Annotated in this window: 97 protein-coding genes; 53 read left to right on the top strand and 44 right to left on the bottom strand. The window is 30.9% G+C overall.

Annotated elements, in window-relative coordinates; translation table 11 throughout:
* The 4 genes from HXZ69_RS04945 to HXZ69_RS04930 all read right to left on the bottom strand — a co-directional run.
* Window positions 1–552 (bottom strand): IS256 family transposase (locus HXZ69_RS04945; RefSeq protein ID WP_286495234.1); only part of this gene is annotated, 552 nt, incomplete at its 3' end.
* A gap of 199 nt (window positions 553–751) precedes the next feature.
* Complete coding sequence (gene gap, locus HXZ69_RS04940; RefSeq protein WP_286495233.1) at window positions 752–1,756, bottom strand: type I glyceraldehyde-3-phosphate dehydrogenase; 1,005 nt, start codon at window positions 1,754–1,756, stop codon at window positions 752–754.
* Window positions 1,757–1,787: 31 nt separating this feature from the next.
* Complete coding sequence (gene pfkA / locus HXZ69_RS04935) at window positions 1,788–2,771, bottom strand: 6-phosphofructokinase (protein ID WP_260391944.1); 984 nt, start codon at window positions 2,769–2,771, stop codon at window positions 1,788–1,790.
* Window positions 2,772–2,843: 72 nt separating this feature from the next.
* The gene (locus HXZ69_RS04930) at window positions 2,844–3,497 is read right to left on the bottom strand and encodes a DUF4294 domain-containing protein (protein WP_286495232.1); all 654 of its coding nucleotides are present in this window, start codon (window positions 3,495–3,497) and stop codon (window positions 2,844–2,846) included.
* 61 nt (window positions 3,498–3,558) lie between these two features.
* On the opposite strand from HXZ69_RS04930, the gene HXZ69_RS04925 reads away from it, so the two are divergent.
* Complete coding sequence (locus HXZ69_RS04925; protein WP_286495231.1) at window positions 3,559–4,650, top strand: M42 family metallopeptidase; 1,092 nt, start codon at window positions 3,559–3,561, stop codon at window positions 4,648–4,650.
* Between the two features lie 192 nt (window positions 4,651–4,842).
* Window positions 4,843–5,259, top strand: coding sequence for an OsmC family protein (locus HXZ69_RS04920; protein WP_286495230.1), 417 nt, complete (start codon window positions 4,843–4,845; stop codon window positions 5,257–5,259).
* A 61-nt stretch (window positions 5,260–5,320) separates the two neighbouring features.
* On the opposite strand, the gene HXZ69_RS04915 is transcribed toward HXZ69_RS04920, so the two are convergent.
* The 3 genes from HXZ69_RS04915 to HXZ69_RS04905 all read right to left on the bottom strand — a co-directional run bounded on the left by HXZ69_RS04915 (window position 5,321) and on the right by HXZ69_RS04905 (window position 7,312).
* Entirely contained in the window at window positions 5,321–5,887 is a 567-nt protein-coding gene (locus HXZ69_RS04915; RefSeq protein WP_286495229.1) for an NADPH-dependent FMN reductase, read from the bottom strand.
* Between the two features lie 69 nt (window positions 5,888–5,956).
* On the bottom strand, window positions 5,957–6,484 hold the full coding sequence (locus tag HXZ69_RS04910; protein ID WP_221855853.1) for an NADPH-dependent FMN reductase: 528 nt from the start codon (window positions 6,482–6,484) through the stop codon (window positions 5,957–5,959).
* A gap of 15 nt (window positions 6,485–6,499) precedes the next feature.
* The gene (locus HXZ69_RS04905; RefSeq protein ID WP_038336064.1) at window positions 6,500–7,312 is read right to left on the bottom strand and encodes an AraC family transcriptional regulator; all 813 of its coding nucleotides are present in this window, start codon (window positions 7,310–7,312) and stop codon (window positions 6,500–6,502) included.
* A gap of 161 nt (window positions 7,313–7,473) precedes the next feature.
* On the opposite strand from HXZ69_RS04905, the gene HXZ69_RS04900 reads away from it, so the two are divergent.
* The 4 genes from HXZ69_RS04900 (at window position 7,474) to HXZ69_RS04885 (ending at window position 13,503) form a co-directional block, all read left to right on the top strand.
* Complete coding sequence (locus HXZ69_RS04900; protein ID WP_286495227.1) at window positions 7,474–8,805, top strand: TolC family protein; 1,332 nt, start codon at window positions 7,474–7,476, stop codon at window positions 8,803–8,805.
* Between the two features lie 2 nt (window positions 8,806–8,807).
* Window positions 8,808–9,854 (top strand): HlyD family secretion protein, encoded by a 1,047-nt coding sequence (locus HXZ69_RS04895; RefSeq protein WP_280037837.1) that lies wholly within the window; start codon window positions 8,808–8,810, stop codon window positions 9,852–9,854.
* A gap of 4 nt (window positions 9,855–9,858) precedes the next feature.
* On the top strand, window positions 9,859–11,421 hold the full coding sequence (locus HXZ69_RS04890) for an MFS transporter (protein ID WP_115001100.1): 1,563 nt from the start codon (window positions 9,859–9,861) through the stop codon (window positions 11,419–11,421).
* Between the two features lie 495 nt (window positions 11,422–11,916).
* A complete protein-coding gene (locus HXZ69_RS04885; protein ID WP_286495226.1) occupies window positions 11,917–13,503 on the top strand; it encodes an efflux MFS transporter permease in 1,587 nt (528 codons plus the stop codon).
* Here the strand turns inward: HXZ69_RS04885 and HXZ69_RS04880 are convergent.
* The 9 genes from HXZ69_RS04880 to HXZ69_RS04840 form a co-directional block, all read right to left on the bottom strand.
* Window positions 13,497–13,760 carry a hypothetical protein gene (locus tag HXZ69_RS04880; protein WP_286495225.1) on the bottom strand — a complete coding sequence of 88 codons (264 nt, stop codon included), beginning with the start codon at window positions 13,758–13,760 and terminating at the stop codon, window positions 13,497–13,499. The two genes, HXZ69_RS04885 and HXZ69_RS04880, sit on opposite strands and share 7 nt — an antisense overlap.
* Before the next feature lie 101 nt (window positions 13,761–13,861).
* The gene (locus HXZ69_RS04875) at window positions 13,862–14,566 is read right to left on the bottom strand and encodes a formyltransferase family protein (protein WP_286495224.1); all 705 of its coding nucleotides are present in this window, start codon (window positions 14,564–14,566) and stop codon (window positions 13,862–13,864) included.
* 2 nt (window positions 14,567–14,568) lie between these two features.
* A complete protein-coding gene (locus HXZ69_RS04870; protein ID WP_221855585.1) occupies window positions 14,569–15,423 on the bottom strand; it encodes a BadF/BadG/BcrA/BcrD ATPase family protein in 855 nt (284 codons plus the stop codon).
* Between the two features lie 99 nt (window positions 15,424–15,522).
* Entirely contained in the window at window positions 15,523–15,975 is a 453-nt protein-coding gene (locus HXZ69_RS04865; RefSeq protein ID WP_115001091.1) for a DUF4625 domain-containing protein, read from the bottom strand.
* Between the two features lie 53 nt (window positions 15,976–16,028).
* A complete protein-coding gene (locus tag HXZ69_RS04860; RefSeq protein WP_038337229.1) occupies window positions 16,029–16,346 on the bottom strand; it encodes a hypothetical protein in 318 nt (105 codons plus the stop codon).
* 7 nt (window positions 16,347–16,353) lie between these two features.
* Entirely contained in the window at window positions 16,354–18,738 is a 2,385-nt protein-coding gene (locus HXZ69_RS04855) for a TonB-dependent receptor (RefSeq protein WP_221855587.1), read from the bottom strand.
* A 50-nt stretch (window positions 18,739–18,788) separates the two neighbouring features.
* Complete coding sequence (locus HXZ69_RS04850) at window positions 18,789–19,055, bottom strand: hypothetical protein (protein WP_148098210.1); 267 nt, start codon at window positions 19,053–19,055, stop codon at window positions 18,789–18,791.
* Window positions 19,056–19,121: 66 nt separating this feature from the next.
* Complete coding sequence (locus tag HXZ69_RS04845) at window positions 19,122–19,763, bottom strand: DUF8845 family protein (protein WP_286495221.1); 642 nt, start codon at window positions 19,761–19,763, stop codon at window positions 19,122–19,124.
* A complete protein-coding gene (locus HXZ69_RS04840; protein ID WP_038337221.1) occupies window positions 19,763–20,263 on the bottom strand; it encodes an RNA polymerase sigma factor in 501 nt (166 codons plus the stop codon). The genes HXZ69_RS04845 and HXZ69_RS04840 overlap by 1 nt, the downstream gene beginning before the upstream one ends.
* Window positions 20,264–20,589: 326 nt before the next feature.
* On the opposite strand from HXZ69_RS04840, the gene HXZ69_RS04835 reads away from it, so the two are divergent.
* The 3 genes from HXZ69_RS04835 to HXZ69_RS04825 are packed head-to-tail and all read left to right on the top strand — an operon-like array spanning window position 20,590 to window position 24,143.
* Window positions 20,590–21,282, top strand: coding sequence for a succinate dehydrogenase cytochrome b subunit (locus tag HXZ69_RS04835; RefSeq protein WP_286495220.1), 693 nt, complete (start codon window positions 20,590–20,592; stop codon window positions 21,280–21,282).
* A 17-nt stretch (window positions 21,283–21,299) separates the two neighbouring features.
* Window positions 21,300–23,312, top strand: coding sequence for a fumarate reductase/succinate dehydrogenase flavoprotein subunit (locus tag HXZ69_RS04830; RefSeq protein WP_286495219.1), 2,013 nt, complete (start codon window positions 21,300–21,302; stop codon window positions 23,310–23,312).
* A 60-nt stretch (window positions 23,313–23,372) separates the two neighbouring features.
* Window positions 23,373–24,143: a succinate dehydrogenase/fumarate reductase iron-sulfur subunit gene (locus HXZ69_RS04825; protein ID WP_038337216.1), complete on the top strand. Its 771-nt coding sequence runs from the start codon at window positions 23,373–23,375 to the stop codon at window positions 24,141–24,143.
* Between the two features lie 639 nt (window positions 24,144–24,782).
* Here HXZ69_RS04825 and htpG read toward each other — a convergent pair.
* Window positions 24,783–26,660 carry a molecular chaperone HtpG gene (gene htpG / locus HXZ69_RS04820; RefSeq protein WP_286495218.1) on the bottom strand — a complete coding sequence of 626 codons (1,878 nt, stop codon included), beginning with the start codon at window positions 26,658–26,660 and terminating at the stop codon, window positions 24,783–24,785.
* A gap of 180 nt (window positions 26,661–26,840) precedes the next feature.
* On the opposite strand from htpG, the gene HXZ69_RS04815 reads away from it, so the two are divergent.
* Complete coding sequence (locus HXZ69_RS04815) at window positions 26,841–27,722, top strand: DUF72 domain-containing protein (RefSeq protein WP_286495217.1); 882 nt, start codon at window positions 26,841–26,843, stop codon at window positions 27,720–27,722.
* Window positions 27,723–27,808: 86 nt separating this feature from the next.
* Window positions 27,809–28,780, top strand: a complete 972-nt coding sequence (locus HXZ69_RS04810) for an N-acetylornithine carbamoyltransferase (protein WP_286495216.1) — start codon at window positions 27,809–27,811, stop codon at window positions 28,778–28,780.
* A 65-nt stretch (window positions 28,781–28,845) separates the two neighbouring features.
* Here HXZ69_RS04810 and HXZ69_RS04805 read toward each other — a convergent pair whose 3' ends face one another.
* The 7 genes from HXZ69_RS04805 to HXZ69_RS04775 form a co-directional block, all read right to left on the bottom strand.
* Window positions 28,846–30,396 carry a glycoside hydrolase family 2 protein gene (locus HXZ69_RS04805; protein ID WP_286495237.1) on the bottom strand — a complete coding sequence of 517 codons (1,551 nt, stop codon included), beginning with the start codon at window positions 30,394–30,396 and terminating at the stop codon, window positions 28,846–28,848.
* A gap of 56 nt (window positions 30,397–30,452) precedes the next feature.
* The gene (locus HXZ69_RS04800) at window positions 30,453–31,064 is read right to left on the bottom strand and encodes a glycoside hydrolase family 2 protein (RefSeq protein ID WP_286495215.1); all 612 of its coding nucleotides are present in this window, start codon (window positions 31,062–31,064) and stop codon (window positions 30,453–30,455) included.
* Window positions 31,065–31,165: 101 nt separating this feature from the next.
* On the bottom strand, window positions 31,166–32,245 hold the full coding sequence (locus tag HXZ69_RS04795) for a peptidylprolyl isomerase (protein ID WP_286495213.1): 1,080 nt from the start codon (window positions 32,243–32,245) through the stop codon (window positions 31,166–31,168).
* A 25-nt stretch (window positions 32,246–32,270) separates the two neighbouring features.
* The gene (locus tag HXZ69_RS04790; RefSeq protein ID WP_115000909.1) at window positions 32,271–32,798 is read right to left on the bottom strand and encodes an FKBP-type peptidyl-prolyl cis-trans isomerase; all 528 of its coding nucleotides are present in this window, start codon (window positions 32,796–32,798) and stop codon (window positions 32,271–32,273) included.
* Window positions 32,798–33,823, bottom strand: a complete 1,026-nt coding sequence (locus HXZ69_RS04785) for a DHH family phosphoesterase (protein WP_286495210.1) — start codon at window positions 33,821–33,823, stop codon at window positions 32,798–32,800. Before HXZ69_RS04785 ends, HXZ69_RS04790 begins: the two co-directional genes overlap by 1 nt.
* Before the next feature lie 98 nt (window positions 33,824–33,921).
* Window positions 33,922–34,752: a DUF2705 family protein gene (locus HXZ69_RS04780; protein ID WP_286495208.1), complete on the bottom strand. Its 831-nt coding sequence runs from the start codon at window positions 34,750–34,752 to the stop codon at window positions 33,922–33,924.
* Between the two features lies 1 nt (window position 34,753).
* Entirely contained in the window at window positions 34,754–35,650 is an 897-nt protein-coding gene (locus tag HXZ69_RS04775; RefSeq protein WP_221856261.1) for an ABC transporter ATP-binding protein, read from the bottom strand.
* Window positions 35,651–35,724: 74 nt separating this feature from the next.
* Here HXZ69_RS04775 and HXZ69_RS04770 point away from each other — a divergent pair, with 74 nt between their 5' ends.
* The 8 genes from HXZ69_RS04770 to HXZ69_RS04735 all read left to right on the top strand — a co-directional run bounded on the left by HXZ69_RS04770 (window position 35,725) and on the right by HXZ69_RS04735 (window position 43,145).
* A complete protein-coding gene (locus HXZ69_RS04770) occupies window positions 35,725–36,609 on the top strand; it encodes a ChaN family lipoprotein (protein ID WP_221856264.1) in 885 nt (294 codons plus the stop codon).
* Window positions 36,610–36,691: 82 nt separating this feature from the next.
* Complete coding sequence (locus HXZ69_RS04765; RefSeq protein ID WP_286495206.1) at window positions 36,692–38,062, top strand: Gfo/Idh/MocA family protein; 1,371 nt, start codon at window positions 36,692–36,694, stop codon at window positions 38,060–38,062.
* The gene (locus tag HXZ69_RS04760; RefSeq protein WP_260392464.1) at window positions 38,037–38,972 is read left to right on the top strand and encodes a nucleotidyltransferase family protein; all 936 of its coding nucleotides are present in this window, start codon (window positions 38,037–38,039) and stop codon (window positions 38,970–38,972) included. Before HXZ69_RS04765 ends, HXZ69_RS04760 begins: the two co-directional genes overlap by 26 nt.
* Before the next feature lie 6 nt (window positions 38,973–38,978).
* On the top strand, window positions 38,979–40,010 hold the full coding sequence (locus tag HXZ69_RS04755; RefSeq protein WP_286495205.1) for a phosphotransferase enzyme family protein: 1,032 nt from the start codon (window positions 38,979–38,981) through the stop codon (window positions 40,008–40,010).
* On the top strand, window positions 39,982–40,470 hold the full coding sequence (locus tag HXZ69_RS04750; RefSeq protein WP_221856269.1) for a GNAT family N-acetyltransferase: 489 nt from the start codon (window positions 39,982–39,984) through the stop codon (window positions 40,468–40,470). The genes HXZ69_RS04755 and HXZ69_RS04750 overlap by 29 nt, the downstream gene beginning before the upstream one ends.
* Window positions 40,467–41,564, top strand: a complete 1,098-nt coding sequence (locus tag HXZ69_RS04745) for a Nif3-like dinuclear metal center hexameric protein (RefSeq protein ID WP_502875735.1) — start codon at window positions 40,467–40,469, stop codon at window positions 41,562–41,564. The genes HXZ69_RS04750 and HXZ69_RS04745 overlap by 4 nt, the downstream gene beginning before the upstream one ends.
* A gap of 2 nt (window positions 41,565–41,566) precedes the next feature.
* Window positions 41,567–42,352, top strand: a complete 786-nt coding sequence (locus HXZ69_RS04740; protein ID WP_115000894.1) for a zinc ribbon domain-containing protein — start codon at window positions 41,567–41,569, stop codon at window positions 42,350–42,352.
* A gap of 145 nt (window positions 42,353–42,497) precedes the next feature.
* Window positions 42,498–43,145 carry a hypothetical protein gene (locus HXZ69_RS04735; protein ID WP_125349271.1) on the top strand — a complete coding sequence of 216 codons (648 nt, stop codon included), beginning with the start codon at window positions 42,498–42,500 and terminating at the stop codon, window positions 43,143–43,145.
* Window positions 43,146–43,216: 71 nt separating this feature from the next.
* Here HXZ69_RS04735 and HXZ69_RS04730 read toward each other — a convergent pair whose 3' ends face one another.
* Complete coding sequence (locus HXZ69_RS04730) at window positions 43,217–44,551, bottom strand: NAD(P)/FAD-dependent oxidoreductase (RefSeq protein ID WP_286495204.1); 1,335 nt, start codon at window positions 44,549–44,551, stop codon at window positions 43,217–43,219.
* A 297-nt stretch (window positions 44,552–44,848) separates the two neighbouring features.
* On the opposite strand from HXZ69_RS04730, the gene HXZ69_RS04725 reads away from it, so the two are divergent.
* The 8 genes from HXZ69_RS04725 to arfB all read left to right on the top strand — a co-directional run bounded on the left by HXZ69_RS04725 (window position 44,849) and on the right by arfB (window position 54,168).
* Window positions 44,849–45,928 carry an NADH:flavin oxidoreductase/NADH oxidase gene (locus HXZ69_RS04725; protein WP_286495203.1) on the top strand — a complete coding sequence of 360 codons (1,080 nt, stop codon included), beginning with the start codon at window positions 44,849–44,851 and terminating at the stop codon, window positions 45,926–45,928.
* A gap of 3 nt (window positions 45,929–45,931) precedes the next feature.
* A complete protein-coding gene (gloA2, locus tag HXZ69_RS04720) occupies window positions 45,932–46,321 on the top strand; it encodes an SMU1112c/YaeR family gloxylase I-like metalloprotein (protein ID WP_125349274.1) in 390 nt (129 codons plus the stop codon).
* 8 nt (window positions 46,322–46,329) lie between these two features.
* On the top strand, window positions 46,330–47,484 hold the full coding sequence (locus tag HXZ69_RS04715) for an MFS transporter (RefSeq protein WP_286495202.1): 1,155 nt from the start codon (window positions 46,330–46,332) through the stop codon (window positions 47,482–47,484).
* 80 nt (window positions 47,485–47,564) lie between these two features.
* A complete protein-coding gene (locus tag HXZ69_RS04710; RefSeq protein ID WP_221856275.1) occupies window positions 47,565–48,359 on the top strand; it encodes a LytR/AlgR family response regulator transcription factor in 795 nt (264 codons plus the stop codon).
* A complete protein-coding gene (locus HXZ69_RS04705) occupies window positions 48,346–51,378 on the top strand; it encodes a sensor histidine kinase (RefSeq protein WP_286495201.1) in 3,033 nt (1,010 codons plus the stop codon). The genes HXZ69_RS04710 and HXZ69_RS04705 overlap by 14 nt, the downstream gene beginning before the upstream one ends.
* Window positions 51,379–51,639: 261 nt before the next feature.
* Entirely contained in the window at window positions 51,640–52,593 is a 954-nt protein-coding gene (locus HXZ69_RS04700) for an aldo/keto reductase (protein WP_286495199.1), read from the top strand.
* Window position 52,594: 1 nt separating this feature from the next.
* Window positions 52,595–53,776, top strand: coding sequence for an MFS transporter (locus HXZ69_RS04695; RefSeq protein WP_286495198.1), 1,182 nt, complete (start codon window positions 52,595–52,597; stop codon window positions 53,774–53,776).
* Window positions 53,776–54,168: an alternative ribosome rescue aminoacyl-tRNA hydrolase ArfB gene (gene arfB, locus HXZ69_RS04690; RefSeq protein WP_286495197.1), complete on the top strand. Its 393-nt coding sequence runs from the start codon at window positions 53,776–53,778 to the stop codon at window positions 54,166–54,168. Before HXZ69_RS04695 ends, arfB begins: the two co-directional genes overlap by 1 nt.
* 5 nt (window positions 54,169–54,173) lie before the next feature.
* Here the strand turns inward: arfB and HXZ69_RS04685 are convergent, their stop codons facing one another.
* Window positions 54,174–54,359 (bottom strand): DUF1294 domain-containing protein, encoded by a 186-nt coding sequence (locus tag HXZ69_RS04685; RefSeq protein ID WP_409410630.1) that lies wholly within the window; start codon window positions 54,357–54,359, stop codon window positions 54,174–54,176.
* 229 nt (window positions 54,360–54,588) lie between these two features.
* Here HXZ69_RS04685 and HXZ69_RS04680 point away from each other — a divergent pair, with 229 nt between their 5' ends.
* From HXZ69_RS04680 to HXZ69_RS04650, 7 genes are all read left to right on the top strand, one after another.
* Complete coding sequence (locus HXZ69_RS04680; protein WP_286495195.1) at window positions 54,589–55,308, top strand: 3-ketoacyl-ACP reductase; 720 nt, start codon at window positions 54,589–54,591, stop codon at window positions 55,306–55,308.
* Window positions 55,309–55,428: 120 nt separating this feature from the next.
* On the top strand, window positions 55,429–56,061 hold the full coding sequence (locus HXZ69_RS04675; protein ID WP_219034337.1) for a hypothetical protein: 633 nt from the start codon (window positions 55,429–55,431) through the stop codon (window positions 56,059–56,061).
* 9 nt (window positions 56,062–56,070) lie between these two features.
* Window positions 56,071–56,370 (top strand): winged helix-turn-helix domain-containing protein, encoded by a 300-nt coding sequence (locus tag HXZ69_RS04670; protein ID WP_038331250.1) that lies wholly within the window; start codon window positions 56,071–56,073, stop codon window positions 56,368–56,370.
* 65 nt (window positions 56,371–56,435) lie between these two features.
* The gene (gene creD / locus HXZ69_RS04665) at window positions 56,436–57,839 is read left to right on the top strand and encodes a cell envelope integrity protein CreD (RefSeq protein ID WP_286495193.1); all 1,404 of its coding nucleotides are present in this window, start codon (window positions 56,436–56,438) and stop codon (window positions 57,837–57,839) included.
* The gene (locus tag HXZ69_RS04660) at window positions 57,821–58,420 is read left to right on the top strand and encodes a hypothetical protein (RefSeq protein WP_219034339.1); all 600 of its coding nucleotides are present in this window, start codon (window positions 57,821–57,823) and stop codon (window positions 58,418–58,420) included. The genes creD and HXZ69_RS04660 overlap by 19 nt, the downstream gene beginning before the upstream one ends.
* Before the next feature lie 325 nt (window positions 58,421–58,745).
* Complete coding sequence (gene brnQ, locus HXZ69_RS04655) at window positions 58,746–60,035, top strand: branched-chain amino acid transport system II carrier protein (protein ID WP_286495192.1); 1,290 nt, start codon at window positions 58,746–58,748, stop codon at window positions 60,033–60,035.
* 274 nt (window positions 60,036–60,309) lie between these two features.
* Window positions 60,310–60,648 carry a cysteine-rich CWC family protein gene (locus HXZ69_RS04650; protein ID WP_286495191.1) on the top strand — a complete coding sequence of 113 codons (339 nt, stop codon included), beginning with the start codon at window positions 60,310–60,312 and terminating at the stop codon, window positions 60,646–60,648.
* Window positions 60,649–60,939: 291 nt separating this feature from the next.
* On the opposite strand, the gene HXZ69_RS04645 is transcribed toward HXZ69_RS04650, so the two are convergent.
* Window positions 60,940–61,710 (bottom strand): hypothetical protein, encoded by a 771-nt coding sequence (locus tag HXZ69_RS04645; RefSeq protein ID WP_286495190.1) that lies wholly within the window; start codon window positions 61,708–61,710, stop codon window positions 60,940–60,942.
* A 180-nt stretch (window positions 61,711–61,890) separates the two neighbouring features.
* Here HXZ69_RS04645 and HXZ69_RS04640 point away from each other — a divergent pair, with 180 nt between their 5' ends.
* Window positions 61,891–63,012: a redoxin domain-containing protein gene (locus tag HXZ69_RS04640; RefSeq protein WP_038331384.1), complete on the top strand. Its 1,122-nt coding sequence runs from the start codon at window positions 61,891–61,893 to the stop codon at window positions 63,010–63,012.
* Between the two features lies 1 nt (window position 63,013).
* Here HXZ69_RS04640 and ybaK read toward each other — a convergent pair whose 3' ends face one another.
* Window positions 63,014–63,505, bottom strand: coding sequence for a Cys-tRNA(Pro) deacylase (ybaK, locus tag HXZ69_RS04635; RefSeq protein WP_125349287.1), 492 nt, complete (start codon window positions 63,503–63,505; stop codon window positions 63,014–63,016).
* A 301-nt stretch (window positions 63,506–63,806) separates the two neighbouring features.
* Between ybaK and tyrS the strand changes: the two genes are divergently transcribed.
* Window positions 63,807–65,009: a tyrosine--tRNA ligase gene (gene tyrS / locus HXZ69_RS04630; protein ID WP_125349288.1), complete on the top strand. Its 1,203-nt coding sequence runs from the start codon at window positions 63,807–63,809 to the stop codon at window positions 65,007–65,009.
* Between the two features lie 54 nt (window positions 65,010–65,063).
* Here the strand turns inward: tyrS and HXZ69_RS04625 are convergent, their stop codons facing one another.
* Complete coding sequence (locus HXZ69_RS04625; protein WP_286495188.1) at window positions 65,064–66,776, bottom strand: transcriptional regulator; 1,713 nt, start codon at window positions 66,774–66,776, stop codon at window positions 65,064–65,066.
* 363 nt (window positions 66,777–67,139) lie between these two features.
* On the opposite strand from HXZ69_RS04625, the gene HXZ69_RS04620 reads away from it, so the two are divergent.
* The 11 genes from HXZ69_RS04620 to rpoN all read left to right on the top strand — a co-directional run bounded on the left by HXZ69_RS04620 (window position 67,140) and on the right by rpoN (window position 78,862).
* On the top strand, window positions 67,140–68,129 hold the full coding sequence (locus tag HXZ69_RS04620) for an LLM class flavin-dependent oxidoreductase (RefSeq protein WP_115001001.1): 990 nt from the start codon (window positions 67,140–67,142) through the stop codon (window positions 68,127–68,129).
* Window positions 68,130–68,627 (top strand): hypothetical protein, encoded by a 498-nt coding sequence (locus HXZ69_RS04615; RefSeq protein WP_115001000.1) that lies wholly within the window; start codon window positions 68,130–68,132, stop codon window positions 68,625–68,627.
* Between the two features lie 39 nt (window positions 68,628–68,666).
* On the top strand, window positions 68,667–69,638 hold the full coding sequence (locus tag HXZ69_RS04610; protein ID WP_115000998.1) for a polyprenyl synthetase family protein: 972 nt from the start codon (window positions 68,667–68,669) through the stop codon (window positions 69,636–69,638).
* 3 nt (window positions 69,639–69,641) lie between these two features.
* On the top strand, window positions 69,642–70,631 hold the full coding sequence (locus HXZ69_RS04605) for a GSCFA domain-containing protein (RefSeq protein ID WP_221855401.1): 990 nt from the start codon (window positions 69,642–69,644) through the stop codon (window positions 70,629–70,631).
* Window positions 70,621–71,388: a TatD family hydrolase gene (locus HXZ69_RS04600; RefSeq protein ID WP_221855403.1), complete on the top strand. Its 768-nt coding sequence runs from the start codon at window positions 70,621–70,623 to the stop codon at window positions 71,386–71,388. Before HXZ69_RS04605 ends, HXZ69_RS04600 begins: the two co-directional genes overlap by 11 nt.
* 50 nt (window positions 71,389–71,438) lie before the next feature.
* Window positions 71,439–72,149, top strand: coding sequence for a UMP kinase (gene pyrH, locus HXZ69_RS04595; protein ID WP_115000992.1), 711 nt, complete (start codon window positions 71,439–71,441; stop codon window positions 72,147–72,149).
* A gap of 8 nt (window positions 72,150–72,157) precedes the next feature.
* The gene (frr, locus tag HXZ69_RS04590) at window positions 72,158–72,712 is read left to right on the top strand and encodes a ribosome recycling factor (RefSeq protein ID WP_115000990.1); all 555 of its coding nucleotides are present in this window, start codon (window positions 72,158–72,160) and stop codon (window positions 72,710–72,712) included.
* A 76-nt stretch (window positions 72,713–72,788) separates the two neighbouring features.
* A complete protein-coding gene (locus tag HXZ69_RS04585; protein ID WP_219034348.1) occupies window positions 72,789–75,200 on the top strand; it encodes a DUF5686 family protein in 2,412 nt (803 codons plus the stop codon).
* 58 nt (window positions 75,201–75,258) lie between these two features.
* Entirely contained in the window at window positions 75,259–75,696 is a 438-nt protein-coding gene (locus HXZ69_RS04580; protein ID WP_280051165.1) for a hypothetical protein, read from the top strand.
* A gap of 163 nt (window positions 75,697–75,859) precedes the next feature.
* On the top strand, window positions 75,860–77,308 hold the full coding sequence (gene asnS, locus HXZ69_RS04575) for an asparagine--tRNA ligase (RefSeq protein WP_125349294.1): 1,449 nt from the start codon (window positions 75,860–75,862) through the stop codon (window positions 77,306–77,308).
* A gap of 81 nt (window positions 77,309–77,389) precedes the next feature.
* Entirely contained in the window at window positions 77,390–78,862 is a 1,473-nt protein-coding gene (gene rpoN, locus HXZ69_RS04570) for an RNA polymerase factor sigma-54 (RefSeq protein ID WP_115000980.1), read from the top strand.
* 35 nt (window positions 78,863–78,897) lie between these two features.
* Here the strand turns inward: rpoN and HXZ69_RS04565 are convergent, their stop codons facing one another.
* Complete coding sequence (locus HXZ69_RS04565) at window positions 78,898–79,452, bottom strand: DUF4303 domain-containing protein (protein WP_286495186.1); 555 nt, start codon at window positions 79,450–79,452, stop codon at window positions 78,898–78,900.
* Window positions 79,453–79,618: 166 nt separating this feature from the next.
* On the opposite strand from HXZ69_RS04565, the gene HXZ69_RS04560 reads away from it, so the two are divergent.
* Window positions 79,619–82,003: an outer membrane beta-barrel family protein gene (locus HXZ69_RS04560; protein WP_286495185.1), complete on the top strand. Its 2,385-nt coding sequence runs from the start codon at window positions 79,619–79,621 to the stop codon at window positions 82,001–82,003.
* A 68-nt stretch (window positions 82,004–82,071) separates the two neighbouring features.
* On the opposite strand, the gene HXZ69_RS04555 is transcribed toward HXZ69_RS04560, so the two are convergent.
* The 6 genes from HXZ69_RS04555 to HXZ69_RS04530 all read right to left on the bottom strand — a co-directional run bounded on the left by HXZ69_RS04555 (window position 82,072) and on the right by HXZ69_RS04530 (window position 86,929).
* A complete protein-coding gene (locus HXZ69_RS04555; RefSeq protein ID WP_280061172.1) occupies window positions 82,072–83,355 on the bottom strand; it encodes an MFS transporter in 1,284 nt (427 codons plus the stop codon).
* 81 nt (window positions 83,356–83,436) lie between these two features.
* Entirely contained in the window at window positions 83,437–84,474 is a 1,038-nt protein-coding gene (locus HXZ69_RS04550; RefSeq protein ID WP_286495183.1) for a sulfite exporter TauE/SafE family protein, read from the bottom strand.
* A gap of 79 nt (window positions 84,475–84,553) precedes the next feature.
* Entirely contained in the window at window positions 84,554–85,039 is a 486-nt protein-coding gene (locus HXZ69_RS04545; RefSeq protein WP_286495182.1) for a GNAT family N-acetyltransferase, read from the bottom strand.
* Between the two features lie 9 nt (window positions 85,040–85,048).
* Window positions 85,049–85,762, bottom strand: a complete 714-nt coding sequence (locus HXZ69_RS04540; protein ID WP_115000956.1) for an AAA family ATPase — start codon at window positions 85,760–85,762, stop codon at window positions 85,049–85,051.
* Between the two features lie 93 nt (window positions 85,763–85,855).
* Window positions 85,856–86,290: a carboxymuconolactone decarboxylase family protein gene (locus HXZ69_RS04535; protein WP_286495181.1), complete on the bottom strand. Its 435-nt coding sequence runs from the start codon at window positions 86,288–86,290 to the stop codon at window positions 85,856–85,858.
* A 54-nt stretch (window positions 86,291–86,344) separates the two neighbouring features.
* Window positions 86,345–86,929, bottom strand: coding sequence for a Crp/Fnr family transcriptional regulator (locus tag HXZ69_RS04530; RefSeq protein ID WP_286495180.1), 585 nt, complete (start codon window positions 86,927–86,929; stop codon window positions 86,345–86,347).
* A gap of 197 nt (window positions 86,930–87,126) precedes the next feature.
* Between HXZ69_RS04530 and HXZ69_RS04525 the strand changes: the two genes are divergently transcribed.
* Together HXZ69_RS04525 and HXZ69_RS04520 are read left to right on the top strand one after the other, a co-directional pair.
* Window positions 87,127–88,002, top strand: coding sequence for a DUF808 family protein (locus HXZ69_RS04525; protein ID WP_286495179.1), 876 nt, complete (start codon window positions 87,127–87,129; stop codon window positions 88,000–88,002).
* Window positions 88,003–88,065: 63 nt separating this feature from the next.
* On the top strand, window positions 88,066–88,686 hold the full coding sequence (locus tag HXZ69_RS04520; protein WP_286495178.1) for an L-threonylcarbamoyladenylate synthase: 621 nt from the start codon (window positions 88,066–88,068) through the stop codon (window positions 88,684–88,686).
* A 76-nt stretch (window positions 88,687–88,762) separates the two neighbouring features.
* On the opposite strand, the gene HXZ69_RS04515 is transcribed toward HXZ69_RS04520, so the two are convergent.
* The 6 genes from HXZ69_RS04515 to HXZ69_RS04490 form a co-directional block, all read right to left on the bottom strand.
* Entirely contained in the window at window positions 88,763–89,014 is a 252-nt protein-coding gene (locus HXZ69_RS04515) for a DUF6952 family protein (protein WP_038336694.1), read from the bottom strand.
* Window positions 88,995–89,312, bottom strand: a complete 318-nt coding sequence (locus tag HXZ69_RS04510) for a thioredoxin family protein (protein WP_286495177.1) — start codon at window positions 89,310–89,312, stop codon at window positions 88,995–88,997. The genes HXZ69_RS04515 and HXZ69_RS04510 overlap by 20 nt, the downstream gene beginning before the upstream one ends.
* A gap of 159 nt (window positions 89,313–89,471) precedes the next feature.
* Window positions 89,472–90,098: a peroxiredoxin gene (locus HXZ69_RS04505; RefSeq protein ID WP_038336698.1), complete on the bottom strand. Its 627-nt coding sequence runs from the start codon at window positions 90,096–90,098 to the stop codon at window positions 89,472–89,474.
* A gap of 417 nt (window positions 90,099–90,515) precedes the next feature.
* Complete coding sequence (locus HXZ69_RS04500; protein ID WP_219034361.1) at window positions 90,516–90,791, bottom strand: hypothetical protein; 276 nt, start codon at window positions 90,789–90,791, stop codon at window positions 90,516–90,518.
* 561 nt (window positions 90,792–91,352) lie between these two features.
* Entirely contained in the window at window positions 91,353–93,500 is a 2,148-nt protein-coding gene (locus tag HXZ69_RS04495) for an endonuclease MutS2 (RefSeq protein WP_286495176.1), read from the bottom strand.
* A gap of 68 nt (window positions 93,501–93,568) precedes the next feature.
* Window positions 93,569–93,952, bottom strand: a complete 384-nt coding sequence (locus HXZ69_RS04490) for a DUF5004 domain-containing protein (RefSeq protein WP_115000084.1) — start codon at window positions 93,950–93,952, stop codon at window positions 93,569–93,571.
* Between the two features lie 45 nt (window positions 93,953–93,997).
* Between HXZ69_RS04490 and HXZ69_RS04485 the strand changes: the two genes are divergently transcribed.
* The gene (locus HXZ69_RS04485) at window positions 93,998–94,675 is read left to right on the top strand and encodes a uracil-DNA glycosylase (protein WP_219034364.1); all 678 of its coding nucleotides are present in this window, start codon (window positions 93,998–94,000) and stop codon (window positions 94,673–94,675) included.
* Between the two features lies 1 nt (window position 94,676).
* Here HXZ69_RS04485 and HXZ69_RS04480 read toward each other — a convergent pair whose 3' ends face one another.
* Window positions 94,677–95,162 (bottom strand): hypothetical protein, encoded by a 486-nt coding sequence (locus HXZ69_RS04480; RefSeq protein WP_286495175.1) that lies wholly within the window; start codon window positions 95,160–95,162, stop codon window positions 94,677–94,679.
* A 599-nt stretch (window positions 95,163–95,761) separates the two neighbouring features.
* Between HXZ69_RS04480 and HXZ69_RS04475 the strand changes: the two genes are divergently transcribed.
* Window positions 95,762–99,223, top strand: coding sequence for a methylmalonyl-CoA mutase family protein (locus HXZ69_RS04475; RefSeq protein ID WP_286495174.1), 3,462 nt, complete (start codon window positions 95,762–95,764; stop codon window positions 99,221–99,223).
* An 82-nt stretch (window positions 99,224–99,305) separates the two neighbouring features.
* Window positions 99,306–100,322 carry a PTS sugar transporter subunit IIC gene (locus HXZ69_RS04470; RefSeq protein WP_286495173.1) on the top strand — a complete coding sequence of 339 codons (1,017 nt, stop codon included), beginning with the start codon at window positions 99,306–99,308 and terminating at the stop codon, window positions 100,320–100,322.
* 57 nt (window positions 100,323–100,379) lie between these two features.
* Here HXZ69_RS04470 and HXZ69_RS04465 read toward each other — a convergent pair whose 3' ends face one another.
* Window positions 100,380–101,642 carry a DUF3472 domain-containing protein gene (locus HXZ69_RS04465; RefSeq protein WP_286495172.1) on the bottom strand — a complete coding sequence of 421 codons (1,263 nt, stop codon included), beginning with the start codon at window positions 101,640–101,642 and terminating at the stop codon, window positions 100,380–100,382.
* Between the last annotated feature and the right edge of the window lie 87 nt (window positions 101,643–101,729).

Genomic DNA, 101,729 nt, shown 5'->3' with positions numbered 1-101,729 from the left:
TGCGATATAAATGGTTTTATTAATTACTTTGGAACCTTCTCTAACCTTAAAAACAATTCCGTCCATCCAAACGATTAGATAAACAGGTTCTAATGGGCGATTTTGCCAAGCTACGATATCAGAAGTTATAGCATCAGTTATACGTGAAATGGTCGATTGAGAAACGTCAAAATTGTAGACTTCTCTGATCTGTTCTTCAATATCAGAAACGGACATTCCCTTGGCGTAAAGCGACACAATGACGTTTTCTAAGCCTTCAACCATGCTTTTTCGTTTAGGTATCAGCATCGGATTAAAACTAGCATCACGATCTCTAGGAACCTTTATTTCTTCTTCGCCATAACTCGTTTTTATCTTTTTACTAGAATAACCATTACGCGCATTTTCTTGCTTGCGTAAATCATGCTTATCGTAATCCAGGTGAGCATCTAACTCACCTTCTAACATTTTTTCAATTCCTCGCTTTTGTAAGTCTTTGAGAAAGTTTTGGAGTTCATCGCCAGTTTTAAACTGTTTGAAAAAATCATCCGGAAATAGGTCTTTTGTTTCCAAAAATATGTAAATATTAAATGTATAAAAAAAATTCTGCTCGATTTTAACCCAAGCAGAATTTTATACTTACACAGTTTTTGGTACAGTGTCATAAAAAGTCTTAAAAAAGAATAAAATTTTCTTAAAATTTTAGAAGTCTAAACCAAAAAAGGCCATTCATTTATTGAGAACAGCCTTTTTGTTAATTATTAATTAAGAATTAAATCTTTGCGATGTGCTGAACTAAATCAACTACTTTGTTAGAGTAACCAATTTCGTTGTCATACCAAGCAACTAACTTAACGAAAGTAGGGTTTAGCATGATACCAGCTTCTGCATCGAAAATAGATGTTCTTGTATCACCTACGAAATCTTGAGAAACAACAGCATCTTCTGTGTATCCTACAATTCCTTTCAAATCTCCTTCAGCAGCTTCGCACATTACTTTTTTGATTTCGTCGTAGTTTGTTTCTTTTGCTAATTTAACTGTTAAATCAACTACAGAGACATCAACAGTTGGTACACGGAAAGACATTCCTGTTAATTTTCCGTTCAATTCTGGAATTACTTTTCCAACTGCTTTCGCAGCTCCAGTAGATGAAGGAATGATGTTTACCATTGCACTACGTCCACCTCTCCAATCTTTCATTGATGGTCCGTCAACTGTTTTCTGAGTTGCAGTAGTTGCGTGAACTGTTGTCATTAAAGCTTCCACAATTCCGAAATTTTCGTGAATTACTTTTGCTAATGGTGCTAAACAGTTTGTTGTACAAGAAGCATTAGAAACGATTGTGTCTTCTGCTGTTACAGATTCGTGGTTAACACCCATTACAAACATAGGGGTATCATCTTTAGAAGGACCTGTTAAAACAACTTTTTTTGCTCCAGCTTCAATGTGTTTTCCTGCAGTTTCTTTTGTTAAGAATAAACCTGTTGCTTCGATTACGATATCAGCTCCAACTTCGTCCCATTTCAAGTTCGCTGGGTCTCTTTCAGCTGTAACGCGAATTGTTTGTCCATTAACAATTAAGTTTCCGTTTTCTACTTTAACTTCTCCGTTAAATTTTCCGTGAACTGAATCATACTTTAGCATATAAGCTAAATAATCAACGTCTACTAAATCGTTAATACCTACGATTTCAATATCGTTTCTCTCAATAGCAACCCCGAAAACAAGGCTACCAATTCTTCCGAATCCGTTGATTCCAATTTTAATTTTTGACATAGTATACATAATTTCCCTTTATATTAAATGTTTAAATCGCTAAAATATTAGCTACTTTGATTAACTCTTCGTCAATCTCATTGTGTTTTTTGATGGCTTCATCTATCGCTGTAAATACAACTTTATTAGAGCGAATACCAGCCATAAGATTTGTTTTACCTTCTAGTAAACCTTCGACAGCAGCAATTCCTAAACGACTTGCTAAAACACGATCGTGACAAGATGGAGAACCACCACGCTGTATGTGTCCTAAAACTGTTACACGAATATCATATTCTGGATGACGATTTTGTACTTGTTTTGCTAATTCAAAAACTCCACCTAATTTTTCACCCTCTGCAACTACAACGATGCTTGATTTTTTTCCAGATTTTTCTGAACGTTCTAAAGAAGAACATAATTCTTCGACACTATCACGTTGTTCTGGAATCAAAATATCTTGTGCACCTGAAGCAATTCCACTATTTAAAGCAATAAAACCTGCATCGCGTCCCATTACTTCCACAAAAAATACACGATCATGTGATGTAGCAGTATCTCTTAATTTATCAATTGCATCAATTACAGTATTCAAAGCTGTATCGTACCCAATTGTAAAATCTGTTCCGAAAATATCATTGTCAATTGTTCCTGGAATTCCAATAAATGGAACACCAAACTCTTGATGAAAGATATTTGCTCCAGTAAAAGAACCATCTCCACCAATTACAACTAAAGCATCAATGTTATTTTGTTTTAGATGATTGTATGCTTTTTGACGACCTTCTGTAGTTTTGAATTCTAAAGAACGAGCAGTTTTAAGAATTGTACCACCTTGATTGATAATATTTTTCACTGAACGAGGTCCAAGTTCAATCATATCATTGTTAATCAAACCTTCGTAACCTTGACGAATCCCTACTGATTTGATATCGTAGTACTTACATGCTCTTACAACGGCACGTAAGGCCGCATTCATTCCAGGCGCATCACCTCCAGAGGTTAATACACCAATTCTTTTTATATTGTTTCCCACGTTTTTCCCTTTATTAAATCAAATATAATAAAAAATCAGAATATTATTATAATTGGTAGTATGAAAGATAAATTAATCTTCGTCGACAGGTTTTAACGTTCCGTCTGCAAAATCTCGTTGAAGAATAACCGCAATATACAAATCTTCTCGTGTTCGCTTCGGATCATAAGTTTGTTTTAGATCAATATTAAACGCGCCACTTGCTGCTTGATAAAGAAAAGCATTCAATCCGCCACGTAATTCTTTTATAATATCGTATGTTGTTTTATTTGTTTCTTTATAGATTAATTTAGTAAGAATTTGTCCACGAGAACTTGACATATTTTTTAATTGATTCTCAAATTGATCAGCCAAATCCTTTTGGCGAGATTTAATAAAACGTTTTTTGTCTCGTCTTTTATCCATTGTTTGAATGGTGTCTGATACATAATTATATTCTCTAACAGCAGTTCTTACATACGGCCAAACATCGCGAACACGCTTTCTTAGCCATAAATAATATTTTTTTTCTAAATCAGTTTTTAAATGAACCGAATAACTATTCATTTCATTAAGATGTATTGTGTCTAAAGGATTAAACGCAAATTCATCTAAATTAATTGAATCATTTTTAATTTCTTGTGCAGGATTTTTTCCACCTAAATCTAACCCAAAAATTTGAGCATTAACATTAGATAATCCAACAAAAGTAAGTAGTAAAGTTATATGATAGATATAAAATTTCATATCAGAATTAGTTCAAAAATTGTTCCTAAAATTAGTACATTTGTTAGATAAATAAACTAAAATGAGTACAAATAATTTGTTTGATCAACAATCTTTGGATTTTTTGACAAAATATTTAAATACAGCTTCACCTACAGGTTTTGAAAGTGAAGGACAAAAAGTTTGGATGGATTATATCAAACCATATGTAGATGAAGTAAAAACAGATAATTACGGTTCTGCTTATGGTATAATAAATCCTGAAGCGAAGTATAAAGTTGTGATTGAAGCCCATGCTGATGAGATTTCTTGGTTTGTGAATTATATTTCTGATGATGGATTGATTTATGTGATTCGTAATGGAGGATCAGATCATATGATAGCACCTTCTAAAGTGGTTAATATTCATACCAAAAAAGGAATTGTAAAAGGAGTTTTTGGTTGGCCAGCAATTCATTTGCGTCAAGCAGGAAAAGATGAAGCGCCAACTCCAGATAAAATTTGGATTGATACAGGTTGTACATCGAAAGAAGAAGTTCTTGAACTTGGAATTCACGTTGGTTGTGTGATTACTTATCCTGATGAATTTTTTACATTGAACGATCGTTATTTTGTTTGTCGTGCAATAGACAATAGAATGGGAGGGTTTATGATTGCTGAGGTTGCGCGTAAATTGGCAGAAAATAAAGATCAATTAGATTTTGGTTTATACGTTGTAAATGCGGTTCAGGAAGAAGTAGGGTTGCGTGGCGCGGAAATGATTACGCAAACAATCAAACCAAATGTTGCGATTATTACTGATGTTACACATGATACAACGACACCAATGATTACAAAATCGAAAGAAGGTGAGCAAAAATGTGGTGATGGCCCAGTTGTTTATTATGCGCCTGCTGTGCAAAATAATGTACGCGAATTAATTATTGATGCAGCTGAGAAAAACAATATTCCTTTTCAGCGTGCTGCAAGTTCTCGTGTAACAGGAACGGATACAGACGCTTTTGCATATAGTAATGGTGGTGTACCTTCAGCTTTAATTTCGTTGCCTTTGCGTTATATGCACACAACTGTAGAAATGGTTCATCAAGCTGATGTAAAAAATGTCATCGAGTTGATTTACGAATCAGTGAAAACAATTAAAAACGAACAAAGTTTTAAATATCATACTGTTTAAATTATAAAGTGATTAAAAAATATAAAGGCTGTCGCGAGACAGCCTTTGTTGCTATTTTGTGCTTCGATCTACTTCAAAAATTTCTATAATTGAATTTAAATTTAGCTAAATTTATTCAGAAAATCATTATTCAATCAAATATTAGAATAAATCTTTAGAGAATGATTATTTTTATACTTTAAAAGAAATAAGATGAAAATTGAATTAAATAGAGTAAATCAGGCTTCTCACTATGAAGCGACTGCGTCAAGTTCTTCGGTAAAAGTAAATATTGATGGACCTGAATCGATTGGAGGAGAAGGAAAAGGAGTTCGCCCAATGGAGTTGGTTTTGATTGCTTTGGGAAGTTGTAGTGTTTTTGATTTGAATGAAATTTTGAAGAAACAACGCCAAGAAATTGAAGATATTAAAGTTGAGGTTGAAGGTCAGCGTCGAGATGAAATTCCAAATATTTTTACAAATATTCATATCAAATTTTTCTTAAAAGGAAATATTGATTTAGATAAAGCAAATAAGGCTGCTGAATTAGCGGTTAAGAAGTATTGTAGTGTACATGATATGCTTGCAAATGGAGGAATTGATATCACTTACGAGATAAATGTAAATTAAATTGATAACAAAAAAAAGGTCTTTCGAACGAAAGACCTTTTTTTAATACATACATTTTCAATTAAGCTTCAACAATAGTTAAAGCTTCTTGAAAGATACTAACTTGCGCTAATACTTTATTTTTTAATTCTTCATTTACAATTTCGTTATTTTGGAAATTATCGTTGAAAGATGGGAAAGTTGTGCTTGCTACAATTTCTCCGCTTGCAAACATTCCAAAATATTTTGTTGCAACTTCTATTACATTTCCTCCACCATAAGCACCTGGAGATGTACTTAATAACAACAATTTTTTATCTTTCAAATATGGCATTTCGATACGAGAAACCCAATCCAAAATATTTTTTAATGCAACAGAAAAGTTTCCATTATGTTCTGCCAAAGAAATTACAACACCTTCTGCATCTTTGATTTTATTGTAAAAATCCTGCGCTTCTTGTGGAAATCCATTTTCTAATTGACGGTCAATAGAATAGATAGGCATCTCGAAATCATTGATGTCAACTAAATCGATTTCTGCATTTTCGATTTGATTTAAAGTATAATTTAATAATTCTTTATTGATTGATTTTTTGCTGTTACTACCAGCGAAAGCTAAAATTTTCATATTCTTATTGAGTATTTTCATTTTTGATGAAGCAAAGTTATTGCAAGCAACCATAAATTTTATTGACCTATGTTAGGAAAAGATAAAAACTTATATTTTTTTTCTAAATTCATCAATTTTAAGAATCAATTCTCTGTTTAATTCTTCATTAGTGATTTTATCTTCTGCAAAATTTTCGTTGAATTTAGGCAAAGAGAAATCGACTAAAATGTCACCTCCCAATTTTGTAATTAATTTAGAACCTATTTCTAAAGAGTTTTTAGCTCCATAACCACCAGGAGATGTACTCATAACGAAGACCTTTTTTCCTTCAAGAAATTTATAATTAATTCTTGAGCACCAATCCATATAGCTTTTAAAAACTGCTGTAATGCAAGCATTATGTTCTGCTAATGAAATAAGTAAAATATCAGAATCAACAAGTTTTTGATAAAATCGTTTTACTTCATCAGAAAAACCTTGTTCTTTTTCTATATCAATATCAAAAGTAGGAATATCAAAGTCATCTAAATCTAAAATCTCAATTTGATCTTTGTTTAATAAAGAAGAAGCATAAGTTACGAGTTGTTTATTGATAGAAGTAGAGCTGTTACTTCCGGCAAAAGCTTTAATAATCATAGTTTTTATCTTAAGTTATTGTTTTTTTGTGTGTAATAATTGCGCATATTCTGTTGGTCGAATTCCTGAAACTTTCTGAAAAATATTACTGAAAGATGACAACGAATTATAACCAACTAACATTGCGATTTCGTACATATTGTATTTATTTTCAGCAATCAATTCCAATGATTTTGTGATACGTAATGCGCGTAAAAATCGAACATAATTAATTCCCATATTATCTTTGAATTTTCGAGATAATGTTCGCGTGCTCAAACCAAATTGTTGCGCAACTTCATCTATTGTATAGTTTTTCTCGATATTTTTCATCAGAAATCGAGCAATATCAATCAGTTTCTGATCTTTTGGAAATGGATGCTGAATAAAAGCAGGTAATTTGTTCGATTCCATTTCGGGTAGAATAGATCGTATGGCTTTTACAAAATCATATTTTGCAGGATCTTTTTCCGAAATTGATCCACTCCAATTTTTGGTGTACAAAATCATTTCCCTTAACAACTCATTCGTGTAATAAATATTTGTAATCGAATAAAAATCGTTTTCTTCTTTTTCGGTCTTGAAATAAAAGTTATACAAATCGCCTGTTTTACTATTCGTTAAGATAGAATGTGGCGTATTTGCAGGAATCCACATAAAACAACGCGCAGGCAAATACCAATGTTTGTCGTTTACAAAAACATGTACAATTCCGCCTTCTGCATATAATAATTGTGCTTTTTTGTGTTCATGTACGCGCGTTCCTATCGTATCTAAATGTGCATGTTGTATGTAAAAATGGACTTTAGATTTGTCAACTTCGTTAAAAAAAAACTGATCAAACAACATTGTTTTATACTTTTATAAAGTGAAATATTTTTGCTTTTGCAAATTACTTTATTTTGGCGTAAATGAGCAAATTATTTTCTTTTTTTATCAAGAGGGTAAAGGTGTTTTGAATGTAACTTTGCATCACTAAAAATCAATAACAGACTTATAAATAATACAAAATGATATTTAAATTCGTTAAATATCAGTTGCTTACATTGTTGTTAATGCTGAGTGGGTTGAGTTATGCTCAAAATGAAATAGACTATAACCAACTGAAATTAAGCAAAGCAATTGAAATTGGACTTCAAAATAATAAAAAATTACAAATTAGCGCTTTAAAAACTAATATTGCTGAATTAAAAGAGAAAGATCTTAAAAATGAGAAATTGCCAGATGTAGACTTTCATACTGGTTTTCATGTTTTGAGTAATTTACGCCAATATGAAGACGGTTTTCTAAAACCTTCTACAAAATATGCTGTTCCTCGAGTGAAATACGATTTTACACTTTCGGCAGAAATTCCAATTTATTTAGGTGGTAAATTAAAAAATGATGAGAAAAAATCTGAAATAGAAACTAATATTTCGAAACTGCAAGTTCGAAAAGATGAACGAGAATTGAGAATGCAAATCATCACAGCTTATTTACAAGCGTTGCATTTGCAAGAACAACAAAAGTTAATTTCAGATAAAATGAGAGAAGATTCGGTTGTGATTAAACAAACAGAATCCTTGAAAAAAAATGGTTTGGTAACCTACAACGAAGTCTTGAGAACAGAATTGCAATTGTCAAATCATAAAATGTCTTTTACAGAATTGGCGAATGAAATTTCGATTATTGAACATCAAATCAAAACAATTTTAGCCTTACCAGAAAATCAAGAAATGCATATTGACACCAATGATTTGTTTACAAATGAAGAGCATTTGGGTTTGGTTGATGAAATGATTTTGGAAGCAATAGATCAAAGTGAAAGCTTGAAAATTGCGAAAGATGATTTGAATTTGAAAGAAATTGATAAGAAAATTACCAAAGCTAATACATTACCAAAAATAACTGCTGGAGCGGAATATGGATATAATTATCCAAACTTTATGTTTTTTCCACCAGAAGAATATTTGTACAGATTTAGTTCTGTTGGTGTAAATGTTTCGATTCCGTTGAGTAATTTTTTCAAGAATAAACAAAAAATGCAAATCGCAGATCGTAACATTTCAATTGCAAAATTAGAAATAGAAGAGAAAGAAGAACAAATTCGACATGATGTTTTTGCAGCGAATAAACGATTAGAAGAATCGATCGATAAAATAAAAATTGCGGAAGATGCAATTGGTCAAGCCAAAGAAAATTATCGAATTGTTAGAACAAAATATGTCAACAAATTGAGTTTGATTACAGAACTTATCGATGCGGATAACGCTTATTTAGAAGCTCAATCGAATTTGATTTCATTGCAAATTAACAAACAATTAAAATACTATCAATTACAATACATTTTAGGAAACTTATAAAAATGGGAAAACAACAGACAAAAGGAGAAAAACGAATGAATAGAACGCTTTCTGCGATTGCTTGGATTTTTATTATCATAGGAATCACTGCAGTAGCTTGGTTTTATTTCTTTTCGAGTTCACATGTCAATACAAATGACGCGCAAGTGCGACAATATATTACGCCAGTTTCGAGTAAAGTTTCTGGTTTTATCAAAAAAGTAAATTTCGAAGAAAATCAATTTGTACACAAAGGTGATACGCTTGTTGTGATTGACAATAGAGAATTTCAGAACCAGATTGATATTGCAGAAGCAAATTTAGAATCGACTTCGCAATCTGTTTTAACATATGAAAAAGCGGTAGATACAAAATCAAGTGATGTTAATATTGTTAATGCAAATATAGAAGCTGCTAAAATAGAGGTTTGGAGAACTGAAAAAGATTATAATCGTTTCAAAAATTTAGTGCAAGAAGATGCTGCAACCGTGCAACAGTTTGAAGAAGTTGAAGCGAAATATAAACAAGCAAAAGCAAGTTTGAGTGCTTTGGAACAACAACGTAATGCCGTGAATGTTAGTGCGTCTGCAGAACAAACAAAAGTTGCGCCTGCAAAAACTCAAATTTTACAACGAAAAGCCCAATTGAACGATGCTAAACTTATTCTCTCATATACCTATGTTGTAGCACCTTACGATGGTTGGGTTGGAACAAAAAATATACAAGAAGGTCAGTTAATAAAAGAAGGGCAGGCCTTGGTGCAAGTAGTTTCGAAAGAGAAATGGATTGTTGCAAATTTTAAAGAAACGCAAATTGGAGAAATCGATTTGGATCAACCAGTTATTATAAAAGCTGATGCCTACAAATACATTGAGTTTGAAGGAAAAATTGAATCACTTTCGCCAGCTTCTGGGTCTGAGTTTGCTTTGATTAAACCTGATAATGCTACAGGAAACTTCGTGAAAATTGAACAACGTTTTCCTGTAAAAATAATTCTGAAAGAGTCTAAAAACAACGAAAAATTACGTACCGGAATGAATGTAAATGTTTCCGCAGAAAAAGTAAATTAAATAAATGTCACAACAAAATTCAATATTTAATAAATGGGTTCCGCAAAAATTGGTTGTGCCAATTTTTATCCTTGCGCTATTTCCACACTTGATGATTTTGACTATATTCAACATGAATAGTACGTTTACAGCATCATTTTTGGATTTGGAGGTCGACGATTTGCAGTTCCTTTTTTCGATGGCGTATGCCACTATTGTTTGTGGCTTATTTATTCACGTTCGATTTTTTCACTTTTTCAATATCAGAAGTTATTTGCTAACAATGACCATGCTTAACATTTTGGTATTGTTTGGAATGACATTAACGACAAATACAGAATTGATTTTGATTCTGCGTTTTATTCAAGGACCTTTATCGCTTTTCGAAGGTTGTATTTTGTTGCCAATCATTATGTCGAATATTAAAAGTGAACATTCAAAATTGATTGCTTATTCGTTTTTGTATGGCGTAATGTTAACAGGTGATAAATTTACGACTTCTATCGTGAAGTTTGCGATTGAGAATTATAACCACAATATGATGGTGTATACGATTATGAGTTTTCATGTTGTAGCATTAATTATTTATGTATTTTTCTTTAATCACAACAGAATGTTTCCTAAAAAACCATTGTATCAATTAAATTTAGGAGGAATTTTCTTGATGATTATTTCCCTAATTTCTGGCGCGTTTTTCTTGATTTATGGGAAAAAATATTATTGGTTCGAATCGCCAATTATTATCACAGCATTTGCATCAACACTCGTTTTTAGTGGCTTATTTTTATTGCATCAAAAAACAGCCAAACGACCTTTGTTTCATTTTGAGATTTTCAGATCAGAACGTGTCATTTTAGGAATATTAATGTTTTTTGTTTTCTATACTTTGCGTGCTGGGATGAGCAATATTTACCAAGTCATGTCAACAGTTTGGAAATGGCAATGGGAATATGTGTTGCAGATTCAATATTTTAATGTAGCAGGTTCCATCATTGGTATTGTATTTTCATTTTTCATGGTTAAAAATAAAGTTGATTTTAGAAAAATATTTTTTCTTGGATTTGTACTTTTAGCCATGAGCATGTTGTGGTTTAGTTACTTGTTTTATCCAGATACAAAAGTCGAGGCAGTAGCGCCAACGCTGATATTAGAAGGAATTGCGCAAGGTGTTATTTTTACGCCATTAGTGTTGTATATTACAGGTTCTGTACATCCTTCTATTACTGGTAGTGCGGCGCAAGCAGGTACGGCGATTCGTTTTTGGACGACAACAATTGGTTTTTCGCTGATGCAAAATGCAATTTTATACTTGACGACTAAACATCAATTTTTGATGACCAAAAATTTAGACAAAACGAGTCCGATTTTCCAACAACAATGGAATAGTTTGTTCAATAAAAATATTGCGAGTCATCTTCCAAACGAAGCAGAAAGTATTACTGCCGCAGCTTTAAAAGCAAAATTGTATAACCAAGCTTTGTTGGTTAGTAATATAGAGATTTTCCGAACATTGTTTGTTGTGGGAATTATCGCTGCGATTTTTGTAATTCTTTATCAACCGATAAAAAATAGACTTTTACATCGTTAAAATAATTTTTATATATTACTTTTTTATTTAATTGGCGTATTTGATTTAATAGAATCAAGTACGTTTTTTTTTATGACAAATTTTTTAAAATGAATATTTTATCAAAATTATCCTGTAGAAAGGTCATATTTTAAAGTTTTTTAAATTTATAAATGGCTTAAATGAACAAATTTTATTCTCAAATAATCAACTTGTTTTTATGCGCTAGCACTTACTTTTGCCATCAAAATAAATCAAACGAAAAATGATTAATTGTTTTAATAAATGTTAGTTGTATTTTATTGATTTTAAATTTGTTATATTTTTATAAAATGAATCATCGTATTTTAACGATTTATTATTCAGAATCACATTTTAGCCTTTTGACTTTTCTCAGGCAGCTTCCTTTTTTTACTTTTTAGGTAAGATAATCACGAAATCAATAAAATATTTTTAATTAGACAAACTTTCGAATGAATGTTTTGAACTTGATTGTAAAATTGAATAAATAACTCAATGCACAATCAACATCCCATTTTCAAGAAATGGATACCAGAAAAATTGGTGCTTCCAATTCTCATTGCCGCGTTGATTCCGCATGTGATGATTCTCTCACTTTTCAATATGAATAGTACATTTACAGCTTCATTTCTAGATGTTGATGTAGACGATTTACAATTCATTTTTTCTTTGGCTTACGCCACAATTGTTTGTGGACTTTTTATTAACGAACGGCTTTTTCAGTTCTTTAATATTCGCTCTTATTTATTGTTTATGACTATTATCAATATTATATTAATGTTAATAATTTCGTTGACAACAAATACGCAATTGATTTATTTACTTCGTGTGATACAAGGAACAACATCTTATCTCGAAGGATGTATTATTGTTCCGCTAATTATGTCGCGTATAAAAGGCGAATATGGACGATTATTAGGAAATACGTTTTTGTATGGATTTATGATGACGGCTGATAAATATACAACCTCTATTGTAAAATTTGCCATCGAAAATTATAATTTCAATATGGTGATTTATACTGTCATCTTTTTTCATGTTTTATCGTTATTGATTTATGTTTTTCTCTTTAGTCATGGTAGATTGTATCCCAAAAAACCATTGTATCAGTTAAATTTGGCGGGTTATTTTTTGATGATGATGTCATTAATAGCAGGAGCTTTTTTATTGATTTATGGTAAAAGATATTATTGGTTCGAATCGCTTTATATCGTTATTGCGTTTGCTGCAATGTTTATTTTCTCAGGCTTATTTATTTTGCAACAATTAACGTCTAAAAAACCAATTTTCCATTTCGAGATTCTTCGTTCCGAAAGAGTTATTGTAGGTATGTTGTTGTTTTTTACATTTTATATTTTCAAATCGAGTATGAGTAACATTTATCAAGTGATGAATGTTGTTTGGAAATGGAATTGGGAGTTTGTTTTGCAAATACAATATTATAATTGTGCCGGAATTTATATTGGAGCATTGTTTGCTTATTACATCATAACACAATTTCAAACGCAATATAAGTATGTGTTTTTTGGAGGTTTTTTTTGTTTAACGTTTGCTATGTTGTGGTTTAGTTACATTTTGGTTCCAGATACTCGTCCGAATGCAGTTATTCCGCCATTGTTGATGGAAGGAATGGGACAAGGAATGTTGTTTGCGCCAATTTTGCAATATATGGTATGTTCTGTACATGCTAATTTTTCTATGAATACCATGCAAGCAGCAGTTGCAATGCGTTATTGGTCGTCAACAATTAGTTTTTCGATTATGCAAAATGCAATTCTTTTCTTGACGACTAAACATCAATTTTTGATGACGAAAAATTTAGATATTACCAATACAATTTTTCAAGAACAATGGAATAATCTATTCAATAAACACGATACAACTCATTTAGTAAATGAGTCTATCAGTTTGACAGCAAGCAATCTAAAATCTCAATTGTATAATCAAGCTTTGTTGATCGCAGATATTCAAATTTTTAGAACCTTATTTTATTTCGGAATTGTAATGATGGTTTTTATTATGATTTATAATCCAATCAAAGGAATTTTACATCTTAGGAAAAAGAGAAAAGAAACTCATTGATTCGCTTTTTTTCTGGTATTGATTTCTGCATTTATTTTCGCTAAACCTGTTATAAGAGGAATAAAAGTTACAGAACATGATAATAAAATAACGAATGTTACATTGATATCATATTTGTTTGTCATCTTCAGAATTAATAAAACGATTGCAATGAGTAATAAAGGAATTTGAATGCTAAGATTAAGTTTATTAACTTTTTTTCTTTTTTCATTTAATTCTTCTAATGTTAATTCGCTCAAAGGTTTTTCTTTGTTCATCTTAATTATTTTATTAAAGATAGTAAAATCAAATTAAAAAATAGATTCAACAAAAAAGCTAACCAATTCGGTTAGCTTTTTAATTTTTTTCTAAAAAATTTTTAATCCCTTTTATATTTTTCTTTGTAAGTGTCAAATGCTTGCATCAAATTTTCTTCAATAGCTTTTGGCATTCTGCGCGTCGCTTCAAATTCATTTGATGAAAGTGATTTGAATTCTGAAAGTGTTGGTATTAATTCAATCGAATTAACTAACATTTCAATTTCTGTTTCATATTGACGATTAGCCAAAGAATGAAACGTATCATTCCCGTAAACAGGAACATATTGTTGTTCAATCAAAAAGCCAGCATCGGCTTCTGTGTCTACAAAATGAGTTGTAACACCAATTTCGACTCCTTTTGTGATTGCCCATTTTAATGAATCTAAACCTCTTGTCAAAGGTAAAAAACCTGGGTGTGTATTGATAATTTTATGATTGTCAACCAACTCATCTGGTAATAATCCCGCACCTGCAATAATTACATATTCAGCTTTATAATCGTTTAATTGATTATTCAACGTTTCAGCAGTTGTCAAATCGAAATTATAACCAAAATTATTACAGTAATCATCTAAATTTACTTGAATCGCTTTACTTGGACGATGTTGATAAATTGGTTTGAACGGATTTTCTCTTTGTACAAAAGGCAAAGCAAATATTTTTACATTTTGATAACCTTTAGCTTTTAATCCGTGCAAAACATCTTGTGTTTTGCGATGAGGAGTATTGTAAGAAATTACCGCTATTTTTGGTTGAGCTGCCATGCTTATTTAATCAAATATTTTTTGTGATAATCAACAACATTATCAATTGGTTTTCTAATAATATGACCAACTGTTAAGTGATATTCTGCCGCAACTGAACGAATAACATCTTCGTAAATATGAGCAATTGAACCAATAAAATTTAATTCAGAATGACGAGCTTCTTCGTAAGGCATAATTTGATATTCGATAAAAGAAGACATCGCATCATAAATAATTTTCTGAATAAATGGATCATTTTTATGTTCAACAACAAATTTATTGAAAGAAGCTAAATATGTATTTGCAAATTTATTTTGGTACACATTTTTATTTAACTCATCTACAGATAATTTATAATAATCATCAAAAGCTTTTGCTAAATGTGGAGGCATTTTTTTTGTATAAAAAGCGCGTAATACACGTTTTCCTAAGTCATTTCCAGAACCTTCGTCTCCTAAGATATAAGCTAAAGATTTTGTTTCTTCACGCATTGTTGTTCCATCGAAATAACAAGAGTTAGAACCTGTTCCTAAGATACAGACCATTGCAGGTTTTCCCATGTAAGTGGCATAACAAGCGGCTAATAAATCATGGTCTATTACAAATTCAGCATTTGTAAAGAAGTTTTGTAAACCTTCTTTAACAACAGCATGCATTGTTTCGCTGGAAGTTCCAGCACCATAAAAAAAGATTTTTGCGAAATCATTTGCAACAGGTGCAAAATCTTCATTTTTTTGTAATTCAGTCGTAATATCTTCTGCTGTTACAAAATACGGATTAAATCCAATTGTACTTGTTCTAAAAACTTCATTAAGGTCGCTATCTAAAATTACCCAATCCGTTTTAGTAGAACCACTATCTGCTATTGCAATCATTTTTTTGTTTTGATATAATTGAAGAGTGCTAAAATAGTATTCTTTTAACAATGCACATAAAAAAACGCCCGAAATTTCGGACGTTTTCAAATTTTTTTTTTAGTGATCATGGTCGTAATCTTCACCTACAACGATTTCGATAAAAGATTGCGTTTGATTTCCAGCGCGATCAATTAAGAATAATCCTAAGTGATAATGTCCTTCCGTAATTCCTTCTGTAGGAATATTTACTTTATGACTTAATGTGTGCTCAGTTTTTCCTGCTGGAATAGCTTCTTCTGCATCATACGTCCAATTAACATTTGCTGTTCTGTGTTGATGACCATCTTCTGCGGAATGAATTTCAATTTTTACCGTTCCCAATTCTACATTGTCTTTCAAAATAGCATCAATTGAGATGGTTTCGCCTAAATGAAATTCATCGTGGTCTTTAGGTGCAATCAAATTAATTTCAGGTTTTGTTGTATCTAATGAAGAATCATCTGATGAACAAGATGTAATGAATAATGCTGATAATGTTATAAATGAATAGTTTAAAATTGAATTTTTCATTGTTTTATTTTTTTTGAATTGAATATTATTTTTTTAAGATTTTGGTTGATTTATTAATAAACAAAATCCTGAGGCGGACCTCGTGTAAAATGATATTCAATTGTAGAATGTTTAATTTTTTCTACTTGTTCAAAACTTTCTTTACTGTAAAATTCTTCGTTCGGTTTTGATTCTATTTTTGGTTCATCATGCGTGTCAATAAAGACAGAGTAATAGGTGAAATGATTACATTGATGATGAATAATTTCTTTCTTTTGATTCGAAAAATCTTGTGAATGATCGATTAAAGAAAAATGTAATTGATTAAAAGTTGGAATCGAAAAAAGAATAATACTAAAGAAAAGTCCAAAAATAGGATGTTTCTTTTTCATGTATCAACTATTTTCCGAACGGAATTCCTAACATAATTTGTATGTTTCGAGCTTGTTCTGGTAATTGCAATGCACGATAAAAACTGGTGTGATTGTAATAGTTTTTATTGAATAAATTAGAAACCTGAACACTTAAATTTGCACTAAAATTATTGAATTTAAGTTTCGTTTTTCCTCCAATTCCAACCAAGAAATAACTTGGAGTGATATCTTCATTTTGTGCAATTTTATCTTGCTCAAATGTATATTTTCCATTTGCAAAAAAGCTCAAACCTTCTAAAAATGCAATATTTTGATTGATTTTATAATTAATTTGTCCAAATAAATTATTTGCAGGAGTGAAAGGAAGATAATTTCCGAATTTTTTATTTTCCGTAATTTGTCGATTGTATAAATATTCGTACACAAGATTTGCATCAAAATTTTCGTTGATTTTCTTACGAACTTCAAATTCAAAACCAGTCAACAAAGCTTTGCTTTGTGTATATTGATAAATTTGTCCACCATGAGGAAGAATCGAAAATTGTCCCGAAGGTTTTAAGAAAATATAATTGCTGAAATAATATAAATACGGACTTAGCGAAATATTCCAATCATTTTTGTGAAAAACAGATTTGAAATCTACAGCAATTCCTTTTTCTATATCAAGATTTTCGTCACCTCGTTCATGTCTAAAACTACCGTGATGAATTCCGTTAGAACCCAATTCTATAGCGGTTGGTAAACGGAAATTTGTTCCAACATTCAAGTTGAAATCCCATAAATCATTTGGTTGAAAAGTTGCACCAATCATTCCGTTTAAATTACTGAAACTACGATCGATTGATTTGCTACGATTTGCATAATAATCTGCAATGCCTTCAGAATTACCTTTTTCAATCAAATAATTGTAAAGAAATTCATCAAAATAACCTTCCGATTTGAACGTCGAATAATCGTAACGTAAACCAGCAGTTACTTTCCAACGATTTCCTTTTTTGAATTCTTCAATCAAAAATCCGCTAAAAATATTTCGGTCATATTTTGGTAATAAATAATTGTAACCGGCAATATTATTGGCTTGTAATTGCGCTTGTGCGCCAATTATTGTTTTGAAATTTTTGCTATGATTATGTTCAAATTTTAATTGAGAATCATACGTTGATAAATTAAAATCTAATTCTAAATCAGGATTTTTTGTTGGAACTGGTTGATTTGCATAATGTGTGTGAAATGAACTAACTTCTTGTCGACGATTGTTTTGATAACTTGCTAAAAATTTTAAAACGTCTTTTGAATTTAAACGAAATTCATTTTCGGAAATTACTTTAAAATGATTCACTTTTTGATAAGGAAATTCGATATTTCTATAATTTCCATCATCTTGAAGTCTATCTACAGAAGGAATTCCGTGTGAACCAGGAAAGAAACCGATTTTCTGATTAACGTTAGAAACCGTTAAAATTGAACGAAATTTCTCACCAATATAACCTGTTTGTATTTCAGCATTCAAATCTTGTCCAGCCGTATTTTTTACACGTTTATTGTAAATTGGTAAATAGCGATTCAGGTAATAAATGCGATCGGTAGTCGTTCTGTAGTCTGCATAATCAGAATAAGAACCTTTTATTTTATAGAAAAAATGATCGTTACGAGATTTCAAATTAAATCCAATTCCGTAATTATCATTTATTGATTGATATAAAGTTTTTGCTTCTCCAGAAAGTGAATGTTTCGCTGGTAAATTGTTATTGTTAATCTTGATAACTCCAGCAATAGCTTCATTTCCGTACTCCAAAGCCGCAGGCCCTTTTATCACTTCGACATCTTCAACATTTAGCGCATCAATCTCCAAACCATGATCGGCTCCCCATTGTTGTCCTTCTTGTTTTACACCATTTTCAGCAACAATTAATCGATTGAAACCAAGTCCACGAATAATTGGTTTTGAAGCTGATGATCCAATTCCAGAAGCATTAACACCTGCAATATTTTCAAGTGATTTGGCTAATGATCCTGCATAGTTTTCTTGAATATAAGATTGATCGACACGCTCTACATTAGCTGTTGAAAAATCGTGATGATGCCCTAAAACAGTAACTTCATCTAAATTATATGCTTTGTGAAAAGTAAGTGTAAAAACAAATTTTTGTTGAGAATCAAACGTAATATTTTGAGAAAAAGGTTCGTAACCTTGCTCATCAATTTGAACTTGATAATTTCCTTTGTTTAAATTCTCAATTCTAAATTTTCCTTCGGCATTTGTGTGATATTCTTCGTTGTTGAAGTATACAGTTGCGAAAGGAATTGGTTTTTGATTTTTATCTATAATTTGACCTTCGAAAATGTTTTGTGCAAACACAGTTCCGCACAATAATGTAGCCGCAATACTACATTTTATGTTGATTGACATAAATACAATAATTTAATAACGTTAAAAAAATAAGGTGGTTTTTTCTGAAATTAAATTGCGTAGGGCGGTGCTCGAAGACTTTTTTGAGTAAGTAATACAGCTTGTTTTACACGAGTTGTGTAAAGTGTTTTATCTTTTTGGATAAATGATTGTGACCATTCAAATAACTCAATTTCTGAATCATTTTCTATAAAATGTTGATTGAAATGGCAAATTGTACAGCTATGATCGTGTACGTTAGAGAATTTGTCTTTCAGCTCTTTGTGCTCTTTATTTAGAGCATGATCCAATATATGCGCAGACTGATACACTGTCATAAACAGTGAAATCGTTAGCATAAGATATTGGATAAATTTTTTCATTCAGTTTACAAAAATAAGATTTTATTTCATTTCTTTCAACTCTTTCATGTTTTGTTGAAGTTTTCTTAAAAATAAAAAATAAATAATCCCATAATAAACCGTTCCTATAATCACAATAAAAGCAACAGCAGTTATTATTGCAATCCAACCATAAACAGCAGCATTATTCACAATTGGCTGTATATCATGAGCGTGTTTTGCCAAATAAATAGATTGGCCTAATTCGTAATAGAATGGGGCAGAAGAAACAATTAAACTTAAAACGGTGAAAAGAATAAACAAGTTCACCAATCGACGAAATGAAATAATGTTTTTCATCAAATCGACCACAGATTGATTAAGATCTATTTTTTTTAAATAACGATAAGCCATCACCAAAAATCCAAACGTAATCACAATACTAAAAACCGAAGCGATCTCGTAATTGTTAATTGTTTTTTCTTCGACTAATGTTTTGACTTCGTTATTAAAAAAATTTTTTCCTGAAATTAAAACATATAAATTGTAGACAAGAAAAAGGATAAATTCGAAAAAAGTGAATATAAATAACCATTTTATTGTTGTTGATGATTTTTTCTTCAACATTTGAAAAATTTGATTTTGATCAAACTTTTCTTCTTCCTTTATGGAACCCCAAATTGATTTTAAGTCATCTAACTCCATTATTGTTCCATTTTAGACATTATTTCTTTTAATTTTATCTTCACTCTGTTCATCTTTACTCGTGCATTTACTTCCGAAATTCCTAAAGTTTCGGCAATGTCTTTGTAAGGTAAGTCTTCCAAAAATAGCAGTACCAATGCACGTTCTACGTCGTTTAATAATCTAATTGCCGCGTATAAAAGTGTGATACGCTCTTCTAAAAATTCGTCTTTGTCGTCTGATTTTAAGTTTAAAAATTGAGCTTCATTAAAATCAGTTTCACTGGATTTTGTTTTTTTTCTGATTAATGTAATTGCTGTGTTTAAGCTAACACGATACATCCACGTACTAAATTTTGAATCTCCCTTGAAGGAATCGTAAGAACGCCATAATTGCAATACAATTTCCTGAAATAAATCGTCATGAGAATCCTTGTCGTCTGTGTAAATACGACAAACCTTATGGATAATTCCCTGATTTTTCTCGACTAATTCGGTAAATATTTTTGCTTTATTATTCAAACTATTATTCTGTTGCTCTTTATTTGTAGTAAAAAAAAGAATAATGTTACTACTAAAAAAATAAAAAATCCTCTTATAGAAATATAAGAGGATTAACCTAACTAACTTAAACCTATGAAAAGTTGTTCTACTTTTCTACTGCAAGTATAGAAATTAATTATTTATTAAGCAATAAAAATTTAGAAAAATTGTTAAAAATGTCTTAATTAACTAAGAATGATTCTAAACTATTGAAATCTGTTAACGAAATGATATAATTCATTGTGATTAGAGCAATGGGATGATTAAATTTGTGGAAATATCTAAAAAATTAAACGAATTGCTTTATGGCAAATGAATCATTACTAAAATCGTCGATTGGTAAGAAGTTCGCGATGGCGCTTTCAGCGTTATTTTTGATCGTGTTCTTGTTACAACATTTCGTGATTAATGCATTATCTGTTATTAATCCGAATGGGTTCAATGAAGTTTCGGCTTTCATGAGTGATAACCCTTTTATCCAATATTTAATGCAGCCTATTTTATTAATTGGTGTTGTATACCACTTTGTAATGGGGTTTGTATTAGAAGCGCAAAACAAGAAAGCGCGTGGACCAGTTGCTTACCAAAAGTATAATGGTGCTGCAAATGCTTCTTGGATGTCAAGAAACATGTTAGTTTCTGGATCTGTAATTTTAATTTTCTTATTATTACACTTGTATGACTTTTGGGTTCCTACAATTACTGATCACTACATTGTTCCAAATCCTGAGTTTGCTCAAGGAAATTACTTTATGGATCACTTAAACCACGTTTTCACATTAGAAGGTGCTTTAAGTTTTGTAAGATTAGTAATTTACATTGTTGCATTTGTATTTTTATCATTACACTTACAACATGGATTTGCATCAGCATTCCAATCTATTGGTGCAAGACACAACAAATACACTCCAGTAATTGTTGCTTTCGGGAAATGGTATTCAATTTTAATTCCAGCAGGTTTCATTATCATCGCTGTTTACCATTTTTTTGTTAAATAATTAAATAATATCAAGAAATGAGTATATTAGATTCAAAATCTCCAGAAGGAGATATCGCACAACAATGGAGCGAACACAAAGCACACCTAAACTTAGTGGCTCCAAATAACCGTGATAAAATTGATGTTATTGTTGTAGGTACTGGTTTAGCTGGTGGTTCTGCAGCTGCTACTTTAGCAGAGTTAGGATATAAAGTAAAAGCTTTCTGTTACCAAGATTCACCTCGTCGTGCTCACTCTATTGCTGCACAAGGGGGTATTAATGCTGCTAAAAATTATAAAGGAGATAACGACTCTATCTATCGTTTATTTTACGATACAATCAAAGGTGGTGATTACCGCGCTCGTGAGTCTAACGTTTATCGTTTAGCGGAGGTTTCTGGTAATATTATCGACCAATGTGTAATGCAAGGGGTTCCTTTTGCACGTGATTACGGTGGGTTATTAGATAATCGTTCTTTTGGTGGGGTACAAGTATCTCGTACTTTCTATGCGAAAGGTCAAACAGGGCAACAATTATTATTAGGAGCTTATTCAGCAATGAATCAGCAAATCCACTTAGGGCACATCCAAATGTACAACCGTCACGAAATGTTAGATATTGTTCTTGTAGATGGTAAAGCTCGTGGTATTATCGCTCGTAATTTAATTACAGGTGAAATCGAAAGACATTCTGCTCACGCAGTAGTTATTGCTACTGGTGGTTACGGAAACGTATATTTCTTATCTTCTAATGCAATGGGTTCTAACGTAACTTCAGCATGGAAAATTCACAAAAAAGGTGCTTATTTTGCTAACCCTTGTTATGTACAAATTCACCCAACTTGTATTCCAATCCACGGAACAAATCAATCTAAATTGACTTTAATGTCTGAATCTTTACGTAACTCTGGTCGTATCTGGGTTCCTAAAAAGAAAGAAGATGCTGAAGCAATCCGTGCTGGTAAGAAAAAAGCAGTTGATATCAAAGAAGAAGACAGAGATTACTACTTAGAAAGACGTTATCCTGCATTTGGTAACTTAGTTCCTCGTGACGTTGCATCTCGTGCTGCAAAAGAGCGTTGTGATGCTGGTTATGGTATTGAAGCAAATGAAACTGGAGAAGGAGTTTATTTAGATTTTACAGATGAGATCAAGAAAAAAGGTCGTGAGGTTGCTTTCGCAAACGGAGATCAAAATCCATCAGATGCTGAAATCGAGAAATTAGGTAAAAAATGGATTGAAGAGAAATATGGAAACTTATTCCAAATGTATTGGAAAATTACAGATGAGAATCCATACGAAAATCCAATGCGTATCTATCCAGCAATTCACTACACAATGGGTGGTGTTTGGGTTGACTACAACTTACAATCAACAATTCCTGGATGTTTCGTAGTAGGAGAAGCTAACTTCTCTGATCACGGAGCTAACCGTTTAGGAGCTTCTGCATTAATGCAAGGTTTAGCAGATGGTTATTTCGTATTACCTTATACAATTGCAGATTATTTATCAGCAGATATTCGTACAGGTAAAATTCCTACAAATACGCCAGAATTTGATGAAGCTGAAAAGGCTGTTAAAGACCAAATTCAACATTTCTTAAGCAATAAAGGAACTAAAACTGTAGATAGTTTCCACAAACGTTTAGGAAATATTATGTGGAACAAAGTAGGTATGGCTCGTAATGCTCAAGGTTTAAAAGAAGCGATTGCTGAAATTGCTGCTTTACGTGAAGAATTCTACCGTGATGTAAAAGTTCCTGGTGATGCTAACGAAATGAACACTGAGTTAGAGAAAGCTGGACGTGTAGCTGACTTCTTAGAATTAGGACAGTTAATGGCAATTGACGCTCTTAACCGTAATGAGTCTTGTGGTGGTCACTTCCGTGAGGAGTACCAAACAGAAGAAGGTGAAGCAATGCGTGATGATGAAAATTATACTTATGTTGCCGCTTGGGAATATAAAGGTGATGATATCAACACTGAGGTTTTACACAAAGAGGAATTAAATTACAAATATATCGAGCTTAAAACTCGTAGTTATAAATAATAAAATCATTTTGCTTGATAACAAACCTTCAAGCAAAATGTCAAAATATCATATAGAATTATGGCATCATCAAAAACAATCAGCATCACGCTGAAAATTTGGCGTCAAAAAAACGCTAATGCTCAAGGAAAAATGGAAACATATTCCTTAAAAGATGTTTCTACTGATTCTTCTTTCTTAGAAATGCTTGATTTATTAAACGAGCAATTAATAGAGGAAGGAAAAGAGCCAGTTGCATTCGACCACGACTGTCGTGAAGGTATTTGTGGTATGTGTTCTTTATTCATCAATGGAGAAGCGCACGGACCAGATAGAGGTGTTACAACTTGTCAATTACATATGCGTATGTTCAAAGATGGTGAAACGATTTACATCGAACCATGGAGATCTGCTGCATTCCCAGTAATCAAAGATTTAATTGTAGACCGTTCATCTTTCGACCGTATCCAACAAGCTGGTGGTTACATCTCTGTAAATACATCAGGACGTACAGTAGATGCAAACAATATTCCAGTAAACAAAATGCATGCAGATGAAGCGTTCGACGCTGCAACATGTATTGGTTGTGGAGCTTGTGTTGCAACTTGTAAAAATGGATCTGCAATGTTATTCGTAGGAGCTAAAGTTTCTCAATTCGCATTGTTACCACAAGGACAAGTAGAAGCTGCTCGTCGTGCTCAAAAAATGGTTGCACAAATGGATTTAGAAGGTTTTGGTAACTGTACAAATACAGGAGCTTGTGAAATCGAATGTCCAAAAGGAATTTCTTTAGATAACATTGCACGTATGAACCGTGAGTATTTATCTGCAAAAATTGTATCACAAGAATAATAACATTCTGATATATATTAAAAGAGCGACATGTTTGTCGCTCTTTTTTTGTTATAATAATTGCAAAAAAAAAAGGATTTCAATCTCTTGAAATCCTTCCCAATGTCAAATTCTTTCTTCTGAATAAGTCCATTGTAACTTGTTCTTTTTAAATGATTATAAAAAAGAATTTTTATAAATAGAACAAATATCTATTGTAAATAATAAATGAAATGTACTCATATATGAGAGACTATTAATCCTATGCAATAACTATGAGCAAAATCGATTTAAAAAGAACGTCTAGGGAAAAAAGGATTTCAATTTCTTGAAATCCTTCCCGAAATTTTTGATAATGATTTGAATTAATTTTCACCTTATTATGAAAATTCTCTGTCGGCTTAAAAATTTCGTTATTTTGTGGAAAAACAACTATTAATTTTAATGTTCTGTTTCAAAACAACTAAAGTATTTTGAAGTCCTGAACGAATAATTATTAATTCCTTGATGTAAAATTAATGACAAAAATCATGTTTTGCAAATTATTTCAGATTAATTTTAAAAGTTTAACACATCAATAAATCTATTTAGAAATAAAAAATCCAGCACATTATGTGCTGGATTTTAAGTTTAAGATTACTAAAATATAGTGTTCTGAGATTATTTAATGTTCTTAAAACTTCTATTGATAAAATTTGTTAATTCTTTACCTTTTAACAAACCTTGCGATAATTTTGCTAGATCTAATGCTTGATTAATCAACGCTTCTTTTTCTTCTTTCGAATCTTTAGCTAAAATTTCTGTTGCTAAATCCGAGTTTGCATTCACAACAACATTATACATTTCAGGGAAATTACCCATTCCAAACATCCCAGCTCCGCCAGAAGCTTGCATATCTTTCATACGACGCATAAATTCTGATTGCGTAATGATGAAAGGTGCATCTGTTCCAGATAAATCTTCTAATTGAATTGTATATGATTTATTGTTGATTGATTCTGTGATTTCAGTTTTCAATTTTTCTTTATCATCATCAGATAATTTGGAAATTTTAACTTCATCTTTTTCAATCAAATTATTGATATGATCCGCATCAACACGAACAAATGTTACATTTTCTTTTGTAGATTCTAACTTCTGAATCAAGTGAGAAGAAATAGGAGAATCTAATAAAATTACTTCGTAACCTTTTTCTTTCGCAATTTGTATGTATTGATCTTGTCCATCAACATCAGACGCATAAAGAATTACTAATTTTCCGTCTTTGTTGGTTTGATTGTCTTTAATCGCAGTATTTAATTCATCCCAAGTAAAATATTTACCATCAACTGTTGGATACAATGCAAATTTGTCAGATTTTTCGAAGAATTTATCTTCCGAAATCATTCCATATTCAATTACAACTTTAATATCGTTCCATTTTTGCTCGTAATCTTCACGATTTTGATTCATTAATGAAGACATTTTATCCGCCACTTTTTTCGTAATATGTGCCGAAATTTTCTTCACAGCTCCATCAGCTTGTAAGTACGAACGCGAAACATTCAATGGAATATCTGGAGAATCTATCACACCACGTAATAACATCAAGAAATCAGGAACAATTCCTTTCACTTCGTCTGTTACAAATACTTGATTTTGGTATAATTGAATACGATCTTTATCAATATTGATGTTGTTTCCTAATTTTGGGAAGAATAAAATTCCAGTCAAATTAAATGGATAATCAACATTTAAGTGAATATGGAATAAAGGTTCTTCGAATTGCATTGGATACAATTCTCTGTAGAAATTTTGATAATCTTCGTCAGACAATTCTGATGGCGCTTTTGTCCAAGCCGGATTTGTATTATTGATAATATCATCAACTTCGATTTCCTCTGGTTTAGCATCTTCAGCAGCACCTTCTGGTAAAGGAAGTGTTTCTTTTTTCGTTCCAAATTTGATCGGAATTGGCATGAATTTATTGTATTTATTCAATAATTCACGGATTTTCCATTCGTCTAAAAACTCTTTCGAATCTTCAGCAATGTGTAAAACGATTTCAGTTCCACGCTCGGTTTTATCCGAATTTTCTAAGGTAAATTCAGGAGAACCATCACATGTCCAATGAACTGCTGGCTCGTCTTTGTATGATTTTGTAATGATTTCTACTTTATCCGCAACCATAAATGCAGAATAAAAACCTAAACCAAAATGTCCGATAATTCCGTCTGCATCTTGGTGTTGATTAATAAATTCTTCTGCACCAGAAAAAGCAACTTGATTGATGTATTTTTCAACTTCATCAGCTGTCATTCCCAAACCTTGGTCAATAATATGTAAAGTATTATCGTCTTTATTGATTTTTACTTCAATTTTTGGATTTCCGTATTCTACTTTTGCATCACCAATACTTGTTAAATGCTTTAATTTCAGGGTTGCGTCAGAAGCATTCGAAATCAACTCACGCAAAAAGATTTCGTGATCGCTGTATAAAAACTTCTTAATTAATGGAAAGATATTCTCTACCGAAACATTAATATTTCCTTTATTCATCGTTATTGTATTTTTTATTTTTAATAATTAGTTTTTCTTGTAAATAGTCTAAATCATGAGATTTGTAGACGGAATGTAAATTTCAAAAGATATTCCAAATGAAATTTTTCTGACATTTTGTCGTAAAATAGATCATGAGAACTGCTTATAATTGCTTAATTTTCGTTCAAATTTAGAAAGATGAAATTCGGAAAAGTAGAAAACCCAGAATTGGTTGATTTTACATTGCCAAAAACGCCAAAAGAAACGATTGATTTGTTGAATAAAGTTGATAAATCAGATAATTTCGAAGTATATGTAGGCTGTGCAAAATGGAATAAGCAAGATTTGAAGAATTTTTATCCGCCTAAAACAAAAGATGAATTGAGTTATTATTCAACGCAATTTAATAGTATCGAGTTAAATGCGACATATTATCGTTCGCCAAGTAAAGAAAATGTCGAAACTTGGGTAAATAAAACTCCAAAAGATTTTAAATTTTTCCCGAAAATTCCACAAAGTATTAGTCATTATGGACGATTGCAAAATGTGACAGATAAATTGAATCAATATTTGGATGCAGTTGCGTTATTTGAAGAAAAATTAGGAATGATTTTCTTACAAATGCACGAAAATTTTGCTCCAAAAGATTTTGAAAAATTAGAAAATTTCATTCAAAATTTTCCGAAAGGTTATCCGTTAGCTGTAGAACTTCGTCATGAAGATTGGTTTTCGAACGAAGAAAATTTTAATCGATTGGTTTCGTTATTAGAAAAGCATAACATTTCAAATATTATTGTTGATACAGCGGGTAGGAGAGATATGGTGCATATGCGATTGACTTCGAATGAAGCTTTTGTGCGTTTTGTTGGAGCAAATATTCCATCTGATTACGAGCGTTTGGATGAATGGATTGAAACAATTAAACTTTGGAAAGCAGAAGGTTTGCAGAAATTGTATTTCTTTATTCATCAAAATTTAGAGTTAGAATCGCCAATGTTAGCCAAATATTTTATTAAGAAATTAAACAATGATTTAGATTTAGATATTCGTAGTCCGCAAGATGAATTGACGTTGTTTTAAGTGAAAATTAGAAAAAATAATTCTTTAAACCTCGATTGTTTCAACTAATTTTGCAGAACAAATAAAACAAAAGATTCTTCTCAATTATGAAACAATTTACTTCGGTTAATGATGTAGAAAACATCGACGAATTACTAAAAATAGCCTTAGAAATTAAAGCAAATCCTTTTGCTCAACAAGAGGTTGGTAAAAACAAAACAATTGGTTTAATATTTTTTAATCCAAGTTTACGTACACGTCTAAGCTCTATTAAAGCGGCTTATAATCTTGGAGCAAATGCTTGGGTTTTGAATGCTGGAGCAGATTCTTGGACATTGGAAATGGCTGATGGTGCTGTGATGAACGGAGATACGCAAGAACATATCAAAGAAGCAATTCAGGTAATGAGTGCGTATTGTGATGTTTTAGGCGTTCGTACTTTTCCGAAATTAGTAGATCGTGATGAAGATTATAACGAAATCATGTTCAATAAAGTAAAAGAATTATCTTCTGTTCCTGTTGTCTCTTTGGAAAGTGCAACTTTACATCCATTACAGTCTTTTGCTGATTTAATTACAATTGCAGAAAAAACGGGTTATACGCCTGGGACAAAACCTGAAAAGAAAGTGAAAGTTGTGATGACTTGGGCGCCGCATCCACGTCGTTTGCCACAAGCTGTTCCGAATTCTTTTGCGCAATGGTTTTCTAAGGTAGATTGGGTAGATTTTACAGTTGTACAACCAAAAGGTTTGGAGTTAGATCCAAAATTTACTAATGGAGCAACGATTGCTTATGATCAAGATGAAGCGTTGAAAGATGCTGATTTTGTCTATGCAAAAAACTGGTCTTCTTATGAAAATTATGGTCAACCGAATGATGGTGATAAGGATTGGGAAGTGACAATGGATAAAATGAATTTGACAAATAACGGAAAATTTATGCATTGTTTACCAGTTCGTCGCAATGTAGTAGTATCTGATGAAGTTTTAGATTCTGATCGTTCTATCGTAATTGATGAAGCAACGAACCGAATTTTCTCAGCTCAAACCGTTTTTCACGAGATTTTGAAAAATAAGTAGTAAACTACAATTAAAAAAGGCTTAAAAATTAATTTTTAAGCCTTTTTTAATGATATTATTTCTCACTAAAGTCCAACATGAATATCTTTCGTAGTGGCTTCTTTTTGAGAAGTTTTATATTTTGAATCATAGTTCCAAATAATCTTATCTGAAATGGTTTTTCCATTAAGATTAGTTTCTGCAATGATTATGTTTTCACCTTTTTGCAATTGAACATTTTCAGCAACGAAATGAATCTTATTATAGCCATTTTTTACATTTTCAATCTTTTTACCATTTACAGTTAACGTTGGCGTTCCTTGATTAGAGAAGATTGTAACAGTTGTAAATTCATTTCCTCTATTTACCATTCTACGTTGCGTTAAATAAACAACAGGTTCTTTGCTCCAATTTGCTTTATACCAATAAAAAGGATCTTTTTTAATTTTTCGATCAAACGAAACCAAACCTTTGAAATTTCTTGGATTAACATTTAATCGTGTAATAGGCGTTGCAAAATCGAAAGTATTCCAAACATAAGATCCCAAAAATATTGGATGTTTTTCTATTGTTGCCCAATGAACAATATGAAATTTAGTTGCAAATTCTTCTGGAAAAAATGCAGGATCACTCCATTGATTTCCATAGTTCCCAGCAACTTCAACTTGATCTTCAGGTTTTGCTTCTGCGCCATATTCAGAGAAAATGATTTTGTAATCTTTGAATTTTTTCGAAATTTCATTCGCCCAAGTTTCAACATCTTCTTTGTCTGTCAAATTTTCTACTTCGCCATTGTACCATCCAAAATAATGATTAATTCCTTGTATATCCGCATTATTATTAACTGGATGATCGACCACATTATAACCACTTACTTGTACTGTATAACGATCAGAATCTTCTGTTTTAGCTAAGTCATTTAGCTTTGTTGTCAATTCGATGGTGTAATTATTTGGCGAATAAACTTCATTGTGTAATCCCCAAGTGTAAATAGATGGATGATTGTAATTTTGACGAATCAACTCTTTTAATTGTTGCATTGCATTATTTTCTTCCAAGGTTGTAACCTGATTCACAAACGGAATTTCTGCCCAAACAATCAATCCTAGACTATCACATTTCGAGTAAAAATAATCAGATTGTTGGTAATGAGCTAATCGAATAGAAGTTGCACCAATTTCTTTTATAATTGCTAAATCTTCATCGTGATCTTCATTTGATAAAGCCGAACCTTTTCCCCAGCGATCTTGATGTCTTGTCACGCCATAAAGCGGATATTTTTTGTCGTTTAAGAAGAAACCTTCGTTCGCTTTTAGTTCAAATTTACGAATACCCAAAGGTTGTGTTACTTCATCTAAAACTTGATTATTTTGTTTGATTTGTGTCACTACTTTATATAAATATGGATCTTCTAATCCATTCCATAAATGTGGATTATTAACCTTAATATCTTGAATAATTTCTTGTCTTCCTTGTGGTGATAGAGTGTAAGGAGTGCTGATAGACTTTACAGTTTTATTGTTATGATCGATGATCGAAGTGAAAATTTCGATGTTATTTGTTTGAGCTGATTTATTATCAACTTTGACTTTAAGATGAATATCAGCCGATTTTTTACTAACATTTTTCTGAGAAATAAAAATTCCAGCCGAAGCAAAATCATTTACAGCAATATTGATAGGATCAGTAACAATTAACGAAACAGGACGATAAATTCCGCCATAAACAGGAATAAAACATGATTAACAGGAATAATTGCTGGATTTTCTTCGTTATTAGCTTTAACCAAAATTTCATTTTCTTGATCAAATTTTAACATTCCTGTCAATTCCAAAACAAAAGCAGAATATCCACCTTGATGACGACCTACAAAATTATAATTTCCGTTGTTTACATCACTTTGATAGCTTACTTTGTTCTTATTTTGAGTTGATTTTAAAGGAGAATTATTCATGTAAACTTCTGCATTTGCTCCAACACCTTCAAATTTGATAAAGATTCGTTTACCTTTCCAGTTTGTTTTTGGCGTAAAAGATTTTCTGTAATACGAATCACCCACATAAAAACGCTCGTTTGTACTATAAAAACCAGGTGTAACTTGGTTCGTTTGCATATCAGTTGCATTCCATGTATGTGGAACTTGAACCAATTGCCAATCGCCTTTGAAGATAGAATTGTAATTAATTTCTGCAGTGGTAAATGGCCCTTTTTTAAAGCTCCAATTAGAGTTGAAGTTTACTATTTCTCGTGCATTTACTATTTGTAAACCGATAAAGAGTAAAATTAGAGATGTTAAATTTTTCATGTGAGTTTTGATAAGCAGTAAAAATAGTAATTTCAAAAATGTAGGCAAAAAAGAAAGCCACTCGATTTGAGTGGCTTTTCTACTTATTTTGAATAGATAAATTATTTATCTAAAACTTCCATATCAAAATATAAAGTTGCATTTGGTGGTACAACACCTCCAGCACCTCTTGATCCGTAACCTAATTCGGCAGGGATAATTAAGAAAACTTTAGAACCTCTGTTGAACATTGTTAATGCTTCCATCCAACCTTGGATTAATCCTGTAACACCAACTGTTGCGTCTAGTGGTTGATTGCGATCGTAAGATGAATCTAATTTTTCACCATCGTTTAAGCGTAAAGTATAATGTACTTGGATTGGATCTCCTTGAATTGGTTTTGCTCCGTTACCTTCTTCTAAAATTACATATTTTAATCCAGAAGGAGTTGATTGAGCTTTTGCTTCTAATTCTTTTTGACGAGCAATTTCTGCATCTTTTTCAGCTTTTGCTTTCGCTTCAGCTTCAGCTTGTTTTTTTGCGTGATTAGCTTTTGCAGCTTCAAATGCTTCAGCTCCGTTGTATTTAGCATATTTATCACCTTTACGAGCGATTTCTACTTTCTCAATTACAACTGGAACAACTGGTTTATCACTTGGCGTTTTTTCTACATTTGCAATAGAATCAACTACGTCTAAACCTTCTACAACTTGTCCGAAAATAGTGTGACGTCCGTCTAACCATGGTGTAGGAACTTCTGTGATGAAGAATTGAGAACCGTTTGTAGCTGGTCCTGAATTTGCCATAGATAAAACACCTTTTTTGTCGTGTTTTAAAGTTGGTTCAAACTCATCTTCGAAATCGTAACCAGGTCCACCTGTACCAATACCATCTGGATCACCACCTTGAATCATGAAATCTTTGATCACACGGTGAAAAATGATTCCATCATAAAAAGGAACTCCTTTTGCTTTTGCTTTATTTTCTTTTGTACCTTCTGCTAATCCAACAAAGTTAGCAACCGTCATTGGCGCTTCTTCTTCGTATAATTTGATTGTCATTGCACCATGATTTGTTGTCATTTTTGCATACAATCCGTCTTCTAAACTTTTAAATTCTTCTTTACTCATCGATTTTGGAATTTTAACGCCACAACTAACAAGGGTAGTGATGACAGTTAAGATTAATAATATTTTTCTCATTTTAACTTTACAGTTTTTGTGTTTATTAGTGTTTTTTTATTTTTAAAACTTTTACATCCATAATAATAGGCGAGTCTGGCGCAATTTTTTGTGTATCACCATAACCTCCATAAGCTAAAAACGAAGGTAATAATAATTTAGCAGTTTCACCTTCAGGAATTAATTGCAAACCAGCTTGTAAACCTCTCACAATATCAGCTTTTCCTAAAATTATTTTCTGAACTTTATTATCGTTAAACGAATATAAAATGTTGTTTTCGAGATCAGTTACTTGATATTCAAATTCGATGTAGTCTCCATTATTTGCTGTAGAAGCTGTTCGTTGACCACTATTTGAAATCCAAAAGCCCGAACTCGTTTTAACAAATTTTAGGTCAGATGTTTTCATATAATCATCAAACCATTGTAATTCTTCTTGATGCAATAATTTTCCACGTTCTTGCGAACGTTTCATAAAATCGTCATTGGAATATGAAACGGGATATTGTATGACTTTTTGATCACAACTCATCAACGCAAAAACAGCGAAAGTGAATAAAATAACTTTTTTCATTAGATAACGATACTAGCTAATTTTTCTTGATATTCTGGTAAAAGGGATTGGAAATAAGCAATTGTTTCTTCCATATTCATATCCGAACGACCTCCTGAAGCATTCATATGACCGCCGCCATTGAAATGTTTGCGAGAGAATTTATTCACATCAAAATCACCTTTCGAACGTAACGAAATTTTAATGAAATTATGATGTGTGTCTTCAATAAAAATTACAGAAAAGATAAAGTTCTCTACACTCAAACCATAATTTACAAAACCTTCTGTATCTCCTTTTTGAAAACCATTTGCTAATAAATCTTCACGTTTTAAAAACATAAATGCAGTACGATATTCAGGTAAAAAAGTTAGATTATTTAAGGTTAATGATAATAACTTTAAACGTCCTTGTGTTTGTGAATCATTTACATACGAAGTTACTTTGTCAACTTCTACACCTTTGTCAATCAGTTCTGCTACAATTCTGTGCGTATCTGCTGATGTATTACGAAAACGGAATCCACCTGTATCAGTCATCATTCCTGTGTAAATACATTCTGCAATGCCTTTATCAATTTTATCTAAATCATTCATCGCTTCGATAAAATTATAAACCATTTGACAAGTCGCAGGCATTTCGATATCCGAATACATAAAATCAAATGTATCTGGTTCGCGGTGATGATCGATTAATATTTTTGGAGCTTTCGAACGTTCAACCCAGTTTCCTAAGTCATCAATTCGTTTTACAGTATTAAAATCTAAGATAAAAATCAACTCAGCTTGATGTATAATAGCTTCTGCAACTTTTGGTCGGTAATCTGCAATTACAATCTCCTTTGCAGAAGGCATCCATTTTAGGAACTTCGGAAAATCGTTTGGTGAAACAATGTTACACGTATGTCCCAATTTATTCAAATAATGAAACATCGCCAATGTAGAACCTATCGCATCTCCATCAGGATTTTTGTGCGGTAGAATTGCAATTTTCTTTGGGGTTGATTTTAACAGAGCTTTTAGCTCTTCGAAATTTGTCATTTGCATAGTTGCAAAGATAAACAAACAAGTGATATTGTAAATTGCTTTGAAGAAGAAAACCTCCAAATTTGGAGGTTTTCTTGTTTTTATGAAATATTTATAATTTATAAATCTCTTTTTTTGATAATTAATAAGGATAAACCAAGAAATAAAATGATGTAGAAAACATTTGTAGCAAAATATTCCCATTGTACATGATCCGCAACAAATAATTTTCCTTCCATAATTGCTTTTTGTATATCTACAGAAGGATAATCAATTATTTTTCCGTTTGAATTAAGTGGTAAATAATTAGTTAAGATTTTAATTTCATCAGGATTTTTTGGAGGATTTTTACCAAAACGAACTAAAAATTCAACAACTTTAGCAACAGATTCTATAATATTCAAAACAATTAAAGATAAAATCGCAAAAGCACTTTTCTTTAATAGGAATGATAAAAACATGGCGAATACAATATAAGCGAAGATTTCGACGAAATATCCTCCTAAGAATTCGATTCCGTTTACAAAATCAAACTTTTCGCTAAAAATAGAACCTAATGCAAAAACTAAAACGCCAACTAAAAGTGTAGAAATCAAAGTTATCACAACGTTCATCAAAACTTTTGTGTTTAAAAATTCAGTTTTAGATAAACCATCAATTGTATTTTGCTTGAAAGTTCCGAAAGAGTATTCGTTTGTAATATTATTAATAACAATAATAGCTAAAAAGAATTTTCCAAAACCAATTAACCACGTAATATTATGCCAAATTATAGGAAACTCTAATGCTCCCAATTTGATTAAATCAACTTCAATTTCATTCATATTTGGTTTGAAATTCGGTAACGTAATTCCCATTAACAGAATCATCACAAAATATAAAATGATGAAAATTCGCGTTCCTTTATTGTAGAATAATTTATTCCATTCTATGCTAAATAATCTTTTCATGTTAGTTCTGTTTTTGGATTAGTTGGAAAAATTGTTGTTCTAAAGATTCTTTACGTTTTACTAAATGATTCACGATAATTCCTTGTTCATAAAGCATTTTGTTAATTTCTGCTGGATCTTTCTCTTCTGATAAAACAGCAAAAAGTTTGTTGTTTTCTTTGGTAACTTTTGAAACGAATGAGAACGTTTTTAGTGTATATTCCAAACTTTCCATATTTTGCGCAGCAACTTCTATACTTCCAAAACTTGAATTCATTTGATCTACAGAACCCGCATAAAGCATTTTTCCTTGATTCAGAACCACTACATGCGAACATACTTTTTCGACTTCGTCTAATAAATGACTTGCTAGAATAATTGTAGTTCCTTGTTGAGCAATTTTAATAATCAATTCACGAATCTGAATAATTCCTTGTGGATCTAAACCATTAGTAGGTTCGTCTAAAATCAGCACTTCAGGATCATTTAATAACGCAGCCGCAATTGCCAAACGTTGTTTCATTCCCAACGAATATTGTTGAAATTTATCTTTTTTACGAGAAAGTAATCCAACTAATTCAAGTTTTTCGTCAATTTTTCCATAATTAACTTCTTTAATATCAGCAACAATTTCAAGATTTTTTTCTGCTGATAAATAAGGATAGAATTTTGGGCTTTCGATAATTGCACCAATTTTTTTTAATGAATCGTTATCTGGTTCTTGATCAAACCATTTCCACGAACCCGCTGTAGGATTGATTACATTAAGAATCATTCCTAATGTTGTCGATTTTCCACTTCCGTTTGGACCAAGTAATCCATAAACGTTTCCTTTTTCTACCGAAAAAGTGACATTGTTGACCGCTGTAAAACTGCCAAATTTTTTAGTAAGTTGATTAATTTCAAGAACTTTATTCATAGTAGTTGAATTTGTTTTCTTTATATGTAGAGTTTTTTGTTAATTTGTTACAATTTAGAATTAATTTAAATAACATGAGAACGATACTTTATACCTTATTAATTGTACTAACAATTCAGGCTAAAGCGCAAAACGGAAAAACTTATCAAATTTATAATCAACAAGAAAAGAAAGTTGATTTTGATAAAATGATTAAAGAATTAGCAAAATATGATGTTGTTTTATTTGGTGAACATCATAATAATGCGGTAAATCATTGGTTGCAATTGCAAACGACAAAAGAATTGTATAAGATAAAAGGAAAACAACTGATTCTTGGAGCAGAAATGTTCGAGCGTCATCAACAAAATGATTTAACGAATTATTTGAAAAGCAAAACGACGGATGATGAGTTTCAAAAGAGTACAAAGCTTTGGAATAATTACAAAACAGATTACAAACCGCTTGTTGATTTTGCGAAAGAAAAGAATTTAGATTTTGTAGCAACTAATGTAACGCGCAAATATGCTTCGTATGTCGCTAAGAATGGACTTGAAGCTTTGGATACAGTTCCAAATAATGAGAAAGCCTTTATTGCGAAACTTCCTATTACCATAGATTATGATGCACCTGGTTATCCTGAGATGATTAAAATGATGGGAGATCATGCTGGAGTGAAGGCAAAACAGTTTGTTGCAGCACAAGCTACAAAGGATGCAACAATGGCAGAATCAATTTTGAATAATTTGAAGAAAAATAATCTATTCATTCATTACAATGGTGATTATCATTCTAAAAATTATGGCGGAATTTATTGGTATTTGAAATATTTTCGACCTGAGCTCAAAATCGCCGTAATTGAAATTCTAGAAAGTGAAGATTTAAATGAAAAATTATCTGTAATTAAATCTAAAAACGAAAATGTTACTACGACAGAATTTATTATAGTATTTCCTAAGGATTCGCCTAAAACCTACTAATTTTACTTATAAGCAGAAAGTTTTATTGATTATTTTTCATATTTTGCATTTTAAAAAATAAAGCAAACAATTAAATACAACTATGGACAGAAGAAATTTTATTAAATCGACTGCTGCAGCATCTACGGTAGCATTAGTATCACCAGATTCATTATTTGATTTTTCATCAAAAATTGATAAGGTGAAAGTAGGAATTGTTGGCTGTGGAATGAGAGGGCAGGTACATTTAGATGAGTTATTAAAAAGAAATGATGTAGAAGTTGTTGGGATCGCTGAACCAGATCAACGAATGATTGATCGTTCAAACAAAATTTTTGCAAAACATAATAAAAAACCTGTAGAGTATTTTAAAGGTTTAGATGGATATAAAAAATTATATAAGAATAAAGAAATGCATGCTGTAATTATAGCTACGCCATGGGAATTTCACGCTGAGCAAACAATTGCAGCAATGAATGCGGGTAAAATTGTAGGTTTAGAAGTGTGTGGAGCGATGAATTTACAAGAATGTTGGGATTACGTAGATACATACGAAAAAACGAAAGTTCCTGTATTCATGATGGAGAATGTTTGTTACCGTCGCGATGTTATGGCTGTAATGAATATGGTTCGTAAAGGAATGTTTGGTCAAATTGTTCATGGACAAGGTGGTTACCAACACGATTTAAGAAATGTATTATTTAATGATGGTAAACAACCTTATGGTGGTGGAGTTGAATTTGGAGACAAAGGTTTCTCTGAAGCTGCTTGGCGTACAAATCATTATGTAAAACGTAATGCAGAATTATATCCAACGCATGGTTTAGGACCAATCGGTACAATGATGGATGTTAACCGTGGAAATAGAATTACACATTTAACTTCTATGGCTTCTCAACAAGCTGGTTTAACTGATTATATCGTGAAGAATGGAGGTGTAGATCATCCAAATGCAAAAGTTAAATTCAAACAAGGAGATATCGTTCAAACAATGTTAAAATGTGAAAACGGAGAAACAATCTTATTAACGCACGATACATCTTTACAGCGTCCATATAACTTAGGTTTCCGTATTCAAGGAACTGATGGTATTTGGCAAGATATCGGTTCAGGAGGATTTAGTCAAGGTTTCATTTATTTCGAAGATGAAATGAAACATTCTCACAAATGGGCAAGTTCAGAAGATCATTTAAAAACTTACGATCATCCATATTGGAAAAAATACGAAACTCAGGCAGAAGGTGCTGGGCACGGAGGAATGGATTTCTTCTTAATGAATGATTTTATCGAATGTATTAAAGCAAACAAAGAATTCCCATTCGATGTATATGATTTAGCAACTTGGTATGCAGTAACACCATTAAGTGAAAAATCTATCGAAGGAAATGGTACTTCTCAAGAAATGCCAGACTTTACAAGAGGAAAATATAAAACAAGAAAACCAGTTTTTGGTACAGAAGATTATGGATTCTAAAACCTTATCATTAGTCATTTTAGCAGGTGGAATGGGAAGCCGCTACAAAGGACAAAAACAAATTGATCCAATTGGACCAAGTAAAGAAACGTTGATGGAATATTCAATTTTCGATGCTTTTTCTTGCGGAATAAAACATTTTGTATTCATTATTAATGAACAATTTAATGCAGAAACTAAAAAATATTTTCAAAATTTAATTGAAAAAAATGGAGGTAAAGTAGAATTTGTTCTTCAAACGACGTATACATCTGTTCCGAGAGGAATTTATGATACAATAGAAAAACGTGAAAAACCTTGGGGAACTGGACATGCGTTAATGATTACAAAAAATCATTTAAACAATCCATTTATTGTAATTAATGCAGATGATTTTTATGGTCGTAAAGCATTTGAAAAAGCAAGTGAATTGGTTCAAAACGAAAAAATCACTGCAAATACTTATGGTATGGTTGCGTACAAATTGGCCAATACGATTAGCGAAAATGGTTCTGTTTCTCGCGGAGTATGTACTGTAACTAACGGTCATTTGGAGAATGTTGTAGAACGTACAAATATCTATTCTAACGAAAATGGAGAAATTGTTTTCGAAGAAGATGATAACGTTTTACCATTAGATGGAGATACGGCTGTATCGATGAATTTCTTTGTTTTACATCCTTCTATTTTCAGAAAATTAGAAGATAAATTTGAGGAATTTCTTCACGAAAATGCTTCTCAATTGAAAGCAGAATTTTTCTTGCCGAAAGTTGTAAATGATATGATCAAAGAAGATCAATTGGAAGTGATTGTAGAAAAATCGGATGACAATTGGTTCGGAATGACTTATCCAGAAGATAGAGAAGTTGTAGTAAATTCTATTCACAATTTAATCAATGATCAAAAATATCCAAATTCTCTTTGGACATAAAATATAATGGAGAAAATATTAAAACATTATTTCGAAAATATAGATCAAGTTAGTATTAATCCAATCAGTTCTGGTTGGATTAATTCTACTTATGAAGTTGAGTATGAAGGAAAAAAATATATTTTACAAAAAATAAACACGCACGTTTTTCCTCAACCAGAAGTAATTTCGAACAATATTGACATCATTTCTCGCCATCTAAAAGCAAAGAATTATCAAAATTCGGTAATCGAAATTGTAAAAGATTTGCAAGGAAATTTATTAGCAAAAGAAGATAGAGAAACTTGGAGAATGACTTCTTTTATTCCAAATTCTATTTGTTTTGAGAAAGTGGAATCTGCGGAACAAGCGTATGAAGCGGCGAAAACAATTAGTGAATTTCATTCGTATTTGTTAGATGTTAATGTTGATGAAATTTATCCTTCGATTGTCGGGTTTTTAGATTATCATAAACGTGTAAATGATTTCAAAAATGCATTGAAAAATGCTTCAACAGAGCGTTTAGAAGAAACGAAAGAAGAAGTTGCTTATATTTTGGATAATCTGTATCAAGTTGAAAAGTATTTAGAAATAGATTTCCCAAAGCGTGTCGTTCATGCTGATGCTAAAATCAGTAATTTCTTATTTAATAATGATAATCATTCGCAAGCAATCGCTGTGATAGACTGGGATACAATAATGCCAGGGAATATTTTGTGCGATTTTGGAGATATGATTCGTACATACGCAAACCTGAAAGCTGAAGACGATCCTAATCCTGAAAAATTGTTTGAACCTGATTATTATAAAGCGGTTAAAAATGGGTTTTTAGAACATTTAAAATATGATTTACAACCAATAGAGATCGAAAATATGGATTTTGTTGCGTATATTGTGATTTATATTCAGGTGGTTAGATTTTTGGCAGATTATTTAGAAAACGATATTTATTATTCGATTTCTTATCCAAAACAAAATCTAAATCGTACGATTAATCAAATCAATTTATTAAAAGCATTAACAAAATTTCATGAAGAAAATTCGGTTCGAAAAATATAAACCTACAGATTTTAATAACTTTTTTAAACTTGTTCAGGACGACGAAGTGATGAAATATATCTCTGGAAAAGGTTTGAATGAAGAGCAAGCAAATCACAAATTTACATCAATCTTAGAAAAAGGTAGCGTTAACGAAAACCTTGGTTTTTTTAAGGTTTATGACGAAAACGACACACTTTTAGGTGATTGTAAATTGGTGTATAACAAACATATCGAAAATTCACTTGAAATAGGTTATTTATTGAAAAAAGAATTTTGGAGAAAAGGTTTTGGATCAATGATTTGCGAACATTTATTAGTAGAATCAAAAGAAAAATTTCCTGATTTGCAAGTAATGGCTGTCATCGATCCTGATAATGTTGCTTCAAGAAAGTTGTTAGAAAAGTTTAATTTTGAATCGTATTGGAAAGGTATCGAAAATGATTTGCCTACAGAAAAATTGCTTTTAAAAGAGAAATGATACGAGTAAAAGATGTCGCTTTGGCGATGGAAGAAATAGCGCCTTTGGCGTATGCAGAGGATTTTGACAATGTTGGATTGCTAGTTGGTGATTACAATGATGAGGTAACAGGGATCTTGGTAACATTGGACACAACACTAGAAGTTGTGGAAGAAGCGATTGAGAAAAATTGTAATTTGATTATGAGTTTTCATCCAATTATTTTTTCTGGTTTAAAGAAATTGAACGGAAAAAATTATGTTGAAAAAGCAGTGATGACAGCAATCAAAAATGGAATTAATATTTATGCAACGCATACAGCTTTAGATAATTCGAAAGTTGGTGTTAATTTCAAGATTTCTGAACAATTAGCTTTATTGAATACGAAAATTCTTATTCCAAAATTGCAAACTATCAAACAATTAATTACCTATGTACCAACAGAACATGCTGAGCAATTGAAATTTGCGTTGTATGAAGCGGGTGCAGGAAAAATTGGGAATTATGATTCGTGTGGTTTTGCGATAGAAGGCGAAGGAAATTATCGACCAACTGCTGGTGCAAATCCGTTTATTGGCGAAATAGGGAAATTGGAAGCAGTAAACGAAACGCGAATAGAGGTTATTGTTCCGCAACATTTGGAAGGTGATGTGATGAATGCTTTGTTCAAAAATCATCCGTACGAAGAAGTTGCTTATTCTGTTATTTCGTTGAATAATCAAAATAATTATATTGGAATTGGAATGATTGGAGAGTTGGAAAATGAAATGGAAGAACTCGATTTTTTCAATTATCTAAAAACTCAAATGAATACACCCGTTATTCGTCACTCGAAATTATTAAACAAAAAAATAAAGAAGGTTGCTGTACTTGGAGGTTCTGGCGCATTTGGAATAAAAAATGCAATTTCGGCTGGAGCGGACATTTATATCACGGCTGATTTGAAATATCACGATTTTTTTACAGCTGAAAATAAGCTTGTTTTGGCAGATATTGGACATTTTGAATCGGAACAGTTTACAAAAAACTTAATAACTTCGTATCTTAAAGAAAAATTTACTAATTTTGTGGTCTTTAATTCTGGAATTAATACCAATCCTGTTAATTATTGTTAACTATGTCTGAAACAAAAAATATCAAAGAACTAAGCGTAGAAGAAAAACTTCGCGCGTTATACGACTTGCAATTAATTGATTCACGTTTAGATGAAATCAGAAACACAAGAGGTGAATTACCTTTAGAAGTTGAAGATTTGAGCGACGATGTTGCACAATTAGAAACGAGAATCCAAAAAATAGTTGACGAAACTAAAGGTTTGGATGAAGAAATTAAATTGAAGAAAGAAGCAATCAAAAATGCTGAAGCTTTAATTAAAAAATACACGAAACAACAAGATAACGTACGAAACAATAGAGAATTTGATGCTTTAGCGAAAGAAGTAGAGTATCAAGGTTTGGAAATTGAGTTATCTGAGAAACGTATTCGTGAGTTTACAGTTAAAATTTCTCAAAAAAATGCACAAGTTGAAGAATTTAATGCAAAATTAAACTCAATGAAAGAGCATTTATCTCACAAACAAGCTGAGTTGGATACAATTGTAAAAGATACAGAAAAAGAAGAAAGTAATTTATTGAAATTATCTTCTGAATATTCTGCTAAAATCGAACAAAGATTATTAGACGCTTACAGCCGTATCAGAAATTCTGTGAAAAATGGTTTAGCTGTTGTTCCTGTACAACGTGGAGCTTCTGCGGGATCTTTCTTTACAATTCCACCACAAAGACAAATGGATATCGCTCAACGTAAAAAAATTATCGCTGACGAACATTCAGGACGTATCTTAGTTGATTTGGAATTAGCTTTAGAAGAGCAAGAAAAAATGGAAATCATTATCAAAGGATAATTTTCTTTGTTAAAAAATATTTTATTTAATATCAAAGTGTTACACGATTGTGTAACACTTTTTTTATGCTAAAACTAGTTGTTGTTATTTTTTAGCACGCTATTTGTAATACTGGCAATATAATTAGTTTGAAAATTTAGAAATTATGAAAAAAATTATATTTTTAGCAATGTTAGCTGTCTCGTCTATCTCATTAACATCTTGTGTGAATAATGATGATGGCTATTATGAACCTGAAATTGTTAATGTTGGACAAATCAATTATGATGGTGTATCATTTCCGCTTCGAAATGCAGTTGTTGCAGATATAAAAAAGGCTGATGGCGGATTTTATTATAGTGTAGAATTATCTACAAATCCAGTTCCTAAGAATGGTAAATTAAATGGAGCTTATTTGTATTTAGAAATTTTCCAAAGAGGTGATTTAAGTTTTAATGGATCTTACGTAACAGAAAATAATGATAGAGGATTGGATTATATCGAATATTATGAAGATCCTATAATGCAAAATTATGTGCCAGTTCTTAATTCTGGAACGTTTGCTTTGTTAGATACAGATTTTTCTTCTGGATCTATTAATCTAAAAAATTATTTTGACCCTTATAACAGAAGTTTATTATCTACAAACTTTGCATTGAGAGTTTCGAATGGTAAAACATTGACTGGTGATTTTGATGGATTATTTGATTTTATCCAATTATACAGCAAATCTGCTAAAGATGCTGTAAGTGCAAAATCTGCATCAACAGAAAGAGTAAAAACAGGAGTGAGAACACCTTCTGCAAGAAAATAAAATTTCAATTCATAGATACAAAAAACTCCGCTAAATATTTAGCGGAGTTTTTTATTGATATACTTTTTTGATTAAGCTTCTACTTCTTTATCACGATTCTTTGGAAAACGGCGATAACCTTTCAAATTAAATCTAAAATCTTTTTTCGTTGGACGAACAATAATACGTAATGATGAATCATTTGTAAAATAATTTTGAGCCCAATTAAAGAAAATAGCCAGTTTGTTGCGAACAGTCAAGATTAACATTAAGTGTAAGAACATCCATGTAAACCATGCCAAACGTCCAGAGAAAGAGAATTTAGGTAAGTCAACAACAGCTTTATGTTTTCCTATTGTAGCCATAGATCCTGGATCTTGATATTCAAATAAAGTTAATTTATCTTCTGATAAACCTTGTCCAATTTTATTGAAATTTTTGGCTAAATTCATAGCTTGATCCCCAGCAACACGTGCTAATTGAGGATGTCCATGAGGATATTTAGGTGTTTCCATACAAGAAATGTCACCAATAGCATATATGTTATCAGTTCCAATAATTTTACTTGTACGATCTACCTTAAAACGGTTACCTCTTTGTAACTCTTCTTGAGACACAGCTCCTTCAGGAATATTTCCTGTAACACCAGCAGACCAAATTAAATTTTTTGTTTTGATTGTGCGTCCGTCAGCTAAGGAAATAGTTTTTCCATCATAATCTGTAACTCGTCCTTCTGTCCAAATATGCACTCCCATATTTGTCAAATATTCGTGAGACTTTTTATGAGCTAAATCAGACATAGGTCCTAATAAATTAGGACTTCCTTCAATCAAATAAATATTCAATTTAGAGAAATCTAAATCTGGATAATCTTTTGGTAGAATGTGTTTTTTCATATGTGCAATTGCACCAGAAAGTTCTACTCCAGTTGGTCCACCACCAACAACAACAATGTTCAAAATTTCTTCTAATTCTTCTTCTGACTCAGCAGAATAAGCACTTTCAAAATTTGTTAACAATCTGTTTTTTAGCGTTAAAGCTTCGTTTGTGGATTTCATTGGGAATGATAATTCCTCAATTTGCTTATTACCAAAGAAATTTGTGGTACATCCCATGGCAATAACCAAATAATCGTAAGAAAAATCTCCGATTGTGGTTTCAACAATATTAGCTTCTTTTTTTATAGCTGTTACTTCAGCTAATCGTACGCTGACATTTTTACTTCCTTGAAATACTTTTCGTATAGGAAACGAAATATCACTAGCGTTTATTCCTGCTGTAGCAACTTGATAAAAAAGAGGTTGAAATTGATGATAGTTATAACGGTCAATAAGTGTAACAGAAAAGTGTGGGTTATTATTTAATTTACGGGCTAATTTAAGTCCGGCAAATCCAGCACCTAAAATGACAATCTTTTTCTTTTCCAAAATTCACTTTTTTGTAAAATTACGAACAAACTAAGAAACAATGAAAGATTTATTAAAAATTATTCTGAACCTTAGATATTTACTATGATATCGGATTGATTATTAGATTTTTTTAAATTTATGTTTTTTGTCAGTTTTAAATAAATTGTTAAAATTATTTGTGATTTCATGTATTTCTAAGCTTTTTTAATTTTGTTGAAAGATTAGAATTTAAACAATTTTTAAGCTGAATCGTTTTAAGAAATCAATCAAATTCACGAATTTTATTCCAAATTAATTAAGTCAAAAAAACAAGTAATGAGCAAATTATTTGAATCAATCAGTATAAATGAATCTATTTCATTAAAAAATAGAATTATTATGTCGCCAATGTGCCAATATTCTTCGGAAGATGGTTTTCCAAATGATTGGCATTTTCAACATTATGTTTCGCGTGCAGTTGGCAATGTTTCGGCGATTATACAAGAAGCTACCGCTGTTATTGCAGATGGTCGAATTTCGTATGGCGATTTAGGAATTTGGAAAGATGAACATATTGAAGTGTATCAAAAATTAACTTCCGAAATTAAAAAATACAATTGTGTTCCTGGGATTCAGTTAGCGCATGCAGGAAGAAAAGCAAGTACAGAAAAGCCTTGGTTGGGACACCATCAAATAAAATCTGACGAAAAAAATGGTTGGAAAACAGTTTCGAGTTCTAATTTACCTTTTAATGAATCGGATGAAATTCCACATCAATTAACAATTTCTGAAATTAAAGATGTTGTAAAAGAATGGGGAAAAGCAACTGAACGCGCGATAAAAGCTGGTTTTGAAATTTTAGAAATTCATGGTGCGCATGGATATTTGGTTCATCAATTTTTGTCGCCTTTAATCAATAATCGAACAGATGAATATGGTGGAAGTTTCGAGAATAGAATTCGTTTTGTGTTGGAAATTGTTGCTGAAATGCAAAAATATATTACAACTCAATCGCTTTGGGTTCGTTTGTCAGCTTCGGATTGGGCAGAAAATGGTTGGAATTTAGAAGAAACAATAGAATTGTGTAAGATTTTAAAACAAAATGGAGTAGAAGTGATTGATATTTCGTCTGGAGGAGGAGTGAGTCATCAAAAGATTGATGTCAAAAAAAATTATCAAGTTCCATTCGCAAATGAAATTAAAAACCAAGTCGAAATCATTACTGGAGCTGTTGGATTAATTTTTGAGCCAAAACAAGCCGAAGAAATTCTTCAAAATGAAGAAGCAGATTTAATCTTTTTAGGAAGAGAATTATTACGCGATCCATATTTTGCATTACGTGCTGCAAAAGAGTTAGAAGAAGATATAAAGTGGTTGCCACAATATGAAAGAGCAAAAAATAATCATTACGCATAAATTATGTTAGCATTAAAAAAAATCCATCATATTGCAATCATTTGTTCGGATTATCAAAAATCAAAACATTTTTACACAGAAATTTTAGGATTCGAAATTGTGCAAGAAGTTTACCGAAAAGAACGTGATTCTTATAAATTAGATTTAGCTTTGCAAAATTATTACTGCATCGAATTATTTTCTTTTCCTAATCCACCAAAACGTGTTTCTCGACCAGAAGCTTCTGGATTGAGACATATTGCTTTTGCTGTGGAAAATATAGAAAATGAAGTAGAAAAATTAACGCAGTTGAATGTGATGGTAGAGCCAATTCGTGTGGATGAATACACGCAAAAGAAGTTTACTTTTTTTGAAGATCCCGACGGTTTGCCGATAGAATTATACGAAGAATAGAAGAATAAATGGTAAAAAAGAGTTTACTTGCCTTAGCAATGGGAGGTTTAGCCATCGGAATGACGGAATTTTCGATGATGGGAGTTTTAGAAGATTTTGCAAAAGATTTGAATATTTCAATTCCAACAGCAGGGAATTTTATATCAATGTATGCAATGGGCGTAATGGTTGGAGCTCCAACATTGATCATGGCTACAAGTAAATATTCGCCTAAAAAAGTATTAATCTTTTTTATGTTATTGTTTACCATTTTTAACTCACTTTTTGTTATCGCACCAAGTTATAATACCTTATTAATTGCTCGTTTTATGTCTGGTTTACCTCATGGAGCATTCTTCGGTGTAGGATCTGTTGTGGCAGCACAATTAGCAACAAAAGGAAAAGAAGCGCAAGCTATTTCGATTATGTTTGCGGGATTAACGTTTGCGAATTTAGTCGGAGTTCCATTAGGGACGAAATTAGGACAAGTTTTTTCGTGGCGATTAACGTTTGGGATTATTGCAAGTTTAGGATTAATCACAATGTTAGCGATTTCGCTTTGGGTTCCAAATCTTAAAAATACAAACAAAGGAAGTTTAGTAGAGCAATTAAGTTTCTTCAAAAAATGGGAAGCTTGGGTATTAATTGTGATGATTTCTATCGGAACTTCAGGATTATTTGCGTGGATAAGTTACATTTCTCCATTAATGACAAATGTGGCAGATTTACCCAAAACAAAAGTTCCAATTATTATGACCTTGATTGGTCTAGGAATGTTTGTAGGTAATTTTATAGGTGGAAAATTGGCAGATACCATGTCGCCAAATAAAGCTGCAATTATCTCATTTGCTTCGATGGCGATTTGTTTAGTGATTGTTTATTTCACTTCTCACATACAAATAATGGCTTATATTATGTCGTTTATTACGGGATTAATTGCGTTTACAATTGGTTCGCCAATTCAAATGATGTTGATTAATAACGGAAAAGGATCCGAAACTTTAGCCGCAGCAGCTGGTCAAGCAAGTTTTAATATCGGAAATGCTTTAGGTGCATTTTTAGGAGGAATTCCGATTGCAATGGGGTTAGGATTTAATTCGCAATTGTGGGTTGGCTTTATTATGGCTTCGGTAGGATCAATAATTGCAGCAATCTTTTTACAATTAAAATCGAAAAGAGTTTAAAAATATTACTTCAATCATAATCAAAGGATGTTCTACGGAGCATCCTTTTTTAGTTTATATTTGTAACAAATTAAACTCAAATGAATCATTACAAAGCTCTTATTATAGATGATGAACACTTTGCTCAACAAGGGTTAAAGAAAATTATTCAACATGCTTTGCCAGATTTTTTTGTTTCCATTGATACTGCAAATTCTGTAAAAGAAGGCGTTGAAAAAATTAAGGAAAATCAACCAGATATCGTTTTTTTGGATATTCACATGCCAGAGGAATTTGGGTTTAAATTATTTGATTATTTCGATGATATTACGTTTGATGTCATTTTCACAACAGCTCATTCAGACTATATTTTAGAAGCTGTAAATCAATGGGGATGTTTGGGTTATTTGATGAAACCTATTTCAATTTCTGATCTTAAAGTATTATTGAATCGTTTTGTAGAGCGTCAAAATCAAACAAAAATAACGAAAGAGATTATTAATATTGCAGATGATTTTGAAGATGAAGTAGAAACTGATAATCTGAAAGACGTTTTCAAAAATGAGCATGGAATTATATTTATTCCATCTATAACAGAGGTTTTGGTACTGAAAATTGAAAATATTATTTACTGTAAAGCAGATGATAGTTATTGTACAATTTTTACTGAAAAAGAGGCGTACATGGTAACTAAAACGCTGAAAGAGGTAGAAAATTTAATTGATCAAACCAATTTTTTCCGTGTCAATAGATCGTATTTGGTTAATATTAATTTTGCTAAAAAATTTGATAAACGAAACAATTTATTGATTCTGAATTGTCATCCAAAAGATGGTGAATCAAATCTTCCTGTAACTTCTTTGGGGTATAAAATTTTATCGAATGTGGTTGCGTAACTTCATTTTTTTACTTGTTTTATTTCATTGCTCTCATCAACTTTCTGCGCAATATGTTCTGACAAAACAATACACGTACGAAAATGGCTTGCCTGCCAATGAGATTTTGAGTGTTTACAAAGATTCTCGTAAAATCTTGTGGGTTGGAACTCGTTTTGGCGTATTTGTGAAAGACATGGACAATTTCAAAATGATGAAACGCTTCGAGAAAGTACAATACAATAATGTTTGGACAATAATAGAAGATAAGCAATATAATGTTTGGTTCGGAAGTTACGGACAAGGGATATTGAAATTTACTGGTCAACGTTTTGAACAAATTAATACAGCGAAAGGATTAGTTTCGGATCGTGTTCGAAATTTATTTTATTTAGATGATTTAATATATGTTGCTGCGCAAGGTGGCGTTTCGATTATTGATACAAAATCAAAGAAAATTTATAATCCTTCTTTTGAAAAAAATAACAATATTGTGTTCGAAGCGGTATCTTTTTTCGAATATCAAAACAAGGTTTATGTTGCAACAATAGATCATGGTGTTTATGAAGTTCATCGCGATAAGTTGAAGTTGGTCAATCCTTTCAATCGAATTAATTATAGTTTTTTGAATAATAATGATTTGTATTTGTCATCTTCTAAAGGTCTTAATATCATTTCGATAAACGATTTTTTGAATAAAAAATTGAATTTTAAAACCTACGATTTTCCAGTTTTTAGAAATCACAACATTTCAGATAAACGTCATTCTCTTTTATTAGCTGGTTACGAAACGGGTGCAGGAAATGGAATGGTTGCCGAATTAAAGGACAATAAAATAACAGATCAAACAGAAAATTTTAAAATCACTTCGGATTATCCATATCGAGTTTTTAGTAGTAAAACGGATGATTTAATTTATGTTGGAAGTGCTGATAAAGGACTTTTTGAAGTTCATTTTAATCATTTTTTAGATTTTTCAACGATTGATAATAAAAGAGTCATTGAAATTCTAAAAGTTGCGAATACACAATATTTTTTAACACCAGAAGGACTTTATTTTCAAGAGAATAATGTATTCAATAAGCAGATAAAGAGAAATGCTTTTTATCAATATATGCTTCGAAATAAGTCAAAATTCAAAGATTTTTTAAGTCAATCAAATAAAGATTTTTATGAAATTGATTTTGATTTGAAAGAAAAAAATCTTCGTTTTTATAAAATGATTATTCGTCATAATTCGTTTATTATAGCAACTAATTTAGGACTTTTCGAGTTAGATTTTAATGGAGAATTCAAAGATTATTTACCTAATCGAACAAGTCAATTTACATATTTTAATAATCAATTTATTCAGACAAATCCTTTTGGAGGAATTTTGGTTTTTGATGATCTGAATAATCTAAAATATCACGCATATTCAGCTACGCAAGCGAATGTTCCGAAAGATGTTGTTTCGATTTGTCAAAATAAAAAAGCTGTATTTTTTGGTTCTTCTTTGGATGGATTATTCAAGTATGAAAATGGAAATTTTATTTCTTATTTGCAAAATAATCAGTTTAATGAATCTAAAATTAAAATGATAAAATGCGTTGGAGATAATCAGTTGTTGGTTGCAACAGAATTTGCGAAAGTCTATATTTTAGAGGTAAAAGGAGATGAATTAATCACAAAAAAAGTAATCAATATTCGTGAAATTGGCGGGGAAAATATCAGTTCAATTGACATTTTTGGGAACTCAATTCTGATTGGAACCAATCGTAATTTACTCGTTTTCAATAATGGTAAAACATATATGATTGGTAATGAACAAGGTTTTGTAAATAAGGATATACATTCGTCTATTTTTGACGGAAAAACGGCTACAATTGGTGTTGAAAATGGATATTATAAGTTAAATCTTGAGAATTTATTAAAGCAAAAAAATCAGTCGAAAGAGATTATAATTACAAGTTTTAAAATTAATGATCAATCTTTTGGAATAGATAAATTTATGTGGTTTGATTTGATTGATAAAGATTTGAATTTAAAGAATAATGAGAATAATATTACATTAAATTTTGCTGTGGTTGATGCTAATTTTGCTCAAAGTTATAAGTACAGATATCGTGTAAATCCTGATGAAAAGTGGAACGAGTATTTTTATAACCCATCTATTTATTTGCGGAATATACCATATGGTAAATATCGTGTTCAATTAGAAATAACGGATACAAGCAATGGACAAAAACAAATTATTGATTTGGTTTCGTTGAATGTTGACGAACCTTTTTACTTGAATATTTATTTTATTTTGTTGTCAGTCTTAACTTTAGGATTGATTATTTATCGTTATAATACAAATAAAATCAAGACGTTAAATAAATTTAATCAATTAAAAATTAGTCAATTAAATGAAAAAAATACTCAAGAAAATCAACGTTTGCAATTAGAGCGGCAATTAACCGAAACGAAGTTAACAGCTTTACAATCGCAAATGAATCCGCATTTTATTTTCAATGTGCTGAATTCTATTCAGTTTTATATTTTGGATAATGATATTGATAATGCGTTAAATTCGTTGGGACGTTTTTCTCACTTGATTCGTCAGATGTTAAATCTTTCAACAAAAGATGAAATTAGTTTGAAAGACGAAATTGATTTTTTGAAATTATATGTTGAAGTTGAGAATTTTAGATGGAAAAATAAAATAGAATTTGATGTTCAAATTGATAGTCAATTGGATATTTATCGCATCAAAATTCCTCCAATGTTGATTCAACCAATTATCGAAAATTCTTTTGTTCACGCATTTGATCAAAATCATTTACAACCGATTATCAAATTGATTATTCGTGTAAAAATTGATTATTTAGAAATAATCATTGAAGATAATGGAAAGGGAAATACAACACAAATTACGCAAAATAAAACTCACGATTCGAAAGCACTTAAGATAGTTAATGAGCGTTTACAATTGCTTAATCGTAATATTGAAGAAAATATTTTTATAAATTTTCATGAAAAAGGAACAAAAGTTCGAATGATTTTGAAAGTTGATTAAAATTTCACCTGAATAAATTCACAATTCACCTTGCTGAAACGTGAATTAACGAAATCTGAACTCTATTTTAATGATAGATATTATTCAGTATATATATTTGTTGTATCGATTTCAAACTAAGTATTAAACTTTGATGCTTTGTTTTCTAAACCTATGAAGACACCATAAAAGTATCTTAAAAGTTACATTTTTCGACGTGTGAGTCAAAAAATTTTACAACAAGAAGCTACTGCAAAGTAGCTTTTTTTTATCTTTATCCCCATGAAAAATGTACAATTAGGAAATACAGATTTAGAAATAAAACCAATTTTTTTCGGAGGAAATGTTTTTGGTTGGACATTGAATGAAGAAGAATCTTTTCGAATTTTAGATGGATTTTTGGACAGAGGATTTAATGCGATAGACACTGCAAATAACTATTCGTATTGGGTGGAAGGTAATGTTGGAACAGAGTCTGAACGAATTATCGGAAATTGGTTAAAATCGAGAGGAGTGAGAGATCAAATTGTTTTGGCAACGAAAGTTGGTGGACGAAATATGATTCAAGATAAGCCAAATACTACAAAAGCTCATATCTTAAAAGAAGTAGAAGAATCACTTATCCGTTTACAAACAGATTATATCGACTTGTATCAAACTCATTATGATGATGTAAATACACCTGTAGAAGAAACTTTATCCGTTTATAATCAATTGATAAAAGAAGGAAAAGTGAGATTTATAGGAGCTTCTAATTTTTCTTCGGAGCGATTGATTGAATCGTTGGATAAATCAGAACTTTATAATTTGCCGCAATACAAAACCTTGCAACCTGAATATAATTTGTATGATCGTCAGCATTTTGAAGAATTTTTGCAACCTGTTGCTGAGAAATATAATTTAGCTGTTATCCCTTATTACAGTTTAGCGAGTGGTTTTTTATCAGGTAAATATAAAACTGAAGAAGATTTACAACAAAGTTTGCGCGGTAATGGAATCAAAAAGTATTTGAATGAAAGAGGATTCAAAATTTTGGACGCTTTACAAACTATTTCTACACGATATAATATTTCTTATTCGGCAGTTGCATTGGCTTGGTTAATGGATCAGAAAACTGTTGTAGCTCCCATTGCGAGTGCAACTAAGGAACAACATCTTGATGCTTTTGTAGAAGGTGTAAATGTGCAATTATCTCATGATGATGTTAAACTTTTGACTGAAGCAAGCGAATATTAGAATGGAAAATTTACAAATGAAACCCAAATTAACTCCAATCATTTTATGGATAATGATTATTGGGAGCGGTTTGGTTGTGGCAAATAATTATTACAATCAGCCATTATTGTCATTAATCGCTAAAGATTTTAATGTTTCCGAAAGTAAAGTTTCTAATATTGCAATGTTAACACAAATTGGATACGCTTGTGGATTGTTGTTTATTATTCCTTTAGGAGATTTACTGAAACGAAAACGAATGATCTTAATCGATTTTGTTTTTATAATCGCAGCTCTTTTGGGAATGTATTTTGCACCATCTGTAAGCTGGCTTTTTCCATTAAGTTTTCTAATCGGTTTCACCTCAGTTATTCCGCAAGTTTTTGTGCCAATGGCGGCTGAATTAGCTGAACCTCAAAAAAAAGCGCAAGCTGTCGGGATGGTTATGAGTGGTTTGCTTGTTGGTATTCTACTTTCTCGTGTTTTTAGTGGCTTTATTGGTGAATATTTAGGATGGCGAGAAGTTTATATGATAGGCGCAATTTTAATGTTTGTTCTATGGATTTTTATCTATATATTTTTACCAGAAATACAACCAAATTTCAAAGGAACTTATGGTAATTTGATGAAATCGATTGTAGATTTAGTAAAAAATCAACCACAATTAAGATTAGCTTCTTTTCGTGGAGCTACAGGTTTTGCAGCATTTAGTGCATTTTGGACAACATTGGTTTTTCACTTAGAAGAAGCACCATTTTTTGTTGGAAGCGATATTGCTGGTGCTTTTGGATTAATTGGAGCAGTAGGAGCATTAGCTGCTGCATTAGTTGGTAGAGTTTCAAAAGTTCTGTCAACATCAAAAATTATCTTTTATTCCATCATTACTATGCTAATTTCTTGGGGATTTTTCTATGAATTTGGCTATACATATTGGGGATTAATTGTTGGTGTAATTTTGATCGATTTAGGTTTACAGGCAATGCATGTTTCTAATCAAACCATTATTTTTGGATTAGATGCCAAAGCAGGAAATCGAGTGAATACAGTTTACATGACAAGCTATTTTATTGGTGGATCTTTAGGAACATTTATTGCAGCAAATGCGTGGGATAAATTTCAATGGAATGGAGTGGTTGCTGTTGGCGTTTTTTTTACTTTAATCTGTTTGATTTCTCATATTTTATTCAATAAAAATAATAAGTGATGAAAGATTTTTCTTATGAAATAACATATAAAACAGCGAGAAGTAGCGGTGCAGGAGGGCAAAATGTAAACAAGGTTGAAACGATGGTTTTAGCAAAATGGAACGTTGAAGTTTCCCAATTTTTTTCTGATGAAGAAAAAGCATTAATCACAGAAAAGCTAAAAAATAAGATTAATTCAGAAGGATTTTTACAAATCAATTCGCAAGAATCTCGCTCTCAATTGGACAATAAAGAATCTGCAACAAAGAAAATGTTAGAATTAGTTGAAAAAGCATTGATTATTCCAAAGTTTAGAAAAAAGACTAAACCTACTAAAGCTTCTCAGCAAAAAAGACTGAATCAAAAGAAACAACAAGCTGAGAAAAAAGACTGTCGTAGGTTTAAATTTTAGAACAATTAAATTCGATCAACTAAAAAAATTAATAAACTACATTGTATTGCTATAATCATTACTATTTTAAAAATAAAAGACTTTTTTCTTATTTTATGACGATAAATCTGCATTGACATAAGAGAACCAATTGTTCCACCAATCAAAGTCACAAAACAAAGTGCTAATTCAGATACACGTCTTTTACCAATAATTGAGTTTTTTTATCTATTTTAAATAAAAAAAAAGAGAGGACGTTGATAAGGAGTAGAGTAAAAAATAAATATTTATCCATTCAGTGTGTGATTAAGTAGTAAAAATACTTATAATTAGGTAGATAAAAAATATTTTTCCTAGAAATCTATGTTGTTTATCTTTGTACTTCAAAATCATAAAAAATCTTCAAAAAATAAATTGTAAAATTCTATTTATAAAATAATTATGCAAGATTTAAAAGGGAAAAATGCTTTAGTCACAGGAGGTAGTAGAGGTTTAGGAAAAGCTGTTGCTTTGGCATTGGCTAAAGAAGGTGTTAATGTAGCTGTGACAGGACGAAATACAAAGACATTAGAAGAAACTGTAGAAGAGATCAAAAGTTTTGGAGTAAAAGCGGATTATTCGATTTTTAATGTAGCTGAAAAAGTTGAAGTGAAAATGCAACTTGAACGATTAATTGAGAGTTTTGGAGCGTTTGATATTTTGATTAATAATGCCGGTATTGCGGCTTTCGGAAGTTTTTTGGAAATGCCAGAAAATGATTGGGAAGAGATTGTGCGTACCAATTTATTTGGACCATATTATGTTTCTAAAGCTGTAATTCCTTCGATGGTAGAGTTAGGAAGTGGTGATATTATCAATGTATCTTCAACTGCAGGATTAAAAGGAAACGCAGTAACTTCTGCTTATTCAGCTTCAAAAGCGGGATTGATAAGTTTATCAGAATCATTAATGTTCGAATTAAGAAAGAAAAACATTCGTGTTACGACTTTAACTCCAAGTACAATTGCATCTGAGATGTCAAAAGATGTGTTGAAAATCACAGACGGAAATCCAGAAAAAGTGCTTCAGCCTGAAGATTTTGCTCAATTAATTGTCGATTTATTAAAATTAGATAAACGCGCAATGTTGGCATCAGCTTCTTTGTGGTCTACAAATCCTTAAAAATTGATTAATTAATCATATTTATAAAATCCAATTTCATTTAGAAATTGGATTTTTTTTGAAAAAATATTTTGCAGAATCATTTTTTATATTAACTTTGAATTGCAAAGTACTTTTAATATGAGCACAAATAATCCTGTAGAAAGTTTAAACGAAATCAAATCAATGATGCAACGCACATCAAAATTCACAAGTATTAGTGGATGGAGTGGTGTTTGGGTTGGAGTAGTGGGAATGATTTCTGCTTTTATCGCTTATGTTTTGATTCTACAAGATGCACTTCAAGTAAATTATAGAGGAACATTGACACCTATTTTAATGAATAATTTAGAAATTAAATTATTCATTTTAGGAATTGTAACTTTAATGGTTGCATGTATTGGAGGTTTCTTTTTTATGACCAGAAAATCGACAAAAGATGACGTTAAATTTATAAATCCAGTTACAAAACGAATATTGCGTAAATTTCTTTTTGTTTTAATCGTTGGAGGAATAGTAAGTTTGATTTTTATCAATAATTTTAGTTTTGCTTATGTAGCTCCAGCAACGCTTTTGTTTTACGGCTTAGCTTTGTATACGGTAGAACGTGACACAATTGTAGAAATAAAATATTTGGCAATGTGCGAAATATTTTTAGGGTTATTGGCTTTCTATTTTATTTTCAATGGTTTATTGTTTTGGTTTATCGGTTTCGGGCTTTTACATCTAATTTTTGGGATTTGGATGGTACGAAAATATGATTACAAAGCTTAAATTTGCAACATGGATTTTAATCTTAATAAATTAAACAAAGTCTTTGATAATCGTATTCGTGTGGGAATTATGAGTGCTTTGGTCATGAATGAAGAAATTTCTTTTAAGGATTTGAAAGACTTTTTAGATTTGACTGATGGTAACTTGGCTTCGCACTTAAAAAACCTAGAAGAAAACGATTATATTACTGTACACAAAGGATTTATAGGTCGAAAAACGAATACAACTTATTCGATAACAGCACTTGGAAAACAAGCTTTTCAGGAGCATTTGAACTATCTTGAAAAATTAATAAAGAATATAAAATAATTTTTTTTGCATTTAAACTTTGAAAAACAAAGTACTTTTTAAAATAAATAATAAAATTCAAACTTATGGAAAACAATGATTTAAAAAATGAATATCAACCTGAAAATCAATCAGTTTATTCACAAAACAAAACAATGATAAAAGGATTTTTGGTATGTCTTTTAGTTTTAGGACTTTTAATTCCGATTCCGTTCATATTAAATTTAATTGAAGAACGACAAGGAAACAAGGAAAAAGTAATTACCGAAATTTCAGATAAATGGAGTGGGAAACAGACGATTTATGGTCCTTTTATCGAGGTTACTTACATGGAAAATGTAAATGATGGACAAGGAAAAGTTGTGAAGCAACAAGTGAAAAAGTATATTTCTGCTAATGATTTAAATATAAATGGAACGATTGATACGCAGTTAAAAAGTCGTAGTATTTATGAAGCAGTAGTTTACAATTCGAAACTGAATATCAATTCGAAATTTAAGAATTATAGCGATATGCTTAATGAAGTGGAAGTAAGTGCAGAAAATGTAGTTTCGACTAAAATTGTTTTTGGAATCTCTGATTCTAAAGGATATGAGAACAAAGTAATTGTACAATCTAACAACAAAAATTATCCATTGAATATGGATAATATAACTTCTACAATTACTATTCAACCAGAAGTTAGAGTAGAAAATGGAGAATATTTGGAACAAGTGAGTACCACTAAAAAAGTGATGCCTGTGCAAATGATGTCTCAAAAAATAGATCCTTCTACATTCGATTTTAATCAAGTTTCAATCAATTTGGTGATGAAAGGTTCTCAAATGTTGAATATCATTCCATCTGCGATTAATACAAAAGTTGATTTGGCTACAAATTGGAAAGATTTGAAATATGATGGAAATTTTTTACCTAATTCTGATCCCGAAACGAAGAATGGAAAAACAAATGTAAAATGGTCTATTTATCAACAAAATCCTTTGCAAGGACAGATTTGGCAAGACGCTTCTAACTTTTCTGATTATAGTTTTGGCGTTAATTTCTTGCAGATGAACGATCATTATGACAAAACATATCGTTCGACAAAATATGCGATTCTGTTCATTGGATTAACATTTGTAGCATTTTTCTTTATCGAAAGCCGAAATAATTTCAACATTCACTTGGTACAATATGCGTTAGTTGGATTTGCAATCTGTGTCAATTTTGTGTTATTGTTATCGTTGTCAGAATATTTAGGATTTGATATTGCTTACTTTATTTCATCTGGTGCAACTATTTTATTGATTACATTTTTTGTCAATTCTTTCCTAAAATCATTTGGTTTCACATTCAAAATTACATTAATGTTAATTTTATTATACACATTTATTTACAGTGTTTTACAACTCAAAGAACACGCGTTATTAGTAGGAAGTATAGGATTATTTATCATTGTTGCAATCCTAATGTACTATTCAAAAAACATCGAATGGAACAAAACAAAATAACATTTGCACACTTATTTTTTGGGATTTTTGTCATCGGTCTTGTACTGATGGCAATTTCCTTTACGGATATTGTGATTAAAAATAATGATACAATTTTCAGCTTTTCTATTCTTATTTTAGAGCTTGTGATTTGCTTATTTGCAATGTCATTTTATTTGAAAATTGATAAGATTTCGGAGTTGTTTTTAGGAAAAATTTTCTCTAATTCTGGACAAATATTTGTTTGGACCAACATTACATGGCTTTGTATTCCAGTAGCTTTTGTTTTGGATGTAACAATTATTCGAGGATTTCATGATTTAAGTTTTTATTTGCCGCTTTTAGGTTATTTATTGTTTCTTTTAATTATAGTCGATTTTTTTGCAGCAATATTCTACACTAATTTTGATGATGAAGAAACGATAGGTTTTAATTATCTTAATTATTTTTCGATTTTTTTAGCGGTAGTTTTAATACTATTTTTTAGTTTGATTATAATACTTTTCGCTGTTTTTGAGTATCCTTCAATATCAATCTGTTTTATGATGTTTAATATTTACCTCATAAATATTATTACAAAAATTTTAAAATTAAAAGCTTAAAAATTTTTGTTATGAATGTTTACTTTGAAACTATGAAGATAGATATTCAATATTTTCAGCCAAAAGGAGAAGGTTATACACCAACGAATCGAATTATCACTTTAGATAAAATTTCAAATCAATTAAGATTTGATGATATCGATGATTAAAACATTCATAATATATAAAGTTTAAAATCTGATAAATATAAAAATTATTATTCAAATCTGTCAAATTTATAAATTAGCTGTGTGATTATCGAATAATTCTACTAAGTTTAAGGCTTGAAAATGCAATTGTAGTAATTTGCGAACCGTTTTTTAAAACAGATAGAATTATTAAATATATGAAAAGTAAAAAGTTAACCAATGTATTAACACTTGGATTTGCGTTGTTTGCGATGTTTTTTGGTGCAGGAAACCTTCTTTTACCTCCTTTGATAGGATTAGAAGTGGGTTCAAATTATTTCGTCGCGATGATAGCATTTGGGTTAACTGGTATTTTATTGCCATTTACTGGTATTTTATCTGTTGTTTTTTCGGGTGATAATTTTAATGATTTAGGGCATCGTGTGAACAAACATTTGGCGGCTATTTTAGGTACAATTATTATGATTTGTATCGGACCGTTAATTGCGATTCCTCGTACTGCCGCAACAACATTCGAAGTGGGATTAAAACCATTTTTTCCAACATTGGATCCGATGTGGGGATCGTTACTATTTTTTGCAGTAACACTTATTTTAGCGATTCGTCCCTCAAAAGTGGTAGACGTTATTGGAAATTATTTAACACCAGTATTATTGATTTTATTGACCTTATTAATAGTCATTGGAATTATATACCCAACCGCTGATTTCTTACCTTCAGACTTAACGATGATGCAATCTTTTTCGAAAGGTTTTATAGAAGGTTATCAAACATTAGACGTTTTGGCTTCTGTTATTTTTGCTGGAATTATTATTTCAGCAGCACGAGATAAAGGGTATACTGATACAAAAAGTAAATCTCAAATTGTAATTATATCAGGTTTATTGTCTACAACTTGTTTGTTATTTGTATATGGTGGATTGATTTATTTAGGTGCTACTTCTGGAATTACAAATCCAGAAATTTCTCGTGCAGAATTATTAATAGAAATCTCTCGAAATACATTAGGACAGTATGGGTTAATTGCAATTGCGTTATGTATGGCGTTTGCTTGTCTTACCACTTCAATCGCATTAACATCTGCGGTAGGTACATTTTTTGGACGTTTAACAAATGGAAAAGTAAGTTACACTGCTTTAGTGATTTTATGTACAGTAATATCGTTTGGTTTATCAATAAAAGGTGTAGACGAAATTATTAATTTTGCATATCCACCTTTGGCTTTCGTATATCCAATTACAATCACGTTAGTTATTTATATAGTGTTGTTTGGAAAAACAATTAAAAGCAAAACTCCTTATATTTTTGCATTAATAGCGTCTACAATCATCGCAATTTTAGGATTATTGAAATTATTAGGAAAGTTAGATGAATCGACTATAGAAAATCTGAATAAAATTCCATTTTTCGAATACGATTTAGGTTGGATTGCACCTTCGATTATCGGTTTTGTAATTGGTTTATTAGTTGATAGATTAAGAAAATAAAAAATCCTCGGAAAATTATTCCGAGGATTTTAACCAATCAAAACTACTATAAAAACACTAATTGAATAATGATAATGTCTATCTTTTATTCTTTTACAAATTTCTTAAAGTTTTGACTTTAAATCTATTATTCTTAAATGATTTCTTTTATGTCTAGATAGAATTAATTTATAACTATTTATTTATGATGGTTATAGAGAATTTCAATCACATGATTTAAGATAAGTTTATGAATTTTTCGTATTTTGAAAAATCAAAAAAATAATCCAAAAAAATGATCGAAAATTGTTCGCGTTGTAACGAAACAATGGAGTGTAAGGTAGATGGTATTTCGAATTGTGCTTGTACTACAATTGTTATAAAAGATGAAATAAAAGAGTTTTTGAAGAAAACGCATTACAAATGTTTGTGTAATTCTTGTATAGAAAAACTGAATTATTTTGTAGAATTAGATCAAGAATATCCACATCCAACAATGCCTTCGGAGTTTGTTCCTCATATACATTATTATATCGAAAATGGGTATTGGGTTTTTACAGAATTTTTCCATTATCAGAAAGGAAAATGTTGCCAAAATGGTTGCAGACATTGTGCTTATGGTTATAAGAAATAAAAAATGGTTCAACTTACATTGAACCACTAACCAACCTAAAAATACTATAAAAAAACTCTATTTGATTAAGGATATTCTTCTTCAGAAAATCAACTTCATTATCCTTAACAACTATGAATAAATTATTTATGGTACAAAGGTAGGTAGATTTCTTAATTTGATAAATAAATTTATATTTATTTTTTTATACTCAAATAGATAGAATTTATATTAATGTTAAGAAAATATTAAATTTACCTATTTATGAATATTTGCTAAAAAATCAATACTACATTTCCGAATGTTGTAATTCTAAGAAAAATATTGCATTATTTTTTTTGAAATTTTTTCAGCAGTTGTTTTATCTTCAGTTTCTTCCAAAGTTGTTACATAATCCTCTAAGAAACTTTTGATTTCTTGTTGATTAGAACCTTCAAAATTAGCTAAATAATCTTCGAAATCGATATTTCCTAAAACACGATCAAAGTAAGTTTTGGCTTCATCATATTTTTTCATGCTCACTAACAAAGGCGCAATGCTATGACTAATATAAAACTCGTTTACAGCAGCTTGTTCAGCATTTTCTTCTTTTTTGAAATGTGCAGAATTTAAGTAACTATTATAAGCTTCCACAGCTTTTTCATTTTCACCTAAAACCTCATAACAACGTGCTTTGAAGAATTTAATTTCGTAAAATTCGTCTTCATTCAGTTTATTGAAAAATGTAATACTTTCTTTGGGATTTGAATAAAATTTTCGGTATCCAATAATAAAATCTTCTACAAATTCTGTATCTGTTTGTTCAATAGCGAAATTCAATAAGTTTTGAGATTGTTCTTCTGTTAATTGTCCAATAAAAGCTTCCCAATAATTCACCAAAGTATTGAAATCATACGCCAAATCTTCCACAAAAATTTGTGCAGCAATTCGTAGAAATTTATCACCCAATTGATCGATTATTTCATGGTCTTCATCAGAAAAATCAGTTGAATTATACAATAGATTTTCGATAATTTCTGACGCCTTATCTTCTGAATAATCATTATTTAATTGTTTCAAAGCATTGCTAACATTGAATTCCATTTGTGTAAATTTTAAATTAAAAATCAACACAAAGGTAACTGATTTACTGCAAAAAAAACTTGATAATTTCAAAAGTTAATCGTCAATTCTAATGAGAATTTAATGAATAGTTTTTTTGAGAAAGTAGAATTTTAGTTATCTTGTGGTAGTTTTTATTAGTTTATTTAAAATAAACGTTTTATGTTACGAATCTATTCGATAGTACTAATTATATGTGGTTTTTGTTTTACAAAAGCTCAAAATTTGAATGTTGGCGCTCAGTTTCCGATTAATAAAATTGAAAATATCAATCAATCTTCAAACTTTAAAATTATTGTATTTACGCCAAGTTTATACAAAACGAATCCGTATGCGAGCATGATGACAACTTCGCTGAATTATTATTTTGTGAAGAATTTGGCATTTTCGTCTCAAAATCCACCAAAAATTGATGTGATTTATATTGTAAATGAAGATAATAAATGGAGTAAAGAACCGCAGCAAACGTTTGCTTTTAATGAAACGACTAATCAAAATAAGTTGGATGGAACGAAGGTAATTTATGATGAAGTTGGAAAAATTTACAATGCAATAGGGTTGAAACCTTTTAAGCAAAATTCAATTTCGAGTATAATTCCAACGTCAAATTCTAACAATGTTTTAGTAGAAAGTTCGATTCTTTTTCTAGTGGATCAAAACAATAAAATTTTGATGCGAGATAATGATTATCGTGCGCAAGGCGAACATCTGAAACCTTTGGAAAGATTGATTAAAAGAACGTCTAAAATCGATAACATAGAAGTAAATATCACAGAAAATAAAACCTTGAAGGTTGGTGATAAAGCACCAGATTTTATTTTGAATGGACCGAATTATAAGACTAATTCGACAGATAAATTTTTGAATGATAAATCGACTTTTAAAGTTTTAACGTTTTATCCTGCGGCGTTTAGTGGACAAATTTTGCCTGATTTTACGTCAATTGATACGAAAGCAGCAATGACTTGTGCTGCTCAAATTCAATTAATCGATCATAATCCATTGTTACAAAATGTAAAAAATTACGCAGTTTCTAGTTCTACAAATCCGTTGTTAGAATTATGGAAATCAGCTTTGCGAACAAATAATATTACGTATTTGAATGATGAGAATTATGCAATTTCGTTGATGTATAATTCTTATAATCGTTTAGGTTACAATAATAGAGCAACTTATGTGATTGATAAAAATGGAATTATTGTGTATGCAAATCCAGATTTGACGTTTGAAGATGAAGCAAAATTTCCAACTATTTTAGAAAAAATCATTCTGAATAGTAAATAAATTATGAATCAAATTGTGTAATATCTTCAAATTTAGCCTCAATCAAATTTCTTAAATCTTCGGGGTTTAGAATAATTTGTAAACCTCTTTTTCCTGCACTAATACAAATCTGATCTTGCAAAACAGCCAGTTCTTCTATGTAAGTAGGAAATTGCTTTTTCATTCCGATAGGTGAGCAACCACCACGAATATAACCTGTAACATTCAGCAAATCTTTCAAAGGAAGCATTTCGCAGTTTTTATTACCAGAAATTTTCGCAAATTTTTTCATATCAAGATGTGTGTTTGCAGGAATTACGGCAACTAAAAATGGTTCTATATTTCCTTTCAAAACCAAAGTTTTATAAATTCCTTCCGGATTTACGTTCAATGAATTTGCAACATGCAAAGCATCAATATGTTCTTCATCAACTTCATATTCGCGCAATTCGTACGAAATATTGTGTGTGTCTAAAATTCGTACTACATTTGTTTTAGCAGTTTTATTGCTCATTCTATAATAATTTACACAAAGTTATTACGAAAAACTTTTATAAAGGTTTTTCTATAGAATTATTGTCTAAGATAATTTTTTGAACGAAAATTTCTATTCTCAAAACTATTCTTACCTTTGCATTATAAATGAAGTTTTTGCAACACATATTACGTTTACCGTTTTTTAGCACTTATTATCGTACAATATTTGCTCGGGTAGACTATGTGTATACTTCGTATTAATTTTGTACGTCAAAAATTTAATCATAATCTACAAGCCCGAGCAGTTTTGCTCGGGCTTTTTTTATTTAAAAAAAATCATGGAAAATTTAAAAAGTTTAAAGGAAAATGTAGCTATTTTTTTACCAGAAAATGGATTGGAAGAAAAATTAAAATTAGCTGAAAAAGAAAATCGACCATTACGAATCAAATTAGGTTTTGATCCTACCGCACCAGATTTACATCTTGGTCACGCCGTTGTATTGAAGAAATTGAAAGAATTTCAAGATTTGGGACATCAAATAGTTATTTTGGTTGGGAGTTTTACAGCTCAGATTGGAGATCCAACAGGAAAAAATAAAAGTCGTCAACCGCTGAATGCAGAACAAGTTCAGAACAATGCGGAAACCTACATTAATCAATTGTCAAAAATTATTGATGTGAATAAGGCTGAAATTGTGTTTAATTCAGACTGGTTAGATCATTTACCTTTTTCGGATATTATTCAGTTGTTGTCAAAAGTTACGGTTGCACAACTGATGCATCGAAATGATTTTAATAAACGCTTCACCGAAAATACGCCGATTGCAATGCATGAGTTGGTTTACCCGATTTTACAAGCATACGATTCTGTTCAGATAAGTGCTGATATCGAAATGGGAGGAACGGATCAATTATTTAATTGTACAATGGGACGACAATTGCAAGAAACCAATGGAGAAGCTGCTCAGATTGTAATGTGTATGCCACTTTTGAGAGGAACCGATGGAAAAGAAAAGATGAGTAAATCGTTGAATAATATTATTGGTTTGACGGATGAACCAAATGAAATGTTTGGGAAAACAATGTCTATTCCAGATGATTTATTAGAAGAATATATTGCGTTAGCAACGGATTTTTCTATTGAAGAAAAAATGAATTTGAATGAGCGATTAAAAACAGATAATCCAATGTTAATTAAGAAATTAGTTGCAAAAAATATTATTATTCAATACCATTCTGTAAATGAAGCTGAACAAGCAGAAGAATTTTTTAACAATCAATTTCAGAAAAGAAATGATGAAAATAGAGTTTTCGAAGTTGTTAAAATTAGTTCTTTAAACTTTGAGAATGATAATATTACATTGTTAGATGTTTGTCATCAATTAAAGAAAGATTTATCGAGAAATGCAATCAGACGTTTGATAGAAAGCGGTGCAGTACAAATTAATGGAGAGAAAAAAATGGATGCTTTTGATGATTTTGAATTAAAAACCGAAACTAAAATTAAAATAGGAAAACGAGATTTCTTCGAGTTGAAGTAATAGTGAAAAGATGATTTACTATTTAGTAAATCATCTTTTTTATCTCCTATTTTCTTAATCTTGAAAAATTTGATCAAAATTTTTATATTTCTTTTTTAAGCGTTGTTTCGCTTTTTTGACTGAATCAGCCGAAATTCCTAAGATTTGCGAAATTTCTAAATTGTTCAAGCCTAATTTTAACAAATAAATAGTTCTCAAATTAGATTCGGTTAAAGATGGAAAATTTTGAGAAAGATATTTTACAAAATCGTTTTGTTCATGAGCAAAAATATTTTTGAAATTTCCCCAACTTTCGTCTGTCATTAAATGCGAATCTAAGAGATTAACTAATTCATTATATTGTTTTTCTTTGTTTATGGTACTTGAATTGGAAATAGAATTGATTTCATTTTTTAATGTAACTATTTGTTTATTCTTTTCAGACAAATAAGTTTTATAAGATTCTAAAGTTTGAGCAGTTTTATTTAATTTATTTTCAGATTTAAGTTTTTCATTTTGAATAGATAATATTTTATTATCGTATGTAGAATTTTGTATTTTTATTTTTCGACGATAAGAAATTATTACAAATAAAATGATAATGATTAATAGAAAAGAAATAAGAAATAATGCATTTTTTAGGATGGTTGTTTTCTCTTGTTCTGCTTTTTCTGCTTCAAATTTAAAGTTGAAATTATCTTGTTGAATTTTCCAATTAATTTCATTAATCACATTTTGGCCATCAGTTTTTTGCAACTCTAACTCCAATTCATCTAGTTTTCTTCGGCTAATTAACTCCTCATTGATATTATTGTTTTTTACAGCAATTTCTAATAAGATTTTATAAATGTCATATTCAAAACTGTTCAAATAAATTTTCTGAGAAGCATATTCTTTTGCTTCATTCAAAATTATTTTAGCATCATCAATTCGATTTAATTGCAAGTACAATTTTCCCAATTGAATATTAGCGTACATTAAATTTCGAGCGTTTTTTAATTTTTTAGAAATTTCAATATCTTTTTTCAAATTATCAATCGCTAAATCGTACTGTTTGTTGAGAATATTTATAGAGGCAATATCACCTAAAGCTTTTGCATATCGAATTTCGTCCTTATTTTGAATTGCATATTCTTTTGTTAATTCGAAGTAATTATTTGCTTTATTAATATTATTTTTATTCATAAAAACATGACCAATCGCATTCAGAATTGTTCCATATTCGTGGTCTTTTTTGTTGGTATATTTTAAAGCTAACAAAAGATATTTTTCACTTTTATCAAATTCTTTTACATTCATAAAGTAGAATGCATTCTTTTTGTAAACATCACTTTTAGAAAAAATATCCTCATCTTTTGTTAAGTCGAGAAGTTTTGATGCTTCCATAAAATATGGATAAGCATTTTGATATTGGCTAAAATTATAATAGTAATACCCATATTGTGTATTCACCCAAATTTGTAATTCTGGTGAGTTAACATTTTTTGAAACTTTTAATGCAGACTCAAATAACGAATTACTTTTTTTGTTTAATTTATCGTTGGTTTGTGCATAGAGATTAGCTAAATAAACTTGATAAATTGATTTTAGACTTTTTGATAAAAAAGAAGTTGATGAGATATCTAATTTCTTGAAATTATTTTGCAATTGAATAGTATCTGTCACATTTTTATTCTGTTCGATGATTTTTTCAATAAGAATACGTTCATCATTTTTACTAATAGAACTAAATGATGATAAAAATAAAAAAGGAAAGAGTAGGAGCGTAAAAAAAATAGAAACTTTCAATATATTATTTTTTCAAATATAGACCGAAAAAATTGTAAATCTTAACAAAAAATTGAATTATTTTTATGTTTTACTTCATTTTCAAAGTATTGATATTTAGATGAATATGAAATGTCCCCCCAGTTGTCCCCCCTCTAAATTGAGTATTTATTTTTTTTATTATCTATTTTTGAATTAAGTATCTCGAAAGATTACTAATCTATCATCAAACTATTAATTAAAAATTTTAGACTCTTCAACTACTTAAACCTATTTATAAATCCAATTACAAAATTATCTCCTCCATAATGTATGTTATGGGGGAATTTTTTTTGAATTTTTTTCTTTGTAATTTAGTTTAATATTTTAATTAGAAAAGAACGGATGAGAAAAATAAACTACTCAGTGTTGGATTTGGCTTATGTAAGAGAAGGAGATACATTAAATCAAACGTTCAAAAACACGTTAGATAACGCAAAATTTGTAGACGAAATAGGGTATAGCCGTTATTGGTTATCTGAACATCATAATATGCAGAATGTAGCGAGCGCGGCAACTTCTTTATTAATAGGCTATGTAGCAAATGGAACTTCAAGAATTAAAGTTGGTTCGGGAGGAATAATGCTACCTAATCATACTGCTTTATCAGTTGCAGAACAATTTGGGACTTTGGATGCGCTTTATCCAAATCGTATCGATTTAGGTTTAGGTCGTGCGCCAGGAACTGATCAATTAACAGCTTCTATTTTGCGTAGAGGAGATAATTTTATGAATTACGATTTCGAAGCTGAAATCAAAAATCTACAAAACTATTTTAGTTTAGATAATAAAGAAAGTAAAGTGCGTGCGATTCCTGGAGAAGGAGCAAATGTGCCGATTTATATTTTGGGATCAAGTACAGATTCGGCTTTTTTGGCGGCTAAATTAGGTTTACCTTATGCATTTGCGGGGCATTTTGCGCCACAACAATTTTATAATGCGGTAGAGATTTATCGTTCTCAATTTCAACCTTCAGAATTTTTGCAAGAACCTTATACGATTGCTTGTGTCAATGTAATTGCGGCGAATACAGACGAAGAAGCGCATTATTTATCGATGTCGATGTACCAAGGATTTTTGAATATTATTACCGATAAACGCCAACCAATTGTTCCACCCGAAAAAACACAATTAGAATTGGCTTCGCCTGAGCAAAAATATATGCTAAAAGGAATGACAGCTTTGTCTTTTATTGGAAGTAAAGGTGCTTTGGCGCAGAGTTTAGATGAATTTATTTTTGAATCTAAAATTGATGAAATTATGGTTTCTACGAATGTTTTTGATCAAAAAGCAAAACGAAAATCGTATCAAATTGTAAGTGAATTATTTCGTTAAATGAAATCAAAGAAATCAATCTCAAAGTTCAAGTATTATTCAATGTTTGTTGATCAATTCAAAGATCAATTGACGATTGTTTTGATGCTAAATCTTGTTTTATTTTTTATTGCAAACCATTGGAGTTATCTTGTTCCTGAAGAATTTTTGTTTGTAAGTCACAAAGATATTTTTGGCTTATTTAGAGAACAATTTGTGCTGAATGAATTTTTTGAGGTATTGGCTTATACTTTTTTGGGCGCTTTATTTATCCATTTCGGAACATATAAAATGAATAAAATCTGGATTTTTAGGCTTAATGCGTTGCTTTTAGTAATTGTTTCCACTTATTTTTGGACAATTCCTTTGCTGCAAAGTGCTGAGATTGTTTTACAAAAAGGTCATCCTTATTTTATTGCGGCGATTATTGGTCAAATTCTTTTGTATTTGATTGTCGGAAACGAATTTTTAGGTTCAATCAAAAATAAAAGAAAACAACCCAAAATCAATCATTCTTAGTTATATTTGCCAAAACTTAATTTTTACAAAAATCAAACTATGTACTCATTTGATAAATTTCACGAATTAATTGCCGAAACAATCGATAAAAATCCATTTTCTAAAAATCCAGAAGAATTATACGAACCGATGGATTATATTTTGAATATTGGTGGTAAAAGAATTCGTCCAATTTTGACTTTATTGGGAACTGATTTGTTTGATGGTGAAGTTGAAAAAGCGTTGAAACCTTCGTTAGCGATTGAGTTTTTTCATAATTTTTCGTTGATGCACGACGATATTATGGACAATGCTTCATTAAGAAGAAGTAAACCAACAGTTCACGAAAAATTTGGATTAAATACAGCGATTCTTTCTGGTGATGCGATGTTGGTAAAAGCATATCAATATTTAGAAGATTTAGAACCAGAATTATTTAAACGTTCGACAAGATTATTTTCTAAAACTGCTTTAGAAGTTTGTGAAGGACAGCAATTGGATGTGAATTATGAAACAAAATTGAATGTTTCATACGAAGATTACATCAAAATGATTTCTCTAAAAACGAGTGTTTTACTTGGTTGTGCTTTGAAATTAGGCGCAATGATTGGAAATGCTTCGGAGGAGGATTCAGATAAATTGTACCAATATGGTTTGAATTTAGGAATCGCGTATCAATTGAAAGATGATTATTTGGATGTTTTTGGTAGCCTTGAACATTTAGGTAAAAAACACGCTGGAGATATTTTCGAGAATAAGAAAACGATTCTTTACATTTCTGCTTTAGAAGCGGCAAACGAAGAAGAAAAAGAGGAATTATTATATTGGTATAGTTCAAATACAGATAATATCGATAAGGTATATGCGGTAGAAAAATTATTCAGAAAACTGAATGTTAACCGTAAACTTTCAACGTTAATTAGAGAATATACGAATAAAGCGCACAGCTATTTGGATCAAATTGATGTTCCAGAAGAACGTAAATCTTATTTGAGAGAATTAAGCGAAGTTTTAATTGATCGACAAGGATAAAAAATGCAATTTCGAACGTCTTTTCAAATTCAATCTTCTGATTTTAAACTCAATCATCAACACAAAATATTGACGATAGGTTCTTGTTTTTCAGATGAAATTGGAAAGCGTTTGACCGATTTAAAGTTTGATGGATTAATTAATCCATTTGGAGTGATTTTTAATTCACATTCCATTCAAAATTTAATAGAAAGAAGCATTCATAAAAAATATTTTACAATAACTGATGTACATCAAAACGGAGAAGAATTTTTCTGTTTCGATGTACATTCGTCGTTTAATGCGTTGACGAAAGAAGCTGTTTTAGAGGAATTAAATTCAACAATCAATCAGGTTCATGATTACATTCATTCTTGTGATGTGTTGATGATTACATTGGGAACATCGTGGATTTATGAATGGAAAACTTCAAATCAAGTTGTCGCGAATTGTCATAAAGTTGAGGCAAAACAATTTGAAAAAAGATTATTAACAACAGAAGATAATCTAAAATCGTTGGAATTGATTGTTTCAGATTTGAAGAAAATTAATCCAACTATTCGCATCATTACAACAGTTAGTCCTGTTCGTCATACAAAAGATGGAATGATCGAAAATAATGTAAGTAAAGCTAGACTGTTGGATGCTTTATATCAATTAAGTCTTCAAAATAATCAAGTTGAATATTTCCCGTCATATGAATTAGTTTTAGATGATTTGAGAGATTATCGTTTTTTCAAAGAAGATTTGATTCATCCATCGAAACAAGCCGTTGATTATATTTGGGAAAAGTTTTCAGAAACTTATTTCGAGCAATCAACGCAAACAATTATTCAAAAAATAAATAAAGTTATTTCAGCAATTAATCATCGCCCTTTTAATGAAGGATCAGACAATTATCAACAATTTTTAGTAAAAACGATTACATTGATGAATGAATTAGAAAAAGGAAATCAACTTGATTTTTCAGTTGAAAATGAACTTTTGAAATCAAAAATAAAACATGTTAATTGATACACATACACATCTATATTCGGAGCAATTTGAGAATGATATAGATGAAGTAATTGCGCGAGCAAAGCAAAATGGAGTAGAGCGATTTTATTTGCCAGCAATTGATAAAAGTTACACGGATAGAATGTTGGCGTTAGAAGCTGCTCACCAAGATTCGATGTTTGCGATGATGGGTTTGCATCCGTGTTCGGTTCATCCAGATACAATAGAAGACGAATTGGCTCATGTGCGCGAATGGATTGATAAACGACCATTTAAAGCAATTGGCGAAATCGGAATTGATTTGTATTGGGAAAAAGAATTTTTACAAACGCAACAAGATGCATTTAAAATGCAAATTGAATGGGCAAAAGAAAAGAATTTACCAATTATCATTCATTGTCGAGATGCTTTCAATGAAGTTTTTGAAGTGTTAGAAGAAGTGAAAGATGAAAAATTATTCGGAATTTTTCATTGTTTTTCAGGAACAAAAGAAGATGCACAACGCGCAATAGATTTCAATTTGAAATTAGGAATTGGTGGAGTTGTAACCTTTAAAAATGGTAAAATAGATCAATTTTTAGGTGATTTTGATATCAAACATATCGTTCTCGAAACAGATTCACCTTATTTAGCGCCAGTTCCGTTTCGTGGAAAACGAAATGAAAGTAGTTATTTGACACATGTTTGCGATAAGTTGGTTGATATTTACCATCAAACACCAGCTGAAATTGCAGCAATTACAACAAAAAATGCGTTTGACATTTTCGAACGTTAGGATAAATCAGAATAGAAAAATTATATTTGCAAAAGAAAACCTTTGACAAGATGAAATACAAAAGAATATTACTTAAATTGAGTGGTGAAGCATTAATGGGAGATTTACAATATGGTATTGATCCAAATATGCTGAAACAATATGCGCAACAAATTAGAGAAGTTGCTGAACTTGGTTGCGAAGTGGCAATCGTAATCGGAGGTGGTAATATTTTTAGAGGTGTACAAGGTGTTGCTTCTGGTATGGATCGTGTACAAGGAGATTATATGGGAATGTTGGCAACTGTGATTAACAGTATGGCATTGCAAGGAGCTTTGGAAGATGCTGGTGTTAATACACGTTTACAAACGGCTATTCGTATGGAGCAAATCGCAGAACCATTTATCAAAAGAAGAGCTACGCGTCATCTAGAAAAAGGTCGTGTCGTAATTTTTGGTGCAGGAACAGGAAATCCATATTTTACAACAGATACAGCAGCCGTTTTGAGAGCAATTGAAACGCAAGCTGATGTTATTTTGAAAGGAACTCGTGTTGATGGAATTTATACTGCAGATCCAGAAAAAGATCCAACAGCAGAGAAATTCGAAACAATTTCTTATCAAGAAGTTTACGATAAAAACTTAAAAGTAATGGATATGACAGCTTTTACTTTGAGTGAAGAAAATAATTTACCTATTATTGTATTTGATATGAATACAGATGGTAACTTGAAAAAATTAATTTTAGGAGATAACGTAGGTACTCTAGTAACAAATAAATAAATCCCGAAATGGAAGAATTAGATATTATTTTAGAAACGGCTAAGGAGCAAATGCAGGGAACTGTAAGTCACTTAGAGGTTGCATTCGACAAATTAAGAGCAGGTAAAGCTACTCCTGCAATGTTAAGTTCAGTTCGTGTTGATTACTACGGAAGTTTATCTCCGTTAACTCAAATTGCAAATGTAAATACACCAGATGCAATGACATTGAGCATTCAACCATACGAGAGAAATTTAATTCATGAAATTGAAAAAGCAATCATCAATGCTAATTTAGGTTTTGCACCTTCTAACAATGGAGATACAATTATTATCAGTATTCCTCCAGTAACAGAAGAACGTCGTAAAGAGTTGGTGAAAATGGCCAAATCGGATATGGAAACTGCTAAAATTTCTCTTCGTAATGCACGTCAAGATGCGAACAAAGCGTTAAAAGCTGTAAAAGAAGCTTCTGAAGACATGGTGAAAGATTACGAAACACGTGTTCAAGGATTAACAGACAAGTTTTCTAAGAAATTAGAAGAAGCTTTAACGAAAAAAGAAGCTGAAATCATGAAAGTTTAATCTTTCTTGAAAAAAAAATATTTTAAGGCAGCGTTTCGCTGCTTTTTTTATTTATTTGCATAATCAATTTCAAAAGATGAAGAACTATATATTCCTGCTAAATTTCTGTATTTCAATTGCCACATTTGCTCAAATTAAAGTGAGAGTATTCGATGCTCAAGACGAATTTCGTTTAACTGGTGCTAATGTTTACAGCGATACCAAACAATTTCTTGGTCAAACAGACGAATTAGGAGAATTGGATATCAATGATTCTGTTCATTTTATTGATATAATCAAAAACGGATATTTCTCAGAAAGTATTCAGACTGATGGTAAAAAGTTGGTGGAAATTATGATGAAACCTTCTTTCATTAGTTTGGATGAGGTTAGTTTTACGACAAATGATTCTGTTGGTCGTAATTTGATTATCAAAGCAATTCGCAATCAATCCAAAAATACAATCAGAAACGGAGGAAATATTTTCCTAAAATCATACACTAAATTTTGGAGTACAGTAAATAACGATTCGATTCCGTTTATCATTCAACCTCAAAATCACAAAGATTCTGTCAATAATCAATGGAAAAAATTGTTAGACAACAGTCATTTATTTTTGGGAGAACGTGCAATGGATCATAAAGTTTCGAAGCGTTTTGGACTAAAAAATATCGTGCAATCTTCTCGTATTTCTGGAATGCGTTCGCCTTTGTACGAATATTTGGCGATGCAACCAATTGCGTTCAATTTTGATCAAGATAAAATCAATTTTTTCTTCAAAGGAATTATTAATCCAGTAAGTCGAGAAGGTCTTTCGCATTACCGTTATGGTTTCAAAGAGGATATTTTTATTGATGGGCGAAAAACGGCTGTTATTAGCTTTTTCCCTTCAATCAAAACGGATAAAAGACAAATTAAAGGAACACTTTGGATTGATGATAGAACGTATGCTTTAATCAAAATTGAAGCAGAAAATACGATTTCAAATTATGTTGCAGAATTAGAAGCAGATTGGAAATTGAATAATGGTTCTTGGATTCCAAATCAACAAAAATATCGCATGGAAGCTGGTAATTTTAAGATTACAGAGAAATTATCCGATGATGATTTTATTGATAAAAAAGAAAAAATTTGGATTAATCTTGAAACAACTTTCAAGGATATTCAAAATCCAGCACATTTCAAACGCAACGAATTTTTAGGTTACGAAGACGAAATTTCTTTTCAAAATATGAACGAAAAGAAATGGGACAATGTGATGGAAGATTACCGCGATTCGTCATTATCAAACAAAGAGCGAAATACTTATACGACAATTGATAGTATTGGCGATAAATATAAGTTAGAACGTCAAATGAAATTGATGAGAATCATCAATTCTGGTGGGAAATTATCATTAGGAAAAGTTGATTTAGATTTAACAAAAATCTTAGCGTTTAATGATTACGAAGGTTTTAGACTTGGTGCCGCGTTTAATACAAATGAAAATTGGAGCGATAAATATTCGTTGAATGCGTATTCAGCTTATGGTTTCAAAGATGAAACATTCAAGTTTGGATTTGGTGGAGATTATTATGTAAATAAGCCTTATTCGGGTCGAATTTTTGCAAAATACTCGCAAGATGTTTCGGCTTCTGGGAAAACGCCAATTTTATTACAATCGAATTATACACGTCTAATTTCTGGAGCTTTTAGTAATATTTATAATCACGAATATTTTTCGTATAAACATTATTCTTTTGGATATGAGCAAGATATTTTCAAGAATGTAACCTTCAATATTTCGGCAAATTATGAAAAACAACAAGCAGAATTTGATTATTCTTTCCTGAATAATATAGGTTGGTACGATTTGTATAATACGCAATTAGCGATCCGTTTTGCACCAAAAGACAAGTTTATCCGCACGCCTTACGGAAAAGTGACGGTGAATAGCGGGAAATCTGTTTTCTATGCAATGTTGACGAAATATTGGGATATTTTCAATTCTGATTATGATCCACTTCGTTTCAATATTTCTTATTTTGATGTGTTCGATACGCGAGTTGGTAAAACAAATTTCAATGTAAATGCGGGTTGGGTTGAAGGAAAAATGCCGTTGATGAACTTGTTCGAAGGACAAGGAAACGCAAAACGTAATGATTTTGCAAACTTTGGAGTAGGAGGTTTAACAAATTTCGAAACAATGCGTCCTGGAGAATTTTATTCGGATCGATTTGTATCCTTTCAATTGAAACATATTTTTGCTGGCGTTAAAGTCGGAAACAAAATTATTTTCCCACAATTCGTTTACCGTGGAGTTTTAGGTGATATGAAAGATAAAACAGATCATCAAAATTTAGATTTCAAAACATTGAATCATTATTACCACGAAACAGGAGTTGAAGTAAATAATTTAATTTTCAAAACATTTGGATTGGGAGCATTTTACCGTTTAGGTGCTTATTCAGAAGAAAAATTCCAAGATAATTTCTATTTAAAATTAACTGTAAATTTGAATTTTTTGTAGGTATTTAGATTTTGTCATTCTGGACTCGTTTCAGAATCGTATATATTGATTTAAATTTATGAATAAAGAGTTTGAACTTAAAAAATATAGAGATTTAGTACTTGCGACTATAGATTATTATATTGTTCATCTTGCTTTTAATAATGAAATGAAAGATGAATATATTCGTCTAAAAACTCAAACAGAGGAGTATTATTCAAAAAGAAAATTAACTATTTTAAAAAACTGGTTTAAAGATTTAACGTCTGATTTTATCGAAGATAGAGATTTTGGTTTTAATGAATATTTGATAAAGACAACCAATTATGACATTGATATTTTTGAATCATATTTTAAAAGAATCGAAAAGATAATTGAGAAAGATCAAATTAAAACTGATAGTCAATTTTACGAATTAAAAAATTATGTAGATTATTTAATTCAAAATAATAATTCTGATAAAGTTCTTATTCAAAGAATAAATGAACTTCTTTTGCGTTTTGAATCTAAGAACTAGAATAATTTCACTTCAAAAAATAAACTAAAATCAAAAATCCTTTACATTTTCATTGAAATTGTAAAGGATTTTTAGGTTGGTTGAAAAATATTCGCAAAAATTATGCCTATAATTTTTATAACTTTAAATAATAACTAAATTTGTAAGGATAAATTAAAAAATTATGCAATCGTACGGAATTAAAGCCTTATTAGAAAAAGGCAAGGATTTGTTGCTACAGGAAGTAGTTGTAAATGGATGGGTAAGATCGTTCAGAAGTAATCGTTTCATCGCGTTGAATGACGGTTCTACAATTAATAATATTCAAGTAGTAGTAGATTTCGAAAATTTTGACGAATCAATTATAAAACAAATTTCTACAGCAGCTTCTTTACAAGTAAAAGGAGAAGTGGTAGAAAGTGAAGGAGCTGGTCAAGAGATTGAAATTGTTGCGAAAGAAATCAAAATTTTAGGAACTGCGCCATCTGATGATTTAAAAGGAACAATTTTACAACCAAAACAACACAGTTTAGAGATTTTGCGTGAGCAAGCACATTTACGTTTCAGAACAAATGTTTTTGCTGCAACTATGCGTGTTCGTAACGCGTTAATGTTCGGGATTCACAAGTATTTCAACGAAAATGGATTCGTTTACATCAACACGCCAATTATTACAGGATCTGATGCTGAAGGAGCAGGAGAGATGTTTCATATCACAAACTTGGATATGGAAAACTTACCTAAAAATGAAGAAGGTAAAGTAGATTATACACAAGATTTCTTTGGTAAATCGACTAACTTAACGGTTTCTGGACAGTTAGAAGGAGAAACAGCAGCAATGGGATTAGGGAAAATTTATACATTTGGACCTACTTTCCGTGCAGAAAACTCGAATACTTCTCGTCACTTAGCTGAATTCTGGATGATTGAGCCAGAAGTTGCGTTTTTCCGTTTAGATCAAAATATGGATTTGGCAGAAGATTTTATGAAATCTGTTATCACTTATGCAATGGAAACGTGTAAAGATGATTTGAAATTCTTAGCTGAACGTTTTGACAAAGAACAAAAACAAAAACCAGAAGCAGAGCGTTCTGAATTAGGTTTAATTGAGCGTTTAGAATATGTTTTAAATAACAAATTCATTCGTTTAACTTATACAGAAGCAATAGATATCTTAAAAGATTCTAAACCAAATAAAAAAGGTAAATTCAAATATCCAATCGAAGGTTGGGGAGCAGATTTACAATCAGAACACGAACGTTATTTAGTTGAGAAACATTTCAAAACGCCAGTTATTTTATTTGATTATCCTGCAGAAATCAAAGCATTTTACATGCGTATGAATGATGATGGAAAAACAGTTCGCGCAATGGACGTTTTATTCCCTGGAATCGGAGAAATTATCGGAGGTTCTGAACGTGAAGAGCGTTTAGAAGTTTTAGACGAAAAAATGGAAAAATTCGGAATTGATAAAGAAGAATTATGGTGGTACCGTGACACAAGACGTTTCGGTTCTGTGCCACATTCAGGTTTCGGTTTAGGTTTAGAGCGTTTGGTATTATTCGTTACAGGAATGGGTAACATTCGTGACGTAATTCCTTTCCCTAGAACACCGAATAACGCTGAATTTTAATCAAAATATTTTTACGGATTTATGCTTAAAAATTGTAACTTTAAGCTAAATCCGTTTTTTATATAAGCCAAAACCCAAAATATGTTAAAGCAGGAATTAAATTTAAAATTACAACAAAAACTATCGCCACAACAAATCCAATTAATGAAGTTGGTTCAACTTCCTACGGTTGCTTTTGAACAACGCGTAAAGGAAGAGTTGGAAGAAAACCCTGCTTTGGATGATCAATCTTCTGAATATGATGAAGATTACGGAGGAGAACAGGAAGAATGGGACAATCAGAGTGATGATTTTGGCGACGAGCAAGTGATTGACACAAGTGACATCAATATTGATGATTATTTGAGCGATGATGACATCCCAAATTATAAAACGTATACGAATAATTATAGTGATGATGACGAAGATAAATCTGTTCCTTACGCGCAAGGAGAGAGCTTTATCGAGTTTTTGACATCACAATTATATACGAATCGATTAACTTCGGAACAATTTCAAATTGCTGAATTTATCTTAGGAAATATTGACGATGATGGTTATATGCGTCGTGATATTAAATCGTTGGTTGACGATTTAGCATTCTCGCAAAATATTTACACTTCGCCAGAAGAGGTCGAAAATTTGTTGATTAATTATATTCAACGAATGGATCCAGTTGGTGTAGGTGCGCGTGATTTGCAAGAATGTTTATTGATTCAATTAGAAAATAAAAATCAAACAGAAGCAGTAGAGTTAGCAGAAAAATTAATTTCAGAATCGTTTGATGCATTTACGAAAAAGCATTATTCGAAATTGATGGCAAAATATGATGCGGATGATGATGAGTTGCGTGATGCAATTTCGGAGATTGAACGTTTGAATCCAAAACCAGGAAAATCATTTTCGAGTAGTAGTAAAATTGTAGAGCAAATAACGCCAGATTTTACGATTCATATCAACGATGGCGATTTAGAATTGTCGTTAAATGGACGTAATGTACCAGAATTGAAAATTTCGAGTGCGTTTGCAGAAATGTTAGATACATACAAAAAAACCGAAAATAAATCGAATCAACAGAAAGAAGCTGTGATGTTTGTCAAACAAAAGTTAGATTCTGCGAAATGGTTTATTGATGCGGTTCAGCAACGCCGTAACACGCTTTTATACACGATGGAAGCGATTATGAAATTTCAAAAAGAGTATTTCTTAACAGGAGATGAAACGAAAATTAAACCGATGATTTTAAAAGATATTTCAGACAGAATTGGAATGGATATTTCGACAGTTTCTCGTGTAGCGAATTCTAAATATGTCACAACGCCTTACGGAACATTTTTGATAAAAGATTTGTTCTCAGAATCGTTAACAAATGATGAAGGAGAAGAGGTTTCGACGCGCGAAATCAAACGAATTTTGCAAGATGTAATTGCAGATGAAGATAAGCGTAAACCTTTGACAGACGAAAAATTAACCGAAATTTTAAAAGAAAAAGGTTATCCAATTGCTCGTCGTACAATTGCAAAATATCGTGAACAGCTAAATATTCCGGTTGCAAGATTGAGAAAAGAAATCTAAAATTTTTAGAATATAATCAATAAAAAAAGAGCTTTTTATAAAGCTCTTTTTTTGTTTTTACCCCAAGTTGTCATCCATTCAAAATAATCTTCTTTGTATGAATTATCATTCAATTGCGTAATAATTTTTTGTTGTTTTTCTACATTCAAATCATCATCAATCACAGAAAAGTTCAAGAAAATATCTTTACCGATTAATTTAGAAAAGAAATTTTCATTCTTTAATTCTTCCAACACTTCGATGCATTTTTCGTTAATTTTATTTTGAAATTGATAAAACCAATCTTCGTCATCGTCGTGTTCATCAACTATTTGTTTGCACATTTGATTGATTTCTTGGAAAGAATTTTCAGCTCCTAAATAATCATATTTCCATTCAGAAGGCTCGTATTTGTAGTAACAAAAATCGTCTTCATCCGATACTTTTTCCAAATGTTCGATAGAATTTGCCGAAGGATGAATAGCTATTCTCGACTCATTATTGCACAAAGCAAAGGCATATAGGTCTAGTGAAGGATTTTCGTTATAAATTTCTAAAAAGGCTTGTTTGGTAGATTGAGCTAATTTATTTTTGAATTCATTGAAATCCATTCATTTATATTTTTTATTTGGCTGTTATTATTTTTCTTGAAATGTAGTAAAATTCTTTAAATATTAAATCATTGTTAATTTATTTTTTTAAGACAAATTCTGTTATTCTTCATTTTCCATGTAACTTTTCTGTAATTCGTACGTCATTATAGTAAACAAACCTAATATGTCTAAATTATATATTCCAATTCTATTATTTGCGTCGACCTCTATTTTTGCGCAACAACAATATAAAGGAAATTTACAATATACAAATCAAACGCCTGTTAGTCTAGCAGATGTGATTATTCTGAAAGATGATCAAATTATTGATGAAATTTCAACTGATGATAAAGGAAGTTTTACAGTTGACTTAGCCGAAGGAAATTATATGTTTCGAATAGAAGAAGCTGGTGTTTTGCTTCATACTCAAACGATTTTATGTGGAAAAAATCAGGATTTAGGCGTTATTATTCTTCCTAAAACTGAAAATATTACATTAAATGAAACGGTTGTAAAGAGTCAGAAAAAATTAATTGAAAAGAAAGTTGATCGACTTGTTTTTAACGCTGATTTAGCGGAGGGAGCAAAAGGCGGAGATGCATTAGATTTGCTAAAATTGGCGCCTCGTTTAAAGGTTGATAATGATGTAGTTTCGATAATTGGTAAAAGTAATTTGCGTGTGATGGTGGACGATCGTTTATTAGAAATGTCTGGTGATCAATTGACAAATTATTTAAAAACGCTTCGTGCAGATGATATTGAGAAAATTGAAGTAATTACAAATCCACCCGCAAAATATCAAGCAATAGGAAATAGTGGAATTCTCAATATTGTACTGAAATCAGGCAAAAAAGACTCGTGGAATGGAAGTTTGTCGTCATCATTGCAACATTATAACAAACCATATTGGAACAATAGTGCATCGTTTAATTACCGAAAAAATAAATGGACTTTAGTTTCGAATATTTTTGGTGGTTTTGGTGAATATGATGGAATTGGACAATCTGATATTTATTTTAGAAAGACAAATGAAGTTTGGACTGAAAGAGAAAAAAATAGTGGAAAAAATAGAAATATTGGCGGAAAATTAGGATTGGATTATAAAGTTTCAGATAAATTGACGACTGGTTTTACGGTTGATTTATATGCTGGAAATCGAAAAGGAACTGGTGGCACGAAAACAACGATAAATAGTTTGGATAAAAATGAATTGTTGAGTTATATTCTGAATGATCGAAATGGAAGCAAAGGAAACACGAAATACAATACGCTGAATTATCATGTGATTTATAAAATGGATACGATCGGAAAAAAACTGACATTTGATTTTGATTGGGTAAATTTTAATAATAACAATACAAGTGTAACTTCAAACCGATTTTTTAATTCAGAAGATGTTGAAAATAAAACAGAATATCAAGGAAATAAAAGTTTGTCCGACCAAAAAGCAAATAATTATAGTTTGAATATTGATATGGAACATCCCGTTAATACTTGGAAACTAAATTATGGTGGACGTTATAGTTGGACGAAAAATAATAGCGATAATTTATTTTACAACACATCTTCTGGGTCGCCTGTTTATGATGAAAAGTTGAGTAATGGTTTTTATTATGACGAAAATATTTTGGCTTTTTATGCGAGTATTGAAAAAGATATTTCAGAAAAATGGTCTGCAAAAGTTGGTTTGAGATACGAAAATACAGATGCAAAAGGTTTTTCTCCGCAAGAAAATCAACATGATACCTATAAATATGATGGATTATTTCCAACCGCTTATTTGATGTATAAACCTGCTGAAAATCATTCGTTAAGTATTAATGTTGGGCGTCGTATTGATCGACCTTTTATGGGACAATTGAATCCGTTTCGTACCATTTATTCTCCTTATTCTTTTGCCGAAGGAAATCCGAAATTAAAACCTTCTTATTCGTATAATTATGAGTTGGAATATGCATACAAAGATTTGGCAGTTACAACATTATATTACAGAAATTCTACGGATGAAATCAATCAAATTGTGGTTGTAAATCCAACAGAAAATACACAAAATTGGATTCCATATAATTATGCTGATTCGGAGAGTTTTGGAATTAGTGAAAATCTAAATTTCAAGCTTGTAAAATGGTGGAAAGTCAATGGAACGATTGATTTGTATTACAAGAAAACAAAAGGAATTATTCCTGAATACAATTATGTATTGGATGGATTTAATGGAGAATTTCGTTTGACAAATAATTTAGAATTGAATAAATCGAAAACATTATTGTTTAATCATACCACAAATTATACAACAAAAACAATTGATGCCATGTCAAGAAGTCGCGCGAATTGGAGTACAGCTTTTGGTTTGAGAGCGTTATTTTTGGATAAAAAATTCGAGGTTTCGTTTAATGTGAACAATGTATTTAAAGATAAAGCTTGGCAAGATCAAAGTTTTAGTAACGATACAAAATTTGTTTATACAGGACAATCTGCTCGCTATTATCGTATTGGAATTCGATACAATTTTGGAAAATCATTCACAATAGAACAATCAAAAAGTAGTTCTGAAAAAGGAAGATTATAATTTTAAAATACAAACCCCAATATTGATTAAAATATTGGGGTTTAGTTTTTTATTTGATATAAATGACTTTACTTCTTTTCCATTTTATAGAACAATAAAATAACGAAACTAATCGCAAACGAAACGCCCATTGCAAGTGCCGAAGCTTTCATTCCGCCAGAATATTCAATCAATAATCCATAAATAACTAAACCTAAAAATAAGGCAAATTTTTCGAAAACATCGTAAAAGCTAAAATAGGTTGTAGTATCTTCTGTTTCTGGTAATAATTTGGCGTATGTAGAACGTGATAAAGCTTGCAAACCTCCCATTACAAGACCAACCATTGCAGCCATTACGTAAAATTGAGTTTTTACATTAGGATCATTTTTATTAATCAAATAACCAATAATACATGTAATAATCCAGATAAAAATCCCGATTAATAAGGTTTTCTTATTTCCTATTTTTCCTGATAGAAAAGAGAATAACCATGCACCTAAAACAGCTTCAATTTGAATTAATAAAATGGTCATAATCAATTCTGAAGATTCCATTCCTATTTCTGAACTTCCAAACATTGCCGCCATCAAAAAGATAGTTTGCATTGCTAAACTGTAAAAGAAAAATCCAGCCAAAAAAACACGAATATTTTTGTATTGATTAAGATCTTTGAAGGTATGTTTTAAATTTCTAAAACTCGATTTGATGATATCTTTTGGAATTTCGCGATCATATTTGTGGTTTGGTAATTTACTTAATGCAATTTGTCCAAATCCTAACCACCAAATTCCTGTTAATAAGAAACTTATTCGAGTAAACATTGCTTGTTGTTCTTCTGGGGCGAATTGTATCATTGCCAAACAAATCGTCAATAAAATGACAGAACCAATATAACCAAACATATAACCTTGCGCCGAAACTTTGTCCATTTTTTCGTCTGAGACAATTTCTGGTAAATAGGCGTTGTAAAAAACTAAACTTCCCCAAAAACCTATGCTTGCAGTGATATTGAGTAATAAAGCTAACCAAACTAAATCGCTTGATGTAAAGAAAAACATTCCGATGCATGAGAAAGATCCTAAATAGCAAAAAAAGCGAAGAAATTTTATTTTATTTCCGATTAAATCTGCAATTGAAGATAAAACAGGAGACAAAACAATCACAAAAAAGAAAGCAATTGCCAATGAAAAATTGAATGCGGACTCTGGTAATAATCCTAAAAATTTAATTGGGTGATCGTTCGCATCATAGGTCATTAAAGTGTAATAAACCGGAAAAATAGCAGAGGCAATAACTAAAGAATGAACAGAATTTGCCCAGTCGTAAGAAATCCAAGCTCGTATTAGTTTGGGATTATCTTTTGTATTCATAAATTTTTTATAGTAATGTTGGTTAAACTTAAGAATAATTTATCAAAAATAATGTTTCGTAAAAATTAATTGTTCAATCTTCTATTCTTTCAGTTCAAATTTGGTCAGTTTATTGTCTTTGTAACAATAAAACTCATAACTATCTTCTCCAATTCTGAATACTTTTTCGAGATGGATTTTATCGTAATTAGGTAAAATTTCATTGTATTTCTTTAATAAATTTTTAGGTAATTCATTCGGTTGAATTGGACGTTCAATCTCAAATTCACCATCTAACGAATATTCCATCACAAAATCGCTGTTTCGCCATTTTAAAGTGGTTTCATTTTCGTCACCTTTACTTGTTGTTGTAAGTTGAACTTTATCTTCTTGAATGATTTTTTGGGAACTTGTATAAAAAAGTGTAATTCCAGAAATAACCATCGCTGCATAGCCAACTTTTCTGAAAATAAAATCGCTAAAATAAGGTAAAATATATTTGACCGTATAAGAAGAAATAATTGAGGCAATTGCAATCGTCAATCCAAGTAATAATGCGTTCTTTGAGTATAAAGCAAGAACAATATAAATGATTAATTTTATGATATGAAGTATAATTTCGTTGGCAGCTCGCGTTGCAATAATTTCTTCTTTTGTTAATCCATATTTTAAATAAAATCTATTGAATAATAAACCTATTGCTCCTGTTATTCCAGAAACGAATCCAGCTAAAAAACCAACAATGGCCAAAATATATTTTGGTGAAGGTTTTTCTTCATTGTCTTGTTGTTTTTTGTTTAGAAATAATTGTGGAACATTTGAAATCAATAATACAGCTACAATAATTTGTAAATAAATTGGGTTGATAAATTTGATTAAATAAGCGCCCATTAAAACTGCTGGAATCGAAAATGGCACGAACCAAAAGAAGATTTTCCAATGTACAGATTTTCTGAAAGCCGCTATTCGAGAGGCAGAACTTGTAAATGTTCCGATTGTTAACGAAAAAGGGACTAACGAAGTTGGAATAATAAGATTGAGGATTGGAATTAAGATTAAACTTGCGCCACCGCCACAAATTGCACTTATCCAAAATGCTAAAATAGCTCCAATAAATAGGAGAAAAATAGTAAAAATCATGACCAGAAATTTTATTCTGTTACAAAATTAGGACGATGATTTTAGAAATTAATGCTTAAAGACTTATCTTAAGTAAAACTTAAGAATAAGTAAATCTTAATTGAAAAAGATGATTTTTCGGATAAATTGTTTGCGAAATCTGTTGAAAATTATTTTTTAATAAGGCTTTAGACGAGGCGATATTTTCTTTTTTCACCCAAGCTTCAATCAGCATATATTTTCTCGATTTCAACTCTTTCGAAATCAGATTGATGATTCGTGTTGCGTAACCTCTGTTCCAAAATTGTTCATCAATCGAATAGCCAATAATCGCTTTGTCGTGAACAGGTTGAAACATCACAGTACCAATCAAGGTTTCAGAAGATTTTTCGATAACAGCAAAACGAAATTCATATCCAGAATTCTTTTTTTCTTTATCTCTTTCCAGCATTTTGTACGAATCTTCGATTGTTTTCATTGGAGCGGTTTCGCGGTATTTCATGGCTTTTGCATTCGAATAAATTTCGAAAAGTCGTGCTACATCAGTGTCCAAAAGTTCTCTGAAATAAATTAATTCGTCTTCCATATTTTGGTTTTAAGAATTTGCTTGACGTTCTAATTTTTCAATCAGTAATGCTTTTGCGTTTGTAAGTGCATAATCTTTAGCTTCTGCAAATGAAACGTTATATTTTCGTTTGAGTGATTGAATATCTTTTGGTAAATCGTTTAAAAGTTTATCATAATAAACATCTAACATTTCAGAAGTTGGCATTTTGAAATCAATTTTTAATTGAAATCTTCTCAACAATGCAACATCAATAATATGTGGATGATTTGTTGCGGCTATCAACAACGAATTTTGTGGCAAATAATCAATTAATTGAATTACTGTGTTCACTAAACGACGCATTTCGCCAACATCTTTGTCATCATTTCCACGCGCTTTTCCGATTTGGTCAAACTCATCCAAAAATAGAATTGCTTTTTCACGAGCAGCTTTATCAAAAAGCATTCGAATATTTTGCGAAGTTTCACCAATTCTTGATGAAACAATATTACTTAAATTCAAAATCAATATTGGTTTTCCGATTTCATTTGCAATTGCTTTTGCAGTTGTTGTTTTTCCACAACCTGAAAATCCATGCAACAAAATTTTATTATTGACAGGTAAATTATATTTACTCAATTCCTCTATATATCTATGTTCTTTGATAAGTTGTTTTACTTGAGCAAGATTTTGATCATCTAAAAAAACATCATTCAAAGAAATTTCTTCCTTATCGTCAACAATTAAATCGTAAATATTCATATCAATTTTACTTCAAGACTCAAAAATAAACTATTTTAATCCGAAAGCCGATTTTTAGCACAAAAAAAGCTTCAGATTTCTGAAGCTAAAATTTTAAACCGTCATATGAGAACTGATTGCAATTCTATTCCAAGCATTAATCGTGGTAATTGCAATAATGATAATCGCAATATAATTTTCAGAAAAAAGTGTTAATGCTTTTTGATAAGTTTCTTCTGATAAACCATGTTGACTAATATTTGTAATTTCTTCTGTCATCTCCAATATCACACGCTCTTCTTCTGTAAAAAGTGTCGTTTCTCGCCACGCATTCAACAAAAAAATACGTTGATTTGTTTCGCCTAATTTCATCGCGTCTTTGGTGTGCATATTAATACAAAAAGCACAACCATTGATTTGTGAAGCTTTGATTTTAATAAGTTCTAAATGTAATTTATCTAATTCAGAATTTGCTAAATAATTCTCTAGACCATACATTGCTTCGTAAGCTTTTGGTTCTAATTTTTGAATGTTTAATCGTGATTTCATTTCTTAATTTTTTACAAAGTTCGTTGATTATTTATTCAATAAAATTAAACTGGTTTAAGAAAACTCTTTCTTTCGGATTTCGCTTAAATATTCGGGTGTGAAACCTAAATAAGAAGCTAATAAATATTGCGGAACACGTTGTAAAAACTCAGGAAAATTTTTCTTGAAGTGAAGATAAAACTCCTCTTTCGAAAACTCTTTCAAATATTTGGAACGCATTTGAGCAGCAGCATTTGCTTTTTGATAAATTTGTTTGAAATACGAATTGAAAATAGGATGTTTTTCGCATAAAATTTCTTCGTTCGTTTTACTCATTTTCATAATAATTGCATTTTCTACAGCTTGAATATAAAACTCAGAACTTTGTTGATTAATGTAAGAAAACAAATCTGTCAACCACCAATTTTCGATAGCAAAATCAATGGTTTGTTCTACACCTTTTTCATTGATGAAAAATAATCGAATACATCCAGAAATAATAAAATAATTGTACGTACAAACTGTTCCAGCTTTATGAATCATTTCTTTTTTCTTCACCGAAAATTTCTCAAAATATTGGACTGAATCGTGAAATTCTTCTTCAGAAATTGAAGTGAAAATTTGAATATGTTTCTTTAACTGACCGAAAGAATTTTCCATTTTATAAGCTTAATATATTTCTCTTTAAAATTAATGATTAGTTTCCGAAAGGACTTAATTTAGTTTAAAATTAATCAGGTTTATAGTCAGAATTTGGAGTGCAATTTACTTGAAATGAATCGTCGAAAGAACATAAAAATAATCTATAAAGATTTGACATTTTTTTTTACTTTTACGAACCAAAAAATAACAATAATATGGCTTCAGGAATATTTGCAATTTTAGATGATATTGCAGCATTGATGGATGATGTAGCGGTTACAAGTAAAGTAGCAGCGAGTAAAACAGCAGGGATTTTAGGAGATGATTTGGCTGTAAATGCTGAGAAAGCAACGGGATTTTTATCTTCGCGCGAAATACCAGTTTTATGGGCAATAACAAAAGGCTCTTTTATCAATAAATTGATCATTGTTCCAATTGTTTTGACACTAAATCATTATATGCCAGAAGTGATAAAATATGTTTTGATTTTGGGAGGTTTTTATTTAGCTTTTGAAGGTGTAGAGAAAATAATCGAGTTTATTTTTCACCGTCCAAAAAAAGGTTCAGAAGTTATTCATGAAGATAAAGTAGAAGATAAGAAGCATGTTTCGGAAAAATCAAAAGTGAAATCTGCGATTATTACGGACTTTATCCTTTCGATAGAAATTGTGATTATTGCATTGAGTACAGTTTTGGAACAACCAATGTTGACACAAGTTTTTACAGTTTCGTTTATTGCAATTTTAGCAACCATTGGTGTTTACGGGATTGTAACCTTAATTGTTCGTATGGATGATGCAGGTTTTAAACTGATAAAAGCATCACACGACAAAGGAGCTGTTTCTAAATTAGGACATTTTTTGGTTGATGCATTACCATATGTGATCAAAATTTTAGGATTTGTAGGGACTGTTGCGCTTTTATTGGTTTCAGGCGGGATATTTGTTCATAACATCGATTATATTCATCATCATTTACCTACAGCAATTCCAATGATGATTAGCGAAGCTTTGATTGCTTTGATTGCAGGATTATTGGTTGTGGTACTTGTCACAATAGTTAAGAAAATAATAGGTTTAGCTAAAGGTTAGGAGATAGAATAGATTTCGAAAAGAATTGTTAACTATTTCGTATCTTTGAATAAAGATTTACAAATGGCAGATTATATCAGAATTCATCCAGAAAATCCACAAGAAAAAGCGATTGATCAAGTGGTTAAGATTTTACAAAATGGAGGTTTAATTATTTATCCTTCCGATACTGTGTATGGATTAGGATGTGATATTACGAATATTAAAGCAATGGAGAAACTTGCTCGATTGAAAGGTGTTAAACTTGAAAAATCTCATTTTTCTATTGTTTGTAATGATTTAAGCCATTTGTCACAATATACTTTACCAATTGATAACAGTACGTTCAAAATTTTGAAACGCGCTTTACCAGGTCCTTTTACATTTGTCATGAATGCATCGCGCAATTTACCTGTTGCTTACAAAGGTAAAAAAACGGTTGGTATTCGTGTTCCAGATCATGCTGTTCCGCAAATGATTGTCGAAAAATTAGGAAATCCTATTGCTTCAACTTCTATTTATGATGAAGATGAAATTGTAGAATATACAACAGATCCTGAATTGATTTTTGAAAAATGGGAGAAGCTTGTAGATGCTGTCATTGATAGTGGTTATGGAGATAATATTGCGTCTACTGTTGTTGATATAACGGATGGAGTAGAGGTTTTACGTGAAGGTAAGGGTGATATTGAAGATTATTTATAGGATTCAACATTAATTATATAAAACCAAAAAAGGATTTCAATTGAAATCCTTTTTCTATACTAACTAATTGATAAAATTATTTATCAATCGAACCCATTACGCGTTGCATAAAAGTATTGGCAGCAGTACGCTCGTCCAATCCTTCTTCTTCCATCATTTGCTTCATTTCCATAGCTCCACAAATGTTAGAAATCATTTCTCCAATTACTTCTTGTTCTGGCTCCTTTACAGCTGGAGAATCAGCATAAACTTCCAAAACTTCTAAAGCTGTTTCCATTGCTTCAATAGAAACGTTTTTTGCTAAATTCTTAAATACCGGCAACTTCATTGATCAATTCTTTTACAGCATCAATTTTAGACGCAGTTACTTGTCCTACATTTTCTCCTCCTTTGAAAACCGCGAAAGTTGGTAAATTTGGAACTTCAGCTAATTTTCTTGATTCTACTAATTTTTCAGCATCAACATATAAAAACTCAGCTTGACCTTCATATTCAGCCGCTAATTTTTTGAATTTTGGTTTTACTAAACGGCAGTTTCCACACCATCCAGCACCATATTGTACAATTACTATATTGTTATCAGCAACTACTTGTGCTAAGTTATCTTGTTCTAATTCTGCAAACATTTTATTAATTTTTATAAGTTAAAAATTGGGTATAAAAAAGGCTGTCTAAGTGTTGAGCTTAGTGATTTTTATTGAAAATGAATTCGTTAAAATCTCCTGTCAAATTTTTTAGACAGCCTCTTCGTGAATTTTGAAAATCAAAAGATTTTCAAGTTATTTTTAGTGAGAAGCTAAGTAAGAAGCTACACCATCTTTAGTAGCGTTCATAGCATCTTTTCCTTCTTCCCAGTTTGCTGGACAAACTTCACCATATTTCTCAACGTGTAAAATTGCATCTAATAAACGTACATACTCATCGATGTTACGTCCTAATGGTAAATCGTTGATTGTTTCGTGACGAACAACACCATTTTTGTCGATGATGAAAGTACCACGGTAAGCAACTGGAGCTCCTTCAAATTTTAAAGAATCATTTTCTTCATTGTAAACATACTCACCAGCTAAAACTCCGTAATCCATAGCGATAGTTTTTGCTAAGTCAGCAACGATTGGGTAAGTAACACCTTCGATACCTCCGTTATCTTTTGCAGTGTTTAACCACGCTAAGTGAGTTTCTTCTGAATCACAAGAAGCAGCGATTACAACAGCATCTCTTTTTTCGAATTCAGCTAATTTAGCTTGGAATGCGTGTAATTCTGTTGGACAAACAAATGTAAAATCTTTTGGGTAGAAGAATAAAACGATGTTTTTCTCTCCGATTGGCATTGAAAAGTTTTCTACGATTTCGTCTCCATCAATTACTGCTGGCGCTGTGAATAAAGGCGCTTTTTTTCCTACTAATGACATAATTTTAATTTTTTATATTTTGTTTTTTACTTCTCGATGTGATAAAACTTGTAATAGTTTTTATCTCTTTTACTGATACAAATTTAGACTGATATTTTAAACTGTCCATATATTTTCAATTTCAAATATAGATTATACTATAAATTATATTTATGATATATGATTAATAATAATTATTGAGTTAATATTCTATTGAAATTCAATACAACAGCCTTTTTATCTTATTTATACGCTAATTTACGAAGATTATTTACCCTAAAGAATGATATTCATTATGTTGATGATTATTTAAAATGAATTAAATTTTATTTAAAAACGACTGTGATAATTATGATTTAATGATAAGTTCACAAGGCATAGAGAAAGATTAAGATATTAAAACGAAAAAGGTTAGTGAATTCACTAACCTTTTTCGTTTTATATTTTTTTAATTTTTCTTTCGATATAGGTATTAAAATTTTTTCCATCCATTGAAATTTCAAAAGCTGTGTTAACTTCATTATTTTCGAGTAGCGAGTAAATCAATCTAAATATGGGTTGATTGGGTTTTGTTTCACTCAGAAATGTAATCTTTTTTTCGGGATAAGTAATCGAATAATTGATAACATGACCTTCGTTATCAAAATAAATAGCTTTCGATAAATTTTTATTTTCATCTAAATAAACAACCAGTAAATCATCATATACTGTCATTTTTTTAGAATCTCGTGAAGGATATTCAGAATGACTTTTTCGGACAATAATATTGTTATTTAATTGATGACCAAAAGAAAAAGTTCCTTTTCCTTCGCCAGGTTTTCCAATACCAATTCCTCCCCAATTTCCAATTAACCAACCCCAGTTATTATTCGTTTGTGCGAATGCACAATTAGTAATATTTAGAAATAAAGTTTGGGTAATTAATCTTTTATAAATAATTTATATATCGTGTGTTATTTGTATTGCATAAAACAAACTTCGATTATTTCATCTTCATAATTACAGTTGCTAATTTCAACCGGAATATTATTAACACCAGATTTAACAGTTTATATAGCTGAATTTTTTGTGTAAATTTTTGAAGAATTCTTAAACTTAAATTAAAAAATACCTTTTTCATTCATCATTCCTCGATTGTTGATAGTAACTATATATTTACAATCACTCAATGTGTTATTTCAATTTGTTACATCTATTATAAAAGAACAAGAATAGTGTTTAATGTCATCATCTTGCCACAAACAAGATTGAAAACTTTTTAATTAAACGAAAAAACTAAATTTTATATACCTCATTAACATTGATTTGAGTTGTAAATAAACCGTAATTTACAAAAACAATTTCTTTTTTTATCTTATCAATTGTTCCAACACTAGACGAACCATGAATTTTGACACGATCACCAACTTTCAACGCATCAATTTTTTTCTGAGTAGCTGCTTTTTCTTTCTTTTCGATGACTTCTTTTTGTTGAGAAATTGTTTCTGAATTTTCTTTTAACTCGCGTTTAACTTCTTTCTCTACAATCTTTTCAATTTTCTTTAATCGTTGAACTTCTTTCGTTTTTTTCGAGTTTTCCATTTCAATTAATTTCAAGAAATTCGAAATCATTTGCTTTTTATTTTTCGTTTTCAAGTAAGAATCCGCCATGTCTGAAATACGTTCTCCAAGTTTCAAACGTTTTTGCTCGCGATCATATAATTGCTGAAAATCATATAGTTTTTGCTGAATTTTTTCATTCGTTTGCTCTAATTTTTCGTTGTGCTCAAGATTTGTTTCGCGCAACTCTTCAACATGATCTTTTGTTTTCTGAATTTCAAATTTTTCTTGTTGAAGTTTTAAAATAGTTTTATCCAAACTCACTTTTTCACGTTCAACTTTTTTCTTCGCACGATTAATCAAACGAAACGGAATTTTATTTTTCTCAGCAACCTCAAATGTAAATGAACTTCCGGCTTGTCCAATTTCCAAACGATAAAGTGGTTCCAATGTTTTTTTATCAAACAACATACAAGCATTTATCGCTTCTGGCAAACTTTCTGCGCTCAATTTGATATTTGTATAATGCGTCGTAAAAACACCGAAAGAATTACGTTCATAAAATTCTTCAAAGAAAACTTCGGCCAAAGCTCCACCCAATTCTGGATCAGAACCTGTCCCAAATTCATCAACTAACAATAATGTTTTATCGTCTGCATTCTTCAAGAAATAGGACATTTGTTTTAGACGATAACTGTATGTTGATAAATGATTTTCAATGGATTGATTATCTCCAATATCTGTGAAAATTTGATTAAAAAATCCAAATTGACTTTGATCTTTTACAGGAACTAAAACACCACTCTGAATCATAATTTGAAGTAAACCAATTGTTTTTAACGTAATTGATTTTCCTCCAGCATTTGGACCAGAAATAATGATAATTCGACAATCTTCGTTAATTTCTAAACTCTGCGGAATCGTTTTTTGAGCTTTTCTTTTATTGTTTAAAAATAAAACAGGATGATAAGCATCGACTAATTTGATAATTCGATTCTCAGAAAGTTGAGGTAAAATTCCATTAATCAAAAAAGCATAATTTGCTTTCGCTTGTGTAAAATCGATGTATTCTAAAAACGTTTGATATTCTTCAAGATTTGGTTTGTATTCTGCAATTTGAGCAGTTAAATCTAATAAAATCTGAATAACCAAATGTTTTTCTTCTTCTTTTAATTCTTCCCATTCACGACGAGGATTTTGTACACTTTCTGGCTCAATAAACGTAATCGATCCAGTTTTAGAAGTACCTAAAAATTGCCCTTTCACACGTTTTCTCAAAGCAGATTTAACGGCCAAAACGCGACGATTTCCAACAACAGATTCACGAATGTCATCCAAATAATCCGAATGATAAGACATCGATTTATTGAATAATTCGGTAATTCGTCCATTCAAATGACGCAAACGATCGCGTACAATTTTCAGTTCAGGACTTGCGTCGTCCTTGATTTCTCCAAATTTATTGAATACTTGATCGATTAATTTTATGATATTTTTTTCGTAAGTAATCGTTGAAGCTTTCTCAAACAAAACAGGTGCATATTCGTTGAAAGCTGTCAAATATTTCAAGATTTCTTTCACTTGAAGCGTATTTGCCTTGATTTTGAAGAATTCTTCTGCAGGCAAATAATAATTCTCAATTTCTAATCGGTTTAGATTTTCATCTAAAATATAATATTCTGAAAACGGAAAACGATTTCCCGTCTCGAAACTTGTTAAATATTCGTTTGTCGTTTGTAGATCTTGTACCAAAAGTTGGTGATCCTGATAAGGTTTTAAGTTAAAAATAAGTGCCTCAACCTTTTCTGTATAAGCAAATTCTGCGATTTCTTTTTGAACCGCATTAAATTCTAAATCTTTTAAAGTTTGTTCTGATATTTGCATTAACGCAAAATTACGGATAAAATTTCGACAAATTCAAAATCATGAAATACTTTGAAATCCGTGATTTTTTATGACCGATCAAAGTGAATGACATTAATTTTGACCTTATTAATATATGTCATTTGATCTGTGTTAGTATTTGCTTTGCTACTTCTGAAAACTGATTTTTTAGTTTCATTTGGTTTTAAATCAATAGTTAAAGTTTCGGAATTGATTGTCGGATTTGGATTTTTAAATTCAAAAGTTAATTTAACTTTTACTGAAAAATCCTTGTTTTTATTCTTCACTTCAGTGCTTATGTTGTATGTTCGGTCTGCATTATATATCATATCTGTATTCAAAACTTTTATATTATTTTCAATTTTCCGGCCTAAATCATAAGGATCATCATCAGCAAAATCTATACAAGAATTTAGTATAAAAAAGGGAATTAGGTAAAGAAACTTTTTCATAGAGGTTAAAATTGGTTAATTTTGTTTCTGTATAAATATATGAAAATGGATGTGAAATTAGATGCTTCTTGGAAAGAAGTTTTAAAGAATGAATTTGAAAAAGATTACTTTAAAATATTGACAGATTTTGTACGAAATGAGTATGAAACAAAAACAATATATCCTCCCGCATCCAAAATATTTTCTGCATTAGATTATACGCCTTTTGATGATGTTAAAGTGGTTTTGATTGGTCAAGATCCTTATCATGGGATTGGACAAGCAAATGGTTTGTCTTTTTCGGTTGTCGATGGAATTAAATTACCTCCAAGTTTGCAAAATATTTATAAAGAGTTGAATGATGATTTAGGAATAAGAATTTCTACTTCTGGAAATTTGGAAACATGGGCTAAACAAGGTGTATTATTATTAAATGCAACATTGACGGTTGAAGCTTCTAAGGCAGGTTCGCACCAGAAAAAAGGTTGGGAAATATTTACAGATGCTGTAATACAGAAGCTTTCTGATCAAAAAGAAAATTTAGTTTTTATACTTTGGGGAGCTTATGCTCAAAAAAAAGGAGCAAAAATTGACCGAAATAAGCATGTTGTTATAGAATCTGCTCATCCTTCTCCATTAGGAGCTTACAGAGGTTTTTGGGGAAGTAAACCTTTTTCGAAAACTAATAATTTTTTGAAAAGTAAGAATCTACAACCTATAAATTGGGAAATCAAAAGTAAATAATTTACATCGCCATAATTTTTTGTAAATAAGAATTAAAAGCTGTTGGGGTGTTTACGTTTATATACGGAACTTTTTCGGTTATTTTTTCTTTTAGAATAGTATAAGTAGCTACAAAAATGGTAACATTTGGAAGATTTTTCGTGATTGATTCGAGATAAATTGCAAGAGAAAAAGAGTCATAATTTTTAGAGATATAAATAAAAATATGTGTAATTTGAGTATTTTCAATACATTCTAAAATGGAATTTAAACTTTGATTTTCGCCTAAATAAATTCCTTTTTCGTTATTAATTTTTAAAAGAAGATAAGTATAAATTAATTCTAAATCATCATTTTCTTTTTCAGGTAAAAATAAAAGCCATTTACGAGAATTTTGATCTGAATATGGAATTGATTTAATCAAATAAAAAAGATGTTTTCTAATTAGATTTTTAGAAAAAGAAATAACCGATTCTTGAATAGTATACTTTTCCAGAATGATAGACATTTTACTTAAAAAAGGGAAAACTATATCTATACAACATTTTTCGATTCCAATTTTATTGAAACAAAGTGTAAGAATGGTGTCAAAAAAACGTGTATCATATGAAAAACAAGAACAGATTAATAACTCAATAATTGGTTCATAACTTTTGTTTTTCTGGATATAATTTTGAATTTCAAATTCGGATAAAATTTGTATTTCTGAAAGTGATTTTATACTTAAATTTTCTACTGTATTTTTTTTATTTGATTCAATTAAAAAAGATATAATAATTAATTTTTTTAAGTGATCATGATTAAATAGTGAATTTTTATCAATCTTATCTTCGTTAAATAGTTTGAACTTTTTATTCCATAAAACAATCATTTGTTCATCTAGTCTTGACAGGTCTGAAAGGTTTTTTAGGGAATAAGTATTCATAATGAGAGTTCTAAATAGTCTCTTTAAAGTTAATGATATATTGTGAATAAATCAAAAGAAAGATTAGTGATTTATTAATAAATTAAAACTATTTTATTAAATATGATAATTTCATGCTTTTAATAACGTTTAAAATTATGTTATCTTAGCAAGAGTCATAAAAAAATCAAAATCACAAATAAATGTCACAAATTACTCAAGAAGAAAAGAAGGAAAAGTTTGTACATCCAATACAAGAAGTATACACTCCCAAAAATAAAGTTCGTATTGTAACTGCAGCGGCTTTGTTTGATGGGCACGATGCGTCGATTAACATTATGCGTCGCATTATTCAGGCAACGGGTTGCGAGGTGATCCATTTAGGTCACGATAAATCGGTTGAAGATGTTGTAAATACTGCGATTCAGGAAGATGCAAATGCAATTGCAATGACATCTTACCAAGGGGGGCACAACGAATATTTCAAATATATGTACGATTTGCTTCAAGAAAAAGGAGCAGGTCACATCCGCATCGTAGGTGGAGGTGGAGGTGTAATTTTGCCATCAGAGATTAAAGAATTGATGGAGTACGGAATTACGCGTTTATACTCTCCTGATGATGGTCGCGAATTAGGTTTGCAAGGAATGATTAATGATATGGTAGAGAAGGCAGATTTTCCGACAGGGGCATTAGAATTACCAGAAGGAAAAGATGTGTATCAATCATTAGAAGATAAAGACATCACGACGATTGCGCGATTAATTTCGTTGGCAGAAAATCGTGAAGAAGACTTTTTGAAAGCATTTGACTTTGATAAAGTTGTCGATAAATCTGCGCCAGTTTTAGGAATTACAGGAACAGGTGGAGCTGGAAAATCGTCGATGGTTGATGAATTAGTGCGTCGTTTTTTGATTGATTTTCCAGAAAAATCGATTGCTTTGGTTTCTGTCGATCCATCAAAAAAGAAAACAGGTGGTGCTTTGTTAGGCGATCGTATTCGCATGAATTCTATCAACAATCCTCGTGTTTATATGCGTTCGTTGGCAACTCGTCAATCAAATTTAGCGTTATCAAAATATGTGGAAGAAGCAATTCAGGTGTTGAAAGCTGCTAAATATGATTTGATTATTTTAGAAACCTCTGGAATTGGTCAATCAGATACCGAAATTTTAGATCATTCTGATGCTTCATTGTACATTATGACGCCAGAGTTTGGTGCTGCAACGCAATTGGAAAAGATTGATATGTTAGATTTTGCTGACATTGTAGCGATTAATAAATTCGATAAACGTGGAGCTTTAGATGCGTTGCGCGATGTAAAAAAACAATACCAACGTAATCATAATTTGTGGGATGTAAATCCTGATGAAATGCCAGTTTTTGGTACAATTGCTTCTCAATTTAACGATCCAGGAACCAATCAATTATACAAATCAATCATTGATAAAGTAGTTGAAAAAACAGGTGCCGATTTGAAATCTTCTTTTCAAATTACAAAAGAAATGTCTGAAAAGATTTTTGTTATTCCACCTTCAAGAACGCGTTATTTATCTGAGATTGCAGAGAATAATCGCGGGTATGATGTACGTGCAAATGCGCAGAGAGATGTTGCTCAAAAGCTATATGGTTTCTTTAAAACAATTGAAACACTTTCTGGAAAAACTCCAACGATTTCTCAACATGGAATCGAGATTTCTGGAACAGAAAATGCTGATTTAGTTAAAGTTCTTTTAGCTGAATTTGATAAATTAAAAATGAATTTAGACCCTTTCAACTGGGAAGTAATCACGACTTGGGACGAAAAGGTAAATAAATATAAAAATCCGGTTTATACATTTAAAGTTCGTGATAAAGAAATTAAAATTCAGACACATTCTGAGTCTTTATCACACATACAGATTCCTAAAATTGCTTTGCCAAAGTACGAAGCTTGGGGCGATATTTTACGTTGGGTTTTACAAGAAAATGTTCCAGGAGAGTTTCCTTTTACTTCAGGATTGTATCCTTTCAAACGTGAAGGAGAAGATCCAACGCGTATGTTTGCGGGTGAGGGTGGACCAGAGCGTACCAATCGTCGTTTCCATTATGTATCGAAAGGAATGCCTGCAAAGCGTTTGTCTACAGCGTTTGATTCGGTAACTTTGTATGGAAATGATCCAGGTCATCGTCCTGATATTTACGGGAAAATTGGTAATGCTGGAGTTTCGATTTGTTGTTTAGATGATGCGAAGAAATTATATTCTGGTTTCGATTTATCACATCCAGCAACTTCGGTTTCGATGACGATTAATGGACCAGCACCTATGTTGTTAGGTTTCTTTATGAATGCCGCGATTGATCAAAATTGTGAAAAATACATCAAAGAAAATGGTTTAGAAACTGAAATTGAAGCAAAAATCAAAGCTATTTTCGAAGATAAAGGTTTGGAAAGACCTCGTTACAATGGCGATTTACCAGAAGGGAATGATGGTTTAGGATTGATGCTTTTAGGTGTAACGGGAGATCAGGTTTTACCTGCGGATGTTTATGCTGAAATCAAGAAAAATACATTAGCTCAAGTTCGTGGAACTGTTCAGGCAGATATTTTAAAAGAAGATCAAGCTCAAAATACTTGTATTTTCTCAACTGAATTTGCGTTGCGTTTAATGGGCGATGTGCAAGAGTATTTCATCAACCAAAATGTACGTAATTTCTATTCGGTTTCTATTTCGGGTTACCATATTGCAGAGGCGGGAGCGAATCCTATTACGCAGTTAGCGTTTACATTAGCAAACGGCTTTACGTATGTTGAGTATTATTTATCTCGCGGAATGGATATCAATGCGTTTGGACCAAATTTATCGTTTTTCTTCTCAAATGGTATCGATCCAGAATATTCGGTAATTGGTCGTGTGGCGCGTAAAATTTGGGCAAAAGCCTTGAAAAATAAATACGGAGCTAATGAACGTGCGCAAATGTTAAAATACCATATTCAAACTTCGGGTCGTTCATTGCACGCACAAGAAATTGATTTCAATGATATTCGTACAACTTTACAAGCTTTATATGCAATTAATGACAACTGTAACTCATTGCATACTAATGCGTATGATGAAGCAATTACAACACCAACAGAAGAATCGGTTCGTAGAGCAATGGCTATTCAGTTGATTATCAACAAAGAATTAGGTTTAGCAAAGAACGAAAATCCAATTCAAGGTTCGTTCATTATCGAAGAATTAACAGATTTAGTTGAAGAAGCAGTTTTACAAGAATTTGATCGTATTACCGAGCGTGGAGGCGTTTTAGGAGCGATGGAAACGATGTATCAACGTTCTAAAATTCAGGAAGAATCATTGTATTACGAAACATTGAAACACAACGGAACGTTCCCAATTATTGGTGTAAATACGTTCTTAAGTTCAAAAGGTTCTCCAACCGTGGTGCCTGCGGAGGTAATTCGTGCGACAGAGGAAGAAAAACAATTCCAAATTCACACTAAAGAAAACCTGAATAAAATTAATAAACAACAAGCTGAAAGTGCATTGGAAGATGCGCAACAAGCAGCTGTTAACAACCAAAATATTTTTGAAGTTTTGATGGAAGCTACCAAAGTTTGTTCGTTAGGGCAAATTACTTCTGCCTTGTTCGAAGTAGGTGGACAGTATCGTAGAAATATGTAAGAAATATAATTTTTAATATTGTTTTTAAGCCTTGTCGAAAGACAAGGCTTATTTATTTTTAATTAATTTGTAAATTTCAAACATGAAAAATTTCCTACTCAAAAAAGATATACAAATTTCTGCAAAACGATATTTTATCGATGCAATGGGCGCAATGGCTTATGGTTTATTTGCGACTTTATTGGTTGGTACAATTTTGAAAACTATTGGTGAAGAGTTAGATATTTCTTTTTTAACTGATATTGTTTGGCCAGTTGCGAATCAAGCGACAGGACCTGCGATAGCATTGGCTATTGCTTATAGTTTACGAGCACCTCAATTGGTGTTATTTTCGTCAGCAGTTATAGGAATTGCAGCATATCAATTAGGTGGACCTTTAGGTGTTTTTATAGCGACAATTGTAGCGGTTGAAGTGGGAAAAATGGTAGCAGGCGAAACACGTATAGATATTGTAATTACACCGATTATTACTGTTTTGGTTGGAGTAATCTTAGCACAAATCATTGGTCCTTCTGTTCAACAAATGATGAAATGGATTGGTGAAATAATTATATTATCAACCGATTCTAATCCTTTGATAATGGGAGTTGTAATTGCTGTAATTGTCGGTATGGTTTTGACTTTACCAATTTCATCAGCTGCTTTGTGTCTAATGTTAGAATTAGACGGTTCAGCAGCTGGAGCTGCAACAATAGGTTGTTGTGCACAAATGATTGGATTTGCTACAATCAGTTTTAAGGATAATGGTTTGAAAGGTGTTTTAGCACAAGGATTAGGGACAAGTATGTTACAGGTTCCGAACATTTATAAAAATTGGAAAATTTGGATTCCACCAACTTTAGCTTCAGTGATTATAGGTCCAATTGGAATTATTTATTTCAATATGGAAAATACAGCTCTAGAATCGGGGATGGGTTCTTGTGGTTTGGTTGGACAAATAGGAACTTTCAATGCCATGAAATCTAAATATGATACTTCATATATTTTAACTTCAATATTAATTTTGCAAATCATTGCTCCAGCAATTATTTCATATTTAATTTACATTTTCATGAAAAAGAAAAACTGGATAAAAGATGGTGATATGAAGTTGGGGTAAATAAAAAATCGGTTGGATAATTCCAACCGATTTTTTATTTAGTTTATACAATATTGATTATTGTAATTTCGAAAAATCAATTTGTGGTGCAGTTTGTTTGTTATCAAACTTGAAAGCTGTTCCAGGTTGTTCAATTTCATTAAAAAAGCCTCCCATCTTCAAGAAATATCCAGTAGATGTTGTTCCTCCAGTTGCATCAATACGTTGATTTGCTTTATAAGTTGCATCAACAGTTAATTTTGCTCCATTTACTTTTTTCCATTCTCCATCATAAACCCATTGATTGTTGAAGTTTACTTTTCTAGTTAAGTAACCTTGTGTTGGCATAAAATTTTCTAGGAAAGAGTGAAATCTTTTTAGGTATGTATTTGTTTTAGGGCGTTTAAAGCTTGCGATGATTTGCCAATTATTCGTTTCTGGCATAAAAAACCAAGCTGTATAAGTTGTCGAATTATCACCATTTGGAACACCTTTCAATAAGAATTTATACGTTGTATCGGCTTTCCAATTGTATTTCATATAACTTTGTCCACCAGAACCTTCGTTACCGAATTCTCCTGTTTTCACATTGTCTCCTTTCTTTAACAAAACGATTTTTTCATCATCAGGAATACTTTTTGGGTCATCAGTTACGAAAGGACTCCAAACTGAAAACAAAATACGTCTTTCCGTTTCTGAATTAGCTTGAATTCCGAAATATCCTTCTCCAAAACCGTTTGCCATATAATAAGAACCAATTATATCAGCGTCTTTTGGTACAACGATTTCATTGTAGTAATATGAAACATTTTTATCAGAAGGAATTTCATAGGCTAAATGGCAAGAAGGTCCACGTCTCGCCCAATAATAGTACTGCGGATCGTTGCTATAAATAATTCCGTTGTCTACAGCAGTTCCACTAACTATAAAATCTGTAATAGCAATTTCGCCTTTCAATCCGCTTAAATCAACAGAAACATAACCCGGTTTTGAAATAGCGAATGTACCTACAGAAATAGTTTTATCAGTAGATTTCCAATTGTATTTTTTTGTTTTTTTATTGAAACCAACATTTAATTGAGCGTCATTTTTAGCTTCACCCTTTAATTGAATATTAACATTTCCAGTTCCTAAAACTTTGAAATACGTTTTTGTTACATTTTTAGTTTGTGGAGAAATTAAAGCATCCACTTTTGTAACTGTAGATGATGATCCTTCTTTATGACCGACTTCAAAAGCATTTCCAACCAAAGGAATGTCATAAGTTTTTGTTTGTTGAGCGATTACATTTCCTCCAACCAAAACGGAAAGAGAGAATAAGATGTAATGAATTGTTTTCATGGTGTTAATTCATTAGCGTCCTAAACGTTAAAAGAAAGCGTAAAAAAAGCGCGTAAATTTCGGATCTCAAATTATCTTTGAGTTGGA

The organism is Empedobacter sp. R132-2, assembly GCF_030324375.1.
GTDB classification, from domain to species: Bacteria; Bacteroidota; Bacteroidia; order Flavobacteriales; family Weeksellaceae; genus Empedobacter; species Empedobacter falsenii_B.
Note: the sequence above shows the minus strand (reverse complement) of the source record. Positions and strands in the feature narration are given on the sequence as shown.

Bases quoted from the DNA above. Each gene is read 5' to 3' on its own strand.
- gap (WP_286495233.1), bottom strand. From the start codon at position 1,756: ATGTCAAAAATTAAAATTGGAATCAACGGATTCGGAAGAATTGGTAGC.
- HXZ69_RS04930 (WP_286495232.1), bottom strand. From the start codon at position 3,497: ATGAAATTTTATATCTATCATATAACTTTACTACTTACTTTTGTTGGA.
- HXZ69_RS04925 (WP_286495231.1), top strand. From the start codon at position 3,559: ATGAGTACAAATAATTTGTTTGATCAACAATCTTTGGATTTTTTGACA.
- HXZ69_RS04920 (WP_286495230.1), top strand. From the start codon at position 4,843: ATGAAAATTGAATTAAATAGAGTAAATCAGGCTTCTCACTATGAAGCG.
- HXZ69_RS04915 (WP_286495229.1), bottom strand. From the start codon at position 5,887: ATGAAAATACTCAATAAGAATATGAAAATTTTAGCTTTCGCTGGTAGT.
- HXZ69_RS04910 (WP_221855853.1), bottom strand. From the start codon at position 6,484: ATGATTATTAAAGCTTTTGCCGGAAGTAACAGCTCTACTTCTATCAAT.
- HXZ69_RS04905 (WP_038336064.1), bottom strand. From the start codon at position 7,312: ATGTTGTTTGATCAGTTTTTTTTTAACGAAGTTGACAAATCTAAAGTC.
- HXZ69_RS04900 (WP_286495227.1), top strand. From the start codon at position 7,474: ATGATATTTAAATTCGTTAAATATCAGTTGCTTACATTGTTGTTAATG.
- HXZ69_RS04895 (WP_280037837.1), top strand. From the start codon at position 8,808: ATGGGAAAACAACAGACAAAAGGAGAAAAACGAATGAATAGAACGCTT.
- HXZ69_RS04890 (WP_115001100.1), top strand. From the start codon at position 9,859: ATGTCACAACAAAATTCAATATTTAATAAATGGGTTCCGCAAAAATTG.
- HXZ69_RS04885 (WP_286495226.1), top strand. From the start codon at position 11,917: ATGCACAATCAACATCCCATTTTCAAGAAATGGATACCAGAAAAATTG.
- HXZ69_RS04880 (WP_286495225.1), bottom strand. From the start codon at position 13,760: ATGAACAAAGAAAAACCTTTGAGCGAATTAACATTAGAAGAATTAAAT.
- HXZ69_RS04875 (WP_286495224.1), bottom strand. From the start codon at position 14,566: ATGGCAGCTCAACCAAAAATAGCGGTAATTTCTTACAATACTCCTCAT.
- HXZ69_RS04870 (WP_221855585.1), bottom strand. From the start codon at position 15,423: ATGATTGCAATAGCAGATAGTGGTTCTACTAAAACGGATTGGGTAATT.
- HXZ69_RS04865 (WP_115001091.1), bottom strand. From the start codon at position 15,975: ATGAAAAATTCAATTTTAAACTATTCATTTATAACATTATCAGCATTA.
- HXZ69_RS04860 (WP_038337229.1), bottom strand. From the start codon at position 16,346: ATGAAAAAGAAACATCCTATTTTTGGACTTTTCTTTAGTATTATTCTT.
- HXZ69_RS04855 (WP_221855587.1), bottom strand. From the start codon at position 18,738: ATGTCAATCAACATAAAATGTAGTATTGCGGCTACATTATTGTGCGGA.
- HXZ69_RS04850 (WP_148098210.1), bottom strand. From the start codon at position 19,055: ATGACAGTGTATCAGTCTGCGCATATATTGGATCATGCTCTAAATAAA.
- HXZ69_RS04845 (WP_286495221.1), bottom strand. From the start codon at position 19,763: ATGGAGTTAGATGACTTAAAATCAATTTGGGGTTCCATAAAGGAAGAA.
- HXZ69_RS04835 (WP_286495220.1), top strand. From the start codon at position 20,590: ATGGCAAATGAATCATTACTAAAATCGTCGATTGGTAAGAAGTTCGCG.
- HXZ69_RS04830 (WP_286495219.1), top strand. From the start codon at position 21,300: ATGAGTATATTAGATTCAAAATCTCCAGAAGGAGATATCGCACAACAA.
- HXZ69_RS04825 (WP_038337216.1), top strand. From the start codon at position 23,373: ATGGCATCATCAAAAACAATCAGCATCACGCTGAAAATTTGGCGTCAA.
- htpG (WP_286495218.1), bottom strand. From the start codon at position 26,660: ATGAATAAAGGAAATATTAATGTTTCGGTAGAGAATATCTTTCCATTA.
- HXZ69_RS04815 (WP_286495217.1), top strand. From the start codon at position 26,841: ATGAAATTCGGAAAAGTAGAAAACCCAGAATTGGTTGATTTTACATTG.
- HXZ69_RS04810 (WP_286495216.1), top strand. From the start codon at position 27,809: ATGAAACAATTTACTTCGGTTAATGATGTAGAAAACATCGACGAATTA.
- HXZ69_RS04800 (WP_286495215.1), bottom strand. From the start codon at position 31,064: ATGAAAAATTTAACATCTCTAATTTTACTCTTTATCGGTTTACAAATA.
- HXZ69_RS04795 (WP_286495213.1), bottom strand. From the start codon at position 32,245: ATGAGAAAAATATTATTAATCTTAACTGTCATCACTACCCTTGTTAGT.
- HXZ69_RS04790 (WP_115000909.1), bottom strand. From the start codon at position 32,798: ATGAAAAAAGTTATTTTATTCACTTTCGCTGTTTTTGCGTTGATGAGT.
- HXZ69_RS04785 (WP_286495210.1), bottom strand. From the start codon at position 33,823: ATGCAAATGACAAATTTCGAAGAGCTAAAAGCTCTGTTAAAATCAACC.
- HXZ69_RS04780 (WP_286495208.1), bottom strand. From the start codon at position 34,752: ATGAAAAGATTATTTAGCATAGAATGGAATAAATTATTCTACAATAAA.
- HXZ69_RS04775 (WP_221856261.1), bottom strand. From the start codon at position 35,650: ATGAATAAAGTTCTTGAAATTAATCAACTTACTAAAAAATTTGGCAGT.
- HXZ69_RS04770 (WP_221856264.1), top strand. From the start codon at position 35,725: ATGAGAACGATACTTTATACCTTATTAATTGTACTAACAATTCAGGCT.
- HXZ69_RS04765 (WP_286495206.1), top strand. From the start codon at position 36,692: ATGGACAGAAGAAATTTTATTAAATCGACTGCTGCAGCATCTACGGTA.
- HXZ69_RS04755 (WP_286495205.1), top strand. From the start codon at position 38,979: ATGGAGAAAATATTAAAACATTATTTCGAAAATATAGATCAAGTTAGT.
- HXZ69_RS04750 (WP_221856269.1), top strand. From the start codon at position 39,982: ATGAAGAAAATTCGGTTCGAAAAATATAAACCTACAGATTTTAATAAC.
- HXZ69_RS04745 (WP_502875735.1), top strand. From the start codon at position 40,467: ATGATACGAGTAAAAGATGTCGCTTTGGCGATGGAAGAAATAGCGCCT.
- HXZ69_RS04740 (WP_115000894.1), top strand. From the start codon at position 41,567: ATGTCTGAAACAAAAAATATCAAAGAACTAAGCGTAGAAGAAAAACTT.
- HXZ69_RS04735 (WP_125349271.1), top strand. From the start codon at position 42,498: ATGAAAAAAATTATATTTTTAGCAATGTTAGCTGTCTCGTCTATCTCA.
- HXZ69_RS04725 (WP_286495203.1), top strand. From the start codon at position 44,849: ATGAGCAAATTATTTGAATCAATCAGTATAAATGAATCTATTTCATTA.
- gloA2 (WP_125349274.1), top strand. From the start codon at position 45,932: ATGTTAGCATTAAAAAAAATCCATCATATTGCAATCATTTGTTCGGAT.
- HXZ69_RS04715 (WP_286495202.1), top strand. From the start codon at position 46,330: ATGGTAAAAAAGAGTTTACTTGCCTTAGCAATGGGAGGTTTAGCCATC.
- HXZ69_RS04710 (WP_221856275.1), top strand. From the start codon at position 47,565: ATGAATCATTACAAAGCTCTTATTATAGATGATGAACACTTTGCTCAA.
- HXZ69_RS04705 (WP_286495201.1), top strand. From the start codon at position 48,346: ATGTGGTTGCGTAACTTCATTTTTTTACTTGTTTTATTTCATTGCTCT.
- HXZ69_RS04700 (WP_286495199.1), top strand. From the start codon at position 51,640: ATGAAAAATGTACAATTAGGAAATACAGATTTAGAAATAAAACCAATT.
- HXZ69_RS04695 (WP_286495198.1), top strand. From the start codon at position 52,595: ATGGAAAATTTACAAATGAAACCCAAATTAACTCCAATCATTTTATGG.
- arfB (WP_286495197.1), top strand. From the start codon at position 53,776: ATGAAAGATTTTTCTTATGAAATAACATATAAAACAGCGAGAAGTAGC.
- HXZ69_RS04680 (WP_286495195.1), top strand. From the start codon at position 54,589: ATGCAAGATTTAAAAGGGAAAAATGCTTTAGTCACAGGAGGTAGTAGA.
- HXZ69_RS04675 (WP_219034337.1), top strand. From the start codon at position 55,429: ATGAGCACAAATAATCCTGTAGAAAGTTTAAACGAAATCAAATCAATG.
- HXZ69_RS04670 (WP_038331250.1), top strand. From the start codon at position 56,071: ATGGATTTTAATCTTAATAAATTAAACAAAGTCTTTGATAATCGTATT.
- creD (WP_286495193.1), top strand. From the start codon at position 56,436: ATGGAAAACAATGATTTAAAAAATGAATATCAACCTGAAAATCAATCA.
- HXZ69_RS04660 (WP_219034339.1), top strand. From the start codon at position 57,821: ATGGAACAAAACAAAATAACATTTGCACACTTATTTTTTGGGATTTTT.
- brnQ (WP_286495192.1), top strand. From the start codon at position 58,746: ATGAAAAGTAAAAAGTTAACCAATGTATTAACACTTGGATTTGCGTTG.
- HXZ69_RS04650 (WP_286495191.1), top strand. From the start codon at position 60,310: ATGATCGAAAATTGTTCGCGTTGTAACGAAACAATGGAGTGTAAGGTA.
- HXZ69_RS04645 (WP_286495190.1), bottom strand. From the start codon at position 61,710: ATGGAATTCAATGTTAGCAATGCTTTGAAACAATTAAATAATGATTAT.
- HXZ69_RS04640 (WP_038331384.1), top strand. From the start codon at position 61,891: ATGTTACGAATCTATTCGATAGTACTAATTATATGTGGTTTTTGTTTT.
- ybaK (WP_125349287.1), bottom strand. From the start codon at position 63,505: ATGAGCAATAAAACTGCTAAAACAAATGTAGTACGAATTTTAGACACA.
- tyrS (WP_125349288.1), top strand. From the start codon at position 63,807: ATGGAAAATTTAAAAAGTTTAAAGGAAAATGTAGCTATTTTTTTACCA.
- HXZ69_RS04620 (WP_115001001.1), top strand. From the start codon at position 67,140: ATGAGAAAAATAAACTACTCAGTGTTGGATTTGGCTTATGTAAGAGAA.
- HXZ69_RS04615 (WP_115001000.1), top strand. From the start codon at position 68,130: ATGAAATCAAAGAAATCAATCTCAAAGTTCAAGTATTATTCAATGTTT.
- HXZ69_RS04610 (WP_115000998.1), top strand. From the start codon at position 68,667: ATGTACTCATTTGATAAATTTCACGAATTAATTGCCGAAACAATCGAT.
- HXZ69_RS04605 (WP_221855401.1), top strand. From the start codon at position 69,642: ATGCAATTTCGAACGTCTTTTCAAATTCAATCTTCTGATTTTAAACTC.
- HXZ69_RS04600 (WP_221855403.1), top strand. From the start codon at position 70,621: ATGTTAATTGATACACATACACATCTATATTCGGAGCAATTTGAGAAT.
- pyrH (WP_115000992.1), top strand. From the start codon at position 71,439: ATGAAATACAAAAGAATATTACTTAAATTGAGTGGTGAAGCATTAATG.
- frr (WP_115000990.1), top strand. From the start codon at position 72,158: ATGGAAGAATTAGATATTATTTTAGAAACGGCTAAGGAGCAAATGCAG.
- HXZ69_RS04585 (WP_219034348.1), top strand. From the start codon at position 72,789: ATGAAGAACTATATATTCCTGCTAAATTTCTGTATTTCAATTGCCACA.
- HXZ69_RS04580 (WP_280051165.1), top strand. From the start codon at position 75,259: ATGAATAAAGAGTTTGAACTTAAAAAATATAGAGATTTAGTACTTGCG.
- asnS (WP_125349294.1), top strand. From the start codon at position 75,860: ATGCAATCGTACGGAATTAAAGCCTTATTAGAAAAAGGCAAGGATTTG.
- rpoN (WP_115000980.1), top strand. From the start codon at position 77,390: ATGTTAAAGCAGGAATTAAATTTAAAATTACAACAAAAACTATCGCCA.
- HXZ69_RS04565 (WP_286495186.1), bottom strand. From the start codon at position 79,452: ATGGATTTCAATGAATTCAAAAATAAATTAGCTCAATCTACCAAACAA.
- HXZ69_RS04560 (WP_286495185.1), top strand. From the start codon at position 79,619: ATGTCTAAATTATATATTCCAATTCTATTATTTGCGTCGACCTCTATT.
- HXZ69_RS04555 (WP_280061172.1), bottom strand. From the start codon at position 83,355: ATGAATACAAAAGATAATCCCAAACTAATACGAGCTTGGATTTCTTAC.
- HXZ69_RS04550 (WP_286495183.1), bottom strand. From the start codon at position 84,474: ATGATTTTTACTATTTTTCTCCTATTTATTGGAGCTATTTTAGCATTT.
- HXZ69_RS04545 (WP_286495182.1), bottom strand. From the start codon at position 85,039: ATGGAAGACGAATTAATTTATTTCAGAGAACTTTTGGACACTGATGTA.
- HXZ69_RS04540 (WP_115000956.1), bottom strand. From the start codon at position 85,762: ATGAATATTTACGATTTAATTGTTGACGATAAGGAAGAAATTTCTTTG.
- HXZ69_RS04535 (WP_286495181.1), bottom strand. From the start codon at position 86,290: ATGAAATCACGATTAAACATTCAAAAATTAGAACCAAAAGCTTACGAA.
- HXZ69_RS04530 (WP_286495180.1), bottom strand. From the start codon at position 86,929: ATGGAAAATTCTTTCGGTCAGTTAAAGAAACATATTCAAATTTTCACT.
- HXZ69_RS04525 (WP_286495179.1), top strand. From the start codon at position 87,127: ATGGCTTCAGGAATATTTGCAATTTTAGATGATATTGCAGCATTGATG.
- HXZ69_RS04520 (WP_286495178.1), top strand. From the start codon at position 88,066: ATGGCAGATTATATCAGAATTCATCCAGAAAATCCACAAGAAAAAGCG.
- HXZ69_RS04515 (WP_038336694.1), bottom strand. From the start codon at position 89,014: ATGAAGTTGCCGGTATTTAAGAATTTAGCAAAAAACGTTTCTATTGAA.
- HXZ69_RS04510 (WP_286495177.1), bottom strand. From the start codon at position 89,312: ATGTTTGCAGAATTAGAACAAGATAACTTAGCACAAGTAGTTGCTGAT.
- HXZ69_RS04505 (WP_038336698.1), bottom strand. From the start codon at position 90,098: ATGTCATTAGTAGGAAAAAAAGCGCCTTTATTCACAGCGCCAGCAGTA.
- HXZ69_RS04500 (WP_219034361.1), bottom strand. From the start codon at position 90,791: ATGACAGTATATGATGATTTACTGGTTGTTTATTTAGATGAAAATAAA.
- HXZ69_RS04495 (WP_286495176.1), bottom strand. From the start codon at position 93,500: ATGCAAATATCAGAACAAACTTTAAAAGATTTAGAATTTAATGCGGTT.
- HXZ69_RS04490 (WP_115000084.1), bottom strand. From the start codon at position 93,952: ATGAAAAAGTTTCTTTACCTAATTCCCTTTTTTATACTAAATTCTTGT.
- HXZ69_RS04485 (WP_219034364.1), top strand. From the start codon at position 93,998: ATGGATGTGAAATTAGATGCTTCTTGGAAAGAAGTTTTAAAGAATGAA.
- HXZ69_RS04480 (WP_286495175.1), bottom strand. From the start codon at position 95,162: ATGTCTATCATTCTGGAAAAGTATACTATTCAAGAATCGGTTATTTCT.
- HXZ69_RS04475 (WP_286495174.1), top strand. From the start codon at position 95,762: ATGTCACAAATTACTCAAGAAGAAAAGAAGGAAAAGTTTGTACATCCA.
- HXZ69_RS04470 (WP_286495173.1), top strand. From the start codon at position 99,306: ATGAAAAATTTCCTACTCAAAAAAGATATACAAATTTCTGCAAAACGA.
- HXZ69_RS04465 (WP_286495172.1), bottom strand. From the start codon at position 101,642: ATGAAAACAATTCATTACATCTTATTCTCTCTTTCCGTTTTGGTTGGA.